The organism is Cellulosimicrobium sp. Marseille-Q4280 (genome assembly GCF_943181405.1).
Lineage (GTDB): Bacteria > Actinomycetota > Actinomycetes > Actinomycetales > Cellulomonadaceae > Cellulosimicrobium.
In genome coordinates this window covers 223926-337958 of the sequence record NZ_CALPBY010000006.1, presented here as the reverse complement: position 1 = coordinate 337958, position 114033 = coordinate 223926, and the positions used below count along the sequence as shown (strand labels likewise).

103 protein-coding genes and 1 pseudogene (1 of these 104 cut by a window edge) are annotated in these 114033 nt (G+C 72.7%); 57 read left to right on the top strand and 47 right to left on the bottom strand.

The features are described from left to right. Positions 1–727 precede the first annotated feature (727 nt). Positions 728–2161, bottom strand: a complete 1434-nt coding sequence (gene dnaA, locus NFS20_RS16890; protein WP_463104029.1) for a chromosomal replication initiator protein DnaA — start codon at positions 2159–2161, stop codon at positions 728–730. 583 nt (positions 2162–2744) lie between these two features. Here dnaA and rpmH point away from each other — a divergent pair. From rpmH to NFS20_RS16845, 9 genes are all read left to right on the top strand, one after another. Then, complete coding sequence (rpmH, locus tag NFS20_RS16885; RefSeq protein WP_012880118.1) at positions 2745–2882, top strand: 50S ribosomal protein L34; 138 nt, start codon at positions 2745–2747, stop codon at positions 2880–2882. Then, the gene (rnpA, locus tag NFS20_RS16880; protein WP_353050476.1) at positions 2821–3255 is read left to right on the top strand and encodes a ribonuclease P protein component; all 435 of its coding nucleotides are present in this window, start codon (positions 2821–2823) and stop codon (positions 3253–3255) included. Before rpmH ends, rnpA begins: the two co-directional genes overlap by 62 nt. Further along, positions 3252–3623 (top strand): membrane protein insertion efficiency factor YidD, encoded by a 372-nt coding sequence (gene yidD, locus NFS20_RS22385; RefSeq protein WP_463104031.1) that lies wholly within the window; start codon positions 3252–3254, stop codon positions 3621–3623. Before rnpA ends, yidD begins: the two co-directional genes overlap by 4 nt. 54 nt (positions 3624–3677) lie before the next feature. After that, positions 3678–4742: a membrane protein insertase YidC gene (gene yidC / locus NFS20_RS16870; RefSeq protein WP_251152956.1), complete on the top strand. Its 1065-nt coding sequence runs from the start codon at positions 3678–3680 to the stop codon at positions 4740–4742. Positions 4743–4786: 44 nt separating this feature from the next. Continuing rightward, positions 4787–5317 carry a Jag family protein gene (locus NFS20_RS16865; RefSeq protein WP_251152955.1) on the top strand — a complete coding sequence of 177 codons (531 nt, stop codon included), beginning with the start codon at positions 4787–4789 and terminating at the stop codon, positions 5315–5317. Positions 5318–5467: 150 nt separating this feature from the next. Further along, positions 5468–6130 carry a 16S rRNA (guanine(527)-N(7))-methyltransferase RsmG gene (gene rsmG / locus NFS20_RS16860; protein ID WP_251152954.1) on the top strand — a complete coding sequence of 221 codons (663 nt, stop codon included), beginning with the start codon at positions 5468–5470 and terminating at the stop codon, positions 6128–6130. A 116-nt stretch (positions 6131–6246) separates the two neighbouring features. Next, positions 6247–7671, top strand: a complete 1425-nt coding sequence (locus tag NFS20_RS22175; protein WP_285821146.1) for an AAA family ATPase — start codon at positions 6247–6249, stop codon at positions 7669–7671. After that, complete coding sequence (locus NFS20_RS16850) at positions 7668–9026, top strand: ParB/RepB/Spo0J family partition protein (RefSeq protein WP_251152953.1); 1359 nt, start codon at positions 7668–7670, stop codon at positions 9024–9026. The genes NFS20_RS22175 and NFS20_RS16850 overlap by 4 nt, the downstream gene beginning before the upstream one ends. A gap of 704 nt (positions 9027–9730) precedes the next feature. Further along, positions 9731–10423: a hypothetical protein gene (locus tag NFS20_RS16845; RefSeq protein WP_251152952.1), complete on the top strand. Its 693-nt coding sequence runs from the start codon at positions 9731–9733 to the stop codon at positions 10421–10423. Positions 10424–10757: 334 nt separating this feature from the next. On the opposite strand, the gene NFS20_RS16840 is transcribed toward NFS20_RS16845, so the two are convergent. From NFS20_RS16840 to NFS20_RS22380, 8 genes and pseudogenes are all read right to left on the bottom strand, one after another. Further along, entirely contained in the window at positions 10758–11684 is a 927-nt protein-coding gene (locus tag NFS20_RS16840) for a D-alanine--D-alanine ligase family protein (RefSeq protein WP_251152951.1), read from the bottom strand. A 234-nt stretch (positions 11685–11918) separates the two neighbouring features. Further along, a complete protein-coding gene (locus tag NFS20_RS16835) occupies positions 11919–13268 on the bottom strand; it encodes an aminotransferase-like domain-containing protein (protein ID WP_251152950.1) in 1350 nt (449 codons plus the stop codon). 75 nt (positions 13269–13343) lie between these two features. Continuing rightward, positions 13344–13676 (bottom strand): thioredoxin, encoded by a 333-nt coding sequence (trxA, locus tag NFS20_RS16830; protein ID WP_251152949.1) that lies wholly within the window; start codon positions 13674–13676, stop codon positions 13344–13346. 74 nt (positions 13677–13750) lie between these two features. Beyond that, positions 13751–14779, bottom strand: coding sequence for a thioredoxin-disulfide reductase (gene trxB, locus NFS20_RS16825; RefSeq protein ID WP_251152948.1), 1029 nt, complete (start codon positions 14777–14779; stop codon positions 13751–13753). A 142-nt stretch (positions 14780–14921) separates the two neighbouring features. Then, positions 14922–15743, bottom strand: coding sequence for a hypothetical protein (locus NFS20_RS16820; protein WP_251152947.1), 822 nt, complete (start codon positions 15741–15743; stop codon positions 14922–14924). Positions 15744–16967: 1224 nt separating this feature from the next. Next, complete coding sequence (gene murJ, locus NFS20_RS16815) at positions 16968–18881, bottom strand: murein biosynthesis integral membrane protein MurJ (RefSeq protein ID WP_251152946.1); 1914 nt, start codon at positions 18879–18881, stop codon at positions 16968–16970. A gap of 145 nt (positions 18882–19026) precedes the next feature. Further along, positions 19027–21015, bottom strand: a pseudogene (locus NFS20_RS22310) (DUF6049 family protein); the annotation flags it as partial. Then, positions 21012–21755 carry an NUDIX hydrolase gene (locus NFS20_RS22380; RefSeq protein ID WP_502800829.1) on the bottom strand — a complete coding sequence of 248 codons (744 nt, stop codon included), beginning with the start codon at positions 21753–21755 and terminating at the stop codon, positions 21012–21014. The gene NFS20_RS22380 and the pseudogene NFS20_RS22310, both read right to left, overlap by 4 nt. A 58-nt stretch (positions 21756–21813) precedes the next feature. Here NFS20_RS22380 and NFS20_RS16800 point away from each other — a divergent pair, with 58 nt between their 5' ends. After that, positions 21814–23298: a CCA tRNA nucleotidyltransferase gene (locus NFS20_RS16800; RefSeq protein WP_251152944.1), complete on the top strand. Its 1485-nt coding sequence runs from the start codon at positions 21814–21816 to the stop codon at positions 23296–23298. A 316-nt stretch (positions 23299–23614) separates the two neighbouring features. Here the strand turns inward: NFS20_RS16800 and NFS20_RS16795 are convergent, their stop codons facing one another. Further along, complete coding sequence (locus NFS20_RS16795; RefSeq protein ID WP_251152943.1) at positions 23615–25174, bottom strand: MDR family MFS transporter; 1560 nt, start codon at positions 25172–25174, stop codon at positions 23615–23617. A gap of 365 nt (positions 25175–25539) precedes the next feature. Here NFS20_RS16795 and NFS20_RS16790 point away from each other — a divergent pair, with 365 nt between their 5' ends. Beyond that, a complete protein-coding gene (locus NFS20_RS16790) occupies positions 25540–26823 on the top strand; it encodes an epoxide hydrolase family protein (RefSeq protein WP_251152942.1) in 1284 nt (427 codons plus the stop codon). Here the strand turns inward: NFS20_RS16790 and NFS20_RS16785 are convergent, their stop codons facing one another. The 3 genes from NFS20_RS16785 to NFS20_RS16775 form a co-directional block, all read right to left on the bottom strand. After that, the gene (locus NFS20_RS16785) at positions 26824–28155 is read right to left on the bottom strand and encodes an MFS transporter (RefSeq protein ID WP_251152941.1); all 1332 of its coding nucleotides are present in this window, start codon (positions 28153–28155) and stop codon (positions 26824–26826) included. A gap of 347 nt (positions 28156–28502) precedes the next feature. Continuing rightward, positions 28503–29594, bottom strand: a complete 1092-nt coding sequence (locus NFS20_RS16780) for an inositol-3-phosphate synthase (protein WP_251152940.1) — start codon at positions 29592–29594, stop codon at positions 28503–28505. Continuing rightward, on the bottom strand, positions 29591–30286 hold the full coding sequence (locus NFS20_RS16775; protein WP_251152939.1) for a PadR family transcriptional regulator: 696 nt from the start codon (positions 30284–30286) through the stop codon (positions 29591–29593). Before NFS20_RS16775 ends, NFS20_RS16780 begins: the two co-directional genes overlap by 4 nt. 403 nt (positions 30287–30689) lie before the next feature. On the opposite strand from NFS20_RS16775, the gene NFS20_RS16770 reads away from it, so the two are divergent. The 5 genes from NFS20_RS16770 to rplI all read left to right on the top strand — a co-directional run bounded on the left by NFS20_RS16770 (position 30690) and on the right by rplI (position 35102). Further along, a complete protein-coding gene (locus NFS20_RS16770) occupies positions 30690–33122 on the top strand; it encodes a transglycosylase domain-containing protein (protein WP_251152938.1) in 2433 nt (810 codons plus the stop codon). Between the two features lie 192 nt (positions 33123–33314). Continuing rightward, positions 33315–33605: a 30S ribosomal protein S6 gene (gene rpsF / locus NFS20_RS16765; protein WP_251152937.1), complete on the top strand. Its 291-nt coding sequence runs from the start codon at positions 33315–33317 to the stop codon at positions 33603–33605. 160 nt (positions 33606–33765) lie between these two features. Beyond that, positions 33766–34308: a single-stranded DNA-binding protein gene (locus tag NFS20_RS16760; protein ID WP_251152936.1), complete on the top strand. Its 543-nt coding sequence runs from the start codon at positions 33766–33768 to the stop codon at positions 34306–34308. A 91-nt stretch (positions 34309–34399) separates the two neighbouring features. Beyond that, positions 34400–34636 (top strand): 30S ribosomal protein S18, encoded by a 237-nt coding sequence (gene rpsR / locus NFS20_RS16755; RefSeq protein WP_021481584.1) that lies wholly within the window; start codon positions 34400–34402, stop codon positions 34634–34636. A 19-nt stretch (positions 34637–34655) separates the two neighbouring features. Beyond that, complete coding sequence (rplI, locus tag NFS20_RS16750; protein WP_251152935.1) at positions 34656–35102, top strand: 50S ribosomal protein L9; 447 nt, start codon at positions 34656–34658, stop codon at positions 35100–35102. A gap of 200 nt (positions 35103–35302) precedes the next feature. Here rplI and NFS20_RS16745 read toward each other — a convergent pair whose 3' ends face one another. Then, complete coding sequence (locus NFS20_RS16745) at positions 35303–36658, bottom strand: MATE family efflux transporter (protein WP_251152934.1); 1356 nt, start codon at positions 36656–36658, stop codon at positions 35303–35305. 331 nt (positions 36659–36989) lie between these two features. On the opposite strand from NFS20_RS16745, the gene NFS20_RS16740 reads away from it, so the two are divergent. Beyond that, positions 36990–39638 carry a replicative DNA helicase gene (locus NFS20_RS16740; protein ID WP_251152933.1) on the top strand — a complete coding sequence of 883 codons (2649 nt, stop codon included), beginning with the start codon at positions 36990–36992 and terminating at the stop codon, positions 39636–39638. Positions 39639–39896: 258 nt separating this feature from the next. On the opposite strand, the gene NFS20_RS16735 is transcribed toward NFS20_RS16740, so the two are convergent. After that, the gene (locus NFS20_RS16735; protein ID WP_251152932.1) at positions 39897–40421 is read right to left on the bottom strand and encodes a DnaJ family domain-containing protein; all 525 of its coding nucleotides are present in this window, start codon (positions 40419–40421) and stop codon (positions 39897–39899) included. Between the two features lie 70 nt (positions 40422–40491). On the opposite strand from NFS20_RS16735, the gene NFS20_RS16730 reads away from it, so the two are divergent. After that, positions 40492–41133, top strand: a complete 642-nt coding sequence (locus tag NFS20_RS16730) for a TetR/AcrR family transcriptional regulator (RefSeq protein WP_251152931.1) — start codon at positions 40492–40494, stop codon at positions 41131–41133. Between the two features lie 105 nt (positions 41134–41238). On the opposite strand, the gene otsB is transcribed toward NFS20_RS16730, so the two are convergent. Beyond that, positions 41239–42012, bottom strand: coding sequence for a trehalose-phosphatase (otsB, locus tag NFS20_RS16725; protein ID WP_251152930.1), 774 nt, complete (start codon positions 42010–42012; stop codon positions 41239–41241). A gap of 272 nt (positions 42013–42284) precedes the next feature. On the opposite strand from otsB, the gene NFS20_RS16720 reads away from it, so the two are divergent. Further along, positions 42285–42632 (top strand): DUF1330 domain-containing protein, encoded by a 348-nt coding sequence (locus NFS20_RS16720; protein WP_251152929.1) that lies wholly within the window; start codon positions 42285–42287, stop codon positions 42630–42632. Positions 42633–42786: 154 nt separating this feature from the next. Here the strand turns inward: NFS20_RS16720 and NFS20_RS16715 are convergent, their stop codons facing one another. Together NFS20_RS16715 and NFS20_RS16710 are read right to left on the bottom strand one after the other, a co-directional pair. Then, a complete protein-coding gene (locus tag NFS20_RS16715) occupies positions 42787–43287 on the bottom strand; it encodes a DinB family protein (RefSeq protein ID WP_251152928.1) in 501 nt (166 codons plus the stop codon). A gap of 501 nt (positions 43288–43788) precedes the next feature. After that, positions 43789–45468 carry a discoidin domain-containing protein gene (locus NFS20_RS16710; protein ID WP_251152927.1) on the bottom strand — a complete coding sequence of 560 codons (1680 nt, stop codon included), beginning with the start codon at positions 45466–45468 and terminating at the stop codon, positions 43789–43791. Between the two features lie 236 nt (positions 45469–45704). On the opposite strand from NFS20_RS16710, the gene NFS20_RS16705 reads away from it, so the two are divergent. Beyond that, a complete protein-coding gene (locus NFS20_RS16705; RefSeq protein ID WP_251152926.1) occupies positions 45705–47261 on the top strand; it encodes an HD domain-containing phosphohydrolase in 1557 nt (518 codons plus the stop codon). Positions 47262–47306: 45 nt separating this feature from the next. Continuing rightward, positions 47307–48524: an MFS transporter gene (locus NFS20_RS16700; protein ID WP_251152925.1), complete on the top strand. Its 1218-nt coding sequence runs from the start codon at positions 47307–47309 to the stop codon at positions 48522–48524. A 137-nt stretch (positions 48525–48661) separates the two neighbouring features. On the opposite strand, the gene NFS20_RS16695 is transcribed toward NFS20_RS16700, so the two are convergent. After that, positions 48662–49159 (bottom strand): MarR family winged helix-turn-helix transcriptional regulator, encoded by a 498-nt coding sequence (locus NFS20_RS16695; protein WP_251152924.1) that lies wholly within the window; start codon positions 49157–49159, stop codon positions 48662–48664. Positions 49160–49294: 135 nt separating this feature from the next. Here NFS20_RS16695 and NFS20_RS16690 point away from each other — a divergent pair, with 135 nt between their 5' ends. Beyond that, positions 49295–50086 (top strand): SDR family NAD(P)-dependent oxidoreductase, encoded by a 792-nt coding sequence (locus NFS20_RS16690; protein WP_251152923.1) that lies wholly within the window; start codon positions 49295–49297, stop codon positions 50084–50086. Between the two features lie 114 nt (positions 50087–50200). Here the strand turns inward: NFS20_RS16690 and NFS20_RS16685 are convergent, their stop codons facing one another. After that, the gene (locus NFS20_RS16685; RefSeq protein WP_251152922.1) at positions 50201–51001 is read right to left on the bottom strand and encodes a methyltransferase domain-containing protein; all 801 of its coding nucleotides are present in this window, start codon (positions 50999–51001) and stop codon (positions 50201–50203) included. Between the two features lie 201 nt (positions 51002–51202). Here NFS20_RS16685 and NFS20_RS16680 point away from each other — a divergent pair, with 201 nt between their 5' ends. Both NFS20_RS16680 and NFS20_RS16675 read left to right on the top strand, forming a co-directional pair. Continuing rightward, on the top strand, positions 51203–51997 hold the full coding sequence (locus NFS20_RS16680; RefSeq protein ID WP_251152921.1) for a 3-ketoacyl-ACP reductase: 795 nt from the start codon (positions 51203–51205) through the stop codon (positions 51995–51997). Positions 51998–52008: 11 nt separating this feature from the next. Beyond that, complete coding sequence (locus tag NFS20_RS16675; protein WP_251152920.1) at positions 52009–54138, top strand: FAD-binding protein; 2130 nt, start codon at positions 52009–52011, stop codon at positions 54136–54138. A gap of 59 nt (positions 54139–54197) precedes the next feature. On the opposite strand, the gene NFS20_RS16670 is transcribed toward NFS20_RS16675, so the two are convergent. Further along, positions 54198–54863 (bottom strand): class I SAM-dependent methyltransferase, encoded by a 666-nt coding sequence (locus NFS20_RS16670; protein WP_251152919.1) that lies wholly within the window; start codon positions 54861–54863, stop codon positions 54198–54200. Positions 54864–55044: 181 nt separating this feature from the next. Between NFS20_RS16670 and NFS20_RS16665 the strand changes: the two genes are divergently transcribed. The 5 genes from NFS20_RS16665 (at position 55045) to NFS20_RS16645 (ending at position 59439) form a co-directional block, all read left to right on the top strand. Further along, on the top strand, positions 55045–55980 hold the full coding sequence (locus NFS20_RS16665) for an ABC transporter ATP-binding protein (RefSeq protein WP_251152918.1): 936 nt from the start codon (positions 55045–55047) through the stop codon (positions 55978–55980). Continuing rightward, positions 55980–56774, top strand: coding sequence for an ABC transporter permease (locus tag NFS20_RS16660; protein WP_251152917.1), 795 nt, complete (start codon positions 55980–55982; stop codon positions 56772–56774). Before NFS20_RS16665 ends, NFS20_RS16660 begins: the two co-directional genes overlap by 1 nt. Before the next feature lie 6 nt (positions 56775–56780). Next, positions 56781–58124 (top strand): sensor histidine kinase, encoded by a 1344-nt coding sequence (locus NFS20_RS16655; RefSeq protein WP_251152916.1) that lies wholly within the window; start codon positions 56781–56783, stop codon positions 58122–58124. Then, positions 58121–58741, top strand: coding sequence for a response regulator (locus NFS20_RS16650; RefSeq protein WP_251152915.1), 621 nt, complete (start codon positions 58121–58123; stop codon positions 58739–58741). The genes NFS20_RS16655 and NFS20_RS16650 overlap by 4 nt, the downstream gene beginning before the upstream one ends. Positions 58742–58878: 137 nt before the next feature. Continuing rightward, positions 58879–59439 carry a hypothetical protein gene (locus NFS20_RS16645; RefSeq protein ID WP_251153057.1) on the top strand — a complete coding sequence of 187 codons (561 nt, stop codon included), beginning with the start codon at positions 58879–58881 and terminating at the stop codon, positions 59437–59439. Between the two features lie 50 nt (positions 59440–59489). Here the strand turns inward: NFS20_RS16645 and NFS20_RS16640 are convergent, their stop codons facing one another. Both NFS20_RS16640 and manD read right to left on the bottom strand, forming a co-directional pair. Next, positions 59490–60476, bottom strand: a complete 987-nt coding sequence (locus NFS20_RS16640; RefSeq protein WP_251152914.1) for an aldo/keto reductase — start codon at positions 60474–60476, stop codon at positions 59490–59492. 58 nt (positions 60477–60534) lie between these two features. Next, positions 60535–61761 carry a D-mannonate dehydratase ManD gene (manD, locus tag NFS20_RS16635; RefSeq protein WP_251152913.1) on the bottom strand — a complete coding sequence of 409 codons (1227 nt, stop codon included), beginning with the start codon at positions 61759–61761 and terminating at the stop codon, positions 60535–60537. 190 nt (positions 61762–61951) lie between these two features. Here manD and NFS20_RS16630 point away from each other — a divergent pair, with 190 nt between their 5' ends. Continuing rightward, the gene (locus tag NFS20_RS16630; protein ID WP_251152912.1) at positions 61952–62941 is read left to right on the top strand and encodes an adenosine deaminase; all 990 of its coding nucleotides are present in this window, start codon (positions 61952–61954) and stop codon (positions 62939–62941) included. Positions 62942–62995: 54 nt separating this feature from the next. On the opposite strand, the gene NFS20_RS16625 is transcribed toward NFS20_RS16630, so the two are convergent. Next, the gene (locus tag NFS20_RS16625; protein WP_251152911.1) at positions 62996–64012 is read right to left on the bottom strand and encodes an aldo/keto reductase; all 1017 of its coding nucleotides are present in this window, start codon (positions 64010–64012) and stop codon (positions 62996–62998) included. A 2-nt stretch (positions 64013–64014) separates the two neighbouring features. Beyond that, a complete protein-coding gene (locus NFS20_RS16620; protein ID WP_251152910.1) occupies positions 64015–64908 on the bottom strand; it encodes an aldo/keto reductase in 894 nt (297 codons plus the stop codon). A gap of 144 nt (positions 64909–65052) precedes the next feature. Between NFS20_RS16620 and NFS20_RS16615 the strand changes: the two genes are divergently transcribed. From NFS20_RS16615 to NFS20_RS16600, 4 genes are all read left to right on the top strand, one after another. Continuing rightward, positions 65053–65817: a flavodoxin gene (locus tag NFS20_RS16615; RefSeq protein ID WP_251152909.1), complete on the top strand. Its 765-nt coding sequence runs from the start codon at positions 65053–65055 to the stop codon at positions 65815–65817. Further along, complete coding sequence (locus NFS20_RS16610; protein ID WP_251152908.1) at positions 65810–66547, top strand: SDR family oxidoreductase; 738 nt, start codon at positions 65810–65812, stop codon at positions 66545–66547. The genes NFS20_RS16615 and NFS20_RS16610 overlap by 8 nt, the downstream gene beginning before the upstream one ends. A 91-nt stretch (positions 66548–66638) precedes the next feature. Continuing rightward, positions 66639–67541, top strand: coding sequence for a helix-turn-helix transcriptional regulator (locus tag NFS20_RS16605; RefSeq protein WP_251152907.1), 903 nt, complete (start codon positions 66639–66641; stop codon positions 67539–67541). 103 nt (positions 67542–67644) lie between these two features. Further along, the gene (locus tag NFS20_RS16600; protein ID WP_251152906.1) at positions 67645–68715 is read left to right on the top strand and encodes a saccharopine dehydrogenase family protein; all 1071 of its coding nucleotides are present in this window, start codon (positions 67645–67647) and stop codon (positions 68713–68715) included. 20 nt (positions 68716–68735) lie between these two features. On the opposite strand, the gene NFS20_RS16595 is transcribed toward NFS20_RS16600, so the two are convergent. The 3 genes from NFS20_RS16595 to NFS20_RS16585 are packed head-to-tail and all read right to left on the bottom strand — an operon-like array spanning position 68736 to position 72160. Continuing rightward, positions 68736–70409 (bottom strand): ABC transporter permease, encoded by a 1674-nt coding sequence (locus NFS20_RS16595; RefSeq protein ID WP_251152905.1) that lies wholly within the window; start codon positions 70407–70409, stop codon positions 68736–68738. Beyond that, on the bottom strand, positions 70406–71419 hold the full coding sequence (locus NFS20_RS16590; protein WP_251152904.1) for an ABC transporter ATP-binding protein: 1014 nt from the start codon (positions 71417–71419) through the stop codon (positions 70406–70408). Before NFS20_RS16590 ends, NFS20_RS16595 begins: the two co-directional genes overlap by 4 nt. Positions 71420–71473: 54 nt before the next feature. After that, positions 71474–72160, bottom strand: coding sequence for a TetR/AcrR family transcriptional regulator (locus NFS20_RS16585; RefSeq protein WP_251152903.1), 687 nt, complete (start codon positions 72158–72160; stop codon positions 71474–71476). Positions 72161–72311: 151 nt separating this feature from the next. On the opposite strand from NFS20_RS16585, the gene NFS20_RS16580 reads away from it, so the two are divergent. Genes NFS20_RS16580 through NFS20_RS16570 form a run of 3 tightly spaced genes read left to right on the top strand, consistent with a single transcriptional unit; the run spans position 72312 to position 75962 of the window. Further along, positions 72312–73220: a hypothetical protein gene (locus tag NFS20_RS16580; protein WP_251152902.1), complete on the top strand. Its 909-nt coding sequence runs from the start codon at positions 72312–72314 to the stop codon at positions 73218–73220. A 43-nt stretch (positions 73221–73263) separates the two neighbouring features. Then, positions 73264–74310, top strand: a complete 1047-nt coding sequence (gene glsA, locus NFS20_RS16575; RefSeq protein ID WP_251152901.1) for a glutaminase A — start codon at positions 73264–73266, stop codon at positions 74308–74310. Further along, positions 74307–75962, top strand: a complete 1656-nt coding sequence (locus NFS20_RS16570; RefSeq protein ID WP_251152900.1) for an MFS transporter — start codon at positions 74307–74309, stop codon at positions 75960–75962. Before glsA ends, NFS20_RS16570 begins: the two co-directional genes overlap by 4 nt. Here the strand turns inward: NFS20_RS16570 and NFS20_RS16565 are convergent. Beyond that, positions 75920–77032, bottom strand: coding sequence for a helix-turn-helix transcriptional regulator (locus NFS20_RS16565; protein WP_251152899.1), 1113 nt, complete (start codon positions 77030–77032; stop codon positions 75920–75922). The two genes, NFS20_RS16570 and NFS20_RS16565, sit on opposite strands and share 43 nt — an antisense overlap. Positions 77033–77166: 134 nt before the next feature. Here NFS20_RS16565 and NFS20_RS16560 point away from each other — a divergent pair, with 134 nt between their 5' ends. After that, positions 77167–77562, top strand: coding sequence for a RidA family protein (locus tag NFS20_RS16560; RefSeq protein ID WP_251153048.1), 396 nt, complete (start codon positions 77167–77169; stop codon positions 77560–77562). A gap of 69 nt (positions 77563–77631) precedes the next feature. On the opposite strand, the gene NFS20_RS22170 is transcribed toward NFS20_RS16560, so the two are convergent. Then, positions 77632–83703, bottom strand: a complete 6072-nt coding sequence (locus NFS20_RS22170; RefSeq protein WP_285821145.1) for a PKD domain-containing protein — start codon at positions 83701–83703, stop codon at positions 77632–77634. 243 nt (positions 83704–83946) lie between these two features. On the opposite strand from NFS20_RS22170, the gene NFS20_RS16535 reads away from it, so the two are divergent. Next, positions 83947–84351 carry a hypothetical protein gene (locus NFS20_RS16535; protein WP_251152898.1) on the top strand — a complete coding sequence of 135 codons (405 nt, stop codon included), beginning with the start codon at positions 83947–83949 and terminating at the stop codon, positions 84349–84351. A gap of 7 nt (positions 84352–84358) precedes the next feature. On the opposite strand, the gene NFS20_RS16530 is transcribed toward NFS20_RS16535, so the two are convergent. Next, positions 84359–85054, bottom strand: coding sequence for a M23 family metallopeptidase (locus NFS20_RS16530; RefSeq protein WP_251152897.1), 696 nt, complete (start codon positions 85052–85054; stop codon positions 84359–84361). A 128-nt stretch (positions 85055–85182) separates the two neighbouring features. On the opposite strand from NFS20_RS16530, the gene NFS20_RS16525 reads away from it, so the two are divergent. Further along, positions 85183–85806 (top strand): dihydrofolate reductase family protein, encoded by a 624-nt coding sequence (locus NFS20_RS16525; RefSeq protein ID WP_251152896.1) that lies wholly within the window; start codon positions 85183–85185, stop codon positions 85804–85806. A 145-nt stretch (positions 85807–85951) separates the two neighbouring features. On the opposite strand, the gene NFS20_RS16520 is transcribed toward NFS20_RS16525, so the two are convergent. Next, positions 85952–86602, bottom strand: coding sequence for a fasciclin domain-containing protein (locus tag NFS20_RS16520; protein WP_251152895.1), 651 nt, complete (start codon positions 86600–86602; stop codon positions 85952–85954). A gap of 284 nt (positions 86603–86886) precedes the next feature. Between NFS20_RS16520 and NFS20_RS16515 the strand changes: the two genes are divergently transcribed. From NFS20_RS16515 to NFS20_RS16495, 5 genes are all read left to right on the top strand, one after another. Further along, positions 86887–87441, top strand: coding sequence for a hypothetical protein (locus NFS20_RS16515; protein WP_251152894.1), 555 nt, complete (start codon positions 86887–86889; stop codon positions 87439–87441). 70 nt (positions 87442–87511) lie between these two features. Further along, positions 87512–88537, top strand: coding sequence for a thioredoxin-disulfide reductase (gene trxB / locus NFS20_RS16510; protein WP_251152893.1), 1026 nt, complete (start codon positions 87512–87514; stop codon positions 88535–88537). Between the two features lie 100 nt (positions 88538–88637). Next, positions 88638–89741, top strand: coding sequence for an ACR3 family arsenite efflux transporter (arsB, locus tag NFS20_RS16505; protein WP_285821144.1), 1104 nt, complete (start codon positions 88638–88640; stop codon positions 89739–89741). Continuing rightward, the gene (locus NFS20_RS16500) at positions 89738–90748 is read left to right on the top strand and encodes a metalloregulator ArsR/SmtB family transcription factor (RefSeq protein WP_251152892.1); all 1011 of its coding nucleotides are present in this window, start codon (positions 89738–89740) and stop codon (positions 90746–90748) included. Before arsB ends, NFS20_RS16500 begins: the two co-directional genes overlap by 4 nt. A 26-nt stretch (positions 90749–90774) precedes the next feature. Beyond that, complete coding sequence (locus NFS20_RS16495) at positions 90775–91212, top strand: arsenate reductase ArsC (RefSeq protein ID WP_251152891.1); 438 nt, start codon at positions 90775–90777, stop codon at positions 91210–91212. Positions 91213–91323: 111 nt separating this feature from the next. On the opposite strand, the gene NFS20_RS16490 is transcribed toward NFS20_RS16495, so the two are convergent. Further along, positions 91324–92739 (bottom strand): FAD-dependent oxidoreductase, encoded by a 1416-nt coding sequence (locus tag NFS20_RS16490; protein WP_251152890.1) that lies wholly within the window; start codon positions 92737–92739, stop codon positions 91324–91326. A gap of 60 nt (positions 92740–92799) precedes the next feature. On the opposite strand from NFS20_RS16490, the gene NFS20_RS16485 reads away from it, so the two are divergent. Next, positions 92800–93192, top strand: a complete 393-nt coding sequence (locus NFS20_RS16485) for an ArsR/SmtB family transcription factor (RefSeq protein ID WP_502800828.1) — start codon at positions 92800–92802, stop codon at positions 93190–93192. Here NFS20_RS16485 and NFS20_RS16480 read toward each other — a convergent pair. Together NFS20_RS16480 and NFS20_RS16475 are read right to left on the bottom strand one after the other, a co-directional pair. Then, on the bottom strand, positions 93170–93916 hold the full coding sequence (locus NFS20_RS16480; protein ID WP_251152888.1) for a cation diffusion facilitator family transporter: 747 nt from the start codon (positions 93914–93916) through the stop codon (positions 93170–93172). The genes NFS20_RS16485 and NFS20_RS16480 overlap by 23 nt on opposite strands. Next, the gene (locus tag NFS20_RS16475) at positions 93913–94248 is read right to left on the bottom strand and encodes an ArsR/SmtB family transcription factor (protein WP_251152887.1); all 336 of its coding nucleotides are present in this window, start codon (positions 94246–94248) and stop codon (positions 93913–93915) included. The genes NFS20_RS16480 and NFS20_RS16475 overlap by 4 nt, the downstream gene beginning before the upstream one ends. A 145-nt stretch (positions 94249–94393) precedes the next feature. Here NFS20_RS16475 and NFS20_RS16470 point away from each other — a divergent pair, with 145 nt between their 5' ends. Further along, complete coding sequence (locus NFS20_RS16470; protein ID WP_251152886.1) at positions 94394–94882, top strand: SRPBCC domain-containing protein; 489 nt, start codon at positions 94394–94396, stop codon at positions 94880–94882. After that, positions 94879–95217 (top strand): ArsR/SmtB family transcription factor, encoded by a 339-nt coding sequence (locus NFS20_RS16465; RefSeq protein WP_251152885.1) that lies wholly within the window; start codon positions 94879–94881, stop codon positions 95215–95217. The genes NFS20_RS16470 and NFS20_RS16465 overlap by 4 nt, the downstream gene beginning before the upstream one ends. A gap of 86 nt (positions 95218–95303) precedes the next feature. Here NFS20_RS16465 and NFS20_RS16460 read toward each other — a convergent pair whose 3' ends face one another. From NFS20_RS16460 to NFS20_RS16425, 8 genes are all read right to left on the bottom strand, one after another. Then, a complete protein-coding gene (locus tag NFS20_RS16460) occupies positions 95304–96059 on the bottom strand; it encodes an anti-sigma factor (protein WP_251152884.1) in 756 nt (251 codons plus the stop codon). Then, positions 96043–96696: an RNA polymerase sigma factor gene (locus NFS20_RS16455; protein WP_353050473.1), complete on the bottom strand. Its 654-nt coding sequence runs from the start codon at positions 96694–96696 to the stop codon at positions 96043–96045. Before NFS20_RS16455 ends, NFS20_RS16460 begins: the two co-directional genes overlap by 17 nt. Continuing rightward, positions 96693–97379: a class F sortase gene (locus NFS20_RS16450; protein ID WP_251152883.1), complete on the bottom strand. Its 687-nt coding sequence runs from the start codon at positions 97377–97379 to the stop codon at positions 96693–96695. Before NFS20_RS16450 ends, NFS20_RS16455 begins: the two co-directional genes overlap by 4 nt. Continuing rightward, complete coding sequence (locus tag NFS20_RS16445; RefSeq protein ID WP_251152882.1) at positions 97376–98266, bottom strand: DUF4397 domain-containing protein; 891 nt, start codon at positions 98264–98266, stop codon at positions 97376–97378. Before NFS20_RS16445 ends, NFS20_RS16450 begins: the two co-directional genes overlap by 4 nt. 94 nt (positions 98267–98360) lie before the next feature. Continuing rightward, positions 98361–99185, bottom strand: a complete 825-nt coding sequence (locus NFS20_RS16440) for a cytochrome c oxidase assembly protein (protein WP_251152881.1) — start codon at positions 99183–99185, stop codon at positions 98361–98363. Then, on the bottom strand, positions 99182–99715 hold the full coding sequence (locus NFS20_RS16435) for a DUF2243 domain-containing protein (protein WP_251152880.1): 534 nt from the start codon (positions 99713–99715) through the stop codon (positions 99182–99184). The genes NFS20_RS16440 and NFS20_RS16435 overlap by 4 nt, the downstream gene beginning before the upstream one ends. A 110-nt stretch (positions 99716–99825) precedes the next feature. Beyond that, positions 99826–100479, bottom strand: a complete 654-nt coding sequence (locus tag NFS20_RS16430; protein ID WP_251152879.1) for a response regulator — start codon at positions 100477–100479, stop codon at positions 99826–99828. Then, the gene (locus NFS20_RS16425; protein ID WP_251152878.1) at positions 100476–101573 is read right to left on the bottom strand and encodes a sensor histidine kinase; all 1098 of its coding nucleotides are present in this window, start codon (positions 101571–101573) and stop codon (positions 100476–100478) included. The genes NFS20_RS16430 and NFS20_RS16425 overlap by 4 nt, the downstream gene beginning before the upstream one ends. Before the next feature lie 167 nt (positions 101574–101740). On the opposite strand from NFS20_RS16425, the gene NFS20_RS16420 reads away from it, so the two are divergent. From NFS20_RS16420 to NFS20_RS16395, 6 genes are all read left to right on the top strand, one after another. After that, positions 101741–103873 carry a hypothetical protein gene (locus NFS20_RS16420; RefSeq protein WP_251152877.1) on the top strand — a complete coding sequence of 711 codons (2133 nt, stop codon included), beginning with the start codon at positions 101741–101743 and terminating at the stop codon, positions 103871–103873. A 136-nt stretch (positions 103874–104009) separates the two neighbouring features. Then, entirely contained in the window at positions 104010–105146 is a 1137-nt protein-coding gene (locus NFS20_RS16415) for a winged helix DNA-binding domain-containing protein (RefSeq protein WP_251153044.1), read from the top strand. Between the two features lie 53 nt (positions 105147–105199). Then, a complete protein-coding gene (locus tag NFS20_RS16410; protein ID WP_251152876.1) occupies positions 105200–105829 on the top strand; it encodes a VOC family protein in 630 nt (209 codons plus the stop codon). Positions 105830–105860: 31 nt separating this feature from the next. Then, positions 105861–106295, top strand: coding sequence for a VOC family protein (locus NFS20_RS16405; RefSeq protein ID WP_251152875.1), 435 nt, complete (start codon positions 105861–105863; stop codon positions 106293–106295). A gap of 35 nt (positions 106296–106330) precedes the next feature. Beyond that, on the top strand, positions 106331–106996 hold the full coding sequence (locus NFS20_RS16400) for a pentapeptide repeat-containing protein (RefSeq protein WP_251152874.1): 666 nt from the start codon (positions 106331–106333) through the stop codon (positions 106994–106996). A 34-nt stretch (positions 106997–107030) separates the two neighbouring features. After that, positions 107031–107813, top strand: coding sequence for an inositol monophosphatase family protein (locus NFS20_RS16395; RefSeq protein ID WP_251152873.1), 783 nt, complete (start codon positions 107031–107033; stop codon positions 107811–107813). Positions 107814–107834: 21 nt separating this feature from the next. Here NFS20_RS16395 and NFS20_RS16390 read toward each other — a convergent pair whose 3' ends face one another. The 4 genes from NFS20_RS16390 to NFS20_RS16375 form a co-directional block, all read right to left on the bottom strand. Then, the gene (locus NFS20_RS16390) at positions 107835–109559 is read right to left on the bottom strand and encodes an ATP-dependent DNA ligase (RefSeq protein WP_251152872.1); all 1725 of its coding nucleotides are present in this window, start codon (positions 109557–109559) and stop codon (positions 107835–107837) included. Positions 109560–109615: 56 nt separating this feature from the next. Next, positions 109616–110284 carry a PAS and ANTAR domain-containing protein gene (locus tag NFS20_RS16385; RefSeq protein ID WP_251152871.1) on the bottom strand — a complete coding sequence of 223 codons (669 nt, stop codon included), beginning with the start codon at positions 110282–110284 and terminating at the stop codon, positions 109616–109618. Between the two features lie 104 nt (positions 110285–110388). Continuing rightward, complete coding sequence (locus NFS20_RS16380) at positions 110389–111093, bottom strand: GAF and ANTAR domain-containing protein (RefSeq protein WP_251152870.1); 705 nt, start codon at positions 111091–111093, stop codon at positions 110389–110391. Beyond that, entirely contained in the window at positions 111090–111848 is a 759-nt protein-coding gene (locus NFS20_RS16375) for an ANTAR domain-containing protein (RefSeq protein ID WP_251152869.1), read from the bottom strand. The genes NFS20_RS16380 and NFS20_RS16375 overlap by 4 nt, the downstream gene beginning before the upstream one ends. Positions 111849–111996: 148 nt before the next feature. Here NFS20_RS16375 and NFS20_RS16370 point away from each other — a divergent pair, with 148 nt between their 5' ends. The 3 genes in view from NFS20_RS16370 to NFS20_RS16360 are tightly spaced (each overlapping or abutting the next) and all read left to right on the top strand, a layout consistent with a single transcriptional unit that may run on beyond the window. Then, positions 111997–112518, top strand: coding sequence for a hypothetical protein (locus tag NFS20_RS16370; protein ID WP_251152868.1), 522 nt, complete (start codon positions 111997–111999; stop codon positions 112516–112518). Next, positions 112515–113744 carry an Nramp family divalent metal transporter gene (locus NFS20_RS16365; protein ID WP_251152867.1) on the top strand — a complete coding sequence of 410 codons (1230 nt, stop codon included), beginning with the start codon at positions 112515–112517 and terminating at the stop codon, positions 113742–113744. The genes NFS20_RS16370 and NFS20_RS16365 overlap by 4 nt, the downstream gene beginning before the upstream one ends. After that, positions 113741–114033, top strand: partial view of a hypothetical protein gene (locus NFS20_RS16360; RefSeq protein ID WP_251152866.1) — the 5' portion only. It continues 106 nt past the right edge of the window; the window shows 293 of its 399 coding nt (coding positions 1–293); it begins with the start codon at positions 113741–113743; its stop codon lies beyond the right edge, outside the window. Before NFS20_RS16365 ends, NFS20_RS16360 begins: the two co-directional genes overlap by 4 nt.

The window sequence follows — 114033 nt, the reverse complement described above, 5'->3', positions numbered from 1 at the left end:
GTCCCGGCCTGATGAAGGCGCTCGAAATTTCTCCCTGATAGATCGTTCGTCGTCGTCATAGGGGTTGTGCAAACGGTGGAAAACGGACCTTCGTGCAGGTCAGAGGCTATTTCTGGGTGTGGACCGGGCCGTGGGCAGTGTGTGGGTAAGTCGCGCGGCCTGTGGGCGGCACATCTTTCCCCACACCCTGTCCACCGAGCGGAGGTGCTCTGTCCACACCTGGAGGCCCGTCGTCCACAGTTATCCACAGCGAGATGCACAACTGTGTACACCCATCGGGGAGGAGTAGTCCGCCCGGGGGGCAGTCATCCACAGCATGATGTGGGAAAACGCGGTGATCTCGCTCGTCCCGGGTGGGGATCGTGACGGTGTGGTCGACTCGGACGGCTGCGGTTCGAACGATGTGGTTGCCCACAGGTGTCCTGTGGATGGGTGTGGATATCTCCGCCCACACCGTGTGCACGACGGACCTCGACGCGGCCGCTCGTGCCGAGCCACGGCGGGACGGAGAGCAGACGAGTCGGTCCGCGGGCGCGACGAGGACCGGCCACACGGTGCCGTGGCGTGCATCACGCCGTCCTCGGCCACGGGTGACGCGGTCGTGCAGCAGGGCTGCGGAAGCGCTGGAGGTCACGACGAGGTGGGCGCGGGGAAGGGGTGACGACAGCGACGGTGACGTCCGCGGTAGTGGTGGCGGACGGTCCGACGGCGACGGACGTGCCGACGGTCAGCCGCGGTGCTGCTGCTTGATACGGCTCGTGAGCTCCGTGACCTGGTTGTAGGTCGAGCGCCGCTCCGCCATCTGCTCGGTGATCTTGCGGTTCGCGTGCATCACCGTCGTGTGGTCGCGGCCGCCGAACTGCTGACCGATCTTCGGCAGCGAGAGGTCCGTCAGCTCGCGGCACAGGTACATGGCGATCTGCCGGGCCGTCACGAGGACCCGGGAGCGGGAGCTGCCGCAGAGGTCCTCGATGGTCAGACCGAAGTAGGCCGCGGTCTGCGCGATGATCGCGGCCGGTGTGATCTCCGCGGAGTCCTCGTCCGTGATGAGGTCCTTGAGGACGATCTCCGCCAGCGGCAGGTCCACCTGCTGACGGTTGAGGTTCGCGAAGGCGGTCACCCGGATGAGGGCGCCCTCGAGCTCTCGGATGTTCGTCGAGATGCGCGAGCCGATGTACGACAGCACGTCGTCGGGGGCGTTGAGCCGCTCGCTGCTCGCCTTCTTGCGCAGGATCGCGATGCGGGTCTCGAGGTCCGGCGGCTGGACGTCGGTGATGAGGCCCCACTCGAACCGGGACCGCAGGCGGTCCTCGAAACCGTTGAGCTGCTTGGGCGGCAGGTCGGACGTGATGACGACCTGCTTGTTCGCGTTGTGGAGGGCGTTGAAGGTGTGGAAGAACTCCTCCATCGTCTGCTCCTTGCCCTGCAGGAACTGGATGTCGTCGATGAGGAGGACGTCGACGTCCCGGTAGCGGCGCTGGAACGCTCCCGCTTTGCCCTCACCGATCGAGTTGATGAAGTCGTTGGTGAACTCCTCCGAGTTCACGTACCGCACCCGGACGTTGGGGTACAGGTTGTGGGCGTAGTGCCCGATCGCGTGGAGGAGGTGCGTCTTGCCCAGACCCGAGTCGCCGTAGATGAAGAGCGGGTTGTACGCCTTGGCGGGTGCCTCGGCGACCGCCACGGCTGCGGCGTGCGCGAACCGGTTGGACGAGCCGATGACGAACGTCTCGAAGACGTACTTGGGGTTGAGCCGGCTCGGTTCGGCCTGTGGACGAGGCGGCGGCGGTGGCGCAAGGTCGGGGAGGTCGTCGTCCGGGTCGACGTACGGGCGCTCGACGGCGGGCCGTGAGGCAGGCGCCAGGACGGGCTCAGAGCTCAGCTCGGGGTCGACGGTGATGCCGAAGCGGACGTCCCTGCCGAGGCACGACGACATGGCGTTCACCAGCTCGTCGCGGACCCTGGTCTCGAGATAGGTACGCGTCTGCTCGTGGGGAACGGCGATGAAGACGGTGTCGTCGAGGATCGCGAGCGGCTTCGCCAGGCGGATGAACGCGATCTGGCGCGGGGTGATGTCCGGACTCGCCTCGAGGATGCTCAGGGTCTGTGCCCAGACGTCGGCGATGCTGTCGGCCGGGTTCGCCACGGGCGGTGTCCTCACGAGGTCGAGGGTGTGCGTCGACGTGCGGTGGCCGCGCGACGGAGGGCGCGAGTGGCGAGGGTCGACGGGTGTCTGGGGGGTGGTGCTGAGGTCGATCGTGCCACGTCAAGGCCTCATCCACATAGTTGTCCACAGGCTGTGGGTTACTAGCGTGACAATCGGCTGAGGTCAAGACGCGAGGAGGGACGAGGTGAGGATCGGGCCTCGCGGACGGCCGGCGACCCACGCGGCAAGGCCTCGGTAGGGACTGGTGCCGCCATGGGATCGGTGTGGTGCCGTCGTGAGGGCCTCGCCGTACCCGGGCTGGTTTGACCTGAGGACGTCCGGCAGCGTAGCGTCATACAGCCGTTCCAGGTGCTCTTGGCGCGCCCGCGTGGTCAGCGTGGGTCGAGCTGCGGCCGAGGCGCTTTCCCACAGGATCAGCGCGCTGCACACGGTCCACGTGCTGCTCGCACCAGGACGGCCGACGAGAGGGAAACCGCTCGTCAGCGCCACCCGAACCACCGACAGGGTCCACCGGAGCCTGTCACTGCATCGTCGAGGACATAGACGGTGTACCTCCCCGACGTTCTTGGAGTACCTCGTGAGCAAGCGGACCTTCCAGCCGAACACCCGGCGCCGTGCGAAGACCCACGGCTTCCGGCTGCGTATGCGGACCCGTGCCGGCCGCGCCATCCTGGCTGCCCGCCGTCGCAAGGGCCGCACCGAGCTCTCTGCCTGATCGCGTGCTCCCCGCGGCGCACCGACTGCGCCGTTCCGTAGATTTCGAACGGGCGGTGCGCCGCGGCGTGCGTGCTGGCAGGTCGACCGTGGTCGTCCACCTCTCCGAGGATGCTCGGGGCGGGGACGCGCCACAGGTCGGCTTTGTCGTATCCAAGGCGGTGGGGAACGCGGTGCACCGGAACCTCGTCAAGCGCCGCCTCCGCGCTTCCGTCGCGACGCATCTCGCAGCCCTCCCGGCGCGCAGTCGGACGGTCGTCAGAGCGCTCCCGGCCTCTGGGTCGGCGACCTTCGAGCAGCTCGACCGTGACGTCGCCCGTGGTCTTGACCGTGCCGTCTCCCGGTGGCGCGAGCACGAGAGCGCGCGGCCGTGACCGCGACTCGGATGCGGGACGCCCAGGCGACGAGCACGGTCGACGACGGTCCCGACTCCCCGGATCAGCAGCCGGACGCTGCCCGTGCGGGCGCGACGCACGCGGTGATCGATCTCCTGCGTCGCGTCCCGGCACTGGCTCTGATCGGGATGATCCGGGCGTACCAGTCCGTGATCTCGCCCATGACCGGGCCCACCTGCAAGTACTACCCGTCCTGCTCCCAGTACGCCCTGACCGCTGTCCGGCGGCATGGTGCGCTGCGCGGCACGGGCCTCGCTCTCTGGAGGTTGCTCCGCTGCAACCCCTGGAGCCTTGGCGGGGTCGACGACGTGCCGCCGGCACGAGACGCGCACACGCACCAGTCCTGAGCCCCGCAGCGGGCGATTCACGAGCTTTGTCAGAAGGTTAGGGAGCAGTCACCGATGGACTTCTTCGCGTTCCTCGCCCCCATCGAATGGGCCGTGGCGTGGATCATGTACCTGTGCCACCAGGGCCTGACGTACCTGGGCTTCTCCGACGGTCCCGGACCGGCGTGGGTCCTGTCGATCGTGGGCCTCGTCATCATCATCCGTATCCTGCTCATCCCGCTCTTCTTCAAGCAGATCAAGGCGTCGCGCGGCATGCAGATGCTGCAGCCCGAGATGCAGGCGATCCAGAAGAAGTACAAGGGCAAGTCGGACCCGGCGTCCCGTGAGGCGATGAGCCGCGAGACGATGGAGCTGTACAGGAAGCACGGGACCAACCCGTTCGCCTCCTGCATGCCGATCCTGCTGCAGTCGCCGATCTTCTTCGCTCTCTTCCGCGTGCTGAACGGGCTCGTGCCCATCTCGACCGGCCAGGACGACCCGATCGGCCCGATCGACGCGTCGGTCGCGAGCGACATCGAGAGCTCGTCGGTCTTCGGCGCGAACCTGTCGGACATCTTCCTGAAGACCCCTGACCTCCAGGCGCGGATCGTCATCGCGGTGCTCATCGTGGCGATGTGCGCCACGACGTTCTTCACGCAGCGCCAGCTGACGATGAAGAACATGCCGAAGGCCGCTCTCGAGGGCCCGATGGCGTCGACGCAGAAGATGATGCTCTACGTCTTCCCCTTCATCTTCGCGGTCTCGGGTGTCAACTTCCCGGTCGGTGTCCTCGTCTACTGGACCACGACGAACCTGTGGTCCATGGGGCAGCAGTTCTACACGATCCGCCGGATGCCCGCGCCCGGCTCGGAGGCGGAGCGTCTGCTCAAGGAGCGCCAGGCACGCAAGAAGGCGGCCAAGGGCGTCGTCGAGGACGCAGCTCCGGTCATCGAGGAGCCGCGCGGCCAGCGCCAGCAGCCGAAGCGCAAGGACCGCCAGAAGAGCCGGCCGCAGATCTCCGGGCCGGCCGCTGCGACCAACGGGCAGAAGAACCCGATCGAGGACGCACCTGTCGTCGATGAGGGCCCGAGTGATCCGCCAGCCACGGGGCCGGCGAAGAAGCCCAAGAAGAAGCAGTAGACCCCGCGCCGTCGCGCGACCCTGCCGCACCGAGGAGCATCCGTATGCCATCAACCGATACCCCCGTGCCCGACGACACCACCGCCGAGGAGACCACGTCCCGACAGCCGACCCGCCTCGAGGAGGAGGGTGAGATCGCGGCCGACTACCTGGAAGAGCTGCTCGACATCGCCGATCTCGGTGGGGACATCGACATCGACGTCGAGCACGATCGTGCGGCGGTCGAGATCGTCGCGGACGACGACTCGGAGCTCGGGGCCCTCGTCGGCGAGGACGGCGAGGTGCTCGAGGCCCTTCAGGAGCTGACCCGGCTCGCCGTTCAGGCGCGGACGGGGGAGCGGAGTCGTCTCATGTTGGACGTCGCCGGGTTCCGTGCGCAGCGGCGTCGTGAGCTGACGGCACTGGCCGAAGAGGCGATCGCGAAGGTCCGTGTCGAGGGGGCGACGGTGACCATGGACCCGCTGAACGCCTTCGAGCGAAAGGTCGTCCACGACGCCGTTGCGGCGGCCGGGCTCCGCAGCGACTCCGAGGGCACGGAACCCCAGAGGTACGTGGTCATCCATCCCGCCCAGTAGTCGTGCCACCGAGCGCCCCCTTGTTTCACGTGAAACGGGGGGCGCTCGTCGTTGGTGAGGATGTGTCGCCGAGGCGTCGCGGTAGGCGTCGAGACGTGTTTCACGTGAAACGATGGAGCGTGGAACGAGACGAGGGAGGACAGCGGATTCATGGATGCTGAGATGGGGGCTGGGCTCGGGTCGCGGTTCGGCGAGTCGGAGCTGGCGGCCTACTTCGGTGACGCGTATCCCCAGGTCGCGACCTACGCGCGGCGCCTCGAGGACGAGGGAGAGCTCCGTGGCCTGATCGGTCCGCGCGAGGTGCCCCGCATCTGGGATCGACACATTCTGAACTCCGCTGCTGTGGTTCCGTTCCTTCCGGAGAGCGGCCTGATCGCGGATATCGGGTCGGGTGCGGGTCTCCCGGGGATCGTGGTGGCCGCGCTGCGCCCCGAAGCGTCGGTCTACCTGGTCGAACCGATGGAGCGGCGCTGTGCGTGGCTGACGGAGATCGCCGACGACCTTGGTCTGGCGAACATCGAGGTCAAGCGGGGGCGCGCCGAAGAGTTTCACGGGGCGTTCGAGTGCGACGCAGTGACGTCCCGCGCTGTCGCCTCCCTCGACAAGCTGGTGCGGATGTCGATGCCCCTGGTACGGCCGGGCGGAGAGATGATCGTCCTGAAGGGGCGAAACGTCGCCCAAGAGGTCGACCCTGCGCGGAAGGCGATCCGCAAGTTCAAGGGGTCCGACCCTGAGATCTTCGACGCGCCGACGATCCCCGGAGTGGAGAGTACGACCGTCGTCCGTATCGTGCGGCAGACTGGGACCCGCTGAGCAGGCGTCTCGGGATCGACGAGGCGTGTGACGAGAGACCTGTCGGGGAGAGCCTCGAAGGCCCGGTCCATGAAGCTCGGCGTCTGCTGGTCGAAGAGTCGAAGAGGGAGAGGCGCGTGACCGAGAGCACCCACGAGGTCGACACCGGTGCTACGGGCTGGGACGGCGGTGCCGACAGACTCTCGGAAGGGAGCGTCCCCGCCGAGGACGATCGGCGTGCCGCCCTCATGGCAAGCCTCCCTCAGACGGACGAGAGCACACCGCTGGCGTCACAGCTAGCCATCGATGCGCGTCGTCGGATCGATCTCCAAGGACGCCGGTTCCCCCGACCGACCGCTACGCGGATCATCACCGTCGCCAACCAGAAGGGCGGCGTCGGGAAGACCACCACGACGGTGAACATCGCTGCGGGCCTCGCGCAGGCCGGCTTGAACGTGCTGGTCATCGACAACGACCCTCAAGGCAACGCGTCGACAGCTCTGGGAGTCGACCACCGTGCTGGTACTCCGTCGATCTACGAAGTCCTGGTCGACGGCTCACCTCTGGAGTCGGCGGTTCAGCAGTGCCCCGACATCCCGACCCTGTGGTGCGTCCCGGCGACGATCGACCTCTCGGGTGCGGAGATCGAGCTCGTGTCGATGGTTTCACGTGAAACGCGGCTACGACGCGCGCTCGATGTGTACCTCGAGCAGCGCGTCGCCGCGGGTCTCGACCCGATCGACTACGTGCTCGTCGACTGCCCGCCAAGCCTTGGCCTCTTGACCATCAACGCGTTCGTCGTCGGGCGTGAGGTGCTCATTCCGATCCAGTGCGAGTACTACGCGCTGGAAGGCTTGAGTCAGCTCCTCAAGACCATCGAGCTGATCAAGGCCCACCTCAACCCCGGCCTGCACGTCTCCACCATTCTTCTCACCATGTATGACGGGCGGACGAACCTCGCGCAGCAGGTCGCGTCCGAGGTGAGAGAGCACTTCCCGGACCAGACGCTCCGCACGACTGTCCCGCGATCCGTGAGAATCTCCGAGGCACCCAGTCATGGACAGACAGTCATGACCTACGACGCAGGGTCGACGGGCGCGCTGGCATACCTCGAAGCAGCGCGCGAGCTGACCCAGCGCGGGCCAGGCGTCGTGGCTCCGTTGGACCCGTCGCAGGACGGACGGTCGATGGATGTGAGCACCGCTGGGCAGCAGCTCGACGTGGACGTGGACGCGGATCGAGGCTCGGAGCCTGCTCCGAGCGCAGGGCGGCCTGCCACCAGCCTCTCGGAGCATGGCGGCGTCGACTCGCTCGACCACCGCGCCGACAACCCAGAGCATGGCGTCGACAACCCGGAGCACACCATCACGTCCCCTGATGACAGTTCTGGCAGCTCGCAACGTGCCGACGAGGCTCGGGAGCAGCGCGAGGACGGCTCGGAGCACGGGGCGGGCAGCGTGACGGACGCCGAGGACGTGGATGGTGTCCGGATGATGAGGAACGAGCACGAGTTCGCCGCGTCCATCGGTGGACCGGCAGTCCGACTGGAGGAGCAGCGATGAGTGAGAAGCGGCGCGGATTGGGACGCGGTCTCGGTGCGTTGATCCCGACGAGCTCTGAGGGCAAGCGCCCCGTCGACGTGTTCTTTCCGAGCGCGCCGGTGAGCGATGGCGACACGCACGGCAAGGAGTCGATCGCGGACGTGACGGCCGCTCCTGGCGTCGACCCCGTGCAGGGTTCCGGTGCGGAGACGGCCGTCGCAACGCTCAACGATACGCCCGGTCCCGCTGACGTCATCGGAGTCGTCAGCCTCTCGGAGCAGGACCTGGCTGAGCTCAGCGCCCTCGAAGAGGCACAGACGGATGAGGCAGCTCGTGCGGAGCAGCCGTTCATCGCAGGGGAGGCGGCTGCGACCGACGCTCGAGGAGCTGCGACAGACGCCGCGGTCAGAGATTCCGGCGCCACCGTTTCACGTGAAACATCCGGGGCTGCCGTGGGCGAGGACGAGAGCACCTCGTCGTCCGCGAGCACGGACCCGCTCGACGCGGAGCTGCAGTGGATCGGAGGCGCCGGGGACGACCTGGTGCCCGTCCCGGGGGCGCGATTCGCCGAGATTCCCGTCGAGTCGATCCGGCCAAACCCTCGGCAGCCGCGGACGGTCTTCGACGACAGTGATCTCGAGGAACTGGTCGGTTCGATCCGAGAGATCGGTGTTCTCCAGCCGATCGTGGTTCGTCCAGTGCCGGGGGAGAACGGCTCCTACGAGCTCATCATGGGTGAGCGTCGGTGGCGCGCGACCCAGGCGGCAGGCATGTCCGCCATCCCAGCGATCGTGCGCGAGACCGACGACGCAGACCTCCTGCGCGACGCGCTCCTCGAGAACCTCCACCGGAGTGCGCTGAACCCCCTGGAGGAGGCGGCGGCCTACCGACAGCTGCTGGACGACTTCGGCTGCACTCACGAAGAGCTCGCCGAGCGGATCTCCCGGAGCCGCCCGCAGATCTCGAACACCCTGCGCCTGCTGCGGCTCCCTCCTCTCGTGCAGCGCAGGGTTGCAGCCGGCGTCCTGTCCGCCGGCCATGCCCGCGCGCTGCTGGGCCTCACCGACGGCGGTGAGATCGAGCGACTGGCTCAGCGCATCGTCGCGGAAGGGCTCTCTGTGCGCGCCACTGAGGAGATCGTCGCCATGGGCGGGCTGGATCAGGAGCGTCGGCAAGCCCGGACCCCGAGGGCGGGACAGCGTTCGGCTGCCATCGACGAGCTGGCAACGCGCCTGTCCGATCGGTTCGAGACGCGGGTCAAGGTCGATCTCGGGAAGAACAAGGGCCGTCTGACGGTGGAGTTCGCGTCTGTGGAGGACCTGAACCGGATCCTCGATGTGATGGCTCCGGAGGATCCGGGTCTGCTGCGGCAGTAGCAACGGCGGAGCACGGCAAGGATGCTCGCGGCGTCCGGGTATCTCTCGCCCGTCGGCGCGTCGGCGCGTCGGCCCGTCGGCCCGTCGGCCCGTCGGCCCGTCGGCGGTTGGCTGGCCTGCCTACCCGTGGCACAGGCGAGCCTCGGGCGACGCATCGCGGCACCGTGCCCCCAGGCTGCGTCGGACTCAGCCACTTCGTCCGCGCCCTTGCACGCGGACAAAGTATCCATGCGTTCCCCGACGACCAGGCTGTTTCACGTGAAACGGGACCGACGACGCCCGATCCGAGCGTTCTCTGGCAGGGCAGGGGAGAACGCACGGCGGCCGTTATCATCAGTCGGTCCGGTCGGTTCCACGTGAAACGTCCATGATTCGGCTGCCAGATCGACGTGACGTCGGGGTGCCGAGGGCGCTAAGAACGGGTCAACTGCGAACCCTCGCCAGGCCGGCACGACCGGTTTCACGTGAAACACGATCGCGTTGGCCGCCCAGAGGGACGGAGCGCTTTCCAGCGATCGTTGCCGCGCGACGCGACGCAACGACACGTGACGCTCCCGCTCCGACCAGGCGGCACTCGTTCGAGCGGCACGGACGGCAATCGGTTCGAGCAGCACTGGCGCCACATCTGCGATCAGTACCGAACTCGCACGCAGCGCCGGTGAAAAGGACGTGACCCGGCGGATGTGGAGAGGGATCCTCGGTTCGTGCACCCGTCGTTCGCCCCTGAGACCACCGCCGACCAAGCACGTGCTCTGCTCGAGTCGGCAGGGTGGCGCCTGGTCGGAGCGGGGGACTGGGCGTGGGTGCTCGCCTCCCCGGACGATCTCTGGGCGGCTCGCGTCACGCCCTTCGACCCGGCCTTCCGCCTCTTCGCCGATGCCTGCCTCGTAGGCTCGCCGAATCGTTTCCTCGTCCGTATCGACAGTCTCGTCCCGCTGCGCCACAAGGGGTACGTCGTCTACATGGAGCGCCTCCACCCCGCAGACGAGGATCGCGCCGCACGACTCGTGAGGTCTCTCGGTAGGGGCGGCACAACCAGCGCGCCTCCTCAGGGCTCCCGCGCCGACCTGGTGGAGCACGCCGCCATCGACGATCTGCGCCTCCAGATCAACGACCTGCTGGCAACGGGTGGGCGACGCTTTCGGACCTGGGGCGGAGCAGACATCCGTCCGGGCAACATCCTGCAGACGGCGGGCGGTCAGCTGCGCCTCACCGACCCTCTCTTCGTCCACGGCCCGACCATCGTCACGGCGATCCGTGAAGGGCGTGCCGATGCCCTCGGAGATTTCTCGCGCGCGGACCTCGAGGACTTCCTGCGGATCCCTGCCTTCGCGCGAAGCACGGACACGGAAGCACTGCGGTCTGCGTTGGACGCTCTCGGTGTCGAGAGCTCATGACCAGGGCTCCCGATCGCACGATGCCGGCGGCGCGTCGGTCGGGTGTTCTGCATTACCCGCAGCAGGCATGGATGCGCCGGCGAGCAGGGAGGTTCCACGTGAAACGCTGCAGCCTCTCAGGGCTACGGCGTGCCACGATCGAGACGTGAGAGCCATACGTCGCGGGCCTGGCGTGTTTCACGTGAAACGCTGGTCGTCCCGCGCGAGGGGCAGGGGAGCAGGACAACAGGGTCGCGCGGAGCAAGTGCGCGCGACGACCGCTGTCGCGGGACGTGGGAGGGCGGGCCAGTCAGGGCTCACTGTCCGACGCGGCCGGACGCGGTCAGGCGCGAGCTCAGCGCGAGCGGACGTGGAGGTCCACGAGAGCACGGTACAGAGCGGGCAGATCAGCCCCGGCCGCTCGCGCTGCCTGCGGGAACAGCGACGTCTCCGTCATTCCCGGTGCCACGTTGACCTCGAGGAACTGCACCACTCCGTCGGGGTCCACGATGACGTCGGTACGGGAGAGGTCGCGCAGCCCGAGAGCGGAGTGCGCCCGAACAGCCACGTCCTGCACCGCCTGGAGAACAGAGTCGTCGAGACGGGCCGGAGCGAAGTACTCGGTTCGGCCGGGGTTGTACCGCGCGTCGTAGTCGTAGGGGCCGTCGGTCACGATCTCGACCGGCGGGAGGGCAGAGGGACCCGAGCCGAGGTCGACGACGCTCACCGCGAGCTCTACCCCCTGCACGGCGCGCTCGATGAGCGCGACCTCCCCATACGCGAAGCAGTTCACCATCGCGCGAGGGAGTGCATCGGCCGAGGTGACCAGCGTGACCCCGAGGGCAGAGCCGCCGTGGGTGGGCTTGACCACGAGGGGCAGTCCCAGGCGTGCCACGACGGCATCGAGGACCGGTTGCGCGCCGAGCTCGCGGAACAGGCTCTGGGGGAGGGTCACGTACTCGGGGGTGGTGATCCCGGCACCGAGCACGGTGCTCTTCGCCACCGGCTTGCTCCAGGCGGAGCGGCTCTGCCGGGGCCCGGTTCCGACGTAGGCCAGCCCGAGCAGCTCGAGCATGTCGCGGACGGACCCGTCCTCGCCGCTGGCGCCGTGGAGGAGGGGCCACACGACGTCGGGGCGGTGCTTGTCCAGGAAGGACAGGAGCGTCGCGTCGAGGTCGTGCACGGACACGTCGAGGCCGGCGGCGCGCAGGCTCTCGGCGACGCGTCGACCTGACCTCAGAGAGACGTCTCGCTCGTGCGAGAGCCCACCGGCGAGGATCACGACATGCCCTGCAGGCTCCGAAGTAGTGTCGGAGCCACCCGGACGAAGTCGCTGGTCAGAGGGCTGATCCGTACCAGCCGCCCCCACTGGACGGGATGCATGGGCCCCTGCCGCGCGCGCCGCGCGCGCGTCGGCCTGCGAGGGGGTGCCTGTGGTCGTGTCCACGGTCGGACTCCTTGTCGACGAGCCCGCGCGGAGTCACGCGCCGAGCCCACGGTGAGATGGCTGTGGCGATCAGGCCAGATCGGGCGAGGGGTTCTCGACGTCCGTGAGGTCGGGGTCGAGTGCAGCGCCGGTCCCGAAGATCTCGACGAGCTCGCGCTCGGCGTTCACGACGCCGGCGAGGCGGCGCACACCCTCCCGGATACGGTCCGGGGTGGGGAAGCAGAACGAGAGGCGCACATGGTCGGCTCCGGTGCCGTCCGCGTAGAAGGCCGTGCCGGGGACGTAGGCCACGCGGGCGGTGACCGCTCGCGGGAGCATCGAGCGGGCGTCGAGTCCCTCAGGAAGCCGCACCCAGGTGTAGAAGCCTCCCTCGGGGACGGTCCAGCGCGCCGTCGGGAGGTGCTCCGAGAGCGCCCCGATCATCGCGTCGCGACGCTCGCGGTAGAGCTCGCGGAACTGCTTGATCTGGCCCTTCCAGTCGCTGGTGTCCAGGTAGGCCGCGATGGCGAGCTGAGACGCGTTCGACGGGCACAGGATCGCGGACTCGCTCGCGAGGACGAGCTTCTCCCGGACCGCGTGGGGGGCGACGACCCAGCCGACCCGGTAACCCGGGGCGAACGTCTTCGAGAACGATCCCAGGTAGAGCACCCCGTCCTCGTCGAGGGAGCGGAGGGCGGGCAGTGTCTGACCGTCGAAGCCCAGGAGGCCGTAGGGGTTGTCCTCGATGACGAGGACCCCGTGCCGGCGCGCGATCTCCAGCACGCGAGGACGCCTCTCGGCGGACAGGCTCACACCGGCGGGGTTGTGGAAGTTCGGGACCGTGTAGAGCAGCTTGACCCGCCGGCCCTCGGCCGCAAGGGCGGTGAGCGTCTCCTCGAGCGCTTCAGGGACCAGTCCGTGCTCGTCGAGGGGGACGTGGACGACGTCGGCCTGGTAGGAGCGGAAGACGCCCAGCGCTCCGACGTAGCTCGGGGCCTCGGCGACCACGACGTCGCCCGGGTCGATGAAGATCCTCGTGACGAGGTCGAGGGCCTGCTGCGACCCGGTCGTGACGACGACGTCGTCGGGGTGGCAGTCGATGCCCTCGAGCCGGACGATGTCGAGGATGCGTTCGCGCAAGGTCTCGTCGCCCTGGCCCGAGCCGTACTGGAGCGCTGTCGTCCCGCGCGTCGCGACGAGCCGCTGCATCGTGTCGGCGATCGTGTCGAGCGGCAGGCCCTCGAGGTAGGGCATCCCGCCGGCGAGCGACACGACCTCGGGGCGGTTGGCGACCGCGAAGAGCGCCCGGATCTCCGACGCGCGCATCCCGTGCGCGCGCTCTGCGTAGGCGCCGAACCACGGGTCGAGGCGGGTCCCGGCGGAGGTCGGCTGAGGGGGAGGGGTGGGCGCGCTCACGTTTCCCAGTCTCGCACGGCGCATCGGGGGATCCCGTGAAGACGCCGGAGGGCGGACCGCTCGAAGCGGCCCGCCCTCCGGCGTCGTGGACGTGGTGCGTCAGGCCGTCGTGGCGAGGACGGCGTCGATCTCCTCGGTCAGCGCACGCTTCGGACGAGCGCCGATGATCGAGCGCTGGAGCTCGCCTCCGACGTAGACGTTGAGGGTCGGGATGGACACGATGCCGTAGGCGCCCGTGGTCTCCGGGTTCGCGTCGGTGTCGAGCTTCGCGATCTTGATCTTGTCGCCGTACTCCTCGGAGAGCTCCTCGAGGATGGGCGCGACCTGGCGGCACGGACCGCACCAGGTGGCCCAGAAGTCGACGAGGACGGGGACGTCGGACGCGAGGACCTCGTCGCGGAAGGTGGCGTCGGTGACGGGAACGGTGGCCATGCGTGACCTCCAGGGTGGAGTGGCGACGGGGGACGACCTCCGTCGCGGGACGGGTGGGAAGATGTCGAGAGGCGTCAGGCGCGGATCTCGGCGAGGGCCTCGGGGAGCTCCTCCGGGTTCGGGCTCTCGGGCGTCCCGGCCAGGTCTGCCAGACCCGCGGCGTCCGCGAGCTCGGTGAGGTAGCGCTGGGCGTCGAGCGCGGCGGAGCAGCCGGAGCCGGCCGCGGTGATCGCCTGGCGGTAGGTGTGGTCGACCAGGTCGCCGCACGCGAAGACCCCGGGCAGGTTGGTCGCGGTGGTGCGGCCGACGACCTGGACGTAGCCCTCGTCGTCGAGGTCGATCTGTCCGGCGAGGAGCTCGCTGCGGGGCTCGTGCCCGATCGCGACGAAGAGGCCCGTGGCGGGGAGTGCGCTCTCGGCGCCGGTCACGGTGTCGCGCAGGCGCACTCCTTCGACCTTGCTCTCGCCGTCGATGCCCACGACCTCGGAGTTCCACGCGAACTCGATCTTGGGGTCGGCGAGGGCGCGGTCGGCCATGATCTTCGACGCGCGCAGCTCGTCGCGACGGTGCACGATCGTCACCTTCTCCGCGAACCGGGTGAGGAAGGTGGCCTCCTCCATGGCGGAGTCGCCGCCACCGACGACGGCGATGTGCTGGTCGCGGAAGAAGAACCCGTCGCACGTCGCGCACCAGGAGACGCCGCGGCCGGACAGCCGCTTCTCGTCGTCGATGCCCAGCTCGCGGTAGGCGGAACCGGTCGCGAGGATCACGGCGCGTGCACGGTACGTGTCACCGTTGCCCGTCACGACGGTCTTCACGGGGCCGTCGAGCTCGAGCGACGTCGCGTCGTCCCACTCGACCCGTGCGCCGAAGCGCTCGGCCTGCTTGCGCAGCGACTCCATGAGGTCCGGCCCCATCACGCCGTCGGGGAAGCCCGGGAAGTTCTCGACGTCCGTCGTGTTCATCAGCGCACCGCCAGCGGTCACCGAACCGGCCAGCACCACGGGCGCCAGGCCCGCGCGGGCGGCGTAGATCGCCGCGGTGTAGCCAGCAGGACCCGATCCCACGATGATCAGGTTCTCGACGGTCGGCTGCTCGGTCACGTGATGCTCCTCGGTGTCGGTGCGCGACGTACCCGCCGCGCGATGTGGTGAACGCCGGCGACGGCCCATCTGTTCCGCGGCGCGCTCCTCCCACGGTACGGCGTGGGTCCTGCGCTGCGTCTCAGGAGACCTGCGCTGCGTCTCAGGAGAGCAGGATCTCGTTGATCTCCATGCGGTTCTCGCCCGCCGCGTTCTGCGGCAGCTCGGTGAACCACAGCACGATGGACTCGGCCTCGACGGGCTCGGGGAACGTGAACTCGACGCCCGGTGAGAGCGGGCCGGACGCGAGCACCTCGCCCTCGGTCGGGGTGCCCGGCGACGTGGCACGGATCTCGACGTTGCCACCGTTCACACCCGAGTCGATGACGATCGTCTGCACGGGTGCCTTCTCCTCGAGGACGACGGCGAAGCCGATGCCGTCCTTGAGCCCGGCGAAGTCGGGGCTGTTGTACCGACGGGTGTACCAGAACGTCTCGGGCTGGCTGTCGAAGGCGAGCGCGACGGCCTCGGGGTGCTCGCCCTCGTTGCCCGGGTCTGCGTCGCCCTGGGGGTCGAGCGCCTGGGCGGAGGCGATGACGGGCCGGACCTCGGGCGCAGGTGCGGGCTCCTCGCCGCCGCCGTCGGTCGCACCCGGTTCGCCCTCGGCGGGGGTCTCCTCACCCGTCGTCTCGCGGCCGTCGGACTGCACGGCGGGCGAGAAGCCGTCGAACGCGGTGTCGACCGCCCAGAAGACGCCGGCGCCGACGAGCAGGACGACCAGCACGAGGACGAACGGCGTCGCGTTGAAGCGGCGTGGCCCACGGCGCGGGACGGGCTCGCCCCAGCTGCCCTCGGCGCTCTGCGCAGCGGGCAGCTCGACGGCAGGCTGCTGGACCGCGGGAGCGGAGGAGCTGGCTGTCCCGGCGGGCGCGGGGTAGGCCTGGGTCGGGGTGGCGCCCGGGTCGTACGCGGGCGGCGGCGGCACGGGCAGCGGGCCGGTGGGGGCGGGCCGACCGCGGTGGCGGCGGCCTGCTCCTGGCCGTACGTCGCGGTTCCGGCTGCGTACCCGGCAGCCGCGTAGCCGGCGGCCCCCGGGACGGCACCCACGCGGTGGATCCGCCCGGTGGCAGGGCGGCGGACCGGGGGAGCGGGCGGCGGCGTCCCGGGCGGGGCCGACGCCCCGCCGTCGAACGCGGTCCGTACGGACTGACGGCTCACGCCTGCGGCGGAGGCGGCCGCGCCGGGTTGGACGAACGCGGGCAGCGCTGCGACCACGGACACCTCGCCCCACGGCTCGAGCGCCGAGACGACGTCGGCGGGCGTGCTCGGCCCACCTCCGGCGACAGGCCCGGTCCACGACGCGGCGTCGCCCGTGGCGGCGGTGAAGGTCTCGCTGCACAGCTCGTCCAGCTCGGCCGGCACGTCCGAGCGGACGGCGGACGGCGGGAGGGCCCGGTCGCCGGAGAGCTGGGCGGGCAGGGGGTGGATGGCGTCCGCGGAGATCCAGGGGACGTCCAGCGACGGGCCCGCCCAGCGGGCGGTGACGGCGTAGTAGAGGAGGGCGACGAGCCCGACGGCGTCCGCCCGGGACGTGCGTTCGGGGTCCTGCTGGTCCTGTCCTGCGACGCCGGCGTCGAGGCCCAGCCCGGTCACGACGACGCGGCTCCCGTCGACCCGGACGGCGTCCGGGCGCAGCGCGAGGTGGTGCACCCCGCGGCGTCGGGCAGCCTCGAGCGCGGAGGCGGCCTCGCCGACGATGGCGCGGGCCTGCTGCGGGTCGACGATGCCGCCCGCGACGACCTCGGCGAGCGTGATGCCGACGAACGGTTCGGTGACGACGTACGCCGCGCCGTCCTCCGCCCCGACGTCGAGGACGCGGGTGAGGCGCGGGTCGGCGACGAGCGCGGCACGGCGCGCGGAGTCGAGCGCGTCGGCGACGTGCGCGCCGGTGACGAGCGAGACCCGCACGGGCCGGTCGAGGATCTGGTCGTGCGCCGACCAGGCCGTGACGTCGGCGAGGTCGGACGGGAGCTGCTCGTCCAACCGGTAGCGGGCGACGAGCAGTGTTCCGGGGGCCACGCCGTTCACCGGACCTCCTTCGGGGGACTCGTGGTCGACACCACCACATGGTACGCGGGCCCGGAATGCCCGGGTATCCAGGGAAAGGATCGTCGGCAGACCTGTGCGAGGGCCCGCTCGGGTGCGGCCCTCATCGCCGCACGAGACGTCGGACGCGGCCGAGGACCGGCCCGAGGAGCTGGTCGAGCTCGCGCACGCGCAGCAGCTTGAGGCCGCCGACGTACGCGGCGGTCATGACGACCCCGACCACCCCGACGACGAGCACCGCGTGCCCCCACGACAGGCCGTAGATCTCGCCGAGGAACCGGCCGTGGAGCTGGAGGAGGCCCCATCCGACGCCGGCGCTCACGGCGGCCGCGAGGATCGCCTTGACGTGCATGCGGACGATCCGGAAGCCGTCGAGACCGCGCAGCGTGCGGCGCAGGCCGACCGTCCGCAGGGCGACGGCGACGAGGTTGGACAGGCTCATCGCCGCACCGACGCCGACGACCCACCAGTGCGGGTCGAGCGTCCGGGTCGCGAGCCACGACACGCCCACGAGCACGATCGTGCCCGGCACCTGGATCCAGAAGACGGTCCGGCCGTCCTCGAACGCGTAGTACACCCACTTCATGAGCACCATGCCGCCGAGCGGGACGAGGCCGAACGCCATCGCGACGAGGACCTGTGCGACGGCGGCGCCGGACGCGGCGTCGACGGAGGGCACGAGGAGCTTGGTGATCGGCAGCGCGAGCACCACGAACACGGCGGTCGCGAACACGGTGAACACGCCGACCGTGCGGACGCCGCGGGACAGGTCGTGCCGCACGCGTGCGACGTCGCCGGCGTGCGCGGCCGCGCTCATGCCCGTGAAGAGCGCGGTGGCGATCGAGACCGTCACGAGGGAGTGCGGCAGCAGGTAGATCATGAGCGCCTGCGTGTAGGCGGCGTTGCCCGCTACGGTGAGCGAGTCGGCGAACGCCTCGGGGGCGCCGGCGGTGAGGCCGGTGACGACGCCGAGCGCGCCGGGGTCGTCGGCGTACCTGCCGAACGCGTCGGTGAGAGCGGCGCGCGGCGCCTCGCTCGCGAACCGCGTCGTGAACAGGACGCCGACCTGCTCGAGGAGCACGGCCGCGAACGTCCACAGCGCGACCTGGCCCGCGGACCGGAGCCCGATGCCGTGCAGCCCGAACCGGACGTGCCACCGGAAGCCGGCGCGCCACAGCGGCACCACGAGGATGAGGGCCTGCGCGGCGACGCCGAGCGTCGCGGTCCCGGCGAGCAGCGCGACCTTCGGCCCGTCCCACTGCGACAGGTCGTCGACGTTGCCCGTGGCCGCGGGGCCGTAGACGGCGATGAACGCCGCGAACCCGGCGATCGACACGACGTTGTTGAGCACCGGGGCCCACATGAACGGCCCGAACTGGCCGCGCGCGTTGAGGACCTGCCCGAGCAGCGTGTACAGCCCGTAGAAGAAGAGCTGTGGCGTGCACCAGAACGCGAAAGCCACCGCGAGCGACATCTGGGGCGACGTCCACCCCGGGCCGGTGTACAGCGCGACGAGGATGCTCGACCCGGCCGTGAGCAGCGCGGAGATCGCGAGCAGGACGACGCCCGACAGCGTGAGGAGCTTGTCGAGCCGCTCCTGCGTGTTGTGGGCCCGGTAGGCCCGCACGATCTGCGGGACGAGGACCGCGTTGAGCACGCCGCCCGCGAGGATCGCGAACAGCACGTTGGGGATCTTGTTCGCGACGTCGAAGGCGTCGGCGACCAGGCCCGTGGTGCCGATCGCCGCGACGAGCAGCACGTTGCGCACCAGGCCGAGCGCGCGCGACACGAACGTCCCCGACGCCATGAGCGCCGACGACCGGCCGAGCCCACCGGTGCGTGCGCCGCCGGCAGGGGCGTCGGTCACCCCGGCCTCGGCGACCTCGTCCGGCGTGCCCGACGCCGCGGGGTCGCCCGGGAGGGTCGACGGCCCGGGGCGGCCGGCCCCGCGCGTCGTGCCGGGCCGGTCGCCGTGGCCCTCGCCCGGTGGGCGCACGTGGCGCGGTGCGCCGGTCATCGGCGCGGCTCGCCGTCGGTCGGCGGGTCGGTCGGGGGTCGGTCGGGGGAAGGGCGGGCTGGTCGACGGTCGCCCCGGCGAGCCGTCGCGGGGACCTCCCGCGCCGCACCGTCCGCCAGATGCCGGCGAGCATCCCGACGGCGAGGAGGACCGCGACGACGACGGTGCCGACGGACTCCCAGTCCGCACGCACCCGGACCACGAACTGCTGGGGCTCGGCCACGCGCACGTCGGGCCGCACGTCGCTGACCACCTCGACGTCGACGACCACGTTGACGCTGCCCGCGGCCTCGACCGGGACCTGCACGGTGACCTCGGAACCGGCCGGGATCGTCGCGGTCTCGCGGTCGGGTGCCTTGAGGCGGGGCTCGTCGGGGCGCAGCACGACCTGGACCACGGCGTCCTGGTCGAGGTCGTTGCTCAGCCGGATCGGCAGGCTCTGCTGCTCGGCGAGCAGCAGGATCGAGGAACCGCGCACGATCGAGATGCTCCCCGTCACGGCCCGGGTCGACTGCTCGGCCTGCCGGACCGCGTCGGTCCGCGCCGCGGGGACGGTGCGGAACGCGACCGAGGTCGGGGTCACGAACCCGCTCTCGAGGGGTCGCGTCAGCGCCGCGGGGTCGGGGGCGACGGTGGCGAACGCGGCGAGGCCGTCGCGCGCGCGGGCGAGCGTCCGGAGCTGCGTCGTCGAGATCTCGTCCGCGGCCGGCGCGCTCTCCGGCAGGGCGGTGCGCGCGACCTCCGGGACGGCCGCGGCGAGCAGGTCGTCGACGGGGACGACGTCCACCCAGGCGGCGGACTCCAGCGCGGCGAGGCGTGCGGTGAACGCCGCGGGGTCCGGGTCCCACGCGCGCGGCAGCGCGACGAGGACGTTCCGGAGGTCGGCGGGGCGCTCGCGTGCGATCACCGCGGTCTCGGCGAGGAGCCGCTGGGTCGTCACGGGCTCGGCGCTGCTGCCCGCGGCGAGGAGACCCGTGAGCACCGGGTCGGGGACGAGGGCCGTGACGTCGCCCGCCGACGTGGACACCCGCGCGCTGCCGGTCGGTGTGTACGTCAGGGAGGCGTCCGGCGTGAGCGCGTCACCGCCCACCACGACGGTCGACGCGCCCGACGACGCGGCGAGGGTCACGGTCGGGAGGTCCGGGACCGTCTCGGCGGGCCACGCGAGGTCCGTCCGCCAGGCCGCGGTCGCCGTCCGGTCCTCGGGGACCGCGGGAACGGGGTCCGGGCCGGGGAGCGGTGTCCCCTCGGGCAGCGCGACGCTCGCGTGGGCGTAGGCCGCGACGTCGGGGTCGTAGGCGCGCAGCGCGAACGTCGTCCGAGCCTCTGCGGCGGTGAGGACCTCGTCGGCCCACGCGGTCACGGCCGGGTCCGGGGACCCCTGTGCGGCCGCGACGAGCGCCGGGTCGACGACCCAGCCGATCTCGGACGTCGGCCCGGTCGCAGCGGTGAGCCGTGCCAGCCGGCCAGGCTCGTCCTCCGTGCCGACCGCGGCAGACAGCGCGTCGTCGTACGTCTCGGGGTCGGGGTCGACCGCAGGGCCCGTGACCGCGGCGACGACGCTCAGCCGGACCGGCGGGACCTCGCCCGTCGGCGCCCAGACGACGAAGGTCCGCTGCACGGCGAGGCGTTCCCCGCCGTCGGACACCCGGACGGCGAGCCCGCGCGGCCCCCAGTCGCTCGCGCTGCCGAGGCTCAGCTCGGCCGCGGTCACGGAGAAGGCGACCTGTGTCGTCGCGCCGGGTGCGAGCGGGTCGAGCGTCTCGCGCGCGGCGCGGTTCCCCGGGAGGGTCGAGGCATCGGCGGTCGCCCAGGCGTCGAGCGCCGAGCGGGTCACCGCGGCACCGCGCTGGACACCGAGGTCGACCGCGGGCGCGTCGAGCGTGCGGTCCGTCCCGTTGGCGACGGTCGCGGTCACGGCCAGGGTCCCGCCCGCGGAGAGCACGCCGGGGGACAGGGCGTCGATCGTCACGGTGACCTCGCCGTCGGTCGGCGTGACGTCGGCGGCGACCACGGACGGGGCCGCACGGCTCGTGACCGGGGCGAGGACCGTGAGGACGAGCACGAGCAGCGCGAGCAGCACGGCCGGGGCGGCGTGGTGCACGCGCGCGCCGCGAGGGTCGGAGGACGTCATGAGTGGTCGGCGGGGCTCCGTGGGGCAGGCGGTGGCGGCCCGCCCGGCTCGTCGGTCGGCCGGCGGGACGAGCGGACGATCGTCCCGGTCACCCTACTCGTGATCGTCCCGTGGAACCGCGCCGGCCGGCCGGCGAGGACGCTGTGCGCGACGAGGGCGATCCGCCGCTCGTTGGGGTACGCGAGGCGATCGGGCAGCTCGCCGACCGGGATCCAGGCGACGTCCTCCGCCTCGCCGTCGGGGTCGCCCTCGACCGTGAGGTAGCCGCCCGTCGCACGGAGCAGGAAGTGGTGCACGACCTTGTGGACGCGGCGGTCGTCGCCCGTGAACCAGTAGTCGATGACGCCGAGCGGCTCGCGGACCTCCCCCCGGATGCCCGTCTCCTCCGCGATCTCGCGGACGGCCGCCTGCTCGGGCGTCTCCGTGCCCTCGAGGTGGCCCTTCGGCAGGCACCACTCGAGCCGGCCGCCCCGGTTGCGGCGCGCGATGACCGCGGCGCTCGGACCGTCGGCGGTGTCGTGGATGACGAGCCCGCCGGCCGACACCTCCTCCACGACGGGGAGCGGCGTGGGCGTCGGAGCGGCGCGGGCACGCGGGTCGATGTGCAGGGGATGCCCTCCGGGCGGGGCAGGGACGGCGACGGGACGCTCGTGCCCGCGTCCTCCCGTCGTGCCCCTGTCGTCCGGCCCACCGGCGCCCGGAGACCTCCGGGGGTCGTCGGCGCGCGCAGGGGTGGACATGCACCAACACTACCGAGTGGCGCTCCGCCGACCGTCCCATCTGGCAGGCTTGGGTGTCGTGCCCACGCCACCGTCCTCCCCGCCGACCCCTGCGGCGCTCGAGCTGCAGCGCCGCGCCCTCGCCGTGCTCGCAGAGCTCGCGCCGGCCGCGATCGAGCTGGGCGAGGCGTTCCGCGCGGCAGGCCACGAGCTCGCGCTCGTCGGCGGCCCGGTCCGGGACGCGTTCCTCGGCCGGGCGAGCAACGACCTCGACTTCGCGACGTCCGCGTCCCCGGACGAGACGCAGGCCATCCTCGCGCGGTGGGGCGACGCCCACTGGGACATCGGCAAGGAGTTCGGCACCATCGGCGCGAAGCGGTTCTCGCCCGAGATCGTCGTCGAGGTGACGACGTACCGGTCCGACGAGTACGACGCGACGTCGCGCAAGCCCGTCGTCGCGTTCGGGGACACGCTGGAGGGCGACCTGTCGCGCCGCGACTTCACGGTCAACGCGATGGCCGTCCGCGTGCCGGAGATGACGTTCGTCGACCCGTACGACGGCCTCGGCGACCTCGCGCGTCGCGTGCTGCGGACCCCGATCGCGCCCGAGCGCTCGTTCGACGACGACCCGCTGCGCATGATGCGTGCCGCGCGGTTCGCGGCGCAGCTCGGGTTCGAGGTCGACGGCGGGACGCTCGCCGCGCTCGTCCTCATGACCGAGCGTGTGGAGATCGTCTCCGCCGAGCGCGTGCGCGACGAGCTGTCGAAGCTGCTGAGCGCGGCCGAGCCGCGGCGCGGGCTCGAGGTGCTCGTGGACACGGGCCTCGCGGACCACGTGCTGCCCGAGCTGCCCGCGCTCAAGCTCGAGATCGACGAGCACCACCGGCACAAGGACGTGTACGAGCACTCGCTCACGGTGCTCGACCAGGCGATCGCGCAGGAGACCGGGCCCGACGGCGCCGTCCCCGCGCCCGACCTCGTGCTGCGCCTCGCCGCGCTCCTGCACGACGTCGGCAAGCCGCCGACGCGGCGGTTCGAGGAGGGCGGCGGCGTGAGCTTCCACCACCACGAGGTCGTGGGGGCGAAGATGGTCGCGAAGCGGCTCAAGGCCCTGCGCTACGACAAGCAGGTCGTGAAGGACGTCGCGCGGCTCGTCGAGCTGCACCTGCGCTTCCACGGGTACGGCGACGGCGCCTGGACGGACTCCGCGGTGCGCCGGTACGTCACCGACGCCGGGCCGCTGCTCGAGCGGCTGCACCGCCTGACCCGTGCCGACTGCACGACGCGGAACCGCCGCAAGGCACAGCGGCTGCGGGAGTCGTACGACGACCTCGAGCACCGTATCGCCGACCTCCGCGCGAAGGAGGAGCTCGACGCCGTCCGGCCGGACCTGGACGGCGCCCAGATCATGGCGATCCTCGGCATCCGTCCGGGCCCGGTCGTCGGTCGGGCGTACAAGCACCTGCTGGAGCTGCGGCTCGACCGTGGACCGGTCGACGATGACGTCGCGCGCGAGGACCTCCTGCGGTGGTGGGCCGAGCAGCCGGAGTCGACGGCCGGCTGACCGGCGCCGGGTGGGCGCCGTGCGGGTCGGGCGCTGGGCGGGTCGGGCGCTGGGCGGGTCGGGCGCCGGACGAGGCGCTCCGGGGCGGCCGTGCCGGGTCTACCATCCGCGGTGCTCGTTCCTCGCACCGCTCCCGCCAGACCCGCCACGACCCGGCACGGCCGCCCCTCCGGCCTCGACCGGCGCCCTCGTGAGCGGACTCCCGTCTCGTCCGGCGTCCTCCAGAGCGCCCTACCGCTCTCGTCCGGCGCCCGTCCGGCGCCTGACGACGACGGCACGTGGTCCCTGCAACACGTCGCCTCGGGACGGTGGCTCGTCAGTGGCCGGACGGGACCGGGGCTCCGCCGGGACCGGCGGGGGCGCGGCGCAGGAGGAACGACAGACCGACGGCGACGAGCATGACCGCGGTGCCCCAGACGAACGCGTCGCCGACGCCCTCGGCGAGCGCGACCTGCGGCGACGCGCCGTCGGCCTCGTAGGCGATCGACCGCGTGGTCATGACCGCGACGAACATCGCCGTGCCGGCGGCACCGGCGAGCTGCTGGACCGTGCCGATGGCCGCAGAGCCGTGCGAGTAGCGGTTCGGCTGGAGCGACGACAGGGCCGTCGTGAAGAGCGGCGTGAACATGAACGCGAGGCCGAGGCTCAGCGCGACGTGCAGCGCGAGGACGAAGAACGGCGACGAGTCGGCGTGGATGGTCGTGAACGCCGCGAGGGCGACGGCCACGACGCTCACGCCGGGGATCACGAGCGGACGGGGTCCGACGCGGTCGAACAGGCGGCCGACGGTCGGGCCGAGCAGACCCATGAGCAGCCCGCCCGGCAGGACGATGAGGCCTGTCTGCAGCGGCTCGAGACCCATCGCGTCCTGGAGGAACAGCGGCAGCAGGATGAGCGAGCCGAACATCGCGACCATGCCGACGGCCATGATCCCGAGCGGGACGCTGAACCCGCGCGAGGCGAACACGCGCAGGTCGAGCAGCGCCCGGTCCTCGCGCTGGAGGCGCACCTGACGCCACGCGAACGCGCCGAGGGCGAGGGCTCCGAGGACGATCGGGATCCACGGCGCCACCACCGGGGTGTGCCGCGCGGCCTCGCCGATGCTCGACAGGCCGTAGACCAGACCGCCGAACGCGAGCGCGGCGAGCAGGAGCGAGAACGGGTCGAGACGCGAGTGTGTACGGTCCGCCACGTCCCGGACGTACAGGAAGCCGAGAACCAGGGCGACGAGCCCGATCGGCAGGACGATGCCGAACACCCAGCGCCAGCTCAGCGTGTCGAGGATGAGGCCCGAGAGCGACGGGCCGAGGGCCGGCGCAGCGGCCATGACGATCGAGATGTTGCCCATGACCTTGCCGCGGATCGCCGGCGGGACGAGCGTCATGATCGTCGTCATGAGCAGCGGCATCATGATGGCCGTGCCCGACGCCTGGACCACACGCCCGACGAGCAGCCAGGAGAACCCGGGCGAGAGCGCGGCGAGCAGGGTGCCGGCGCTGAAGAGCGACATCGCGAGCAGGAACGCCCCGCGCGTGCCGAGCCGCTGCAGCAGGAAGCCGCTCGCGGGGATGACCACGGCCATCGTGAGCATGAACGCCGTCGTGAGCCACTGACCGGTGCTCGCCGTGATGCCGAGGTCGGTCATCAGGGGCGCGAGCGCCACGCTCATCGTCGTCTCGTTGAGGATCACGACGAACGCGGAGACGAGCAGGAGCGCGATGACGAGGAAGTCCTCGCGCGGCAGCTTGTCGACGCCGACGTGCGTCGCGGTGCCCGACGGCGCGCCGGTGACCGGAGCGTCGGTGACGGGAGCGTCGGTGACGGCGTCGCCGGGCAGGGGTCGGGCCGTGGTGTCGGGGGAGGGGGAGGCTGGCACGGAGTTCTCCGCTCGCGTCGTTCGGTGCGCCGGTCTCGGTCCAGGCCGGCGGGGGCGGGTTCGGGCTGCACGGGGCAGCCCGGAGGTCGCGTGCGAGGCACGCGACGGCGGTGTCGGGGGGGCCGGGGAGCGGGGCGGGCGGGGCCCCGCGGCGTCCGCCGCGAAGATCCGTACCCTGTACGACCGATCCTCATCCTGCGTTATTCCCACCGGACGTGACGACTTCTTTTCGCCCCCGGAGTCATCGGTCTCCGGGCAGTCCGATCCTGCGGGAAACTCCGCGGACGAGCGGAGATAGAGGACAGGATCTGACCGCTATGACACGTAGCGTCGACGACACACCCCACCGAGCACCGGAGGCCTTCATGGAGTTCCGTCCGTTCACGATCGACGTCCCGCAGGCCGCGCTCGACGACCTCCGCGACCGGCTCCTCCGCACGCGCTGGCCCTCCGAGCCCGAGACGGACGGATGGCAGCGCGGCACCGAGCTCTCGACGATGCGGCGACTCGCCGCGCACTGGACCGACGGCTACGACTGGCGGGCGCACGAGGCGAGGCTGAACCGGTTCCACCACGTCGCGACGACGATCGACGGGCACGAGGTGCACGCGATCCACGAGCGCGCCGTGCGACCGGGCGCCGCTGCTGTCCTGCTCCTGCACGGCTGGGCGGACTCGTTCTACCGCTACGCGCACGTCGTGGACCGCCTCACGGGACGAGACCCCGGCGTCGGTCCCGACGAGCCGGTGTTCGACGTCGTCGTGCCGTCCCTGCCCGGCTTCGACTTCTCGGAGCAGCCCGAGGCCGGGACCGTGAGCGGGACCCAGACCGCCGACGTCGTCGCGCGGCTCATGACAGGGCTCGGCTACGAGCGCTACCTCGCGCACGGTGGCGACTGGGGCTCCGTCGTCGCGCAGGAGGTCGCGCGCGCCCACCCCGACCGCGTCATCGGTCTCCACCTCACGGACGTCCCGTTCCCCAACCTGTTCCTGGTCGACCGGGAGACGGCGAGCGAGGCCGAGCGCACGATGTTCGCCGCGCTCGAGACGTGGAGCGAGACGCACGGCGGGTACGTCGGGATCCAGTCGTCGCGTCCGCTGACGCTGTCCTACGGCCTGAGCGACTCGCCGGTCGGGCTCGCCGCGTGGCTGGTCGACCACTTCGCGTACCTGTCCGACACCCTGCCGTCCGACGACGACCTGCTCACCAACGTGATGCTGTACTGGGTGGGCAACTCGATCCGCTCGTCGATGCGCCTGTACAACGAGGGTCTCGACGGCGACTGGGGAGACGGAGCCTCGGACGACGCCTGGGAGGGTGCGGGCGACGACGGCGCGGAAGACGACAGCGCGAGCTCGCAGGGCGGTTGGGGCGAGGGGGGCGACGACGCCGGCTGGTCCGTGCGGGTGGACGTGCCGACGGCCCTGGCGATCTTCCCGCGCGACATCCTTCCGCCGCCGCGCGAGTACGCCGAGCGGTTCTTCGACGTCCGGCGGTTCACGACGATGCCGCGCGGCGGGCACTTCGCCGCGCTCGAGGAGCCGCAGCTCGTCGTCGACGACCTGCGGGCGTTCGCCGCGGAGCTCGACGGGGCCGCGCAGCTCGACCGGACCACGGGGCCCGACCGGGCCGCGGAGCCGACCGGCTGATCAGGCGGGCGTCGCGCCCGACGTCGTCGCGGCGTCGGCCACGACGGCGCGCCCGGTCTCGGCGGGCGTGCGCGCGCCGCGCGTCCACAGGACGAGCGCGGCGAGCACGTACGCGACGGCGAGCGCGACGAAGACGCCGCGCGACCACCCGGTGTCCGGGAGGGTGAAGGCGGCGAGGGCCGCGGCGCCGACGAACGCCGCGTTGTAGAGGACGTCGTAGAACGCGAACGCCCGTCCGCGGTACCCGTCCTCGGTGTCGCGCTGGACGATCGTGTCGACCGCGATCTTCGTGCCCTGCGCGGCGAGGCCCAGCAGCGCGGCGCCCGTGTAGACGACGGCGCGCGACGGCGTCGTGACGAGGAGGAGCTGGCTCGCCGCGGCGAGCAGCAGCATGATCGCGATCCACGCCTGCGGGCCGGTGTACCGCGACAGCGTGGGGGTCAGCACCATCGCGCCCGCGCCGCCGACGCCCGTGAGGCCGACGACGATCGCGAACGTCGCCATGCCCGCGTCCTGGTTGCCCGGGTCGAGCAGGTTGCGCGAGATGAGGATCGACGCGATGAACACGACGCCGTAGAGGAAGCGGTGCGTCGCCATCGCGAGCAGCGCCTGACCCGGCGTGCGGCGCGCGACGAGGTAGCGCGCGCCGTCGACCAGCCCGCGCGCGACCTTGACGATCTCGCTCGCGATCGCGGCCTCGGCGGGGCGGTCGGGACCGAGCTGCGTGCGACCGAGCCGCAGCGCGAGCAGGGACGCGACGGCGAAGACGAGCGCGGCGCACACGAGCGCCGAGGAGTCCTTGACGCGGCCCGGCTCGAACGTCAGGCCCAGGAGGAAGCCGATGCCGCCGCCGACGAACGCGGCCCCCGCGCCGAGCGTGGGGGTCAGCGAGTTGGCCGTGAGCAGCAGCGGGCCGTCGACGACGCGCGGAAGACCCGCGGACAGGCCCGCCAGGAGGAAGCGGTTCACCGAGAGCACCGCGAGGCCGACCGCGTAGATCCAGGCGCTCACCCCGCCGGACAGCATGAGCACGGCCATGCCGAGCGTCAGGACGACGCGGACCGCGTTGCCCCACACGAGGACCTGGCGGCGCTGCCACCGGTCCAGGAACACGCCGGCGAACGGGCCGACGATCGTGAACGGCGCGAGCATCACCGCGAACGCGCCCGCGATCGCCGACGCCGTGCCCTGCGACTCGGGCGAGAAGAACAGCAGGGACGCGAGGCCGACCTGGAACATGCCGTCGCCGGCCTGCGACACGAGCCGCACCGCGAACAGCCGACGGAAGCCCTCGAGGCGCAGCAGCGCCCGGAGCTCGGAGATCACACCCACACGTCCACCCTACGGTTCGTGGTTCATGGCCGACGGCGGTCGGTGTCCTGGGAGCTCGGTGCGGAGTGGGCGCGAGGTAGCGCCCTGGTCGCCCGGGGTGACACGGCGGGCGAACGGGTGGGGCGGTCTCGGATGCGAAGGGCGTGGAGCCGCGCTCCTGAACCTCCGGCCGAGAGGCCAGGGTGAGGGCGCGGCAGCCCGAGCACCGAGACCGCCCCCACCCGCGGACCCGCGTACTACCTCGGAGCGTTCAGATCAGCGCTCGACCCTGTCGGTCGCGCTGATCCTGCGCTCCGCGTCGCGCGAGAGCCTCGTTCCTCGGCCCTCACCCGACGCTGCGCTCCGGATCAGCGCTCGACCTCGCCGGCGATGAAGGCCTCGAGCTGGGCGCGGCCCTTCGTGTCCTCCATCTGGACCGGCGGGGACTTCATGAAGTAGGTCGACGCCGAGAGGATCGGGCCGCCGACGCCGCGGTCCTTGGCGATCTTCGCGGCGCGGACGGCGTCGATGATGATGCCGGCCGAGTTGGGGGAGTCCCAGACCTCGAGCTTGTACTCCAGGTTCAGCGGGACCTCGCCGAACGCACGGCCCTCGAGGCGCACGTACGCCCACTTGCGGTCGTCGAGCCACGCGACGTAGTCCGACGGGCCGATGTGGACGTTGCGGTCCTCCGTCTTGCCGGCCAGGGCACCGGTGAGGTTGGAGGTCACGGCCTGCGTCTTGGAGACCTTCTTGGACTCCAGGCGCTCGCGCTCGAGCATGTTCTTGAAGTCCATGTTGCCGCCGACGTTGAGCTGGTACGTGCGGTCCAGCACGACGCCGCGGTCCTCGAACAGCTTCGCGAGCACGCGGTGCGTGATCGTCGCGCCGACCTGCGACTTGATGTCGTCGCCGACGATCGGCACGCCGGCCTCCTCGAACTTCGCGGCCCACTCCGGGTCGGACGCGATGAACACGGGGAGGGCGTTGACGAACGCCACGCCGGCGTCGATAGCGGCCTGCGCGTAGAACTTCGCAGCGGCCTCGGAACCGACGGGCAGGTAGCAGACGAGCACGTCGACCTGGGCCTCGCGCAGGGTGGCGACGACGTCGACCGCCTCGGCGTCCGACTCCTCGATGGTCTCGGCGTAGTACTTGCCGATGCCGTCGAGCGTCGGGCCGCGCTGGACGGTCACGCCCAGCGGCGGGACGTCCGCGATCTTGATCGTGTTGTTCTCGGAGGCGTTGATCGCCTCGGAGAGGTCGAAGCCGACCTTCTTCGCGTCGACGTCGAACGCCGCCACGAACTCGAGGCTCGACACGTGGTAGTCGCCGAACTGCACGTGCATGAGGCCCGGGACGGTGCTGCTCGGGTCGGCGTCACGGTAGAAGTGCACGCCCTGGACCAGAGACGATGCGCAGTTGCCTACGCCGACGATGGCGACGCGGATGGAGGTCATCCTCGCTCCTTGGTGTTCGAAGTTCCAGGGTCCTCGGGTCGCCGTGCGCCGTCGGGCTCCTGCTCGGGTGGTTCCGCAGGATGCGGGGTGCTGCTGGGTCGTGCGCGACCGCTCCCTCGGGGGTGCCCGAAGGTCCGGTCGCGCTCGGTGGTGATGAGACCGTCGAGCCAGCGCACCTCGCGCTCGACCTGCTCGAGTCCGTGGCGCTGCAGCTCGAGCGTGTACTCGTCGAGCCGCTCGCGGGTGCGGGCCGCGGACTCCCTGACCGCCTCCAGCCTCTCCGTGAGCCGGGTGCGCCGGCCCTCGAGGATGCGGATGCGGGTCTCGGCGTCGGTCTGCGCGAAGAACGCGAACCGGACGTCGAAGCTCTCGTCCTCCCACGCGGCCGGCCCTGAGGAGGCCAGCACGTCCTGGAGGTGTTCCTTGCCCTCGGCCGTGAGCTCGTAGACGATGCGCGCCCGCTTGCCCGACAGGGCCGGGGCGAGCGCCGTCTGCGCCGCCGTCTGCTGGGTCCCCGTGATGAGGCCCCGCGCGACGAGCGACTTCAGCGCCGGGTACAGCGAGCCGTACGACAGCACACGGAACGAGCCGAGCATGATGTTGAGCCGCTTGCGCAGCTCGTACCCGTGCAGCGGCGACTCGTTGAGCAGGCCGAGGATCGCGGTCTCGAGCACCGGTGTCTTGCTGCGCACGATCCCACCTCCTGACTGCCTCACGCCTCGCCGGCCGAGCGGCCGAAGGACTCGATGTATCGAGTCGATACATCGGAAGGTTAGGTCTTTCCGAGGTGTCGCGCAATGCAGGCTCGCCGGTGAGACGCGCGTCACGGGCTCGCCCGGGTTTGTGAAGGACCCGCGGAGGCGCGGGGACGCCCGGGCGAATCAATGGGGCAGCATCCGCCGATCGGCACCGCACACCCTTGTGCGCGCAGGGCGACGCCCTATTGTTCAGGGTGGTCCGCCGTGTGCCGGTCCCGTGCCCGACGACGTCCCTCGCCCCAGGCGGGGATGCGGCGTCGGACCCCGGGCCGGGTCGTGACGGGCCACGAGCGCGCCGAGTGCCGCTCTCCGCTCGCCCCCCAGAGGAAGGTAGACCGTGGCGCGATCCACGAGGACGAAGGGACGGACGACCGCCAGCGGGCGTCGTCGCTTCTTCGACTACCCGCGTTCGCGCGTCCAGGGCTTCCGTCGGTGGCTGCCGTCGTGGCGCGTCGTCGTCGGGACGATGCTCACGGGCGTCGCGCTCGTCGCGGGCGTCCTCGTCGCCGCGTGGTTCACGACCGAGGTCCCCGACGAGCTCCCGAGCGTCGACGCGCAGACGTCGACGGTCTACTGGGGCGACGGTACGACGACGATGGGCACCTACGCCGTCGAGAACCGCGAGATCGTCGACTACTCGACGCTGCCCGAGTACGTGGGCAACGCGGTCGTGGCCTCCGAGGACCGCACGTTCTGGACCAACTCGGGCGTGGACGTCCGAGGCATCGCGCGCGCCTTCTACAACAACCTCAAGGGCGGCGGGCGCCAGGGTGCCTCGACGCTCACGCAGCAGTACGTCGAGCGCTACTACACCAACACGGTGACCGACTACGCGGGCAAGGCGCGCGAGGCGATCCTCGCGCTGAAGATCACGCAGCAGCAGGAGAAGTCCGAGATCCTCGGGAACTACCTCAACACGATCTACTTCGGGCGCGGCGCGTACGGCATCGAGGCTGCGTCCCAGAAGTACTACGGCAAGCCGGCCGCGGAGCTGACGCTGTCGGAGTCCGCGATGATCGCGGGCATCATCCCGAGCCCGACGAACTGGGACCCGGCGAACGACCTCGAGCAGGCGACGCATCGCTGGGAGCGCACGCTGCGGCAGATGGAAGAGGACGGCCACATCTCGAAGGCCGACCACGAGGCCGCGATCGCCGCGGGGTTCCCGCAGCCTGTCGAGTACGTGAAGTCGAACAAGTACGCCGGTCCGACGGGGTACCTCCTCGGCATGGTCGAGGCGGAGCTGGCGGAGAACGGCATCGACGAGGACAAGCTGCAGAGCAAGGGGTACAAGGTCACCACGACCATCGACCCCGCGATGCAGCAGGCCGCTGTCGACACGGCGAACTCCATCCCGCGGACGCCGGAGCAGGACGCCAACCCGGCGTCACCGAACCTGCGGGCGGCCATCGTGTCGATCGACCCCAACGACGGGTCGATCCGGGCGCTGTACGGCGGCCAGGACGCCGTGGAGCAGGCCTACAACAACGCGACGCGCGGTGCCGCGCAGGGCGGGTCGACCTTCAAGCCGTTCACCCTCGTCGCCGCGCTCGAGGCCGGGCACACGCTGGACGAGCGCTTCGACGGCAACCAGCCGATGACGTTCCCGGGAGCGAACGACGGCGCGGACTGGAAGGTCACGAACTTCGGGTTCAACTCCTGGGGCAACATCGACCTGGTGACCGCGACGGCGAACTCCGTGAACACGGTCTACGCGCAGCTCAACATCGCCGTCGGGCCCGACAAGACCGCCGAGGTCGCTCACCGCGCCGGGATCCGTGAGAAGACCGAGGTGGCCGCCAACGCGGCGAACGTGCTCGGTACGGCGACGGTCACCCCGCTCGAGCTGGCCAACGCCTACGCGACCTTCGCCGCCCAGGGGCAGCGGTCGACGCCGCACATCGTGGCGTCCGTCGTCGACGCGCAGGGCCGCCTCGTCTACGAGGCTCCCGGGACCGACAAGAGGACGAAGGAGTTCGAGCCCGACGTGATGGCGGCCGCGACCTACGCCATGACGCAGGTCGTCGAGAGCGGGTCGGGCGAGCCGGCGAAGGCGCTGGGACGTCCGGCGGCCGGAAAGACGGGCACCTCGAACGACAACAAGTCGGCGTGGTTCGCGGGATACACCCCGCAGCTCGCGACCGTCGTCGGGCTGTACCAGTCGGGCGCGGAGGACGGTGCGCAGGAGTCCATCACCCCCTTCGGCAAGTGGGCGACGTGGCCCGAGCCCGCGATGACCGGTGGAACGTGGCCGGTCGAGGCCTGGACGTCGTACATGCAGGCCGCGACGGCGAACATGCCCGTCGCCGACTTCCCCGCGTACACCCCGCCGAGGAAGCCGCAGCCGACCGAGACGCCGACCGAGACGCCGGCGGAGACGCCCACGGAGGAGCCCGCGGAGGAGCCGCCGCCGGTCGAGCAGCCGGAGAACGTCACGGTCCCCGGCGTCGTCGGCATGGAGCAGGGTGCGGCGCGCTCGGCGCTCCAGGCGGCCGGTCTCAAGGTGCGGGTCACCGAGGAGTTCTCGGACCAGCAGCCGCGCGGGTTCGTGCTGAGCCAGTCGTCGATGGCCGAGGTGCCCCCGGGCTCGACGATCTCGATCGTCGTGTCGAAGGGACCTGACCCGGCGACCCAGCCGACCGAGGAGCCGACCGAGCCCACCGAGCCGACGGACGAGCCGACGGACGGCGAGACCGAGGAACCACCACCCGGCGGCGGTGGGGGCGGCCCCGGCGGAGGCGGGAACGGCGGCGGCGGCGCCGGAGGCTGACGCCGCCCGCGGATTTCCCGGGCCCCGCCCCGTGCGGGTAGCCTGGGGAGCTGCTGTCCACGCCGACGCCCGCCCACCTGGGCGAGCGACGTCGTCGGGCAGCAGGTGCGCGAGAGCGCACAGCAGTGCATGAAAACCCTCCTGTCACGGATGGACCGTGACCGCGAAGACCAGAGGAGGTGGGTTACCCGCATGCGCCAGTACGAACTGATGATCATCCTCGACCCTGAGGTCGAGGAGCGCACCGTCGCCCCGTCGCTCGACAAGTACCTGTCGGTCATCAAGACCGACGGCGGCACCGTCGACAAGGTGGACATCTGGGGTCGTCGCCGCCTGGCGTTCGACATCAAGAAGAAGTCCGAGGGCATCTACGCGGTCGTCGACTTCACCTCGACGTCCGACACCGCCAAGGAGCTGGACCGTCAGCTCGGCCTCAACGAGGTCGTGCTGCGCACCAAGATCCTGCGCACGGACGCTCGCTGACCCTCCCCGCACCCCCTCTCGGCCCTCGTCCACGGGTCGTCCCCACGCCGTAGCGCGTGTGGGCGCCGCGTGATGGGATGGGCCGACGCGCGAGCGGCGAGAGATCGTACGAGTCGAGAATCGACGCCGACGACACCGACGAACCACGAAGGAGCAGGCCATGGCAGGTGACACCGTCATCACGGTGATCGGGAACCTCACGGGTGACCCGGAGCTGCGCTTCACCCCTGCGGGTGCGGCGGTGGCCAACTTCACGGTGGCGTCGACGCCGCGGACCTTCGACCGCCAGTCGAACGAGTGGAAGGACGGCGACACGCTGTTCATGCGCTGCTCGATCTGGCGCGAGGCCGCGGAGAACGTCGCGGAGTCGCTGACGAAGGGCATGCGCGTCATCGCGCAGGGCCGTCTCGTCCAGCGCTCGTACGAGACCCGTGAGGGAGAGAAGCGCACCGTCGTCGAGCTGCAGGTGGACGAGATCGGTCCGTCCCTGCGCTACGCCTCCGCGAAGGTCACCCGGGCCCAGCGCTCGGGTGGCGGTGGCGGCGGCAACTTCGGCGGCGGCGGTGGCGGCTTCGGAGGCTCCGGCGGAGCCTCCGGCGGTGGCGGATTCAGCGCTTCCGGCGGCGGTCAGCAGAACGACCCGTGGGCCACGGCTGGTCCCGCGTCGTCCGGTGGTTCGTTCTCGGACGAGCCCCCGTTCTGACCGTTCGCCTCACCCAGAACACCCGACATCTGGTGCCCGACGCCGCGTGAGCGGCCACGGCTCAGATCGCACCTTGTAGAGGAGCAACACCATGGCGAAGCCTGTGGTGCGCAAGCCCAAGAAGAAGTCCAACCCGCTGAAGTCGGCCAAGATCGAGTCGGTCGACTACAAGGACACCGCGCTGCTGCGCAAGTTCATCTCCGACCGCGGCAAGATCCGCGCGCGTCGCGTGACCGGCGTCTCCGTCCAGGAGCAGCGCCAGATCGCCCGTGCGGTGAAGAACGCCCGCGAGATGGCTCTGCTGCCGTACACGTCGACGGCTCGCTGAGCGGGAAGGGGAAGAACTCATGGCCAAGCTGATCCTGACGCACGAGGTCACCGGTCTCGGTGAGCCCGGCGACGTCGTCGAGGTCAAGGACGGGTACGCCCGCAACTACCTCGTCCCGCGCAAGCTCGCCACGCCGTGGTCGAAGGGTGCCGAGTCGCAGGTCTCCGCGATCCGCAAGGCGCGCAAGACCCGCGAGATCGCGTCGCTCGACGACGCGAAGGCGATCCGCGACTCGCTGCAGTCGAAGCCGGTCGTCGTCGAGGCGAAGGCCGGCACCGCCGGTCGTCTCTTCGGCGCCGTGACGACGGCGGACATCGCGTCCGCGGTCGCCGCTGCCGGCTCGTCGGTCGACAAGCGCAAGATCGAGATCGGTCAGCCGATCAAGTCGACGGGCGACTACACGGTCTCCGTCCGCCTGCACCCCGAGGTCTCCGCGACCGTCGCGGTGAAGGTCGTCGCTGCCTGATCCCGCAGTACCGCTGAGCCCTCGGGCTCGGACGTCGAAGGCCCGGTCCCTCTCCGGAGGGGCCGGGCCTTCGTGTCGCTCCCAGACCGTGTCAGGACGACAGGTCACCTGGGTGTCCCGTGGCCCTGACACGATGTCCGACGGGACCGCGCGTCAGGGTCAGGGAACGCTCGAGTGTCCTGTGGTCCTGACACGTCGGCTCAGGCGGTGCCGGTGACCATCCAGCGCGAGCCGCGGGCGCGGAGACCGGTGGTCAGGGCGCGGGCCGCCATGAAGACCCCGGCGAACGCGAGCCAGAGCCACGCAAGGCCTGCCGCGCCGTCGGGCGCCCAGTGCCGGACGGCGAGCGCGAACGGCACGTAGACGACGAGCGTCAGCATGCCGGCCCACGCGAGGAACCGGCCGTCGCCGGCGCCGATGAGCACACCGTCGAGCACGAACACCCACCCGGCCATGGGCAGGAGGAGGCCGCAGACGGCCATGCCCAGCGCGACGGCGGTCCGCACGTCGGGGTCGGACGTGAAGAGCAGGGCGAACCACCAGCCGCCGGCGGCCATGACGAGCCCGAGCAGCGCGCCTGCCGCGACGCCCCACTGCAGGGTGCGGCGCAGGACGGCGCGGACCCGGGGGACGTCGTCTGCGCCGAGGCCGTAGCCGACGAGCGCCTGCGCGGCGATCGCGAGCGCGTCGAGCGCGAACGCGGCGAGTCCCCAGACGGAGGCGACGACCTGGTAGCCGGCGAGGGTGACCTCGCCGAGGCCGGTGGCGACGAACACCGTCAGGAGGATCGCGAGGCGCAGCGACAGGGTGCGGACGAACAGCGGGGTGCCGGCGCGCGCGTTGGCCCAGATGCCACCGGCGGCGGGGCGGAGGGCCGCGCCGCGTCGTCGGGCACCGCGCACGACGACCGCGACGAGGATCGCGCCCATGCCGAGCTGGGCGACAGCGGTCCCGATGCCCGAGCCGGCGATGCCGAGCCCGACGCCGTAGACGAGGACGACGTTGAGCACGGCGTTGGCCGTCGCGCCGCCGGCGGCGACCCACAGGGGCGTGCGGGTGTCCTGCAGCCCGCGGAGCACGCCCGTGGAGGCGAGGACGAGGAGCATGCCCGGGAGACCGAACGCCGACCAGCGCAGGTAGACGACGGCGTGCTCCGCGACGTCTCCCGTCCCGCCCATCGCGCCGACGGCCCAGGGTGCGGTGATCCACAGGAGGCCCGCCAGCACGATCCCCAGGCCGAGGGCGAGCCAGAGGCCGTCGACGCCGGACTGGAGGGCCTCGCGCTCCTGCCCGGCGCCGAGGCGTCGTGCGACGGCCGCGGTGGTCGCGTACGCGAGGAAGACGCAGAGGCCGACGAGCGTGACGAGCAACGTCGAGGCGAGCGAGAGGCCGGCGAGCTCCGCGGTGCCGAGGTGTCCGACGACGGCCGAGTCGACGAGGACGAAGAGCGGCTCGGCGACGAGGGCGCCGAGGGCAGGGACCGCGAGGGCGAGGATCTGTCGGTCGAGCAGCGACCGGCGTGTCGTCGGCGTGTCGTCCGACTTTCTTTCATCCACACCCTTGAGGGTAGTGAAGATGCTGGTCAGGCGGGCTCCGGCCACCTGTACACAGGGATATCCCGTCGTTGTCCACATGGTTGTCCACCGGGTGTGCACAGCATGAGGGCGCGTGTCCACAGGTTGTGGCTGCCTGTCCACCGGCCCGTGCACAGGCACGTTTGCGGTGCCCGGGAGGCGGATCTAGTGTCGCGGGGTCGTGCCTGTCGGCAGTGGGAGGTGCGGCCACCGGGACAGTCGTGTGGGTGGCCCGCTGTAGGACAGGTGTACGACGCGGGCGATGCCCGGGGCGCCCCCGAGAGGGCCGCGTCCCCGGGGGAACGAGGGGCGCATGTCGATCGACGAGCTCGAGGAGAGCTACGGGGGATCCGGTCACTCCGGCTTCGACCGTACGCCGCCTCAGGACGTCGCGGCCGAGATGAGCGTCCTCGGCGGCATGCTGCTCTCCAAGGACGCGATCGCCGACGTCATCGAGCAGATCCGCGGCAACGACTTCTACCGCCCGGCGCACGAGCTCGTCTACGACGCGATCATCGACCTCTACGGCCGGGGCGAGCCGGCGGACGCCATCACGGTCGTCGCCGAGCTGACCAAGCGCGGGGAGCTGCAGCGCATCGGCGGCGCCCCGTACATCCACGACCTCATGGCCGGCGTCCCGACCGCCGCGAACGCCGGGTACTACGCGCGCATCGTGCGCGAGCGCGCGGTGCTGCGCCGCCTCGTCGAGGCCGGGACGCGCATCGTCCAGCTCGGGTACGCGACCGACGGCGGGGACGTCGACGAGATCGTCAACAACGCCCAGGCCGAGGTCTACGCCGTCACCGAGCGGCGGACGACGGAGGACTACGCGCCGCTGTCCGACATCCTCGGCCCGACGTTCGACGAGATCGAGGCAGCGCAGGGACGCGGCGAGGGCATGACCGGCGTGCCGACCGGCTACTCCGACTTCGACCGGCTGACGAACGGCCTGCACCCCGGGCAGATGATCGTCGTCGCGGCGCGTCCGGCCATCGGAAAAAGCGTCTTGGGAATCAACGTTGCCACGCATGCCGCGGTGCACCACCAGATGGCGTCCGTCATCTTCTCCCTCGAGATGAGCCGCAACGAGATCACCATGCGTCTGCTCGCCGCCGAGGCGAAGGTCCCGTTGACGCGCATGCGCTCCGGAAAGATGGACGACGGCGACTGGCAGAAGCTCGCCGGCACCATGGGCAAGGTCGCCGAGGCGCCGCTGTTCATCGACGACTCGCCGAACATGTCGCTCATGGAGATCCGGGCGAAGTGCCGACGGCTCAAGCAGCGCCACGATCTCAAGCTCGTCGTCATCGACTATCTCCAGCTCATGTCCTCGGGAAAGCGTGTCGAGTCGCGACAGCAGGAGGTGTCGGAGTTCTCGCGTGCGCTCAAGCTGCTCGCGAAGGAGCTCGAAGTTCCGGTGATCGCCATCTCCCAGCTGAACCGTGGTCCGGAGCAGCGCGGAGACAAGAAACCGCAGATGAGTGACCTTCGTGAGTCGGGCTGCCTGACGGAGGACACGAAGATCCTGCGCGCGGACACGGGTGCCGAGACGACGATGGGGGAGCTGTTCGCCCTCAACGCCAAGGACGTCCCGGTGTGGGCGCTCAACGACCGCCTCCAGTACGTGCGCCGGCACCTGACCCACGTCTTCCCGACGGGCGCGAAGCCCGTCTTTCGGATGCGGCTCGCGTCGGGCAAGGAGATCGAGGCGACCGCCAACCACCCGTTCCTCACCTACGACGGCTGGACAGCCCTCGGCGACCTCGAGGTCGGCTCGCGCATCGGTGCGCCGCGCCACGTCCCCGGTCCCGAGCGGAACGCCGAGTGGGACGACCGGAAGGTCGTCATGCTGGCTCATCTCCTCGGTGACGGGTCGTTCGTCAAGCGTCAGCCGATCCGCTACGCCTCGATCGACGAGCGAAACCTCACGGCGGTCAGTGACGCGGCGACCGCGTTCGGGATCACCCCCATCCGTGACGAGTACGCCGCTGCCCGCGTGACGACCCTCCGGCTACCGGCGCCGTACCGGCTCGCCCGCGGTCGACGGAACCCGATCGCCGAGTGGCTGGACGAGATGGGTCTGTTCGGCGCGCGCAGCCACGAGAAGTTCATCCCGACGAGCGTCTTCCACCTGCCGAAGCGTCAGATCGCGCTCTTCATCAAGCACATCTGGGCTACCGACGGCTCGGTGACGGTGAACAAGAACGGACGCAGCGGGCGCATCTATTACGCCTCCACCTCACGCGAGCTCGTCGACGGGCTGTCGCGGCTCCTGCTCCGGTTCGGCATCTCGACGCGGCTGCGCCGGACGACGATCAAGGGCGACTACCGCCCTGGCTACTCGCTCGACGTCAGCGGTGTCGACGACCAGCGCCGGTTCCTCCAGGAGATCGGCGTGCATGGAGACCGCGGCGACATCGCCGAGAAGCTGCTCGCGATCATCCGCGAGACCCGGTCGAACACCAACGTCGACACCGTGCCGCGTCGTGTGTGGGACGACGTGCGCGAGATCCTCGTCGAGAGAGGGATGACGCAGCGGGAGTTCGCCTCGGCGATCGGCACACAGTTCTGCGGGAGTGCGCTGTGGAAGAACGCCCCCTCCCGGCACCGCCTCGGCAAGATCGCTGCCGTCCTCGAGAGCGAGGAGCTCGAGATCATGGCGGTCAACGACCTGCTGTGGGACGAGGTCGTCGCCATAGAGCCGGTCGGGGAGAAGCAGGTCTTCGACGCCACGGTGCTCGACGGGCACAACTTCATCGCCAACGGGATCGCGGCTCACAACAGCATCGAGCAGGACGCCGACGTGGTGATCCTGCTGCACCGTGAGGACGCCTACGAGAAGGAGTCGCCGCGCGCCGGCGAAGCAGACCTCATCGTGGCCAAGCACCGAAACGGGCCGACGGACACCATCACTGTGGCGTTCCAGGGGCACTACCAACGCTTCGCTGACATGCAGATGTAGTCGCGCAATCTTGCAAGTGTGATGCAGCAGCCTGATTGAGCGATCTGCCGGCAGATCGAACCGACCAGTCCTCAACAAGGGACGAGGGCTCGGGCCGGGGGCGGGGCCGCAGGATCACGGCGGCCCGGAAACGACCGGTTCTGGAGGCGTTCAGAGTCGGGTTCTGGAGGTTCCGGAACCTCAAGGTCTCCTCGTGCGTGGTGGGCACCACCTGGCTCGCCAGCGCGTAGAAGCCGAAGCTCCGTTCGGCGACGGGACCTACCGGCGGCGCTGACGGACTCGTCGACGTCGGTGGCGCCTCTCATCAGGCGCGTCCGCACGTGCCCTGGCTCGTGCCTCCGCGGACCGCCTCGCGCGGCGACTCGCCCATGCGGCAATCGTCGCTTCGACGTCCCGCGGCATGGTGACCAGGGGCGGTCCGGCGGGCAGTTGGTAGCGGCCACGAAGCACGTGCCTGTTGAACTCCTCGATCTCGTGACGCACGTCCGCCTCGCTCCACATCTCGTCGAGGCGTTCGTCCAGTGCGGCGTCCTCCTGGCGCAGTTGGATCGAGGGCGGTAGCAGCACGAGCCGCTCGCGCTTCAGGAGGTTCTTCAGCCACCAGTCGGGGTCGTGGCGGTCAGGCATGTCGAGCGGTTTGCCGCTGCCGGGCAGGTTGTCGAAGTCGCCTCGTTCGATCGCTTTCCGAACATGCATGTCGGCCAGCAGCGCGATCGCCACCTCCTCGTCGATCGCGACCGCGTACGGGTTGAAGAACGCGGGTGGTGGGTCCGTCTCGGCCATCGTCACTCCGTCCCCTGGTTCACCGTACGCCTGTATTATGTCATGCGTATTGCCAACGGAAGGAGGCAGGGTGCCGAAGGTCGTGGACCACCAGGAGCGACGAGAGGCGATCGCGCATGCGCTGTGGCGGGTCGTCGACCAGCACGGCTGGGCGCGGGCGACTCTTCGTGAGGTCGCCGGCGAGGCGGGGGTCTCGCTAGGGCAGCTGCAGCACTACTTCGCGTCCCGAGCGGCGATGCTGACCTTCGCGATGGAGTTCGCTGCAGAGCGAACCGCCGACCGGGTCACCCGCGGGCTGGCCGCGCTCGACCACCCTCCGCACCCCAGGGATGTGCTGCGCCTCGTGCTCGCCGAGATGCTGCCCCTGCATCCCGACGCCCGCGCCTCGTCACGGATGAGCGCCGCCTACGTCCTGGAGGCTCTGCACGAGCCGGCACTGCGCAGGCAGGCGGCCCTCGGGCTCCGTGACGGTCGCGCCATGATCGAGCGCCTCGTCCGACGGGCGATCGCGCAAGGCCAGATCGCATCGGACCGCGACCCGGACATCGAGACAGATCTGATCATGGCGCTGACGGGGTTCACCCCCCTGCTCGAGCTCGAGGTGATCGAGCCGCGGGCCGCACTGGCTGCCATCGACCAGCATCTGGACCGCCTCTTCACCGAGACGTCGTTCCCGCGCGCCGGACAGGGAGGCGGGGCGGAGCCTGTGTAGGGCACGCATCAACGCCACCCGCGGCGCGCCCGAGAGGGTGCACGGTGCAGCGGCGTGTCCGTGCCGGCTGCGCTGCACGACGCCCCCGTCGTCACCAGGGGGCCGTCACCCCAGGGTGCTGTCGAGTTCCCGCAGCCACGCCTGGAAGTCGTCGGGGGAGGTGAAGTGTGCGCCGGGTGCCTCCCGAACCTCTGGTACGGCCTCCGGCCCGTCGACCACCAGTGCGTGACCCCGCGCAGCCGCGATGGCCAGAGCCGGAAGGTCCCCGCGGTCGTCGCCCGCATAGGCGACGGTGCTCAGGTCGTCAGCATCGATGATGGCGCGAAGAGCAGTGCCCTTGTCGAGGTCCAGGGGCATGCGGAGCTCCTCCACGAACTTGCCGGGCTCCCTGCGCAGCTCGCAGACCGCCATCACTCTCGCGATGAGCGGCGCGATCCGAGTCTCCGCGGCGTCACGGTCTGGTGCGCGGCGCCAGTGCACCGCGACGGAGAGGGACTTCTGCTCGACGTGCAGACCATCGACGTCACCGAGCTCCTGGCGCAGGATCTCAGTGGCCTGGTCGACGCGAGCCGCCCACTGGTGAGCTCCCGGTACGACCTCGATCCCGCTCGGCGTGACGCGCTCGAGCCCGTAGGAGCCGTACAGGGCGACGCCAGGAACGGTCGCTCGCGCCGCGAGGAAGCCGGCGGGGCGCCCGGACAGGAGCGCGACGACGGTGAGCTTGCCCGCCAGGCTGGCAAGGATCTCCGCGGTACCGGGAAGCAGCTGGCTGACGGCGGGGTCGTCCGTGATCGGGGAGAGAACGCCGTCGAAATCCATGACCAGACCGGCGTTCTCCGTGGTGGCAAGCGCATGCATCGCGTCGCGAGCAAGATCCATGCATCCACCGTAGCCAGGCCGAGCGCAGGCCTGCGCTGAAGCGAGCACCAGACCGATGCGGGAGCCGCCCGTCGGGACAACCCGCGGCGCCGTCTCGGTTTCGACCCCCTGCCCGGGCCAAGGGGGAGGCGTAGGCGCTCAGGACGTCGAGATCGCGACCCTGGAAGGTCCCACCCGCCGAGCCTCCGCTGAACACCGGCGGCCACATCGTCCCGGTGCTCCCGCATGCCATGATCGGCGGCGTAGGGAGACCGACCGACCGGAAGGACACCATGCCCGCTTATGCCATAGCGCACCTGCAAGAAGCCGCCCCGGCCCCTGAGGTCGTGGAGTACATCGAGCGCATCACCGGCACCTTCGAGCCGCACGGCGGTCGATTCCTCGTGCACGCCGCGCAGCACGAGGTCAAGGAGGGGAGCTGGCCGGGGCACGTCGTGGTGATCGGCTTCCCGGGGATCGCCGAGGCACGGGCCTGGTGGGACTCACCCGCGTACCAGGAGATCGCACCGCTGCGCTCGCGGCACGTCCAGGGTGACATCATCCTGGTCGAGGGCGTCCCCGCGGGCTACGACGCCACTGCCACCGCCGAGGCGATGCGGCAGACCGCGCCGACTGAGTAGCCCCAGGTCACGGCCCGGCGAAGCTGCTCCGGGCACGTGCCGGCCGACGTCGGCACCGGTGGGTCGGGGCGGTGTGCAACCGCCGGGGTGATAGGTGATCGTGGCGGCCGTTCGGGTGGACCCAGCGGGCGTCGAGGGAGGGGCCACCACCAGGTCACGTGCTCTTCGACGGTCGCTCGGCGTCGAGCAGCTGCTCACGCAGGATGTCGGCGTGCCCGCAGTGGTGGGCCAGCTCGCGCAGGACCTGCAGGTACACCCAGCGCAGCGTTCGGGGTCCGGCCCGGTGGCCGGTCGCGACGGTGTCCAGCGACAGGTCGGTGACCACCGCCCGGGCCGTCGCACAGGCCGTGCGGTGGGCCGCCGTGACGGAGGCGACGGTGTCGGCGTCGGTGAGCCGGAAGGACTCGTCCGGGCTCTGGACCAGGCCGAGAGTCCGACGGGAGGTGCCTCCGACGCACTCCTCGAACCACACCCGCTGCATCCACGTGACGTGCTTGAGCAGGCCGAGCAACGTCGTCGCCGACGGAACCAGCCGACGGCGGGCCTGCTCTTCCGTGAGACCGTCGAGGGTCGACTCGAGGGCGCTGCGATACTCGTCCACGAACGCATCGAGCTGTGTGCGTTCGTCGTCCAGCGGCACATCGAACGAGCTCATGAGGGTCTCCCGTGACGTCGTGAGCCGAGGGCGCGTCGGTTCGTACGAGCGGCGACCTGCGGTGGCGGAGAAATCCTCAGACCCGCTGACGGCCGGATCGCAACGCGTCCTGCCTGCCAGCAGCGGAGCGTGGTCGTTCTCCGCGGGACGTCACGCATCCCAGCTCTTCATCTCCGCATCAGGGTACCCGGCTGGAAGGCGCTCCGTTCGAGCAGAGCACTTTCTTTGCCGCCCTCTCCCCGGAGATCCATACCGGCGGCCACCCTCTCTACGATGGGCTCCTGTGCTTGACGGAAGATCTGTGGAGATCAGCGCGCTCGACGACGCGATCCGCGGTCCAGCTGCACGGTGCCTCAGGCCACCACTGGCCCCGCAGCCCTGTGGCTGACGTGACGAGGGCACCCGCCGGCCTCGTCACGAGGCCGGCGGGTGCCGGGTCAGAGCTCCCGGGCGGCCCGAACGGTCGAGACCGTCGAGGGGATCACGCGGTCCGGGAGACGGTCACGAGCAGGCGAGCTCGTCGTGGTCGAGGTCGAACGTCGAGGTGACGGTCTCGCCGTCGACCGCCCCGGTGCCGGTGACGGTCACCGAGCCGCTCGCGACCGAGGTCGAGCGCACGGGGAACGCCTGGTACGCGGCCGTGCCGGGGTCGACGTCCGCGAACTCGCGGGTGCCGAACGGCGTCGCGAGGGTCACGTCGACCGGTGAGTCCTCACCGTTCGCCGCGCGGACGGCGAGGTAGGCCTGGCCGGCGATGCACCGCGGCTCGACCTCGGCGTCGAGGTCCAGCTCCGGCTGTCCGCCGCTCGGCGTGCCGTAGACCTCGAGCTCGTAGAGGGAGAAGCCCCACTGCGTCGCGCGCTCCGTGGCGTAGAGCCGCACGTACCGGGCCGTGCCCGAGACGTCCAGCTCGTCGAAGAAGCCGTCGCCGTCGGTGACGGTGTGCACGGTGGTCCAGGTCTCGCCGTCGGGCGAGGTCTGGATCTCGTACCCCGACGCGAAGGCGGTCTCCCAGTCGATGACGACGCGGTCCAGGTCGTAGCTCGCGCCGAGGTCCACCGCGATCCACTCGGGCTCGCTCCACGCGCTGCCCCACCGGGTGCCGGCGTTGCCGTCCACCGCCATCTCGGCCTCGTGCCCGGGCTCGTCGATGCTGGAGGCCGTCACCGGTCGGCCGAGTGCCAGCGACTCCTCGTCGTCGCCCCCTTCGCCCCCGTCGTCGGACAGGTAGCAGCGCAGGTACTGGTAGGACTCCGCAGAGGTCTCGAAGGACGGCGCCCAGTCCCACTCGTAGGTGTAGTACTCGACGTACGGCTCGGCCGCCGCGATGATCGCCGGAAGGTCGAGGTCACCGTTGCCGAGCGCGACCTGCCTCATGTCGCCCTCCGCGTCGACGTTCACGGCGTCCTTGATGTGGAGGTGCTCGATGCGGTCCCCGTACTCCTCGATCCACGCCGGGACGTCGATGCCCGCGTCGGCTGCCCAGCCGACGTCGAGCTCGAACGTGACGTAGCGCGGGTCGGTGTTCTCCTCGATGACCTGCCAGGCGCTGACCATCTCACCCGTCTCCGGGTGGGGGTACCGCGTGGTGAGCTCGCCCTGGTGGTTGTGCAGCACGATCTTGTTCGCGCCGTTCTCGTGGGCGTACTGGCCGAGCTGGTTGACGTACGCCGCGGTCGCGAGCGCTTCGTCATAGGTGCCGTAGCCACCCGCCATCCCGCCCGTCCCGATGTAGTCCTGGCCCAGCGCGACGGCGTAGGCGACGGTCTCGGGCCACGTGTCCCAGCTGGTGCTGCCGTGGCTCGACGACACCTCGAGACCGTGCTTGTCGAGGATCGCCTTGTACTCGTCGACCGGCATCGAGTAGGGCTGGTTGTAGGGCTCGACGTTGGTGAACCCGGCGGCGGCCACCTCGCCGAGCACGCGGTCGAGCGTCTCGGGGGACGGTGTGCCGGAAGACCCGAGCTCACCCACGTGCGTGTACAGCTGGATGGAGATCTTTGAATCAGGGAGGCCCATGTCCTCACCGCAGGCTGGGGTCCCTGCGGTGACGAGTGGTGGGCCGGTGACGGTCTGGGCCGCCAGGGCCGGGGTCGCGGCGAGCGTGCCCGCGAGGAGCGCGCCGCCGGTGAGCGCGGCGCCGAGGCGCCGCGCGCGAGGTGAGAGGTGAGAGTTCTGCATGGGACTCCAATTGACAGCGTTGTCTTTTAGGATGGCGATCATGCGACTTCTGACTGATGGGTTTGCAAAAGCACCGTAAGGGCCGTTTGCAGGCACGTCAAGGTGAGGCGCTGGCACGTACGGGGCGTCTCCGCCGACGAGGACGGGGTGTGGTCCACGGTCTTCCGTCACCGGCGACCCCGGGTGACGCGGCGCGACCGTGGGTCGATCGGTCCCGGGCGTGCCATGGTGGAGGGGTGTACCGGCTGCTGGGGCTTCTCGGCGGGCTGTCGGCCGCCATCGACCTCGGGTCCGGGGCCGCGTTGGACGAGTCGCTGACTCGGTGCGTCGTCGCGACACGGTTCGCGCACGCGCTGGGCTGCCCGCAGGACGAGGTCGCCGAGGTGCTGTACACCGCGCTCCTCCAGCACGTGGGCTGCACGGCGTACGCGTACGAGGCAGGACTCGTCTGGGGCGACGACGTCGCCGTGACCCGGTACGCCGTCCGCACCGACTTCGCCAGCGCCCGGGAGGTGCTGCGCGAGTGGGTCCCGGGGATCGCTGCGGCGAGCGGCCGATCCCGCGCTCGGGTGCTCGCCACGACCCTGGCGACCGCCCGGTCGTTCGGGGCGGCGGCACCGGTCGCGACGTGCGAGGTCGCGCGGGCGGCGTCCCGCGACCTCGGGCTCCCCGACCGGGTGCAGCGTGCGCTCGGCTCCGTCACGGCGTCCTGGGACGGAACGGGGGTGCCGCACGAGCGGGGCGCCGCGATCCCGCGCTCCACCCGGGTCGTCCACGTGGCCTCGGCCGCGGTCGGGACGGCGCTCTACGCAGGTGTCCCCGCTGCACTGGCACGCCTCTCCCGGTGGTCGGGGTCGGTGCTCGACCCGGGCCTCGTCGCCGCGTTCGTCGCCGACGGCTCGGATCTTCTCGACGGCGTCGACGAGCTCGACGCCTACCAGGCGGTGCTGGACGCGGAGCCGGACCCGGTCCGTCGTGTCCCCGACAGCGCCGTGGTCGACGTGGCGCAGACGTTCGGGCGGATCGTCGACCTCAAGTGCCCGGGGACCCTCGGTCACTCGGACGCGGTCGCCGCGCTCGCCGAACGTGCGGCGCTGGCGCTCGGGCTCGACGACGACGCCGCGCGTCTTCGCCTCGCCGGGCACCTGCACGACCTGGGGAAGGTCGGCGTGCCGAGCTCGGTCTGGGCCCGAGCCACCGCGCCGACCGCGACCGAGCAGGAGCAGGCACGTCTCCACGCCTATCACGGGGAGAGGGTCGTGGGCCGTGTCCCCGAGCTGGCTCTCGTGGCCCGGCTCGTCGGCGAGCACCACGAACGGCTCGACGGCAGCGGGTACCACCGCGGACTGACGGCGCCGTACCTCTCCCTCGCGTCCCGGGTGCTGGCCGCCGCGGACGCCTACCGGGCGCGGCTCGAGGGCCGACCGGGCACCCCGCCCGAGCCTCCCGCGCGGGCAGCGGCCTGGATGCGCGCGCAGGCAGGCGGGGGTCGCCTCGACCCCGATGCGGTCGACGCCGTCCTCGGGGGCGCCGCCCGCGACAAGGGCGGGCACCGGGTGCGGCCGTCGGGTCTCACCCGCCGGCAGGTGGAGGTCCTGCGGCTCGTCGCGCGAGGACTCTCGAACGCCGAGATCGCGCGCGAGCTCGTGATCTCGCGACGCACCGCCGAGCACCACGTCCAGGACGTCTACGCGCGCGCGGGCGTATCGAGCCGTGCAGGCGTCGCGATGTACGCCCTGCGCCACGGCCTCGTGGAGTCGCCGGGCACGGGTGCGGCGCCGGGAGATGAGTAGGTCTGCCCATGCGGGCGGGGGCCCTGGAGTCACAGCCTCGACGGTATGAACAACCACGGCGCTCCTGCTCTCGGCTCGTCCCCGGCCACCGGCACCTCGTCGCGGGAACGGCTCCTCACCCCCGCCTTCCTGCGCCTCACCGCGGCGGACCTCGCCTGGTTCGTCGCGGCGGGCGTCACGATCCACGTGCTTCCCCTGCACGTCACCGGGCCCGCGCGGGGCGGTGTCGCGGACGCGGGGATGGCCTTCGGCGCCTTCGCCGTGACGGCTCTCGTGCTGCGGCCCGTAGCCGGCCGGCTCGGCGACACGTGGGGCCGACGCCCGCTCCTCGTCGGTGGGGCGCTACTGGGCGTCCCGTTGCTGGTCGTCATGGCACACCTCTCCGCGCTCGTCCCGATCGTGCTGGTCCGTCTCGCCGCGGGCGCCGCGGAGGCCGCGTTCTTCGTGGCGTCGTTCGCGATGCTCGTCGACCTCGCCCCCCGGAGCAGGCGCGGGGAGGCTCTCAGCTACAACTCCCTCGGTCTCTACCTCGGCCTCGCGCTCGGGCCCCCGCTCGGCGAGGTGCTCGTCTCCGCCGGCGGCCTGGTCGCCGGATGGTACGGCGCCGCCGCCTCCTGCGCCGTCGCCGCCGTGCTGTCGGCCGGTCTGCCCGAGACGCTCGGGCCCGTCGCACCGGGCGAGCGTGCACCGCTCGTGCACCGTGCCGCGATCGCGCCGTCGCTCGGGTTCCTGACGTCGGTCGTCGCCATCGGGGGCTTCCTCGCCTTCGCACCGTTGCACGCGGTCGACGTCGGCATGGCATCCACGAGTGTGGTGGTCGCCGTCTACGGAGCCGTCGTCGTCGTCTGCCGTCTCGCGCTCGCCCGCGCGGTCGACCGGTTCCAGCCGCTCGCCCTCGGGACCTTCGCGCTCGTCGTGGTCGCGCTGGGCACGGCGCTCTGCGCGGCGTGGTCCTCCCCGGCAGGGCTCCTGCTCGGGACGGCGGTCCTCGGGGTCGGGGTCGCGCTGAGCACGCCCGCGTTCTTCGCCGCCGTCTTCGCGCGGGTGCCGGCCGCCGAGCGGGGGTCGGCGGCCGGCACGGCGACGGCGTGCATCGACCTCGGTCTCGCCGGGCCGCTCGCCCTCGGGCTCGTCGCCGAGAGCCTCGGCATCCCGTGGGCGTTCGCGGCGACGTGCGCGGTGGCGGTCGCCGGGGCGGCGTGGACGGCCCGGCTCGAGCAGCGGCGCCGGTTCGTGGCAGCATCGCAGGACGCCGCGTCGTGAGACCACCCCGCTCGACCTCGTCCCGAGCCGCGTCCGCGCGTACTCCATCGCCGTACGACGCCCCTACAGCGATCCGAGCCCGCCGCACTACGGCGTGGTCGGTGACACCTGACGGTCAACATCCCGGTCCGGGCGGGTCACGAAGGTCGCCAGCCCTCGTCCTCGCGGATGGCCCGCAGGATGCGCTGCGTGATCTCCCGCAGCTGACGGGTCTGCCGCTCGGTGAGGCGGTCGAGGACGAGCCGGTGGACGGTCTGCACATGGCCCGGGGTGGCGTCCTCGACCTTCGCCCTGCCGAGGTCGGTGAGGACGGCCAGGGTGTAGCGCCCGTCGGCGGGATCGGGCGTGCGTCTCAACCATCCCTGGGACTCCAGCCGGGTCGCCGCGCGTGACAGGCGGGAGAGGGTGCTGTTCGCATACCCCGCCAGGACGCTCATCCGGAGCGTGAGATCTGGCGCCTTGGCCAGCGCGTAGAGGACGCCGTACTCGAAGTGGGACAGCTGGGCGTCGCGCAGGAGCTGTGCGTCGAGAGCGGACGGCAGCCACTCCAGGACCGTCGCCACACCCGCCCAGGTCTCGAGGTCGTCGCCTGTGAGCTCGGCAGGAACGCCGGCAGGGGCGTCAGGGTCGTGCATGACGGCCAGCGTACGCGAGCGGAGGGGTCGACCACCCGGTCGATCACTTGCTCAGGAAAGTCATGCGGCCATACAGTTCGCTTGCTTGAGCAAGTGATCTTCCACGGCGCAGGGGGCGAGAGGAGAGCAGGATCGATGGATCTGGACCTGGTGGGAAAGAGGGCCTTCGTCAGCGGGTCGACGCAGGGCATCGGCTACGCGATCGCCGAGGCGTTGCTCGCAGAAGGGGCGACGGTCGTCGTCAACGGACGCAGCGAGGACCGGGTCGCTGCCGCGGTGAGGAAGCTGGAGGCCGCTGTCCCGGGTGCTGCGGTCTCCGGGATCCCGGCAGACTTCGAGGACGCCGAACAGGTCCGACGGCTGCTCGGGTCGCTCGGCGAGGTGGACATCCTCGTGAACAACGTGGGCGTCTTCGGCGTCGACGCCTTCGAGGAGATCTCGGACGACGACTGGCAGCGGTACTTCGACGTCAACGTCATGAGCGGCGTCCGCCTGTCTCGGCACGAGCTGCCGCACATGCTGGCCCGGGGCTGGGGTCGGATCATCTTCATCAGCAGCGAGTCCGGCGTGAACGTCCCCGCCGACATGACGCACTACGGCATGACCAAGGCCGGGATGATCGCCGTGGGCAACGGGCTGGCCAAGCTCACCCGAGGGACGGACGTCACCGTCAACACCATCCTCGGGGGACCGACGTACTCCGACGGCGTCGCCCAGGCGGTCGAGGAGATCTCCCAGGCCCGAGGGCAGTCGGTGGACAGCATGAAGAGCGCGATCGCGACGGCGAACCAGACGTCGCTGCTGCAACGCTTCATCGAGCCCGTCGAGATCGCTCGCCTCGCCACCTACCTGGCCAGCCCTGTCTCGTCCGCGACCAACGGCGCCGCACTGCGTGCCGACGGAGGAATCCTCACGACCACCCTGTGAGCCCATGGACGGCTCGACCTGCCCGCCCCAGAACGCGGGCAGGTGCGGGGTGACCGTCAGGCGCCGCGAAACCCTCCGTCCGGGCCGTCGTCTCTCGGCGGCCCACGGACGGGTTCAGGCGTTCCGGCGCGCCTCGACGAGATGGCGGGTCGAATGCGCGAGGAACGGGGTGGTCGTGGGCCCGCCGTCGCGTGCCCCGGCCCGCATCCGGGCGTCGAGCTCCTCGAGGACGTCGCCGTACCGGTCGACGGAGAAGTCCGGCACCCACCACACGCACTTGCGCAGGAGCCACACGACGGCGCCGACGTCGTAGAGCTCCATCCGGCACCTCGCCGTGCGCAGGTCGACGACGTCGAGGCCGGCCGCGCGAGCCTGCTCGGCCTCGACGTTCGGGTCGCGGCCCGTGCGGGCCTCGGGCTGCGGGCCGAGGAACTGCTCGATCAGCTCGAACGCGGAGGCCGGTCCGACGTGCTGCGCGAGGTACGCACCGCCCGGGCGCAGCACGCGGTGGATCTCCGACCACGCCGGGGCGACGGGATGGCGAGCCGTGACGAGGCTGAAGGACGCGTCGTCGACCGGGAGCGCGCCGTCGTCGGGCGTGACGACGCGGGCGCCCCAGGGTGCGAGGCGTTCGCGGGCGAGGGCGGCGTTCGGAACCCAGGTCTCCGTGGCGACCAGCGTGGCGGGTGTCGTCTCGCCGCGCGTGTCTGCGCCCGCCAGCGCCTCGGCCAGTACCTCGCCGCCCCCCGTGTCGAGGTCGAGCGCCGAGTCCGCCGCGGCGAGGCGATGGGACAGGAGGGAGACGAAGCGCCACGGCGGGCGTTCCTCGGTCGCACGGCCGTCGAGCCAGCCGAACCCCCAGCCGGTGACGTCCGCGTCCAGGGCCTCGCTGATCAGCGCGTCGTAGGGTCGCACCCGCCCATTCTCGCGCGGCCGGACCGGGCCGCGCGTCGTCGGGACGACGGCTCCGCGAGGCCCGACGGCGCGCCGCTGCGAGCGGAAAGCGCTTGCCGACGGAGTCCCCGACGTGGCAGGATCAGGCCCGTCGCACCGGCGGCACGCGAGTCGTGCACGCTGTAGGGGTGCGGACCGCACGCTCGAGGAGGAGAGGCGACGATGCCGACTGTCGCGCTGGTCACTGGTGGGAACCGCGGGATCGGGCTGGGTATCAGCCGACGTCTGCTCGCGGACGGGTTCGCGGTGTCGATCCTGGCGACGCGCGAGGAGCCCGCCGACGTGATCGCGGAGCTGCGCGAGCTCGCGGGGGACGACTCGCGCGTCCGGTACGTGCGGGGATCGGTCGCCGACCTGGACGACCACCGCCGGTACGTCGCGGACGCCGTCGACACGTGGGGCCGGCTCGACGTGCTGGTCAACAACGCGGGTGTCGCGCCGAGCGTGCGCGCAGACCTGCTGGACGCGACCGCCGAGTCGTTCGACCGGGTCCTCGGCATCAACCTGCGCGGGCCGTACTTCCTCACGCAGGAGTTCGCGCGCCGCGTGATCGAGCTGCGCGGACCGCTCGACGCGCTGCCGGAGCCGCCGGCCGGTCCGGTCGCGACGGTCGTCAACGTCTCGTCGATCTCGGCGACCACGGTCTCGACCAACCGGGGCGACTACTGCATCTCCAAGGCGGGCGTCGGCATGGCCACGCAGCTGTGGGCGGCACGCCTCGGCCCCGAGGGGGTCGTGGTGTACGAGGTGCGGCCGGGGGTCATCGCGACCGACATGACCGCGGGCGTCACCGCGAAGTACGACGGCCTCATCGAGCAGGGCCTCGCGCCGATCAACCGCTGGGGACGCCCGGCCGACGTCGCGGGCGCCGTCTCGATCCTGGCGTCCGGCCAGACCCCGTACTCGACCGGCGAGGTGTTCCACGTCGACGGCGGCATGCACATCCCGGTCCTGTGAGGAGAGAACCCATGAGCCACGAGCCAGAGACGCTCCGCATCGGCGGGCACGACGTGCCCGTCGTGACCGCCACGACCGTCGTCGTCGGCACCGGGTCGGCCGGGTACTGCGCGGCGGACCGGCTCGTCCAGTTCGGGCACGACGACGTCGTCATGGTTGCGGACAAGGTGCACGCCGGGGCGTCGCGCAACGCGGGCTCCGACAAGCAGACCTACTACAAGCTCACGCTCTCGGGCGGCGACGACGACTCGGTGCGCGAGATGGCGCAGACGCTCTACTCGGGCGGCGCGATGGACGGCGACAACGCGCTCGCGGAGGCCGCCCTGTCGGCGCGCGGCTTCCTCCACCTGGTCGACCTGGGCGTGCCGTTCCCGCAGAACCGGTTCGGCGAGTTCATCGGGTACAAGACGGACCACGACCCGCGGCGCCGCGCGACGTCGGTCGGCCCGTACACGAGCCGGACGATGGTCGAGAAGCTCGAGCGGAAGGTCCAGGCCGACGGTACCCGGGTGTTCGACGAGTGCCGCGTCGTCGACGTCGTCACCGCACCCGACCCGCACGGCGGGCCCGGAGCGCGCCGGGTCGCGGGCCTGCTCGTGCTGCGGACCGACGTGCCCCACGACGGCGCCGCGAGCCCGTGGCTGCTGTTCCGCTGCACCAACCTCGTCTACGCGACGGGCGGACCCGCGGGCATGTACGCGACGCGTGTGTTCCCCAACGGGCAGTGGGGTGCGTCCGGCGCGGCCTACCGCGCCGGCGTGCACGGCAAGAACCTCACCGAGTGGCAGTTCGGGCTCGCGTCGACCAAGCCCCGGTGGAACGTGTCGGGGACGTACATGCAGGTCGTGCCGCGGTTCGTCTCGACGGACGCCGACGGCGGCGACGAGCGCGAGTTCCTCACCGAGGCGATCACGGACTACGGGCGGCTCCTGACGCTCGTGTTCCTCAAGGGCTACCAGTGGCCGTTCGACATCCGCAAGGCCCGCGACGGGTCGAGCCTGATCGACCTGCTGGTGTACCGCGAGACGGTGCTGCGCGGGCGGCGCGTGTTCCTCGACTTCCGGCGCAACCCCGTGCGCGACGACTTCGACCCGACGGCGCTCGCCCCCGAGGCGTACCAGTACCTCGAGAAGGCGGGCGTGCTGTCCGGGACGCCGATCGAGCGGTTGCGGCGCATGAACGAGCCCGCGTACCAGTTCTACCTGGACAAGAACCCGTACGTGGACCTCGAGAAGGAGATGCTCGAGGTCGACGTGTGCGCGCAGCACAACAACGGCGGCCTCGTGGTCGACGCGTGGTGGCAGTCGAACGTCGCCGGGTTCTTCCCCGTCGGCGAGGCCGGCGGCGCCCACGGCGTGTACCGCCCGGGCGGCGCGGCGCTCAACAGCGGTCAGGTCGGCGCGACGCGCGCCGCGCAGTTCATCGCGGCGCGGCGCGACGAGAAGCCGTCCGACGAGGCCGCCTTCGCCGAGGTGGCGGCGCCGGTGCTCGCCGCCGCGCTGGACCTCACGGCCCGCGCGACGGGTCGCGTGGCCGCGGGCGTGCCGGACAACACGGGCGACCTGCTGCGCGACGTGCAGCGGCTCATGAGCGAGAAGGCCGGACCGGTGCGGTCGGAGGCGTCGATCCGCGAGGCGCTCGACCAGGTCCACGCGTGGCTGACCGGCTACGAGGACCTGGTCAGCGCCGACGCCGGGTCGCGGCGCGCCGTGAACCGGACGTTCCTCGTGCGCGACATCCTCACGAGCGCGTACGTCTACCTCTCGGCCATGGCCGACTACGTCGCCCACGGCGGGCGCTCGCGCGGGTCGGTCCTGTACACCGACGCCGACGGCGACCTGCCCCTCGTCGGGTACGGCGACGACGCGGAGCGCGAGCTCGACCTGCCCGAGCTCTACCGCTTCCGGCTCGACGGCGGCGCGCTCGACGAGGAGGTCCAGGAGACCGCGTGGGTCGCGCCCGGCGGGACCGCGCCGGCCGCCGCGGACGGCGGCCCGTGGACCCCGGTGGTCCCGCGCGACGCCGCCGACGCCGCGGGCGTCCCGGTGTTCCGCTGGCGTCCCCGGCGCCCGCTCCCGGCGGACGACGACTTCTTCGAGAACGTCTGGCGCGAGTTCCGCGAGCACGGCAACGTGCAGTAGCGGTCGCGGCGGTCCGGCGGGGGCGTCGCGGTGGGCCACGAGCGGGCACGACGTCGCGCTCAGGCCCGCCGGAGCTCCGCGCGCCAGGTCCCGGGTCGGCCGGGGGAGCCGGGACCCGCGAGTTCCTCGATCGACACGGCCGACAGCCCGTCCTGGCCGAACGCCTCGATCTCCGCGCGGGTCAGCGGCCAGGGCGGGCCGTCCTCGTCGGCCGTCCCGGTGGCGGCCTGGACCACCAGCAGCGTCCCGCCCGGCGCCACCAGGGAGCGGACGCCGGCCGTCATGTCGTCCCGCACGCTGCGGCTCACCGCCTGCACGGTGTAGATCTCGACGACCAGGTCGAACGCACCGGCCCACTCGTGCGGCAGGTCGAGCAGGTTTCCGACCACGTACGTGACCGGTGAACCCGCACGGCGCTCGCGGGCCGCGGCGATCGCGGCGGGGGAGACGTCGAACCCCGTCGTGTCGTAGCCGAGCCGGGCGAGGTGCTCGGCGTCGGCCCCGAGCCCGCACCCGACGACGACGGCCGTCCCGGTCGCGAGGCCGGGGGCAGGCGCACCGGTCCACGAGGCGAGCGCCGGGTGCGGGTCGTCCCGGTCCCACGGCGTCGTGACGTCGCCGGACCGGGCGGAGGACCAGAGCCGCTCGAACCAGCCGGTGGGGTCGGACGGGTCGGCGTGGCCGAGCCGGTCGGCCTCGGACTGCCAGGGACGCGGCGCGGTCATGGCGTCGACGGTAGTGAGCGAGCGTTCGCACCACAAGGCCGCCCGGCGGACCCGCGCGACCCTGGACTCCGGACGCTCCGCACGGTGCCGACGATCCACCGAACGGTGGATGCGCGGATCAACCCCGGCTCTGGCGCCACGGTCGATGTGCCGGGGTGCCGTGCCTCCGTAGCGTCGCGGCATGACCGCGTTGGACGTACGGAACCTGCACAAGCGCTACGGGGAGCACGTCGCCGTCGACGACGTCTCCTTCACCGTCGAGGAGGGGGAGATCTTCGGCATCATCGGGCCGAACGGCGCCGGGAAGACGACGACCGTCGAGAGCATCGCCGGCCTGCGGACGCCCGACTCGGGGTCGATCTCCGTGCTGGGGCTCGACCCGGTCACGGACCGGGCGGAGGTGCGCGAGCGGCTCGGCGTGCAGCTGCAGGAGAGCAGCTTCCCCGACGCGATCACGGTCGCCGAGGCGCTCGACCTCTACAGCTCGTTCTACCGGGACCCCGCCGACTGGCGCGAGCTCATGGAGCTCCTCGGACTCACCGCGAAGCGCCGCACGCGGTACAAGGCTCTCTCCGGCGGGCAGAAGCAGCGGCTCTCGATCGCGCTCGCCCTGGTCGGCAACCCGGAGGTCGCGATCCTCGACGAGCTCACGACGGGACTGGACCCGCAGGCGAGGCGGGACACCTGGAGCCTCGTCGAACGGGTGCGTGACACGGGCGTCACGATCCTCCTCGTCACGCACTTCATGGACGAGGCGGAGCGTCTCAGCGACCGGATCGCCGTGATCGACGGTGGCCGGGTCGCCGCGGTGGACACGCCGGCGGGGCTGATCGCGCGGTCGAGCGCGGTGCAGCAGATCCGGTTCCGCCCGAGCCGGCCGCTGGACGAGAGCGTCCTCACCGGGCTCCCCGAGGTGTCCGACGTCGAGATCGTCGAAGGGCGCTGGCTGGTCACCGGTACGGGACAGCTCCTGACCAGCGTCGCAGGGGCGCTCGCGAGGGCGCAGGTCGTCGCGGAGGACCTCCGCGTCGACCAGCGCACCCTCGACGACGCGTTCGTGGCCTTCACGGGACGCGCCCTGGAGTCCCCGGCATCCACCGAGAGGAAGGTCGACTGATGTCCGCCTCCACCACCTACGGTCTCGGATCGCGTCCTCGCCTGAAGATGGTCGCGGTCGAGACGAAGCTCTTCCTCCGAGACTCCGCCACGGTCCTCTTCGGCGTGCTGTTCCCGGCGGGGCTCCTGCTCGGGCTGGGTGCCGTCCCGGCGCTCAGGGAGCCGACGCCGGAGACCGGCGGGCTCCGGGCGATCGACGTCTGGGCGCCGACCGCGCTGGTGTTCGGGATGGTGATGATCGCCGTGCAGCACGTCCCGGCGGTGATCGCGACGTACCGCGAGCGCGCCGTCCTGCGCAGGCTGTCGACCACTCCTGCGTCTCCGCGGAGCGTCCTGCTCGCGCAGATGGTCGTCGCGTTCGCCTCGGTGGTCGTCTCCGCGACGCTCCTGATCCTCGTCGCGTGGGCCGTGCTGGACATCGCGCCGCCCGAGCGGCCCCTCGAGTTCGTCGTCGCCTTCGTCGTCGGCTACGCCGCGCTGCTCGGAATCGGCATGATCTCCGCGGCCGTGGTCCGCACGAGCAGCGCCGCGAACCAGGTCGGCACCGTCCTGTTCGTCGCGCTGATGTTCTTCGGCGGGGCCTTCCTGCCCCGTGTCCTCATGCCGGACGCGCTGCGCGCGGTCGGCGAGCTCGTACCGCCCGGGCTGCAGGCGCTCACCACGGCGTGGTCCGCCGAGGCGGGCGAGGTCACCGCCACCGCCGGTGGGCAGCCGTTCTGGCTGCAGATCGCCATAATGGCGGGGATCGCCGTGAGCGCGAGCGCGATCGCCGCGAAGCTCTTCCGCTGGGAGTAGGTGTCGATGATGCGGGATGCCGGGGCCGACGAGCGCCCGGGCTCCGGGACGCTCGAGCCCGCCCTCGTGCACGAGGCGGAGACGGCTCACCGCTCCCGGTTGGCCTGGAGGCAGGAGCAGCTGCGCGTCTGGGATCTTCTGCAGCTGGTCACACCGTGGCTGCTGCTGACCGTCTCGACGGCGATCTACTTCGCACGGGTGCTCCCGGCGTCCGGTGCACCCTTCTGGCCGGAGGGGGCCACCGTCGCCGGGCTGGTCGCGGTCTCGGCGACGTGGGTGCTGTTCGGCCAGACGCTGCCTCTCAGGAGACGGGCGCTCCGGCCGGTGCAGGCGGGCGTCTACCTCGTCGGGCTGCTCGCACTGTGCGTCGCCCTCATGACGTACTCCGACGCGTTCCTCGTCTTCACCGTCGCGGGCTTCTTCCAGGCGTACCTGCTCAGGCCGTGGCCGGTGGGGGTGCTCGGGGTCCTGGTGACCTCCGTGGTCCTCAACGGCTCGGCGATGCGCGTCGGGGAGGACCCGAGCCCCGACGTGCTCGCGGAGTTCCTCCTGATCGTCGCCGTGCAGACCGCGGCGATCGGCGTGGGCATCCTGCTGACGGCGCGCAGCGAACCGGAGGAGCGCAGGCGCGAGCAGCTCGTCGAGCGGCTCGAGGCGGCTCTGCACGAGAACGCCGGGCTCCATGCGCAGCTGGTCGCCCAGGCCCGGGAGTCGGGGGCGCAGGACGAGCGGCAGCGGCTGGCCGGCGAGATCCACGACACCCTGGCCCAGGGTCTTGCGGGCATCATCACGCAGCTCCAGGCCGCGGAGCGTTCCGCGAGCGTGCAGGGGGAGACGGAGGAGCACGTCGCGCGTGCGCTGCGCCTCGCGCGCAGCAGCCTGACCGAGGCGCGACGGTCCGTGCAGGCCCTCGCTCCCCAGGAGCTCGGGAGAGCGCATCTCCCGGACGCGCTCCGTACGCTGGCCGAGCGATGGTCGGAGGACCAGGGGATCGGCGCGCGGGTGGAGGTCACCGGCACCCGCGAGCCACTGAGCCCGGCGATCGAGGTGTCGCTGTTCCGCGTCGCGCAGGAGTCGCTGACCAACGTGGCGAAGCACGCCGAGGCCTCGCGCGTCGGTGTCACGCTGTCGTACACGGGCACGGAGGTGCTGCTGGACGTGCGCGACGACGGCCGCGGGTTCGCGAGCGGGGGCGGCACCGGCTTCGGCCTGACGAGCATGCGCCAGCGCATCAGAGGCGTCGGCGGCCACGTCGAGGTGCAGAGCGCACCGGGCGAAGGGACGTCCGTGAGCGCGCGCGTCCCGGCGATCGCCCCAGGGGGCACGAGAGCAGAGGAGATCGACCGATGATCCGACTCGTGATCGTCGACGACCACCCGGTCGTGAGGGGCGGCCTCCGCGACACCTTCGCGGACGCCGAGGACATCGTCGTGGTCGGCGAGGCGGGTGACGGCGCCGAGGGCGTCGACCGTGCGAAGGCGCTGGCGGCGGACGTCGTGCTCATGGACCTGCGGATGCCCGGCATGGACGGCGTCGCCGCGACCGCGGACCTGCGCGAGCAGGCGCCGGACGCCCGGGTGCTGATCCTGACCACGTTCGACAGCGAGAGCGACGTGCTGCCGGCGATCGAGGCGGGTGCGACCGGCTATCTCCTGAAGGATGCGCTGCCCGACGACCTGATGCGAGCAGTCCGTGCCGCCGCGCGCGGAGAGCCGGTGCTCGCGCCGTCGGTGACGCAGCACCTGATGGGGCAGGTGCGGAAGCCCGGCGCCGGCACCCTGACCGATCGGGAGAAGGAGGTGCTGCAGCTGGTCGCCAACGGCAGCTCGAACCGTGAGGCCGCCACGGCGCTGTTCATCGGCGAGGCGAGCATCAAGACCCATCTGCAGCACATCTACGACAAGCTCGGCGTGCGTGATCGAGCCTCGGCGGTGGGCGAGGGCTACCGCCGTCGTCTGCTCCGGTGACGCCTGCGCGAGCGCGCACCGGGAGACCGTGAAAGAGGCCACGGAGCGACACCGGGAGGCACTACCCTTCGAAGCGCGCCGCACGGCGCACTCTGCCGTGCCAGCCGCAGAACCCACCGGGACGAAGGAACGAAGCCGTGAGCCAGCCCCCGTACCAGCCGTACCAGGGCGGCGACGCCCCTCAGCCTCCGCAGGGCTCCTCGCCGCACGGTCAGGAGCAGCCCGCCTACGGCCAGCCCGCGCAGCCCGCCTACGGCCAGCCCGCGCAGCCCGCCTACGGCCAGCCGGTCCAGCCTGGCTACGGGCAGGCAGCGCAGCCGGCCTACGGGCAGATGGCGCCCCAGGCACCTCCCGTGGCTCCGGCCCCTGCGCCCGGTCAGCCGTACGGTGCCTACCCCGCGCAGGGCCAGCCGTACGGGTCGCCCTACGGCGGTCCCGGCGGCTACGCCCCCTACACCGCCCCCGCCGGCCCTCAGCCCCTGACCTGGCGCACGATCCTCGCGTACGTCTTCAGCCCGATCGCGGTGATCTTCCTGCCCATCGTGTTCGGGGTGCTCGCGATCGTGTTCTCCGCGCTCGCGGTCAAGCGGAACGAGAAGACGGCGAAGATCGCCCTCGGCGTGGCGATCGGCTGCACGGCGCTCGGCTTCATCCTCGGCGCGGTCACGGCCGTGCAGACGATGCAGCAGCTGGGCTGACCCGCGCGGCGGGCAGGTCGTCGGGTGCGCGGCACGGTCGGGTGGGTCGCCTACCGCCCGACCATGCGCATCCCGGCGTCGTCGTAGCGGTCGCCCTGCACGCCCACCTCGCGGGCCAGCGCGTCGAGCGACGCGAGCTCGTCCGCGGTCAGCGGCACGGTCGTTGCGGCGGCGTTCTCCGCGACCCGCTCGAGGCGGCGCGTGCCGGGGATGGGGACGATCCACGGCTGCTGGGCGAGGAGCCAGGCGAGCGCGACCTGCCCGGGCGTGGCGCCCTTCGCCTCGGCGAGGGTGCGCACCTCGTCGACCACGCGCTGGTTCGCGGCCCGGTTGTCCTCGGTGAAGCGGGGGATCGTGCGGCGGATGTCGCCCTCGGCGAACGTCGTGGAGGGGGAGACCGTGCCGGTGAGGAAGCCCTTGCCGAGAGGGCTGAACGGGACGAACCCGATGCCGAGCTCGGCGAGCGTCGGCAGGACCTCGGTCTCGGGGTCGCGGGTCCACAGCGAGTACTCGCTCTGCACGGCGGTCACGGGGAAGACGGCGTGCGCCCGCCGGATGGTCGAGGCACCGGCCTCGGAAAGGCCGAAGTGGGCGACCTTGCCCTCCTGGACGAGCTCGCCGACGACCCCCGCCACGTCCTCGATCGGGACGGCGGGGTCGACGCGGTGCTGGTAGAACAGGTCGATCCGGTCGGTGCGCAGGCGCTGCAGGGACGCCTCGGCCACCCGGCGGATCTGCTCGGGGCGGCTGTCCAGCCCGGCCATCGCGCCGTCCTGGATGTTCCAGCCGAACTTGGTGGCGACGACGACCTGGTCGCGCAGCGGGGCGAGCGCCTCGCCGACGAGCTCTTCGTTGACGTACGGGCCGTAGACCTCGGCGGTGTCGAAGAACGTGACACCGCGGTCGACGGCGCCGCGCAGGACGGCGATCATGTCCTCGCGCGTCCCGGGGTTGGGGCCGTAGGACATGGACATGCCCATGGCGCCGAGTCCGATCGCCGAGACCTGCAGTCCCTGGCCGAGCGTGCGGGTGTGCATCGTGGGTCTCTCCTCGGGTCGTGCCGGATTCGTGGTGGGGGAAGGCGCCCGTCCCGGGTCACCAGTCGTGCACGGTCCCGTCGGCGAGGCGGTTGACGGGCAGGTACGCCGGCGCGTAGGGGTGCGCGGCGGCCAGCTCCTCGTCGAGCTCGACGCCGATGCCCGGGGCCTCGCCCGGGTGGAGGTGGCCGTCGTCGAACGTGAACGCGTGCCGGAAGACCTCGTGCGTCCGGTCCGTGTACCCGGAGTACTCCTGGATGCCGAAGTTGTGGATCGCGAGGTCGAGGTGGATCGCGGCGGCCATGCCGACGGGCGAGATGTCCTCCGGGCCGTGGATCGCGCTCTTGATCTGGTGCAGCGCGGCGTAGTCGAAGAGCTTGCGCAGCGGCGTGACGCCGCCGAAGTGGGTCACGGCCGACCGGACGTAGTCGACGAGCTGCTCGTCGACGAGCGTCTGGTAGTCGTGCACGGTGTTGAAGACCTCGCCGATGGCGAGGGGCGTCGTCGTGTGCCGGCGGACGAGCCGCAGGCCCTGCTGGTTCTCCGCGGGGGTGCAGTCCTCGAGCCAGAAGAGGTCGTACTGCTCGATCTCCTTGCCGAGGCGCGCGGCCTGCTGCGGCGTGAGCCGGTGGTGCGCGTCGTGGAGCAGCGGCAGCTCGGGGCCGAACTCGTTCCGCACGGCCTCCAGGACGCGCGGCAGGTGCCGCAGGTAGCCCGCCGTGTCCCAGTCCTCGACGACGGGGCGCACCCGCTGGTCGAGCCGGGCGCCGTCGGCCTCCGCGGCGATCGCCGCGCCGTCGTGCACGCCGTAGACGACCTTCAGGCCGGGGACGCCGGTCTGCACGCGCACGGCCTGGTAGCCCTCGGCGAGCCGTGCGCGGACCGAGTCGAGGAGCTCGGGGACGTCGCGCCCGTTGGCGTGGCCGTAGGTGCGGACCCGCTCGCGCGACGCGCCGCCGAGCAGCTGGTACAGCGGGAGCCCGGCGACCTTGGCCTTGATGTCCCACAGCGCGACGTCGACGGCGGCGATCGCGGCCATCGTCACCGGGCCGCGGCGCCAGTAGGCCCCGCGGTAGAGCGACTGCCAGGTGTCCTCGATGCGGTGCGGGTCGAGCCCGACGAGGAGCGCGGCCACGTGGTCGCGCAGGTAGGAGACGACGGCGAGCTCGCGGCCGTTGAGCGTCGCGTCGCCCAGACCGGTGATGCCCTCGTCCGTCGTGAGCTTCAGGGTGACGAAGTTCCGACCGGGGCTGGTGACGACGACCTGCGCGTCGACGATCCTCATGGCTGCTCGATTCTGGGGAGGTACAGGACGTGCGGGTGCCGGGCGGCGCGCGTCCGGTGCGACCGGTTCGCCGGCACGGCCAGGACGACCGTAGCAACGGGGCGGACGACGCCCCGCGCGTTCCTGTCGCCGTCGGTCCCCGTGCGATGCTCCTGTCACCCCGCCACCGTCCCCACCGGAGGAGTCCCGCGTGACCGCCGACCTGCCGTACGCCGAGCTGCACCTGCACGTCGAGGGCACGCTGGAGCCCGAGCTCGTCATGGCCCTGGCGCGGCGCAACGGCGTCGCCCTGCCCTACCGGGACACCGACGAGCTGCGCCGCGCGTACGCGTTCGGCGACCTCCAGTCGTTCCTCGACCTGTACTACGCGACCATGTCGGTGCTGCGCGAGCCGCAGGACTTCGCCGACATGACGCGCGCCTACCTCGAGCGGGCGGCCCGGGCCGGCGTCCGGCACGCCGAGATCATGTTCGACCCGCAGGCCCACGTGTCCCGCGGTGTGCCGCTCGAGACGGTCGTGGACGGCATCTGGTCGGTCCTCGCGACCAGCGAGCGCGACCACGGGGTGACGACCCTCCTCGTCGCGGCCTTCCTGCGGGACCGGGACGAGGACGAGGCGCTCGACGTGCTCGACCGGCTGCTCGCGGCCGGTGCGCCGATCGTCGGGATCGGTCTCGACTCGGCGGAGGTGGGGCACCCGCCGTCGAAGTTCGCCCGGCTGTTCGAGCGCGCCCGGTCCGCAGGGCTGCGACGCATCGCGCACGCGGGGGAGGAGGGGCCGCCCGAGTACGTCGCGGAGGCGCTCGACGTGCTGGGTGCGGAACGGATCGACCACGGGATCCGGTGCCTCGAGGACGACGCGCTCGTGGCGCGCCTCGTCGCCGAGCAGACGCCGCTGACCGTCTGTCCGCTGTCGAACGTCGCGCTGCGTGCGGTCCCGTCCCTGGAGGAGCACCCGGTCCTCGTGATGCTCGAGCGGGGGCTCAACGTGTCCGTGCACTCCGACGACCCCGCGTACTTCGGCGGCTACCTCGACGACACGCTCCACGCGCTGGAGGGCGCGCTCGGGTTGACGTCGGAGCAGCGCGTGGCGCTCGCGGAGAACTCCGTCCGGTCGTCGTTCCTGCCGCCGGAGCGGCGCGACGCCCTGCTCGCCGAGATCCGCGCCGCGTCGCGCTGAACGGCCCGGCCCGCCCTCCGTGGCCGTGGTGGTCAGGAGGACGGGCTCCGGGTGTCAGCGTCGCCGCGCGGTCGGCGTGAGCTCGTGGGCGCCGTAGCTGTTGTCGTCCGGGTTGACGGTGACGCCGGGGGCGACGAGCTCGTCGATCCGGTCGAGGACGTCGTCGCCGAGCGTGATGTCGAGGGCCGGCAGGTACGACTCGAGCTGCTCCATCGTGCGCGGACCGACGATCGCGGAGGTGACGCCCGGGTGTCGGACCACGAACGCGATCGCCAGCTCGACGAGCGTCATGCCCGCCTGCTCCGCGAGCTGGGCGAGCTCCTCGACGACGTCGAGCTTGCGCTGGTTCGCGGGGCTGCTCATGTCGAAGCGGGCGCTGGGCCGCGCGCTCGAGGTCGGGGCGGACGCGGAGTCCTTGCGCCACCGGCCCGACAGCCAGCCGCCGCTGAGAGGGCTGTACGTGAAGGTGCCCATGCCGTTCCGGAGGACGGTCGGCAGGACGTCCTCCTCGATGCCGCGCACGAGGATCGAGTACGGCGGCTGCTCGGTCACGAAGCGCTCGAGGTTCCGCTCCCTGGACGCCCACTGGGCCTCGACGATCTGCGACGCCGAGTACGACGACGACCCGATGTACCGGACCTTGCCCTGCCGCACGAGGTCGGTGAGCGCGCCGAGCGTCTCCTCCACGTCGGTGTCGGGCGACGGCCGGTGCACCTGGTAGAGGTCGAGGTGGTCGGTCCTGAGGCGCCGCAGCGAGTCCTCGACGGCCCGCATGATCCACCGGCGGGACCCGCCCCGGTGGTTCGGGTCGTCACCCATCGGCATGAAGAACTTCGTCGCGAGGAAGACGTCGTCCCGACGCCCGGAGATCGCCTCGCCGACGATCTCCTCGGAGACGCCGGCGGAGTACACGTCGGCGGTGTCGACGACGTTGATCCCGGCGTCGAGGGCACGGTGGACGATCCGGGTCGCGTCCTGCCGGTCGTCGTTGCCCCAGGGGCCGAGCATCATCGCGCCGAGGGTCAGCGGGCTGACCTGGACGCCGGTGCGTCCGAGCGGTCGGAGATCCATGCTCACGCCTCGGGGATCTCGCGGCCGAAGGCCTCGAGCGTGATGTCCTCGGGCTCGGGGCCGCCGCGCTGGCCGGTGTCGAGGGCGTCGACGGCGGCGATCTCGTCGTCGGTGAGCTCGAAGTCGAGGACGTCGAAGTTCTCCGCGATGCGGTGCGGGGTGACCGACTTGGGGATGGCGGAGCGGCCCTGCTGCAGGTGCCAGCGCAGCATCACCTGGGCTGGGCTCTTGCCGTGCGCCTCGCCGATGCCGACGATCGTCGGGTCCTGCAGCGTGCTGGTGTGCTCGCCGTCGCGGTAGAACGTGATGCCGCCGATCGGCGACCAGGCCTGGGTGAGGATGCCGTGGGCGGCGTCGGTCGCGAGCACGTCGGGCTGGCGGAAGTACGGGTGCACCTCGACCTGGTTGACGGCGGGCACGACGGACGTCTCGGCCAGGAGCCGGTCCAGGTGCTCGGGCATGAAGTTGCTGACGCCGATGGCGCGGACCTTGCCGTCGGCGAGCAGCGTCTCCAGGGCCTTGTAGGCCTCGATGGTGAGGTCGAAGCGGGAGGGCAGGGCCTGGTGGAGGATGAAGAGGTCGATCTGGTCGACGCCGAGCTTGCCGGCGCTCTTGTCGAACGCGTGCAGCGTGGTGTCGTAGCCGTAGTCGCTGATCCAGACCTTCGACTCGACGAACACGTCGGAGCGGTCCAGGCCGGAGCGGCGGATCGCCTCGCCGACGCCTGCCTCGTTGCCGTACGCGGCGGCGGTGTCGATGTGCCGGTAGCCGGTGGACAGCGCGGCCTCGACCGCGGTCACCGTCTCGTCGGGCGGCGTCTGGAAGACGCCGTAGCCCAGGGCGGGCATCTCGACGCCGTTGTTCAGGGTGAGCGTGGGTACCGGGTTCGTGGTCATGCTCTCGACGGTAGGCGCGCTCAGCTGAGCACGGGAGGTCCTGCTGGTACCCCGCTCCTCAGGACGGCGGTGCGAGGAGGACCGGACGGGCGGGGTACTGCCAGGGCCTCCCACGTCCCGCGCTGCGGTCCTACCGTCGGGGAGGTGGACATCACGCACGCGAACCTCGCCGAGGTCAGGACGATGGGCGGGCCCGCACCGAGCCGGCGGACGCTGCTGCGTGCCGCGCTCGCGGGTGCGGCGACGATCGCCGCCGGGTGCGCCGGAGACCCGCGACCCGGGCCGAGGACGACCGCGGTGCCCGGCGACCCGTCGCAGGACGGCACCCAGCAGTCGGAGGAGACCACGGAGATGACGGCAGACCCCACGGCGAGCGTGCTGCTCGTGTACTTCTCGCGTGCCGGGGAGAACTACCACGAGGGAGGCCGACGGGACCTCGAGGTCGGCAACACGGCGGTCCTGGCCGGGATGATCTCGGACCGGGTCGACTGCGACGTCTACGAGATCGAGGCGGCCGACCCCTACCCGGAGGCGTACGACCCGACGGTCGAGCGCAACGTCCGGGAGCAGGAGTCCGACGCCCGGCCGGCGATCGCGGGGGATCTCCCGGACGTCGCGGGGTACGACGTCGTGCTGCTCGGCAGCCCGGTGTGGAACGTCCGGGCGCCGATGATCATGTCCACGTTCGTCGAGGGCGTGGACCTGCGCGGCAAGAGCGTCCTGCCGTTCGTCACCTACGCCGTCTCCGGCATGGCCGGGATCGACGACGACTACCGCGACGCCCTGCCGGACTCCGACGTGGGCGCCGGCCTGGCGGTCCGCGGGGAGACCGTCGCGGACGCGGGTGCGGAGCTCGAGGACTGGCTCACCGCAGCCGGCCTCCTGGACGAGAGGGAAGCAGATGAGTGAGAACACCGGGAACCAGGGCCGCGTCGCGGTCATCACCGGCGCGTCGTCCGGGATCGGCGCGGCGACCGCTCGCGCGCTCGCGGCCGACGGCTACCGCGTCGCGCTGCTGGCGCGCCGGGCCGACCGCATCGACGCCCTCGCCGCGGAGATCGGCGGCGGCGCGATCGCGATCCCGGCCGACGTGACCGACCGGGACGCGCTCGTCGCGGCCGCGGCGCGCGTCCGGGAGGAGCTCGGCGGTGCCGACGTGCTCGTCAACAACGCCGGCGTGATGCTCCTGGGCCCGTTCTCGTCCGACCGGCGCGACGACTACCGCGCGATGGTCGAGGTGAACCTCCTCGGCGCCATCACCACCACGGAGGTGTTCCTCGACCAGCTGAAGGACGGCGGCGGCGACCTGATCAACATCTCGTCCGTGGCGGGGCGCACCGCTCGGGCGTCCAACGGCGTGTATGCCGCCACGAAGTGGGGCGTCAACGGCTGGTCGGAGTCGTTGCGCCAGGAGCTCCTTCCCGACGTACGCGTGACCCTGATCGAGCCGGGCGTGGTCGACACCGACCTGCCGAGCCACATCACCGACGAGGCGACGCGCGCAGCCGTGCAGAAGGGCTACGACGTCGCGACCGTCCAGCCCGAGGAGATCGCGGAGGTGGTCGCGTTCGTCCTCGCCCGCCCTCGTCACCTCGCGATCAACGAGATCCTCCTGCGTCCCGCGGACCAGCTCGGATAGCGACCTCTCGGTGCGGGAGCGGCGACGGGCCTCGCTTCCCGGGTAACACCAGTGCCTCCCACGCCGCGGCGCCCGGACGTACCGTCGAGGCATGGACCTGAAGGCCGAGACCCGCGAGTTCCTCGCGTCCCGCCGCGCACGCATCACGCCGGACCGCGCCGGTCTGCCCGCCTGGGGCGGCAACCGTCGCGTGCCCGGCCTGCGGCGCGAGGAGGTCGCGATGCTCGCCGGCGTGAGCGTGGACTACTACACGCGTCTGGAGCGCGGCAACCTCGCGGGCGCGTCCGAGGAGGTGCTCGAGGCGCTGTGCGAGGCCCTCCAGCTCGACGACGCCGAGCGCGTCCACCTCTTCGACCTCGCCCGGGCGGCGAACGCCTCGGGTGCGGCGCGGTCCCGCGCACGCCGCGCCCCGGCGCCCGTCCTGCGGCCCGCCGTCCAGAGGATCCTCGACGCGATGGAGGGTGCCCCCGCCTTCGTCCGCAACGGCCGCCTCGACGTGCTCGGGGCGAACCGGCTGGGCCGGGCGCTCTACGCGCCGCTGTACGACTCGCCGGAGCAGGTCGCGAACCAGCCGGTCAACAGCGCGAGGTTCCACTTCCTCGACCCGCGGGCGGCGCGCGAGTTCTGGGGCGAGCGCTCCGAGCGGATCGCGCACGACGCCGTCGCCATCCTGCGGGCCGAGGCCGGGAAGAACCCGTACGACAAGAAGCTCACGGCCCTGGTCGGCGAGCTGTCCACGCGCAGCGAGGACTTCCGGCGGATGTGGGCCTCGCACGACGTGCGGCTGCACCGCACGGGCACCAAGACGTTCCACCACCCCGTCGTCGGTGCGCTCGAGCTCGACTACGAGGCGCTCGTGCTGCCGGCCGACACGGGTCTCCAGCTCAACGTCTACACCGCGGTGCCGGGATCGCCGTCGGACGACGGCCTCAAGCTGCTCGCGTCCTGGGCCGCGACCGCGCTGACCACGACCGCGGAGGGCGCAACCCGCTGAGCGACGCCCAGCTCCGGCGACTCGGCAGGCCTGGCAGGAAATGGACGATGTGTGTCAGTCCGGACACTGGGCTCGGACGACCTCGCACGGCATGATCACCGTCATGGGCGATGAGCGCGCACGTGAAGACAGCAGCCAGGGTCCGGTCGTGGCCGTGCTCGGCGCCACCGGGCACACGGGACGGTTCGTGGTCGCCGAGCTGCGCGAGCGCGGGTACCGGCCGCTCCTCCTCGGTCGCAGCGGGGACCGGCTGGCGGCGATGGTGCAGGACCGGCCCGACCTCGAGGCGCGACAGGCGTCGGTGGACGACCCGGGTTCCCTCGACCGCGCCCTCGCCGGCGCGGCCGCCGTGATCAACTGTGCCGGGCCGTTCGCCACGACCGCGGCGCCGCTGATCGAGGCCGCGCTGCGCGCGGTGATCCCGTACGTCGACGTGGCGGCGGAGATCGAGGCGAACGTCGACACGTTCGCCCGCTTCGGGGACCGGGCGCGCGCCGCAGGTGCGCTCGTGGTCCCTGCGATGGCGTTCTTCGGCGGCCTCGGCGACCTCCTCGTCACGACGGCCAAGGGTGATTGGGAGGCCGCGGACGAGGTGCACGTCGCGTACGGGCTCAGCAGCTGGCACCCCACCGCGGGCACGCTCGACGCGGGTGCGGTCTCGGGCCGTCGGCGTGGTGGACGCCGCGTCCGCTTCGCGGGAGGGCGGCTGGAGTACCACGACGACCCGCTGCCGACGCTGAAGTGGGCCTTCCCCGCCCCGCTCGGCCCGCAGCCCGTGCTCGGCGAGTTCACCATGGCCGACGTCGTGACGGTGCCCAGTCACCTGGACGTCCCGGTGGTGCGCACCTCCATGACGGCCGTCGCGGCGGCAGACCTGTCGGCCCCCGACGCATCGGCCCCGGTCGCGGTCGACGCGCAGGGGCGCTCCGACCAGACGTTCGTCGTCGACGCCCGGGTGCGCAGCGGCAGGGTCGAGCGGCGCGCGGTGGTGAGCGGCCGGGACATCTACGCCGTCACCGCGCCGCTCGCGGTCGAGGCGGTCGAGCGCATCCTGACGGGCCGGACCAGGACGACGGGCGTCGCCTCCGCGGGCGCGGCCTTCGACGCACCGGACTTCCTCGCCGCGTTGTCGGACCACCTCGCGCTGCACGTCCCGCTCGACGCGCAGGTCTGACGGCGAGCGGGACGTGGCGCTCAGGCCGAGGCGACGTCCCGTCGTCGGAAGCCCGCGACGGCTGCGCCGAGCAGCAGGACCACGACGGCGGACAGCCCGAGCAGGTAGCCGACGTCGAGATCCTCGCTGAACGCCGTCGGGACCCAGTGGAACGGGGAGACCCAGAGCGCGGCGTCGGGCAGGTCCTCGATCAGCCCGCCGAACATCCCGATCACGAACGTGTAGGCGAGCAGCGCCCAGCCGGCCCCGGTCGCGCGCGGCACCCAGGCGTAGAGCGCCGCGGTGAGCGCGAGGTACACGAGCACGGCCGGGAGGTAGCCCACGAGCACGGTCGTGTAGGCGCCCAGGTCGGGGCCGCCGCCGTCGACCGCCACGCCGCCGAGCCACACCGCGTAGACGCTCACGGCGAGCAGGACGGCCGTGCCGACGCCCGCGACGAGGAGCTGCGCGCCGAGCCAGCGCGCGCGGGACACCGGCAGCGCGAGCACGACCTCGGCGCGCCCGGCCGACTCCTCCGCCTTCGGCCGCAGCCCCATGACGACGGCGTACGCGGCGCAGCACAGCGCCCCGTACAGCATCATCACGCCGAGGAACCCGAGGGTGAACTGGTCGGGGTCCGCGCCGAAGATCGCGGCGACGGTCGGGTTGTCCTGGGCGATCCCGCCGACCATCTCGTCGATGTCGGGAAGCATCGTGCCCGACGCGAACCACATCAGGCCGAGCCCGAGGCACGACCACAGCAGGGCGGAGCGCTGCTGGAGCCAGGCCAGCGACACGGGACCGCGCAGGGAGGCGCGCGCGGCCGCCCGCCCCCCGCGCGTCGCGAGCAGACCGGCGCCGAAGTCCCGGTGCGACGCGAGCACGGCCGCGAGCCACAGGAGGAGCGCGATCGCGACCACGCTCAGCAGCGCCGGCCACCAGCGCAGGTCGACGAACGCGCGCATCTGCTGCGCCCACGCGATCGGCGAGAACCACGACAGCGCGCTCCCGCCGAGCTCTCGCATGTCGCCCGCGGCGCGGACGACGAACGCGACCCCGAACACCGCGAGGCTCAGACCCGTCGCGGTGCGCCCGTGCTCGGTGACCTGGCACAGCACCAGGGCGACCGCGCCGAAGACCATCGCGCTGAGCGCCGACCCGAGGGTCATCGCGAACGAGTCGACGACGGCGAGCCCGCCCGTGCCGACCATCGTCAGAGCGGACAGGGTCGCGATGACGAGCTGGGCGGCCACGAGCGTGATCGTCGTCGCGACGGCGGGCGCGTGGCGGCCCACGGGAGCCGCACGGACGAGCTCCGCACGGTTCGACTCCTCCTCCGCGCGCGTGTGCCGCACGACGTGCAGGATGCTGAACAGCGCGAGCGCCAGCACGACCCACGTGATGCCCTCGTTCGCCATCGCGACACCGGTCGTGTAGTGGTCGACCCCGTAGCCCGGGCCGCCCATGACGATGCCGGCCGGCGTCTCCATGACCGTGGCGCGCGCCTGCTGGGCGGCGGGGTCGGCGAACAGCGTGTCGAGCGCGAACGTGAAGTAGGCGTAGAACAGCACGACGGACCCGGCCCACACCGCGAGGCGCACCCGGTCGCGCCGCAGGATCGACCGGACCAGGGTCCACGTGCCGGTGAGCGTCGTCCCGCCGGTGGAGCGGTCCACCGGACCCGCTGCCGCGGGTCGCGTCAGCGTCGTCGTCATCGCGCACCTGCCGTGCTGCGCGCGCCGTGGCGGCCGGGTGCGTCGCCGTCGGACGCGCTCTCGGGACCGTCGCCCGAGACGTCGTCGCCGTAGTGGCGCAGGAACAGCTCCTCGAGGGACGGCGGGGCCGCGGTGAGGCTGTGCACGCCGAGGGCGCTCAGGGCGGCCAGGACGCGACCCACCTGCGCATCGTCGACGTCGAACCCGACGCGCGTCCCCGCGTCGGTCCGCGTGGAGGCGAGGTCGTGGACGCCGTCCATCGCGGCGAGCGGTGCCGGGTCGCCGTCGACCACGGCGGTGACCGTGGACCGGGTCAGGTGCCGCAGCTCCGCGAGGGTGCCGGACTCGACCGCACGCCCGGCGCGGATGATCGTCACGGTGTCGCACACCTTCTCCACCTCGGAGAGGATGTGGCTCGACAGCAGCACCGACGTGCCGGCGGCCTTGGCCTCGCGCACGTGCTCCGTGAACACGGCCTCCATGAGCGGGTCGAGGCCCGAGGTCGGCTCGTCGAGGACGAGGAGGTCGACGTCCGACAGGAAGGCGGCGACGAGCGCGACCTTCTGCCGGTTGCCCTTGGAGTACGTGCGCGCCTTCTTCGTCGGGTCGAGCTCGAAGCGCTCGAGCAGCTCCCGGCGGCGGCGCGCGGTGCTCTCGCTGCGACCGCGGCCGCGCAGGCGCGTGAGGAGGTCGATCGCCTCGCCGCCCGTGAGGTTCGGCCACAGCGTGACGTCACCGGGGACGTACGCCAGCCGGCGGTGCAGCGCGACGGCGTCGCGCCACGGGTCGCCGCCGAGCAGGCGCACCGAGCCGGAGTCGGCGCGCAGGAGCCCGAGCAGGACGCGGATGGCGGTCGACTTCCCGGCCCCGTTGGGGCCGAGGAACCCGGCGACCTCGCCGGGCCGGACCGTGAGGTCGAGCCCGTCGAGGGCGGCGACGGTCCCGAAGGACTTGCGCAGGTCGTGGGTCTCGATGGCGGGGGCCTCGGAGGCCCGGGTGCTGGTGGTCATGGTTCCTCTTCTCGCGACGATGGGAGCACGTGGCGGACGGCGCGCGGTGCCGGCTCAGGCCGACGGCGCGCCCGGCTCGGCGGGCGGGTCGCCCACGTAGAGGAGGTACTCGTCGAGCATGCGGCGGGACGTGAGGAAGCCCTCGGTGTACAGCTCGAGGGCGGGGAGCGTGATCTCGTCGAAGATGCGGCGCATGGAGGCGCTCACGTCGCCGAGGTCCTCGGGCGGGTCGATCGTGATCGACAGGAGGATCGCGCCCAGGGCGGACAGCGTGAGGTAGCGCGCGCGGCGTCGTTCGTCGCGGCTCGCCACGGCGACACCGGCGGCCACCGCGGTGCCGACGTACTCCTCGGAGTCCTCGATCATGTGCGCGACGAACGCACGGGCGAGCGGGCCGCCGTCGAGCAGCGAGCGCAGCACGTACCCCATGGCCGTCGAGTAGCGGTCGGCCGTGGCGAAGTACTGGAGGAACGCGCCGGAGTCCGTCCGGACGATCGCCTCCGACTTCGCCGTGCGGATCTGCTCGAGGACGCGCTCGTCGCACGCCTCCCGCAGCCCGTCCTTGGACCCGAAGTGGTGGACGACGAGGGCCGCGCTCACCCCGGCGTCCGTCGCGACCGCACGCAGCGGGGCGCCGAACCCGTCGCGCGCGAACCGCTCGACCGCGGCGTCCCGGATCCGGGCGCGCGTGGTGAGGTCGGAGCTCGTCCCGCTCGGTCGGTCGTCCGTCGTTGAACGCATGTTCAGCATGCTAACCGCGTGTTCAGCACTGTGTCGAGAGGACGGTCGGGCGGCATCCCTGTGGACGAACGCCTCCCGGGGACGACGGGCCCCGTACCGTGGCCGTCGGCAGGAGCCGCCTGCCGACGAGATCCCCGGAGGCACCGCGACCGTGACCGTCCCGCACGACGCCGCACACCAGGCGGAGCACCGCGTCCCGCCTCCCGTCCGCCGCGAGCGCACCGGACTGTTCGTCGGCCTCGTGAGCGGCGGCGCCGTGGTCGTGTGGGGGGCCGGGCTCGCGATCCTCGCCGCCGTCTGGGGCCCGGACCCGGGTCCACGACCCGCCCAGGCAGAGTCCTCGGTCGCCCAGCCCGAGCCGAGCCGGAGCGCCGAGGAGCCGGGCGATCCGGCGGCGGGTGGCCGGGCCGAGGGGGAGGTCACGGACGACGAGCCTGCTGACGAGCGCGCGGAGCCCGAGAAGGCGGAACCGGCCTGGCTCGAGGAGGAGTACCGCGTGGGCGCGGAGATGGACCCGGCCTCAGGACCGTCGCTCGCGCCGATGTCGTGGGAGTTCTACGGCGACAACGACTGGACGGTGAACGACTACCCTCTCTCCCTCGCGGCCCGCCAGGACGTCGCGTGCGACGCCCTGCCGCAGGTGCCGGCACTGACGCAGGGCGTCGCCGACGACTGCGTGCAGGGCTTCGCGGTGCGCGTGGTGTCGCGGCAGGGCCCGCAGGTCGCGGCGGACCTCGTCGTGGTCGAGGTGGGCTCCGAGGAGGTGGCCGACGAGATCGTGGCGGCGTACGACAGGGCCGCCGGATCGGGGAGCGAGCTCGCGGACGCCTCGGGCGCGGCCGGCGCGGCGCTGCAGGTCGCACCCCCGCCGGGCTACGAGGACTCGTACGCGGTGCTCGACGACGGGAGCGGGACGCCGATCCTGCACGCCACCGGGAGCGTCGTGGTGCTCGTCCGGCTCGGCGACACCACCGCGGCGCACAGCGGCCCGGCGACCGAGCTCGCGAGCGCCGCGCTGTTCGTCGTGGCGGACCACGAGGTGGCGCAGCTCTTCGGCTGACCCGTTGCGCGTGCCGTGCCCCCTCGTCCGTGGAACCATCGCGATGGTCGCGCGCAACCGGACGGGGGTGGACGTGGACACGGACGTCGAGGGCGTCGAGCAGGAGGTGTCGACCGGCTCGCTGCCGGGCTGGGACCGCGTCGAGGAGCTCGTCCACGCCGCGCACGAGCGGTACCGCGACCACGCGGGCGGCACGGTCGCCGACTACATCCCGGTCCTCGCCGAGGCGGACCCGGCGTGGTTCGGGGTGTGCGTCGCCGAGTCGGGCGGGGCGGTGCACGCGGTGGGCGACGCCGACGTGGAGTTCTCGGTGCAGTCGATCTCCAAGGCGTTCGTCTACGCGCTCGTGTGCGAGGAGCACGGGCACGAGCGTGTGCTCGAGCGCGTCGGCGTGGACAACACGGGTCTCGCGTTCAACTCGGTCATGGCGGTCGAGCTGCACGACGGCCATCCGCGGAACCCCATGGTCAACGCCGGTGCGCTGGCCACGACGGCGCTCGTGCCCGGCGGTTCGCCGGCCGAGCAGTGGGAGACCGTCCGCACCGGGCTGTCGCGCTTCGCCGGCCGCCAGCTCGAGCTCGACGGCGTCGTGTACCGGTCGGAGTCAGCGACGAACATGCGCAACAAGGCGATCGCACGACTGCTCGAGAGCTACGGGCGCATCGAGACGGACCCGCTCGAGGTGGTCGACGTCTACACGCGCCAGTGCTCCCTGCGCGTGACCGCGCGGGACCTCGCGGTGATGGGCGCGACGCTCGCCGACGGCGGGGTCAACCCGCTCACGGGCGAGCGTGTCGTCTCCGCGCAGGTGTGCCGGGACACGCTCGCGGTCCTCGCGTCGACCGGGTTGTACGAGCGGTCGGGGGAGTGGCTCTTCGAGATCGGGCTCCCGGCGAAGTCGGGCGTCGCGGGCGGCATCGTGGCGGTCGCGCCGGGCAAGGGCGCGATCGGGACGTTCTCCCCGCCGCTCGACCCCGCGGGCAACAGCGTGCGTGGGCAGCGTGCGACGGCCTACCTCTCGCGCGCCCTCGGGCTCAACCTCTTCGCCTCCTCGGTCCACGTCCCCGAACGAACGGAGCGCGGCTCATGACGCACGACGACGCGGCCGGTCCCGCGCGCGGGTCGACCGCTCCGCCGCCCGCGGCCGAGGAGCGGCGGTCCTGGGTCCCGATGGTCGGCCTGTTCCTCGCGCAGGTCCTCATGTCCTTCAACGTCGCGGCCCTCCCCGTGTCCCTGGGCGGGATGGTCGAGGAGTTCGGCGTGCCCCCGACGGTCGTCAGCTCGACGATCGTCGTCTACGGGCTCGCCGTCGCCGCGCTCGTCATGACGGGCGCGAAGCTCGGTCAGCGGATCGGGTGGGTCACGGTCTTCCGCGTGGTCGTCGCGACGTTCGCGGGCTCCGCGGTGCTCATGATCCTCTCGCCGTCGGTCGGCTGGGCGATCGCGGGGCAGGCCGTCGCGGGCGCGTCCGCGGCGATCATCGTCCCCGCGCTCGTGGCCCTCATCGCCGAGAACTACCACGGCGCGCAGCAGGCGACGGCGATCGGGTCGCTCGGGTCCGCCCGGGCCATCTCCGGGGTGAGCGCGTTCTTCATCGGCGGCGCGCTCGGCACGCTCGTCGGGTGGCGGCCGGTGTTCGGCATCGTGCTCGCCCTGGCGATCACCGTGTTCGTCTTCAGCTTCCGCCTGCGCTCCGACCGGGGCGACCCCGGGATCCGGATCGACCTCGTCGCGGCGGTGCTCATCGGCGCGGCGATCGTCCTCCTCACGCTCGGGTTCAACAACCTCAACTCCTGGGGCCTGCTCACCGCGACCCCCGACGCGCCGTTCAGCGTCGCCGGCGCCTCGCCCGCGCCGCTCTTCGTGGTCGTCGGCATCGTGCTCGGCCAGACGTTCTTCTGGTGGACGAGGCGACGGGCCGCGCAAGGCCGGACGCCTCTCGTCGACCTCACCGTGCTCGGCTCGCCGAGCGAGCGCGCCGCCGTCTACGCGATGTTCGTGGTCGTCGCGCTCGAGGCCGCGCTGAACTTCACCGTGCCGTTGTACATCCAGATCGTGCAGGGTCGTACACCGTTCGACACCGCCCTCGCGATGATGCCGTTCAACCTCACGGTGTTCGTCACGGCGACGCTCGTCGTGCGCTTCTACGGGCGGTTCTCGCCGCGGGTCATCGGCGTCTTCGGCTTCGTCCTCACGACCGTCGGGCTCGCGTGGCTCGCGCTCGTCGTCACCAACAACTGGGAGACCTTCCCGACCATCCTCGGGCTCTTCGTCTTCGGGGTGGGCCAGGGCGCGCTCGTCACCCTGGTGTTCAACGTCCTCGTGACGGCGGTGCCCAAGACCCTCGCGGGCGACGTCGGGTCGATCCGCGGGACCACGCAGAACCTCGCGTCGGCGGTCGGCACCGCCCTGGTCGGCGCGCTGCTCGTGACGATCCTCGGGATCAACGTGGGGCGTGCCGTCGTCGAGCACCCCGAGCTGCCGCCGACGCTCGTCGCACAGGTCGACCTCGACAGCGTGAACTTCGTGAGCAACGACGACCTCAAGGAGGTGCTCGACCGCACCGACGCGGACGCGGTCCAGGTCGACGCCGCCGTGGCGCTCAACGAGGAGGCGCGTCTCGACACCCTGCGACTCGGTCTGCTCATCCTCGCGGGGATCAGCGCGACGGCGATCCTCCCGGCGAGCCGCCTCCCGCGCTACCGCCCGGGCGAGATCCCGGACCCGTCACCCGAGACCTGAACGGACGCGGCGGGCAGTACCGGCGGCACCCGCGCCGCCTCGGCCCTGCTGGAGGCGCGGCTCGGCCCGGTGCGGGGTCCCGTCGGAGACCGTGCTCCGGGCCTGTCCTCGTAGCGGGTGGCGATCGCGACGGCCCGATCGCGGAGGGAGGCGCGCAACGACGCCGGGGACAGGGCTTCCGCATCCGTGCCGAGCTGCCAGAGGGCCCACTCGGCGTGCCGTGTGTCCTGAAAGGTCACCTCCAGCCGTGTCGAGCCGTCCTCGTCGAGCTCCTCGGCGAGGACGGCCAGCGCGGTGTCCACCAGCTCCTCGCGCCTCCCCGTGTGCACCCGGACCAGGACGGTCACCTGGTCGCCCCCGGTCCGGAACTGGGTGCTGCGCTCCTGCCAGAGGCGGTCCAGGTCGACCTGGGCCGGTCGGTCCGCGGGTTCGGCCAGCTCCTCCGCGGCCTCGATCCGGGACAACCGGTACGTGCGGTCCGCGCCGGACGTCGTGGCGAGCAGGTATCCGGTGCCGCGCACGGTGACCAGTCCGATCGGGTCCACCGTCCGCCAGGCCGCGGTCCGGCCCACCGGGGCGTAGCGGATCCGCAGCCTGCGCCCGGCCAGGACGGCCCCCCGCACCGCGACCATGACCGGGCGGGGGACCTCGTCGGTGGCCTGCCGGCGAGAGAGCAGGTCCGTCTCGGGGTCGACGAGGATGCGCCGGGCTGCGTCGCTCGCCGTCGCCCGGTGGCCCTCGGGCAGGGCGTCCAGCACCTTGCGCACGGCGGCGGCGTGTGCGGACCCGAGGCCGAGCGGCTGACCGCCGCGCACCGAACCGGCGGTCAGCACCGCGAGCGCCTCGTCGTGGCTCAGCCCGGTCAGCTCCGTCCGGAAGCCGGCCAGCAGCGCGAACCCGCCGTGGCGGCCGCGCTCGGAGTAGACCGGCACGCCGGCCGCGGCCAGCGCCTCGATGTCGCGCAGCACGGTGCGGGTGGACACCTCCAGCTCGCGGGCCAGCGTGGCCGCGGACAGCCGACCGCGCTGGCGCAGCAGCAGCACCAGCGAGACCAACCGATCGGCGCGCACGGGAAAGATCCTACGGACATACATGACACAGGGTGTCGTGATGCACCGGGAGGCTCGTCGTACGAAGCACGGACGACGGCTGTCGAGCCGGCGCGAGCGCTTACCTCGATGAGCGGACGGAGACTGACGTGGCAGTGGAACGAACGGCGATCAACCCGGTGACGTGGTCGGAGGAGCTCGGTTTCAACCAGGGCGAGCTGGTCTCGGGGCACACCCGGACCCTGTACTGCTCGGGCCAGACGGCAACCGGCACCGACGGCTCGCCCCGGTTCGAGGGGGACATGGCGGCGCAGCTCGCGCTGAGCCTCGACAACGTGGAGGCCGTGCTCGGTGCGGCCGGGATGTCCCTGGCGAACCTCGTGCGGCTCGACGTCCACAGCACGGACACCGATCTGCTTCTCCGGCACCACGGGGTGCTGGCCTCGCGTCTCGGCGCCGCCGGGGTGGCACCGACCACGACGATGCTCGGGGTGTCGCGCCTGGCGGTCCCCGGGCAGATGGTCGAGCTCACGGGCACGGCCGTCGCGTGAGCCGGGGCGGGCGTCCCGCGCGACGTGCGGGACGCCCGCATCCGGCCTGGCGGTGCGGGGCGCGGATCCTCACGACCCGCAGAGCGTCGCCACCACCTCTCCGGTGCCCGGGTGACCCGGGTTCCCCGCGTACCCCGCGTCGGTCCGCACGACGACGACCTTCTCGACCGTGCCGGTGGTCGTCGACCCCGTCTTCACCGGGTCGGACGTGACGACGACCGCCATGAAGGGCGGCACGGTCGCCGGCGGGTGCGAGCTGTTGCCCGGGCGCGACGTCCAGGTCCCGCCGCACACGGGGGCCACGCCGCCCGCACCGACGAAGCCCTTGAAGGCCGCCGGACCGCCCGCGTTGCGGCCGGCCCACTGCGAGCCCCAGAAGTACACGTCGTCCCCGTCGGCGTGCGCTGCGTCCGCGCCGACCGCGTAGAAGCCGCCCACGGGCCACGACCACGGCTCGCACGCGTCGCCGGTCCCGTCGCCGTCCGTGTCGGTCTGCGCCGGGTCGGGGTAGGCCGGGCAGACGTCCTCGCCGTCGTCCACGCCGTCGCCGTCCGTGTCGGTCTCGAGGAACGTCGCGTGCACCGTGCACGCGGCGTCCTGGCCGAGCGTCAGGGTGACGGTGCCGTCCGCCGCGCAGTCCCCGCCGACGGCGACCGCGTACCCCGCGGGCGCGGTCGCCACGAGCGTCCGCACCCCGGCGGTGGTGGTGACCGGCGAGCCGCTGGTGACCGCGGTGCCGTCGAGCGTGAGCACGACGTCGTCGACGGCGGCCGTCCCGCCCTCGACGGTGACGGTCGAGGAGAGGACGGGCGCCACGTCGTCGACCGTGACCACGCACGTCACGTGGTCTCCGTACGCCAGGTCGAGCGGCGCCGTGCAGCCGTCGCGCGCGCCCTCCGCGTAGCCGGCCGGGACGGTCGAGGGCGCGACCGCGTACGTCCCCGGTGCGAGCTCGTGCGTGACGCCGGACCCCGATCCCGACGAGACCGCGACGACGGTGCCGTCGCGCGTCACCGAGACCGCGACGTCGGCGGGCGAGGCCGCCCCGCCGGCGTCGTTCACGACGCGCGTCACGATCGTCAGGCGAGGCCGGGCGACCACCGTGTCCGTGTCCGTGGCGGTGTTGTTGGCGGGTGTGAGGTCCGCACCGTGCGTCCCGTCGTCCGTGGCCGTCGCGGTGACCGTGAGCTCGTCGCCGTGACCGCCGTCCGCGCGCACCGTCACCGTGCGGACCAGCTCGGCGCCGGCGGCGAGGTCGGTCGTCGGGAACGTCACCGTCCCGTCGGTGGCCGTGCCGCCGTCGGACGCGGCGACGAACGTCGCGCCCGCCGGGAGGTCGACGCTCACCGCGACGCCCGTCGCGTCCGCCTCGCCCGCGTTCGCGACGGTGACGGTGTGCTCCACCTGCTCGCCGGCGCCCACCTCGGTGCGGCCGTCGTCGATCGTGACGACGAGGTCGGGCCGCTGCGTGATCTGCGTGACGCAGCCCGACAGCAGCGCCTCGAGCACCGGCGTGGGGTTCGCGCCGAACGTGCCGATGTCGAACACGGCGCCGCCGCTCTCGACCGCGAGGTCCTGGTACCCCTGCGAGCCCGCACCGGGCGTGACGATCGAGTACAGCACCGCCCCGCGCGCGGCGAGGGCAGCGCGGGCGTCCGCGAGCGTCACGCCGAGGGCCTGCTGGACCGGCTCGTCCGCGACGAGGACGAGGCACACGCCCGCGCCGGGCCGCAGCCCGGCCGTCGGGCCGAGCGCGTCGACGATCGCGTTGACCCCCGGCTCGGTGCCGCCGCTCGTGGTGAGCGCCGCCGCGGCCGCGGAGACCTCGTCGAGGTTGTCCGTCGGCGGGACGTGCAGGTGCGGGAGGTACCCGGCGCGGCCCGGGAGGTCGTGGTCGCTGCCCGCGCCGAAGCCCCACAGGCCGATCTGGTGGTCGATGCCCGCCGCGAGCTGGTTCGAGATCGAGACGACGTTGTTGCGCACCGCGGCCTGGTACGTCCCCATCGACCCCGACTCGTCCACGAGGAACACGACGTCGCCCGGCGGGCGCAGGGCCGTGGTCACCGCGTCCGTGTCGGTGGCCGCACCGCGGACGCGGTCGCCGGCGAACGTCCCCGTCACCGATCCCTCGGACCCGGCGAGGGGCAGGGTCGCGCGCACGACGCCGTCGGCGTCGGTCGTCAGCGTGCGGGACTCCGCACCGAGCGCGAGCGTCACCGGGGCCCCGCCCAGGGGGGCCCACGACTCGCGGTCCCACAGCACCGCGCGCACGTCGACGTCGCCGCCTGCGGCGGTGCCCGGGACCGGGTGCACCGACAGGTACGACCGTCGGGTGCCGACGGTCGCCGTCGTCGTGTCGGTCCGCGTCCCGCCGTCCTTGTCCGTCACGGTGAGCGTCGCGGTGTAGGTCCCCGCGGCGGTGTACGCGTGCGGCACGCGGACCGTGCTCGTCGAGCACGGCTGCACGTCGGCGGTCGTGCCGTCCCCGAAGTCCCAGCGGCACGCGAGCGTGCCGCGGTCGCCGGTGCCGGGGTCGGTCGCGCTCGCGGCCGGCGTCCAGAGGGCGTCGACGAAGAGCGACGCGTTCGCTCCGGCGTCGGCCGTCGGCGGGGCGTTGGTCACGGTGACCGAGCGGGTCGTGCTCGCCCGCTGCCCGAAGGTGTCGGTGACGGCGAGGGTCACGTCGTACGTGCCGTCGTCGGGGAAGGAGTGGCTCGGGGCCACGGTGCCGGCGGTCGTGGTGCCGTCGCCCCAGGTCCACGTGCGGTCCACGACGCCGCGGTCGGTCGTCGGGGTCGTGTCGCGGAACGCGGCGCCCGACCCCTCCGCGACGGACGCGGGCCCGGTGGCCGCGACCGCGGGCGGACCGACGACGGTCTGGGGCAGGGTCGTGCCGGCCGTGCGGCCGGTCGCGTCGGTGACGGTGAGCGTCACGGGGTAGGTGCCCGGCGCCGCGAAGGTGTGCGTCGGGCTCGCCTCGGTCGAGGTCGCCCCGTCGCCGAAGTCCCACACCCACGCGACGACGTCCCCGTCGGGGTCCTGGGAGGCGTCGCTGAAGGTGACCGTCGCGTCGCCCACCTGCCCGGTGAGGAGCCGCAGCTCGTCGACGGCGAGGTAGGCCGTCGTGCCCCAGCGGTCCTTGGCGTCGAGTCGCACGTACCGTGCGGCGACCGGGCGGTCGAGCTCGAAGGTCTGCAGCGTGGCGTCGTTCGCGACGCGACCCCGGAGGACCGTCGTGAGGTCCGCCGGGTCGGTGCCGGTCGTCGAGACGGCGAGCTCGACGTCGCGCACGCGCGCGCCGGACGCCGCGGAGCGCAGCTCGACCGCGCTCACGAGGTAGTCGGCCCCGAGCCGGAGCGTCGCCCACTGGTCGGTGACCTGGCCGTTCGCGGTGCGCCAAGGGCGGGAGGCGTCCGGGTAGTCGACGTCCACCATCTCCTGCGGCGCGTACGTCGCGGACGCCTGGCTGGACGACCCGACGACGGTCGCGCCGTGGGCGAGCAGCGCGACGTCGGTGCGGCCGCCCGCCGGGAGCGGCTCGAACGACGCGACGGGCGGGCCCGACACGTCGACGCGCCGCGTGACGACCTCCGAGATCGCGCCGAGCGCGTCCGTGACGCGCAGCGCGACCGTCGCGTCGGCCGCGAACACGTGCTGCGGGGACTGCTCGGTGCTGTCGACGTCGAACGTCGTGCCGTCGTGGTCGAGGTCCCACTCCCAGGAGGCGATCCCGTCCGCGTCGGTCGAGGTGTCCGCGAGCAGGACGGTCGCGCCCACCTCGGGCTCGGCCGGCTCGACGGAGAACGCCGCCACCGGGCGGTCGGTGACGACCACCTCGCGGGTCACGCTCGCGCTCTCGCCGTCGTCGTCGGTGACGGTGAGCGTCACGGGGTGGGGGCCGGCCGTCGTCCACGTGTGCACGACCTCGCGGGTCGTCGCGTCGGGCGAGCCGTCCGCGTCGAGGTCCCACGCCCGGTCGCGCACCTCGCCGTCCGGGTCGGTCGAGGTGTCGGTCAGGGTGACCTCCTCGCCGAGGATCCCCGGCTGCGGCCCGACGTCGAACCCCGCCTCGGGCGGACCGGAGTCGCGCGTGCCCGGGTCGCAGTCGTCGTCGAGCCCGTTCCCCGGGACCTCCGGCGTGCCCGGGTGCACGGCGGCGTCGTCGTCGGCGCAGTCGGCGTTCGCGGTCCAGCCGTCAGCGTCCGCGTCGGGGTGCGTGACGAGCACGGACCAGTGCGCGGTGCGCCGTGAGGTGCCGTCGGACACGGTGACGCGCACGTCGCGGGCCGCCGGGTCGGCGGTCGTCGCCGTGACGGTGAACGTGCCACCCGTCCCGGCCGGCTGCCCGTCGAGCTCCCACTGCGGCGTGAGCGTCTCGCCCGCCGGCCCCGTTCCGGTGGCGGTCAGCTCGACGGCGGAACCGAGCGGGATCTCGACGACGCCCCCGTCGGGCGGCGGGGTGAGGCCGCCGAGGGTCACGCCCGGGTCGCGCGCGGCGACCGAGAGCGTCGCGACGTCGACGCCGAGGCGACCGCCGCCGTCGGTCACCTGCACGGCCACGAGCGTGTCGCCCGTGCTCGTGGGGGTGACGGTCGCCGTCGGGCCGGTCGCGTCGTCGAAGGCGCCGTCGGCGTCGAGGTCCCACGCCGCCTGCGCGCAGTCCGCGCACGACGCCGCGACCTGCACCGGGGCGCCGACCGTCGTGGCGTAGGGGCCGCCGGCGTCGACCACGGGGTACGCGGGGACGCCGCGGGCGGCGACCGCCGTCTCGAGCTCCGCGACGACCGGGTCCATCGCGTCGGCGACGCCGACGAACGCCGACGACATCGATCCGTTGACCGCGGCCTGCGCGTCGACGAGGTCCTGGACCGACGCGAACGGGTGCTCGAGCTCGACGTCCTCCACGAGGACCCGGTTCAGCTCCGTGATCTCGGTCGTCGAGAAGCCCGCGTTGCGCAGGTGGCGCTGCTCCTCGTCGGTCAGCCCGTCCGTGGCGACACGTGCCTGCAGGTCGCGGAGGTCCTGGACGGCGGCGTCGAGGTCCACGCCCTGCTCGTCCAGCGTCGTGGTGAGCGCGGCCGCGGCGGCGTCCTGCTGCTCGAGGACGAGGGCGAGGTCGGCCGCGCGGGCCTGGACGTCCCGGCCGTGCATGAGGGCCGCGGCGACGTCGTCCTGCTCCGCGGCGCCCTGGTACTTCTCCATCGAGGCGAGATAGGCCTGGGTCAGCGTCTCGCCCTGCGCCGCGGTGTCGGCCCAGTCGGCGAGCGCCGTGCCGACCGGGTCGCCGGACGGCCAGTCGAACGTCGCGACGGCGCCGGGGAGCGCGGGGTCGGCGAAGTCGGGGTCCGGCGGGTCGGCCGCGATGCCCTCGTAGTGGCGCGAGTGGTTGACGACCGTGCGCACGACCTCCATCTGGAGCCGCAGCGTGTCCTGGATGCTCACCGTGGGGCACCACGGGCTGACCGGCGACCCACCCGGTGCCGCCGGCACGAGCGGGGTGCTGCACACGTAGGTCAGGTAGAACATCATGAAGCCCTTCATGTCGCGGACCATCGCCGACGACACGAGCTCGTACGTGCTGTACGCGGTGAAGAGCACGGTGTACGCCAGGGCGGCGTCGCGCCAGTGGTCCGCCTCGGCCGAGGCCGCGGACTTCATGGCGGCGATCGCGCCGCTCGGCAGCTCGGGCACGCTGCTCGGGATCGCGACGGAGAACGCCTCGCGCTGGATCGAGTCGGAGCCGTCGAAGACGCCGTTCTGGCACGTGTCCTCGACGACGTCGTACGTCCCGGTGCCCAGAGTGCCGCCCGGCGCCGTGATCGCGACCTGCTCGTCGATCACCGCGCTGCCGAGCAGGAAGCTCTGGAGCGTGTTCGGCGTCCCGCTCACGTCGGACAGGCTGCCGCCGGGACCGACGGTGCCCGTCGGCACGACGTACACGTCCGACGTCGTCTCGATGAAGTCGCAGTCCCGGGTGAGGCCGCCCGTCTCGATGAGGACGACCTCGTTCGGGCCGTAGACGGCCTTGCCGAACAGGAACGTCGCGGCGTTCGCGGAGGCCGGTGCCGCGACGACGACCGACCCTCCCACGGCGAGGACGGCGGCGAGGCCACCGGCGATCAGGGCGCGTGCGGTGCGCATGCAGGTCTCCCGTCGGGTCTGGCCGGCAGTGGCCGAGCGCCTTCATCCTGGGGGCAGCACCGCAGGGTGTCGAGGGTGAAGTTCGGCGTCGTCGCAGGTGGGGGCCGCGGGCTCGCCACGGCCGGGGGCCCGGCTCACACACCGACCAGGCGGTCGAGTTCGTCCACGCCCGCCCATGGGTCACACTGTTCGAGCCCGACGTGGGGTGAACGCCGGTGCCGGGTCTGGCCGTCAGGGGATGTGATGAGCACGTTGCGGTGGACTGCGCAGGAGGACGACGCGTGGCGCGCGGCCTCCGAGGACCGTTCGTACACGGTCCGTCCCGAGGCGACCCACGGGACGTGGGAGCTCGAGACCGAGGACCGCACGTGGCACGAGCTCCCGACACGGGAGGTCGCCCAGGAGGTCGCGCAGCACGCCCACGAGGTGCACGTGAGCGACACGGGTACCACGCGGTACCAGGTGGTCACGGCGGGTGGTGCGGTCCGGGGCGAGGTCTTCGGCGCCGTCGACGACGCCGCGGCGCTCGACGTCCTGCGGTCCCGGCTGCGGGCGGGGAACCTGCCCCTCGCCCCGTTCCGGCTCGTGACCGACGACGGCCGCCTCGTCGGCTCCTGGCAGCGCGCGCACGAGGTGCGCCAGGCGTGACGCCCGGCTAGGAGCCTGCCGGACCGGCAGCGAGCGGCTCCACCACGGACCTCTCGTCCGGCACGCCGACGTCGCGCTCGAGCGCCGCACCACCCCGGTGCGGCCGCTCGCGGAAGTCGCGGAACGCCGTCGGGAGCCCGCGCGCGACGGCGAGGTCCGGGCTGTCGGTGACCTGCACGTGCACGTGCGGCTGCGTCGAGTTCCCCGAGTTCCCGCACTCGCCGAGCACCTGGCCCTCGGCGACCTCCTCGCCCGGACGGACGCGGAGCGACCCGAGCCGCAGGTGCACGAGCGTGACCCACGCGCGCCGCCCGGCGAGCGCCACGACGACGTGGTTCCCCGCGATCGCCGCCGGGCCCTGCCGCACGCGCCCAGCCTGGCCGAGCGCGTAGGGGGCCAGGGCGAACGGTGACCGCCGTGCCTCGTGGTCGGGCTCTCCGTCGTGCACGTGCACGACGACGCCCGCACCGGGCGCGAGGACCGGTCGCCCGAACGCGACGAACCGCTCCGGCGGCTCGGTCGTGAGCACGGTCCGCCAGTCGCGGACGGGGCTCGTGCGGTGCCGCTCGTCGACGCCGACGAAGTCGATCGCGTACCGCATGCCGTAGAGCTCGACGCCGTGGCTGGGGACCCGCCGCGCCGGGCTGTTCTGCACGAGCCACCGTCCGGTGAACGGCAGCGAGAGGACGACGGGCTCGGGCACACGGACCTCCGGGGTCGGGCGAGTGGTCCCACCGTACGCAGGCCGATGAGTCGGGAGCACCGGTCCGGTCGGACCACGGGTGGGCTCGCGCAGGAGCGCGGGCCGTCGAGACGGAGGGAGCGGACGGCATGGGCATCGTGACCACGAGCGCGAGCGTGTCGCTGGACGGGTTCATCGCGGGACCGCAGGGCACCGGGTTCGAGCACCTCTTCGCCTGGTACGACGGCGGGGACCAGGAGTTCCCGAGCGCGAACCCGGACGTGCACTTCCACCTGTCACCGGCCGACCACCGCTACCTGAGCGCCGTCATGCCGCAGATCGGGGTCCTCGTCGTGGGTCGGCGGCTCTTCGACATGACCGACGGCTGGGGAGGGACGCACCCGCTCGACAAGCCCGTCGTCGTGCTCACGCACACCGTCCCGCAGGAGTGGGTCGACGCGCACCCCGGCGCGCCCTTCCGGTTCGTCACGACGGGGATCGAGGACGCCGTCGCGGCGGGGCACGAGCTCGCCGGCGGCCTCGACGTCGCGGTCAACGCGGGCGAGATGGCGAGCCAGGCGCTCGCGGCCGGTCTTCTCGACGAGGTCGTGCTCGACCTCGTCCCCGTCCTGCTGGGCGACGGCGTGCGGTTCTTCGACGCGATCGGCCCGGCCCCGTACGTGCTCGACGGCCCGGACGTGACCCCGGGCGAGCGCGTGACCCACCTCCGCTTCCGGCTCCGCCCCGCGTCCGACGACACCGGTCCTGCCTGACGAGAGGACTGACGCGCGGAGGACGGTTCGGCACCTCGTGCGCTCGTCCGGCAGCTGCAGACGCCGAGGAGCGCACGAGGTGCCGAGCGGCGCACGGGGTGCCGGACCGTCGGGGTGCCGAACCGTCGGGGTGTGGTGCGAGGGCTCAGAGATCGAGCGGGCGCAGCACGGCCGAGATCCCGTGCGCGATCTGCACGTTGCCCTTGTTGAGGTCGAGCCTGCTCGCCACGAGGAACGGGTTGAGGTCGTTCCGGTCCTGGTCGACCAGCCGGACGAGGGCGAGCTTCTTGCTCAGGACGTCGACGCGGAAGGTGCCGCCCTGGGCGGTGGTGAGCGCGGCGTCGTCGGACGCGAGCGCGGTGCGGGCGTCGATCGTCGCGCCCGGGACCACGTGGTAGAGGAGCACCTGCTCGACGGCGTCGATGCCGACGGCCTCCGCGATCGCCGTCAGCGTGCCGCTCTCGGTCCGCTGCCACCGGTGCGTGAGGTCGAACGCGAGGAGCTGGAAGGCGCGGTCGTTGGGCAGGAACGCGGTGAGCGGGACCGTCCCGTCGGCGAGGACGGCGACCGGGCTGTCCGGCTTCGCGGCGAGCACGGCGGCGACCGCCTGGTCGACGATGTCGAAGTCGTACCAGTTCCGGTCGAACGTGTCGCCGTCCGCGGCGAGCACGGAGGCCAGGCTGGTGGTGCCGGGCGCGGCGGAGGCCGAGGTCGCGGCGACCGCGACGCCCGTCGAGGCGAGAAGGACCGCCGTCATGGCGGCGGTGGTGCGGCGGAGCGTGCGTCGGAGGTTCATCGTCGAGTCCCTTCGTCGGAGCACGGCGGCCCGGGGCCGCCGGACGTCGTGGCGACGTCCACCTGCTCTTCCCCCGGGACGGTCCGCGCGGATGCACCGGACGGCGACCAGGTCCGTCTGAGGGGCCTCAGCCGGGACGGTCGTGCCGCCGAGGTGTGCCTGAGTCCCCGCGTCGCCGGTCGTGCGCGATCGCCCGATGCGGCCGACGCGGCCTCAGGACGAGCGTGGGTCGCGCGACCGGGACGGACGTCGCCCGGCGCGCGGACCGCACGGAAGGACGAGCCATGACCTGGAGCACGACCACGACGCGGGCGACCCGGACGAGGACCACCCGGGAGGCTCGATCGACCCGGCACACCGGGACGACCCGGAGGACCCGCCCGGCCGGCGGTCGTGCGACGCGCGCCGCCGTCGGCGCGGCAGTCGCCCTCGTGGCGGGCCTCGGGCTGACGGCGTGCGTCGCGGACCCCGCCGTGCACGTCAGGTCGGTCGCCGACGTCACCTACCTCGGGCTCCCGGCGGAGGGCGGCGAGCTCCGTCCGGCGGTCGACCCCGAGGAGCACGGCGTCGGTTTCGCCAGGGGTGGCGAGCCGCAGACGGTGAACGTCGTGACCGTCGGGTCGAGCTCGTGCCCGCTCACCCCGGTCGACGTCGAGTGGGACGCCGCCGAGCGCACCCTCGCCTTCACGTTCGGCCGGAGGGCGGCCACGGACACCCGTCCGTGCACGCTCGACGTCGTCCCGAGCACGAGCGTCGTGCACGTCGACGGGCTGCCGGCCGACGAGCCCGTCACGGTGCTCACCAGCACGCGGGAGGTCGTGTTGCCGCCGACGCGCTAGCGAACGGGACGTCGCCCCGACCCTCGAGCGGCTCCTTGCGCGCTACATCGATCGATGTCAACATAGACACATGTCGATACAGAACGTGATCATCGTGGGCTCCGGGCCGGCGGGGTACACCGCAGCGATCTACGCGGCCCGCGCAGGTATGGCACCCGTGGTGCTGGCCGGTTCGGTGACGGCCGGCGGCGCCCTGATGAACACGACGGACGTCGAGAACTTCCCGGGCTTCCCGGACGGGATCATGGGGCCGGACCTCATGGAGAGCATGCGCACGCAGGCCGAGCGGTTCGGTGCGCACATCGAGTGGGACGACGCGACGCTGCTCGACCTCGAGGGACCGGTCAAGACGGTCGTGACGGGCAACGGTGAGACGTACCGTGCTCGCGCGGTGATCCTCGCGACGGGGTCGGCGTACCGCGAGCTGGGCCTGGGCGACGAGAAGCGCCTGTCCGGGCGCGGGGTGTCCTGGTGCGCGACGTGCGACGGATTCTTCTTCCGTGACCAGCACATCGCGGTCGTCGGTGGCGGCGACTCCGCGGTGGAGGAGGCCACGTTCCTCACCCGGTTCGCCTCGAAGGTGACGCTCGTGCACCGCCGCGACGAGCTGCGCGCGTCGAAGATCATGGCCGACCGCGCCCTCGCCGACCCCAAGATCGAGTTCGCGTGGAACTCCGAGGTCGTGGGCATCGACGGCGAGAGCAAGGTCGAGGGCGTGCGCCTGCGCGACACCGTGACCGGCGTCGAGAGCGCCCTGCCCGCCACGGGCCTCTTCGTCGCGATCGGCCACGAGCCGCGCACCGAGCTCGTCAAGGGGCAGGTCGACCTGGACGACGAGGGCTACGTCCAGGTCGTCGGTCGCACGACCGCGACCAGCGTCGAGGGCGTGTTCGCGTGCGGCGACGCCGTCGACCACACCTACCGCCAGGCCATCACCGCGGCCGGGTCGGGGTGCGCGGCGGCACTCGACGCCCAGCGCTACCTCACCGCGCTCGCCGACCGGTTCGAGGGCGCAGTCGGCCTCCCGCACCGGGCGGGCACGCCCGAGACCCCGAACCCCGACGAGCTGCCGCTGGCGCTGGAGGAGGTCCGATGAGCACCGTGACCGTCACCGACGCCGGCGGCAAGTTCGTGAGGTCCGTCGTGGGTGCGCGCCCGAAGCAGGCGCTGGTCGCCGAGATCGAGGAGGTCCTCGCGTGAGCGGCCCCACCGCGACCGCGCCGCGCCTGTCCACGCTGGACCGATGGCTGCCGCTGTGGATCGGGCTCGCGATGGTCGCCGGCCTCGTCCTGGGCCGGTTCGTCCCCGCGCTGTCGGACGCGCTGACGGCGATGGAGGTCGGCGGCATCTCGGTCCCGATCGCGCTCGGCCTGCTGGTCATGATGTACCCGGTGCTGGCGAAGGTCCGCTACGACCGCGTCGGCGCGGTCACGGGCGACAAGAAGCTCCTGGTCTCCTCGCTGGTGCTGAACTGGCTGGTGGGGCCGGCGCTGATGTTCGCGCTGGCCTGGGTCTTCCTGCCCGACCTGCCCGAGTACCGCACCGGGCTGATCATCGTCGGTCTCGCCCGCTGCATCGCCATGGTCGTCATCTGGAACGACCTCGCGTGCGGGGACCGCGAGGCCGCCGCGGTGCTGGTCGCGATCAACTCCGTGTTCCAGGTGGTCGCGTTCTCGCTGCTCGGCTACTTCTACCTCACCGTGCTGCCCGGGTGGCTCGGTCTGGACACCCAGGGCCTGGGCGTCTCGGTCGGGCAGATCGCCCTCAACGTCCTCGTCTTCCTCGGCGTCCCGCTGGCGGCCGGGTTCGCCTCCCGCCTGGTCGGGGAGCGCGCCAAGGGCCGCACCTGGTACGAGGACCGGTTCCTGCCCGCCGTCGGGCCGTGGGCGCTGTACGGGCTGCTGTTCACGATCGTCCTGCTCTTCGCCCTGCAGGGCGAGGCCGTCACGTCCAACCCGCTCGACGTCGCCCGCATCGCGCTCCCGCTGCTGGTCTACTTCGCCGCCATGTGGGGCATCGGCATCGTCGTCGGCAAGATGCTCGCGCTCGGCTACGCACGCTCCACGACGCTCGCGTTCACCGCCGCGGGCAACAACTTCGAGCTCGCGATCGCCGTCGCGATCGGCACCTTCGGCGCGACCTCGGGCCAGGCCCTGGCCGGCGTCGTGGGTCCGCTCATCGAGGTCCCGGTCCTGGTGGGCCTCGTCTACGTCTCCCTGTGGCTCGCGCGCCGCTGGTTCGCCGTCGACCCGTACGCCGCCACGACCCCTGCACGTGAGCTGGAAGAGGTGAGGTCATGACCACCACCCCCCTGACCGTCGCGGACCCGGACTGCGCCCCGCAGATCGAGTCCCACGCGATCGGCACCGAGGTCGCCGGCGCCGTCGCCACCACGCTCAAGGCTCTCGCGGAGCCGCTGCGCCTGCGGATGCTGTCCTTCATCGCGACCTCTCCGGCGGGGGAGGCGTGCGTGTGCGACCTCGTGGCGCTCACGGACGTCTCCCAGCCGACCGTGTCCCACCACCTGAAGGTGCTGCGCGACGTCGGCGTGCTGACCTCCGAGCGTCGTGGCACCTGGGTCTGGTACCGCATCACCCCCGGCTACAAGGGAGCGGTCTCCACCCTGCTCGAGTCCTTCGCCCCGGCCGCCCTGGAGGCGCTCGTCGCGCCCCACGAGCTGACCGGGCTCGAGGACGTCGACGCGGCGCTCGACCGCCTCGCCGCCGACCTGGCCGCCCGGTACCCGGCTCTGGAGACGGGCGTCGTGGTGCGGACCGTGCGCGAGTCGTACACGGCTCTCGCCCGCTCGGCCACGGTCTCGGCCCACCTGCTCACCCTCACCGACCGTTTCGCCCGCCAACGCCTCGCGGACCTGTCCCGACAGCCCGACGCCCGCCCGCAGGTGCTCTTCGTCTGCGTCGCCAACGCTGGCCGCTCCCAGCTCGCCGCGGCCCTGGTCCGCCGCTACGCCGGCGACCGCGTCGTCGTGCGCTCCGCAGGCTCCACACCGGCCGCGGACGTGCACCCCGCGGTGCGTCCCGAGCTCGCAGCCCTCGGCACCACCGAGGGCGAGGCGTTCCCCAAGCCGCTGACCGACGACGCCGTCCGCGCCGCCGACGTCGTGATCACCATGGGCTGTGGCGACGTCTGCCCGGTCCTGCCCGGCACGCGGTACGAGGACTGGCTCGTGGGCGACCCCGCGCTGGCGTCCCCCGCCGGCGTCGCCGCGATCCGCGACGAGCTCGACACTCGCGTGCGCGTCCTGCTCACCGACCTGCTGCCCGACCTCACCCTCACCGACCGGTGACCCACCCCGCCCACCAGGAGACCGCCATGACCGAGACCACCACCGCCAAGCCGTCCGCCCTGTTCGTCTGCGTCCACAACGCCGGCCGCTCCCAGATGGCCGCCGGGTACCTGCGCGCCCTGTCCGGCGGCGCCGTCGAGGTCCGCTCGGCCGGTTCCGCGCCGGCCGACCAGATCAACCCCGTCGCCGTCGAGGCCATGCTCGAGGAGGGCATCGACATCCGCGCCGAGCAGCCCAAGGTCCTCACGACCGACGCCGTGCAGGCGTCCGACGTCGTGATCACCATGGGCTGCGGCGACGCGTGCCCGATCTTCCCCGGCAAGCGCTACGAGGACTGGGCCCTGGAGGACCCCGCCGGGCAGGGCATCGAGTCCGTGCGCCCCATCCGCGACGAGATCCGCGACCGCGTCCTCACGCTCCTCGACGAGCTCGGCGTCACGCCCGTCCAGGTGGCCACCGCCTGACCCCCGCACCACGACGCCGGCCGGGACCCCACGGGGTCCCGGCCGATGCACGTCAGGCCAGCGTCGTCCGTGCGACCCCCGCCATGTCGGCGAGGGCCGCGGTCCGCAGGCTCACGTGTCCAGGCCGTCGCCCGAACGCCCGTGCGCAACGCCCGTGGCGAACCCCACGCCCACCGGTGCCCCGACGCCGAGGGTGACGAGCTGCGGCTCGGCCGGGGCGGTGCCGCAGCACGACCCGCCGGCGGCCTCGCCGTCGGCGGCCAGGGCCAGGTCGCTCGAGCAGACGCCGGTCGCCGGCAGGTTCAGCTCGACCGCGTCCGCCGCAGCGCGATCCCCGGCCAGCGCCGCGGCGATCGAGCGCACCTGCTCGTAGCCGGTGGCGAGCAGGAACGTCGGAGCGCGCCCGTAGGACTTCATGCCGGCGAGGTAGAAGCCGTCGTCCGGGTGGGACAGCATCTGCTCGCCGTGCGGCGGCACGGTGCCGCACGAGTGCTGGTTCGGGTCGATGAGCGGGGCCAGCGCGGTCGGGGCCTCGACGACGGGGTCGAGGTCGAGACGCACCTCGCGCAGCATGTCGAGGTCGGGGCGGAACCCGGTGGCGTCGACGATCTGGTGCACGTCGAGGTTGAGGGCGCCGTCGCGCGCGGTCCCCAGCACCTGGACGGTCTCACCGCCGGGGACGAGTCGCTCGATCGAGACCCGGGTGAGCAGGGTCAGGCGCCCCGCCTCGACGGCGGAGCGCAGGCGCGTGCCCAGCAGGCCCCGCGCCGGGAGCTCGTCGTCCGTGCCCCCGCCGAACAGGCGTCGGGCCGAGCCGCCGCGGATCGCCCACGTGACGGTGGTGCCCGGCTCGGACTCCGAGAGCTCGACCAGGCTGAGCAGCGTGTTCGCCGCGGAGTGCCCCAACCCGACCACGAGCGTGTCGCGGCCGGCGAACCGGTCGCGCTGCGATCCGAGGACGTCCGGCAGCGGTCCGGTGACGTACGCGGCGGCCTCCGGCTCGCCGGCTGCGGGCAGACCCGAGACGCCCAGCGGGTTCGACGTCGAGAAGGTTCCCGACGCGTCGATCACCGCGCGGGCGAGGACGTCGCGGACCACCCCGCTCGCGTCGACGGTGCGGACCCGGTAGCCGCTGCGTTCCCGTCCGAGGGTCCGTGTCTTGTCCGCGCCGTCTCGCGCCACGGCCAGCACCCGGGTCCCGGTGCGCAGACGCGTCGCGATGGCCGGGGTCGCCGCCAGCGGCGCCAGGTACCGTCCGACGAGCTCCCCGCCGGTCGGCAGGGTGTCCGGGTCCGGCTCGACCCACCCCGTCGGCTCCAGCAGGCGCCGGGCCGCGGCGTCGACGTCGTACCGCCACGGCGAGAACAGACGCACATGACCCCACGACGCCACGGCCGCACCCGGGCCGCTGCCGGACTCGAGCACCAGCGGTTCCAGCCCGCGCTCCAGCAGGTGTGCCGCCGCCGCCAGCCCCACCGGGCCCGCGCCGATCACCACGACCGGCAGCTCTGCACGCTCCACGCTCATCGCACTCTCCTCGCATCGACGAACTTCGATCAACCAGGATCAACGTATCCATAGTTGTCGATGCGTGGCAAGATGGACGTCATGACGACGTTGGAGCTGACGCCCACGACCCAGGCATCACCGGCCGTGGCGGGGTGCTGTGCGCCCCTCGTCCGTGAGGCCGCGGACCCCGAGGTCGCGCGCGACCTCGCCCGCGTGTTCAAGGCGCTGGGCGACCCCACGAGAGTGCAGCTCCTGTCGATCGTCGGCGCGCACGACGGCGGCGAGGCGTGCGTGTGCGACCTCACCGGGCCGGTCGGTCTCGCGCAGCCGACGGTCAGCCACCACCTGAAGATCCTGGTCGACGCCGGACTGCTCACCCGTGAGCAGCGCGGCCGCTGGGCGTACTACTCGCTGGTCCCGGGCGCCCTGACGGCCCTGGCGACCGTGCTCACGGAGACCGCCCAGGGGTGAGCGGGCCGGCCGGCTGTCGGGCCGGCGGCCCCGGGGTGCAGCAGCCGTCGTCGCACCCGTCCTCGTCGTTGGTGGCCAGGAGCGCCCCGACGGGGGCGCAGCACGCGTCGCCGCGCCAGGCCTCGACGCCCTCCCGCACGGCGAACGCCGCGATCACCAGGGCGGCGACCGGGTCCGCCCAGGTCCAGCCGAGCGTGCTGTTCAGCACCAGCCCGACGAGCAGCACCGCCGACAGGTAGGTGCAGATCAGCGTCTGCTTCGAGTCGGCCACCGCCGACGCGGAGCCGAGCTCGCGGCCGGTGCGCCGCTCGAACCATGACAGCAACGGCATGACGGCGAGGCTCACGGCGGCGAGGACGATGCCGACGGTCGAGTGGTCGGGCTCCGCGGCGCCGAGCAGGGTGCGCGCGGCGTCGACGGTGACGAAGGCCGCGAGGCCGAAGAACGAGACCGCGACGAGGCGCAGGGCGACGCGCTCGCGCCGCTGCGGTTCCGGGGCGGCGAACTGCCAGGCGACCGCTGCGGCGGAGAGCACCTCGACGACGGAGTCGAGGCCGAACCCGACGAGCGCGGCGGATGAAGCCACGCGCCCGGCGGTGATCGCGACGACCGCCTCGACGACGTTGTAGGCGATGGTCGCGGTGACGACCCAGCGGATCCTCCGCTCGAGGACGGCCCGGCGTGCCGTCGGCAGGGGGCGGGGGCCGAGGGAGGTCGACGTCATGAGCAGGTGCACCCCTCGGGTGCGCAGCAGGTGGGGTCGACGGTCACGACGAGGCGCAGGAGGTCGTCGAGCGCGGGGACGAGGTGCGGGTCCGCGAGCCGGTACCAGGTGCGGCGCCCGTCGGGGATCGCCTCGACGAGGCCGCAGCCACGCAGGCACGCGAGCTGGTTGGACATGACCTGCCGAGAGACGCCGAGCGCGTCGGCGAGGTCCGACGGGTATGCCGGCGCCTCGCGCAGTGTCAGCATGATGCGCGCACGGGTCTCGTCGGAGAGCGCGTGGCCCAGCCGCGCGAGCGCGGCGGTGTGGGTCAGGGTGACGGTCTCGGCCATGCTACTGACAGTACATGGAACGCTGTATCGACAACAGGGTTGCCGAAAGCGCGCCATCTGCAACTGGGGGGTTGCGCATGGTCACCACGCGTGCAACTGTGGAGTTGCACAAGTTCGAGAAGCCCATCCCGAGAGGAGCACGACCATGACCACGACCAACGAGCCGGCCGTCGTCGACCAGGAGACGTTCACGGTGACCCGCACGGTGCACATCCGTGCGTCCGCGGACCGCGTCTGGGCGGCGCTCACGCAGGAGGACCTCATCAGCCAGTGGTTCGGGCAGCGCGCCACGCTCCCCGACCTGCGCGTCGGCGGGGAGGGTGTCTTCGGCTGGGACGGCGAGACCGACGCGCCCGTCCGCATCGAGGAGTACGACGAGCCGTCCGTGCTCGCGCTGCGCTGGAGCGCTCCGGCCGGGGAGGCGCTGACGGAGGAGAACTCGACCGTCGCGCGCTTCACGCTCGAGCCCGACGGCGCGTCGACCGTCCTCACCGTCGTCGAGACCGGCTTCGAGCACCTCGCGGACGCGCGCGCGGCGCTCGAGGACCACCGCCAGGGCTGGACGAGCGAGCTCGACGAGCTCGTCGACCTGCTCGAGGGGGCGACCGTCCCCCCGGCGGGCGCGTCGGCGTGAGCAGCCCGCTCGCGGGAGAGGCGCTGACGCCCGTCTTCGCCGCCCTCGCGGACGACACGCGCTGGCGCATCCTCACCGAGCTGGGCGGCGCCGAGCTCTCGGCGTCCGCGCTCGCCGAGCTGCTGCCCGTGAGCCGGCAGGCCATCGCGAAGCACCTCACGGTGCTCGCGGAGGCCGGCCTCGTCGAGGCGTCGCGTGCGGGCCGCGAGGTCCGGTACCGCGCGCTCGGCGCACGCCTCGCCGAGACCGCCCGCGCCCTCGACGCCATCGGCGCCGGGTGGGACCGCCGTCTCGCGGCGCTCCGCCGGATCGCCGAGTCGCCGTCGTCGTCCTGACGGACCCGCAGATCGACCCGTACGTCCCGAGATCGACCCTCAGAAGGTCGATCGCGGGACGTACGGGTCGATCTCGCGTTCGGGGTTCAGACGTCGAGCGGGCCCCGCACGACGGAGTCGCCCGAGTGTGCCGGGTCGCCGTCGAAGTGCTCCTCCGAGACGTCGACCACGGGGAAGGCCGCGAGGTCGAGGCCCGCCGGGAGGTCGAACCGGCCCTCCGAGCCCTCCAGAACGCCGAGGCTCACGAGCCCGCTGACGTCCTCGGCGAGCAACCACACCTCGCGGAACGTGCCGTCCGGCGCGGGGGCGTCGAGCGAGACGACGACCTGGCGCCGACCGTCGGCCGTCTCCTCGACCCGTGCCTCGCCGCTCGCGTCGTCCCAGCCGGGCAGCGGGGCGAGGTCGGCCGTCGCGACGGTCGTCTCCGCGGGCGTGAGCTCGCGCCGCTCCCACCAGACGCCGCCCGCGACGCCGACGACGAGCGCGAGGCACGCGGCCGCGGCGACCGGGAGCCACGTGCGGCGCCGCCGCCCCGCGAGCGGCGTCACGGTCGCGAGGTCGCTCGCGACGGTGGTGGTGTCGCTCGCGCCGGTCGGAACGCCGCCGGTCGGTGTCGTCGACGAGGCGCCGAGCCCGAGCTCCGCGTGGATCCGATCCCAGACCTCCGGGCCGGGCGCGACGAGGTCCGGACCGCCGGCCCGCGCGTCGTCGACCACCGAGCGCAGGCCGTCGACCTCGGTGGCGCAGTCGGGGCACGTGCCGAGGTGGGCGCGCGCGGCGTCGTCGAGCACGTCCTCGCCGAGCGCGAGGAGCGCGAGGGTCTCGTCATCGATGTGCTGCACCGTCCACCTCCATTCGGTCGCGCAGCCGGATCAGGCTCCGTCGTACGTGGCTCTTGACCGTACCGAGCGGCAGGTCGAGCTCCTCGGCGATCTGCACGTGCGTCAGGTCACGGAAGAACGCGAGCTCCAGGATCGTCCGACCCGGGTCTCCGAGCCGTCTGAGCTCGTCCGCGACGAGCACGCGGTCGGCGACCCGGCGCACGTCGTCCTCCGTCGTCTCAGGGTTCGGAGCCGACGCCGCGACGGCTTGCTCGGAGCGTCGGGCCCGGGACCGTGCCTCGTGCGCGTCGGCGACGCTGTGCCGCGTGATGCCGACGAGCCAGGCGGGCAGCCGCGCGCGGTCCGGGTCGAACCGGTGCCTCCCGCGCCACGCCCCGACGAAGACCTGCTGGGTCACGTCCTCGGCGTCGGCACGGTTCCCGAGCGACCGCAGGGCGATGGTGTGCACGAGCGTCGACCAGCGGCGGTACGCCTCGGCGAGCGCCTCCTCGTCGCCGTCGGCGAACCGTCGGCCGAGGAGGGCGACGTCGGCGTCGTCGACCGCGGTGTCGGGGGAGCTCAGCTCGGGTCCTCCGTGCTTCGGGGCCGTCCTCGTCGTCGCCGGCCGTGTGCGCGTGGGGCGATCGTAGCCCGTCACGCACCGCCCGTCCGCTCTGCGGTGACGACGACGTTCTCCGTGTACGACCGTCGCTCCCGGTCCCACTCGCCCCCGCAGGTGACGAGCACGAGCCGGGGCGGGCCGCCGCGGTCGAAGACGACGTCGAGCGGGAGGTCCGCCTTCGCGATGTCCTCCACGCCGTTCACTGTGTAGGTGTAGGTGGTGCCCGTCGCGTCGACGACGTCTACCGTCGTGCCGGCGGCCACCTCGGGCAGCCGGGCGAACGGTCCTGCTCCGTCGAGGTCGTCCACGTGCGCGGCGACCACGACGGCTCCCTCGGGGCTCGCGGGGCCGGGTCCGAACCGGTACCACGCCGCCGAGCGGGCGTCGTCGGGCAGGGCCATCTGGCCCTCGCCGTCGACGCCCGCCGGCTCCACGGCCATGTCCAGCCCGATCGACGGCACGACGACCCGGGTGGCCGCCGGAGGCGCCTCCGCCGGCTGGTCCCGAGCGGGACGGACGGGGACGTCGGGCACGGGGCCCGACGTCGCCGCGTCCGCCCCGCCGGTGCCCCCGCCCGGGGCGGGCCGGGCGGGAGCCTCCGCCGCCGGGACGTGACCTCCGGCGGCGGTCTCGTCGGCGGGTGCAGGGGCACACCCGCCGACGAGGAGGGCGGCACCCACGGCGAGGGTCGCGAGCGCCGTCGCGTGCCGTGACCTCATGCCGAGCGGTGCCCGCGCGTCGTCCGGCCGGCCGTGGCCACGTGCTGCTCGCGCCATGCCCGCGTGCCCATGACGACCGCTGCGACGAGCAGCAGACCGAAGAGGCTCGCGCCGAACGCGATGGCGGCCGTGGTGAAGACGGAGGACGTCGACGCCTCCGCCGCGAGCCCGGACTGCCCGCCCGGGACCCCGGCCGGCGCGGAGTGCAGGCCTTCGACGGTCTGCGTGGCGAGGGCGAGGTTGCCCGCGTCGAGGCTGCCCCACGCGTAGGCGATGGTGTTGACGCCTTCGGCGACGGTGACGTCGACCGGGCCGAGCACCGGTTCGGTGGTCCCGGCCGCCGCGATCGCTGCGGAGACGGTGCTCGCCGGCAGGTTCAGCACGGACTCGTCGGGGTTCTCCAGACCGGAGACGACGGCCGTGCCGCCCGCGAGGACGTCGACGGCCGGAGCGGCGGCGATGTGCCGGACCGTGAGCCGGCCCTCGCCCGCGGCGGTCGGGGACGTGTCGTTCGTGAACAGGGTCGCGGTGGGCTCCCCGGCGGCGTCGAGGTGGGCCGCGGCGGTGTAGTTCCCACCGGCCTCGAGGGGCAGGTCGACCGGCCCGATCACGGGTGCGCTCGTGTCCGTCGCGTCCGGGGCGGTGATCGCCACGCTGTACGTGCCGGCGGGCAGGTCGAGCGGCCCTGCGAGGTCGCCCGGCTGGAAGTCGTCGAGGGTGAGCTCGTCGTTGACCCAGACGTCGACGGGCGTGTCCGGGACGCCGTGCAGGACGGAGAGGCTGGCGTTCTCCGCGGTGTCGGCCGAGGCCGGGGCCGCGAACGCGCCGAGGGCGACGAGTCCGACGGCGCCCGCGAGCGCGGCGCTGCGTCGTGCGGTGCGGTGCATGGTGTCCTCCAGATGGCGGGCCCGGCGTTGCTGCCGGGCGCGAGTGCTGCTGACACCACTACTTCCGGTGGGAGGACGGTCTTGGATGCACCGATCAGGGAGAAGTCGTCGTCCTGGCCGTGACCGTGTGCACGGCGCGCGTCGGCGCGCGCACCGGGCGCCAGGTCGAGACGAGGGCGAGCGCGAGCAGGACCACCGCGAGGTCGCCCCCGTAGTACATGAGCTCCGCTCCCGTCCGCCGGTCCGCGGCCGGGCCGGGAACGGCGACGAACGCCCCGGCGTACAGGAGCTGCGCGAGCACTGCGTGCGCGGCGATCGCGACGCCCAGCACGACGAGGCGGGCGCGGACCGACGGCCGGTGCGGCGCCGGGTCCGGGCCGGCGAGGGCGTACGCGAACAGGTAGCCCGCGGCCAGGAAGTGCAGGTGCACGAGGTGGTGCAGGGTCGGGTGCTGCGTGGTCGCCGCGTAGAGCGGCGTCAGGTAGACGACGTACAGGGTGCCGACGCTCAGCAGCACGGCGGTCACCGGATGGGCGAGCACCTGCACGGGTCGACGGCGCAGCAGTCGCCCGACGCGGCGTCCGGCGCGCGGGCCCACGGACCGCAGGACGAGCGTCACCGGCGCGCCGAGCACGAGGGCGAGCGGCGCGTACATGCCGACGAGCAGGTGCCGGTACATGTGGTCCGCGAACGAGCCCGTGGGCAGCGGCGACAGCGCCGGCACGAGGGCGGCCGCGAGCAGGGCCACGCCGCCGAGGAAGCTCGCGGTGCGCCACGGGCTCCATCCGCGCGGGTCGGCGTGCTGGCGCAGCGCGAGGACGAGGTAGGCCCACGCGACGACCCCGAGCGCGGCGAGGACGAGCAGCGACTCCCCGTCCAGACCGAGCCCCGCGCCGCCGTGGTCGCCGTGGCTCGTCACGGCTCGACGGGCCGGCCCGTGCGCTGCAGCAGCCAGCCGCCGACCACGAGCAGGGCGCCGAGGACGAGGAACGCGACGTCCGCGAGCGTCTGGTACCGACCGCTCACGACGTGGTGGATCGCGAGGAGGTGGTGGTCGACCAGGCCCTCGACGAGGTTGAACAGACCCCAGCCCACGAGCATCCAGCCCCACAGCGTCCGCGACGTCCAGACCCGCCCGCGCGCCTCGGTGACGCGTGCGTAGAGCAGGCCCAGCCCGACGAGCACCGCGACCCAGGTCACGGTGTGGAAGAGCCCGTCCCAGAGCGTGTTCATCTGCAGGCCGTGGACCGTCGTCGGCGGGTAGCTGCCGATGTCGATGTTCGCGCTGCCCGCGCTCGACAGCATGTGGTGCCACTGCAGGATCTGGTGCAGCAGGATGCCGTCGACGAACCCGCCGAGCCCGACGCCCAGGACGATGCCGGGCAGGGCGATGCCGGGAGGGCCCGCGGTGGTGCGGCCGGACGCAGGGACACTGGTGCTGGTGCTCATGGCAGGCCTCCTCGGGGGAGGTGGCACGGGGCTTCTTCCCGTGGACGAGCCACGCTACGCGGACCACCGGCACTCGCCCGGCGGGCACCCGCCGTCCGCCGGGTGGTCGGTCAGTCCGCGCGCAGGTCCGCCTCGTGGGCCAGGATCGCCGTCTGCGTCCGGTTCGTGGTGCCGAGCCTCGCCATCGCGTGCGCGAGGTAGGCCTTGACCGTGGACTCCGCGAGATAGAGCCGTCCGGCGATCTCGGCGTTCGACAACCCGTCGGCGAGCGCGACCACGACCTCGCGCTCCTTCGGCGCGAGCGCGTCGAGACGACGGCGAGCCTCGCTGCGCCGGGACGAGCGGTCGTCCCCGGCGGCGGCGAGGAGATGTCGCGCGACGGCGGGGGAGAGGATCGCGTCGCCGGCGACCGCGGCACGGATGCCGTGGTGGAGCTCTTCGGGCGTCGAGTCCTTGAGCAGGTACCCGACGGCGCCCGCGCGGAGGGCGGGGAGGACGTACTCGTCCGAGAGGAAGCTGGTCAGGACGACGACCGCCGTCCCCGGGTGCTCGCGATGGACCGCCACGGTCGCGTCGAGCCCGTCCATCACGGGCATCTGCATGTCGAGGAGCAGGGCGTCCGGCGCCAGCTCCCGGACGAGCCGGACCGCCTCCGCGCCGTCCCCGCCCTGCCCGACGACCTCCAGGTCGGCGGCGACGTCGACGAGCCGGACGATCCCGGCGCGGAGCAACGCCTCGTCGTCCACGACCACCACGCGGATCATGCGTCCCTCCTCGGCAGGGTGGCGCTCAGCCGGAACCCGCCCGAGCCGGTCGGACCTGCGTCCAGGGTCCCTCCCAGGAGCTCTACCCGCTCGCGCAGCCCGGCGATCCCGAACCCGCCGGTCGTCAGCCCGGTGGGCGGCCCCGCGGGACGGTCGTTCTCGACCGTCACCTGGACGCCGCGCCCGGCCGGGGTGACGGTGACGCTCGTCGCGCTCCCCGGCGCGTGGCGGACGACGTTCGTGAGTCCCTCGGAGACGACGCGCTGCACGGTCCGGTCCACGAGGTCCGGCGTCGCGTGCGGTGGTGGGACCTCGACGTGGACGCGGACCGGCAGGCCCGCCCGCCGCGCCTCGTCGGCCAGGCGCTCGACGTCCCCGACCGCAGACGGCGCCCCGGGGCCACCGGCACCTGTGGACCCGGAGCCCTCGGACGTCAGCGCACGGAGGAGGTCGCGCATCTCGGCCAGCGCGGCGCGCCCCCCGTCGCCGATCTCGGTGGCGATCCGCCGGGCCTCCTCGTCCGGGCTCGTCGCGGTGATGAGGCCTGCCTCGACCACGAGATAGCTGATCCGGTGCGCGACGACGTCGTGCAGGTCGCGCGCGAGGGAGGCTCGCTCCGTCGCCCGGGCCGCGTCCTCCGCGGCGGCGGTCGCGCGCGCGTCCGTCTCGGACTGGAGGCGTTCCAGGGTGCCGGCGAAGAAGGCGAAGAGCAGCACGAGCGTCCCCGCCCACAGCAGGCTCGCTCCGGTCGTCTCCGACGTCACCAGCCAGGATGGCCAGGTCGTCGCCACGGCCACCAGCACCGCAGCGACGCGGACGCGGGCGCGGTCGACGTAGCGCGCGGTCGCGTGCAGCGCACCGAGAGCCGCGACGACGGGCGCGACGAAGGACAGCGCCAGGCACGTCGCGAGCACGGCGAGCGGGTGCCTGCGCCGCGCCAGGAGGGTGGCCGCAGCCGTGAGCTGGGCCGTGAGCTCGAGCCAGGCAGGCGCCCAGCCCGGAGGCGACGGTGCCCGCAGCACCGTGAGGACGGCGCCGCCCAGGGCGCAGGCCGCCGCCACGAGCACATCGGTCCGCGAGACGTGGACGGCCACCGACCCAGGCTAGCGAGGGCCCTCGGGCGCGGCGACGGGACCCGCCCCGCAGGAGTCGACTTTCGGAGGTAGTGCCGACCGCCGTTCGGGCGTGCCGGCAGGACCCCGACGGGCGGGAACGTGGAGTCATCAGGAAGACACCCGCACCGCACCCGAGGAGCTCGATCATGAAGGTCCGTCGCACCGCCACCGTCTCCGCCGTCTCGGCCGCCCTCGTCCTGGGCGCCCCGCTCGCGGCGATCGCGTCCGAGGGAGAGGCCGTCCCGACGACCGCCCCCGAGGCGTCCTCCGAGGAGGCGGCGGCCGAGGCTCCCGCCGCTCCGTCGGTCGAGCAGCCCGCCGTCGAGGCTCCCGCCGAGGTCGTCGCACCGGTCGACCAGGCCCCGGCATCCGAGCCTGCGAGCGTCGAGCCGGCACCCGAGGCCGCACCCGTCGAGCCGGCACCGGAGGCCGCGCCCGTCGACCCGATCGTCGCGCCCGCGGCCGAGGAGGACCCTGAGGCCGAGCCGAGCGGCGAGCCGGGGACGGAGACGGGCACCGAGTCCGAGGCGGAGACGACGGAGACCGGCACCGAGCCCGAGGCAGTCCCGGAGGGTGCCGAGGCCGCGGCTGCCGCCGACGCCGCACCCACCGCGGCGACCACCCTGGCTGCCTCGGCGTCCGCGCTGGGCGCGGCCCAGGCGGCGTACCCCGACGCCGAGTACGAGCCCCACTGGCACGACGGGTACTACCACGGCTTCCCCTGCGACTACTGGTACTTCCAGGAGCCCGTCGACGGCGGCTCCGGCAAGGACTGGAGCGGGTGGAGCGGTCAGCCCCAGCTGCACATCCTCCACCACGAGCTCGTGGACGACGACGGCACGACGCACATGGTCTACGACCGGGACATCGCCGGCTCGTGGTGGCACGCGTGGAACGGCGAGGTCGCGAAGGCCGACCCCGAGGGGATGCACTGGGAGAACACGGACGCCCACCAGACGATCCTCGTCAACGGGTTCACGGGGGGCGCCGACATGACGGCACGTGCCGCGAACGCGGCCGAGCTGCTCGAGCGCGCGGGGGTCGCGATGGCGCCGGGCCAGTCCTGGGAGGAGTTCCAGACGTCCTACCAGTGGTACCTCGACGAGGGCTACTACACCGAGGAGCAGGTCCGCGACATGTGGGAGGAGCAGGTCCAGCGACGCGTCGAGTACACGGGCTACGAGGCGACGCAGTTCGCCGTCTGGTACTTCTCGACCGGCCACGACGTCATGGGCCTCTTCTTCGACGTCGACGAGGACGACCACGTCACCCTCTCCGACTTCGCGCTGCAGCAGTTCGAGACCGACGAGTGGGGCTACGCGCAGTGGTCGTCGGGATCGAGCGATCGCAGGGCGACCCTGGAGACGGCTGCCTGGCTCATCGAGCAGGCGCTCACCGAGAACGTCGTCATGCCGCAGCCGGGCTTCGTCTCGAACGGCTTCGTCCGCAACGCCGACGGCTCGACCGACTACGGCTTCACGGCCTCGCTCGCCGGCGGCACGGGCGACGTGCACGTCGAGCTGCGCACCGCGGACGGCTCCGCGATGCCCGCGGGCGTCGTGCTCGTGAACGCGAAGGGCCAGGTCGTCAGCTCCGTGACCCCGGGTCAGAAGGTGTTCGTGCGTGTCCCGGCCGGCACGGACGTGAGCAGCCTCCCGTCGTTCCAGGTGTGGGGCTCGGCCGAGGGCACCACCAAGGGCAGCCCGAACTTCTACACCGGCAACGACCTCAACAGCTCCGCGTGGGACGAGGCGACGCAGACGTGGATCCAGACCGGCCAGCAGCACTGGCTCATCGGCCTGGGTGGTCTCGACAGCGTCTCCGTCGCCTGGGACTGGATCGGCGTGACCCTCGCCGACGAGCCGGAGGACCCGACCGACCCGACCGACCCGACCGACCCGACCGACCCGACCGACCCGACCGACCCGACGGACCCGACGGACCCGGCCGACCCGACGCGCCCGACGAACCCGACGGACCCGGCCGACCCGACGCGCCCGACGAACCCGACGGGCCCGGCCGACCCCGCAGAGGCGGACCCGGTCGCCCCCGTCTACGTCGACGACTCGGGTGCGGTCGTGGCGACGAGCCCGTCGACCGAGCCGACGAACCTGGGCCTGACGGACACGGTCCCTGTCGCCGACGTCGCGACCACCGCGTCGCCCGACGCACTGGCGCAGACCGGCAGCGACGCGGGCGTGCTCGCCGCGGGGGCGTTCATCGTCCTGGCGGGCACGGGCCTGGTCCTCGCCGCGCGTCGTCGGACCGCCGACCGCTGACCCGTCCGAGCAGTCGCGGAGCCCGGCACCGCGTGCGGTGCCGGGCTCCCGTGCGTATGCCGCAGCGCGCGCGGGAGCCCCGAGCCTGGCTCCGGGTGCGGACGGGGGCCGCGAGCGCGAGGGTCAGGACGTGACGATGTCGCCACGCGCCCTCAACCGCGCGACGCTCGCGCGTCAGCTCCTGCTCGAGCGAGCGGATCTCACCGTCCCCGAGGCGGTGCGGCGCGTCGTCGCGCTCCAGGCGCAGCACCCCGCGTCGCCGTACGTCGCGCTGTGGAACCGCGTCGCGCGCTTCGACCCGGCAGACCTCGACGCGGCGCTCGCGGACCGCGCGGTGGTCAAGGCCTCGCTCCTGCGCATCGCGCTCCACCTCGTGCACGCCGAGGACTACGAGACGGTGCACACCGCGATGCAGCCGTCCCTGCGCGCGGCGCGCCTGCACGACCCGCGCTTCGCGGTGAGCGGGATCTCGATCGACGAGGCGCACGCCCTCGTCCCGTACCTCCTCGCCTACGCCGCGGGCCCGCGCACGGGCGCCGAGCTCGAGGCGTGGGTCGACGCGCGCGTCCCCGAGACGCCGCGAGGCGCGTGGTGGGCGCTGCGGACGTTCGCGCCGCTGCGCCACGTGCCGACGGGCGGGCCGTGGTCGTTCGGCACCAGCGCGTCGTACGTCGCGGCCGGCACGGACGCGCTCCCGCGCGTGACGACGGCCTTCGACGACGCGCTCCCCGCCCTCGTGCGGCGCTACCTCGAGGGGTTCGGTCCGGCGTCGGTCGCGGACGTGTCGCAGGTCGCGATGATCCCGCGCGCCCGGGTCCGTGCCGCCGTGAAGACGCTCGGCGACACGGTCGACCGGTTCGCCGGCCCCGACGGTGCGGAGCTGCTCGACGTCCCCGGCGCGCCGCGACCCGACGAGGACGTGCCCGCACCGCCCCGGCTCCTCGGCATGTGGGACGAGACGCTGCTCGCGTACGCGGACCGCTCGCGGGTCGTCCCGCCGGACGTGCGTCCGCTCGTCACGCGCTCGAACGGCGACGTCCTCCCGACCGTCCTCGTCGACGGGTACGTCGTCGGGGTGTGGCGCCCGGTCGCGGAGGGGGTCGAGGTCACCACGTACCGGTCCGTGCCCGACGACGCGTGGCCGGCCCTGGAGGCCGAGGCCCGGTCGCTCGTCGCGTTCCTCGCGGGCCGTGACCCGGCGCCGTTCGCCCGCTACGGCCACTGGTGGGCCAAGCTCCCGGCCGGGGACGTCCGGACGATCGGGGCCGCGTGACCGGTCAGGAATCGAGAAGCGCGCGCCGTCCCGCCGCTCCTACCGTTCTGGGCATGGACACCACGAACCGCACCGCCATCGACCACGTCACCCTCGAGGTGACCGACGTCGCCGCCGCCGAGGTCTTCTACGACCAGGCCTTCGGCCTCGGCGGCACCGTCCGCGTCCGGGAGTCGGACGCACCGACGTCCGGCTTCCGCGGCTTCACGCTGTCGCTCGTCGTCGCGCAGCCGAGCACCGTCGACAGCCTCGTCGGCACGGCTCTCGACGCCGGCGCGACCGTGCTCAAGCCGGTCGCGAAGAGCTTCTGGGGGTACGGCGGTGTCGTCCGGGCTCCCGACGGCACGATCTGGAAGATCGCGTCGACGGCGAAGAAGGACAGCGGCCCGCCCACGCGCGAGGTGGACGACGTCGTGCTCCTTCTCGGCGTGCAGGACGTCAGGGCGACCAAGCAGTTCTACGTCGACCGCGGTCTCGCGGTGGGGAAGAGCTTCGGGAGCAGGTACGTCGAGCTCGACACCCCCGGGTCGGCCCTGAAGCTGGCGCTCTACACGCGCCGCGCGGCCGCGAAGGACGCCGGGGTGGACCCGGACGGGGGCGGCTCGCACCGCCTGGTCGTCCACGGCGACACCGGCACCTTCACCGACCCCGACGGCTTCCGCTGGGAGTCCGGGCCGCGCTGACCCGTCGGGCGGGCGCCGCTACGGTGGGCCGATGGCAGCGGTGAGGCAGGTACAGGTCACGTTCGACTGCGCGGCGCCCGAGCGGGTCGCGCGCTTCTGGTGCGAGGTGCTGGGGTACGTCGCGCCGCCGCCGCCCGAGGGGTTCGCCGGCTGGGACGACTACACCGCCTCGCTCCCGCCCGAGGACCGGGACGCGTGGTTCGTCGCGAGCGATCCCACCGGCGCGGGACCGCGGCTGTACTTCCAGCGAGTCCCCGAGGGCAAGGTCGTGAAGAACCGGGTGCACCTCGACGTGCGCGCCGGCACCGGGCTCGTGGGCGAGGAGCGCCTGGCCACGCTCGAGGCCGAGTGCGCACGGCTGGTCGCGCTCGGCGCGGTCCACGTGCGCACGATGCTCGCGGACGGCGAGGAGGAGTCGTGCATCGTGATGCAGGACGTCGAGGGCAACGAGTTCTGCCTCGACTGAGACGTGGTGTCGGCGACCTGTAGCACCATCGGGTCATGCCGCCGAAGAAGCCCACGACCGAGCCGCCGGTGCTGGACCCCGTCGTCCTCGCCGACCTGACGCCCGGCGACCGCTACGACCTCGAGGACGAGGCCGACCTCGAGGGGTTCGGGTTCGTCGACCTCGAGCTCGACGCGCTGTCGCTGAACCACGCGAGGCTGTCCGGGTCGCGGCTCGAGGGTGTGCGCGCCGACGAGGCCGAGCTGCGCGCCGCGACCCTGACCGAGGCAGTGCTGGAACGTCTCGACGTCCCGGTGCTGCGCGGCGTGCGGAGCCGGTGGCGCGACGTGGAGGTGCGCGGGGCGCGCATCGGGTCGGCCGAGCTGTACGAGTCGACGTGGGACGGCGTGCACCTCGTCGGGTGCAAGCTCGGGTTCGTCAACCTGCGTGGCACGGTGCTGCACGACGTCGCGTTCACGGACTGCACCATCGACGAGCTCGACCTCGTGCAGGCCGACGCCACGCGGGTCTCCTTCACGGACACCCGGGTGCGGCGCCTCGACGTGCAGTCGTCCACGCTCGCCCACGTCGACCTGCGCGGCGCGGACCTGCACGACCTCGCCGGCGTCGGCTCGCTGCGCGGCGTGACCATCAGCCCACCGCAGCTCGCCCAGCTCGCCGACCTGCTCGCGCGCGACCTGGGCATCACGGTCGCCGACTGATCGCGGGTCCTGAGGTGGCCGCTACGGTCGGTGCATGCACCTGACCGACGCCGACGTGGGGATCGCCGCGAGCCGCGCCGGGGCCGAGGTGGTGCGCAGAGGTTTCGGGGGAGACCACGTCCGCACCGCGAAGTCGGCCACCGATCTCGTCACCGAGACCGACGTCGAGGCCGAGCGGGCGATCATGGGCGTCCTGTCCACGCACCGGCCCCGGGACTCGCGGACGGGTGAGGAGTCGGGTGCGTCCGACGTCGGGCACTCCTCGCGGCGCTGGCTCGTCGACCCGCTCTGCGGGACGGCGAACTTCGCGGCCGGGACGCCGCTCGCCGTCGTCAACGTCGCGCTGGTCGACGGCGGCCGCGTCCGTGCCGCGGCGGCCGCGGACCCGTTCACCGCCGAGGTGTTCTGGACCGACGGGGCGCAGGCCTTCCGCCGTCACGACGAGCGCGACCGCCTCCTCGTGCCGACCTCGGAGTCAGGTCTCGTCGACGTCAACTGCGACGGGCCGACCGACCGGCCGTTCGTCGGCGGCCAGCTCGTCGCCGATCCGCGACTCCGGTCGGTCTTCGGCCCCCGCGTCGTCTCGTCCACCCTGGCCGTCGCCTGGGTCGCCGCCGGGCGGCGGGCGGCCTACGTCTCGGACGGCTCCTTCCTCGAGAACGTCCACTTCGCGGCAGGCATCGCGCTGTGCGAGGCGGCCGGCTGCATCGTCACCGACCTCGCCGGAGACCCGCTCCACACCGGCCGTGGCCTCGTCGTCTCGGCAGACCTGGAGACGCACGCGCGGCTCGTGGACCTCGTCGCGCCCCACCTGTGAGCGGTCGGCCGGCATGCCTCGTCAGGCGCCCGCGAGCGCGCGGACGGCGTCGATCGTGTCGGCCTCGGCGGCCGTCTTGTCGTCGCGGTAGCGGACCACGCGCGCGAACCGCAGCGCGAGGCCGCCGGGGTAGCGGGTCGAGCGCTGCAGGCCGTCGAACGCGATCTCCACGACCTGCTCGGGCCGCACGTGCACCACGGGTCCCTCGCGCGACGTCTCGAGCTCGGTGAACCGTGCGGTCTGCCACGCGAGCATCTCGTCCGTCATGCCCTTGAACGTCTTGCCGAGCATCACGAAGCCGCCGTCCGGGTCTCGCGCGCCGAGCCAGATGTTCGACAACCACCCGCTGCGCCGGCCGGAGCCCTGCTCGACGGCGAGCACGACGAGGTCGAGCGTGTGCCGCGGCTTGACCTTGACCCAGCCTGCGCCGCGGCGCCCGGCCGCGTAGGGCGCGTCGAGCGACTTCACGACGACGCCCTCCTGGCCCTCGGCCACCGCACCCTCGAAGAACGTGACCGCCTCTGCCGGGTCGGCGGTGGCGAGGCGCCTCACGAGGTGCGGGCCGGCGACGACGTCGAGCACCGCGAGTCGCTCTCGCAGCGGCTCGTCGAGCAGGTCGCGGCCGTCGACGTGGAGCACGTCGAAGAAGAACGGCGTAAGCTCGAACCCGGCGTCCCGGGCGGCGGCGAGCGCGGGTTCCTGGGCCGCCGCCGACGCCTCCTGGGACCCCGAGGGCTCCGGGGCCGCTGACGGTCCACGGGACGGGGGCCGGTCCCCGGGCTCGCGCGTCGCGGACCGTGCGGCCGTCTCCTGGAACGGTCGGGGGACCCCGTCGTCCCCGACGACGAGCGCCTCGCCGTCGAGCACGAGCGCCCGGGACGGCAGCGCGCGGACGGCTGCGACGACCTCCGGCACGCGCGCGGTGATGTCGTCGAGGGAGCGGGTGAAGACGCGCACGTCGTCACCGTCGCGGTGGACCTGGACGCGGATGCCGTCGAGCTTCACGTCCACGGTGACCGGCGGATCGTCGTCGTACCCCGGCAGCCCGCCGGCACCCGCGGCGTCCGCACCGCCCGAGATCCCGAGCTTCGTGAACGCCTCCGGGACGTCCGGCGCTGACTGCGCGAGCATGGGCCGTACGGGGCGCCCGACCTCGAGCCGGAAGCCGCCGAGCGCGACGAGCGCCGCCTCGGGGCCGGGCGCCGCGAGGGCCGCGCGCGCGACGGGACCGGTCGCGCCGCGCAGCATGACGGCACGCCGCACCGCGTCCGCGGGGACGTCCGCGGCCTCCGCGACCGCGTCCACGACGACCGAGTCGAGCGCGCCCTGCCGCAGCTCGCCCGAGACGAGGCCCGCGAGGAGCGCCTGCTCGCGCGCGGTCGCGGCCTCGAAGAGCGCGGCGGCCTCGGCCTGCCGCGCCGTCGCCGACCCCGGGCCGGACAGCTCCGCCATGCGCGCGAACGCGGCGTCGACCGCATCGAGCGTGAGGGAAGGGACCTCGGCGGGCTGCGGCAACTCGCGCAGGGACCGCCAACCGAGGCCCGTGCGGCGTTGGCGCAGCTCTCCGGCGAGGTACGCGACGGCGACCTCCACCTCGTCGAGCGCGGGACCGAGCGCGTGCGTCGGCCCGTGGAGCGCCTCGCGCGCCGCGCGGCGCAGCAGGTCGGCGATCGCCGCGCGCTTGGCGAGCCGGGAGCGGGTGGCGGCGACGGCGTCGGACGTGGCGGCGACCTCGGCGAGCAGCATGGTCCATCCTGGCGCCGACGACCGCGTCGGCGCTCGCGGAAGAAGAGGGACGTACGTCAGCTCGCGCGCGGGCCGAGGACGGCGTCGAGGAGCTCGCGGCAGTGCTCCCCGTCCGCGGTGGCTGTCCGCACGACGAGCTTGGCCACCTCGTGGAGGCGCACGTTGCGGTCGTTCGAGGTCGCACGGAGGAGGACGAACGCCTGCTCGGGGTCGATCGTGTAGGTCGCGGCGATCACGCCCTTCGCCTGCTCGATGGTGCCGCGTGACGCGGCGGCGGCGGCGATCTGCTCGGTCGCGCGCTCGTCGCTGCGCTCGGCGACGACGGCCGAGATGTCGACGAAGTACCCGACGATCTCCACGAGGCGGTCGTCCGTGTCGCGCCGGCCCTGCCCCACGACCGCGATGGTCCGCTCGCGCCCGCGCGCGTCCATGATGCGGTGGACGCTGCTGAAGGGTGCCCCCGTCCTGCGACCGGCGTCGAGGATGCGCCGGGCGCGCTCGCGGTCCTCGGGATGCTTGTGCGCCAGCACGAGCTCGGTGGTCGGGACGACCTCGCCCGGCGCGAAGCCGTGCACGAGGAACGCCTCGTCGGACCACCACCAGGTGCCGGTCGCGAGGTCGATGCGGTACTCACCCGTGAGCTGTTGCGGCCCGAGCGCCAGTGCACGCTCGAGAGGCGACGCCTCGACGGCGGACTGCTGGGCGGAAGAGTTGTCGACAGTCATCTCCGTCACCGTTCATGGTGGGCGTAGAAATGAGCCGTGGCCTGACTCGTCCAGACCAACGTACCTCGCTCCGTGCGGTTCTGCACCGCTTCTCGGAGAGCTGTTCAACGGCCTCCGGTCGCCGCCGATCGGACCGTCTGGGCCGCGACGTCGTCGAGCGGGCGACCGCGGTCCGACGCGAGAGCGAGCAGGCGGCGGTACGCCTCGGCCATGTCCACCTCGTCCCGGTAGGCGATGACCCCCTTGGCCTGCTCCACGACGACGCGCGCGTCCAGGGCGCGCGCGACGCGCGCGGCGAGCGCCCCGTCGTCCAACCGGTCCGGACTGACGATCGCGAGCGTGGCGAGGTCGGCGAAGGTGCGCAGCGTGGCGAGGTCCGTCGTGCCCAGGGCGAGCTCCGCCCTCGCGAACACGTTGATGCCGGCGAACGCGGCGCCCTGCCAGTGCATGGGGGTCGCGCACACGGACCGGTACCCGGTGTCGAGCATCCGCGCCCCGACGTCGGGCCAGCGCCGGGTCATCTCGTCCGCAGAGCTCGCGGTGACGACGACGCCGCCACGGATGGCGTCGACGCACGGACCCTCGTGCCGCTGGGCCTGGTACACCTCGAGCGTGGTGGCCTCGTGCGACGTCGCGCTGAGCACGTCGAGGGAGCCGTCGGGCAGGGCGACGAGGACGGCCGCCGAGTCGACGGCGAACAGCTCGGCCACGTCCCCGAGCATCCGGACCAGGAAGTCGGTGACGTTCAGCCCATCGACGAGGGCCGACGTCGTGGAGGCCAGCGTGCGGGCGGCCGTGCGGTCGGTCATCGTCCCTCGTTCTCGTCGTTCTCGTCGTTCTCGTCGTTCTCGTCGTGGTCTGCGGCGTCCGGGGTGTCGTCGGCGTGCGCGAAGTCGAACTGCCGGGCGAGCACGACGCCCGCCAGCTCCTCGAGCGTCGACCCGTCCGCGAACGCGTGGGCACGGAGCAGGGCCATGGCGTCCTCGGTGGAGACCCCGAGCTGAGCGACGACCATGCCGGTCGCCTGGTGCACCTTGGCACGGTCCGGCCAGGAGGAGGTGTCCGTCCCCTCGACGACGTCCGTGTCGCGCAGGAGGGCGGCGCCGACGGCGTCCGCCAGGAACTGGCGGTCGTCGGTGTCGAGGCCCAGCTCGACGCCGTCGTCGTGGTAGACGACGACGACCCCGATCGTGTGGGGCACCGGCAGCATGGGCAGCGCGTGGAGCGTGGCCGGACCGGCGATGCGCCGCGCCTGGTGGACGTACTCGCCGAGGCCGTCCGTGACGTCGTCGGCGAGCCGGAGGACGACGGCACGACCGGACTCCGCGACCTGGTGGCCCGGCCCTGCGCCGAGGACCTCCTCGAGGTCCTCGAGGCCGGCCGCGACGCTGTCCGACGCCGAGACGGTCCACCGCTCGGGGCCCGTCGGGGAGAGCGTGATCGCGCCGCCGCGCGCACCCAGGATGTCGACGCACGCGCGGCACAGCCGCAGGGCGAGGGGCGCGTCCCGGTCGGTGCCGGCGATGCTCGACGCCAGCCGTGCGAGCACCTGGACCTTGTCCACGGGCCCACACCTCCTTCGACCGCCCCCGCAGAGCTCCACCCTCCCACACCTGCACCTGCTCGCAGCGCGCGGCACGACCGGTCAGCCGGGCGCCGACCTCGACGCGGTTCCTCGTGCGGACGCCGCGGGTCCGCGGGACGATCCGCTGGTGGGACGCCGACGAGCACGTGCGCGGGCAGCCGCCGGGAAGGTCGTCGCGGCACTCTCCGTGACCGTGACGGTCGCCGTCGGGGTGGCGGGCTGCACCGTCGCGAGCCGTCAGGAGCCGGGACAGGCCACGGCCGCCGTGCGCGACGCGCTCGCCGAGGCGGCGTCCGCGGCGGAGACGACCCGTCTCACCGTCGGCCTGCTCGACGACGACCGCCTGACGTCGAGCGTCGCGGACGCCGCGATCCTCGACCAGGTGCGCGTGCTCGCGGACGCGTCGACGGCGCTCACGACGCTCGTCCCGCCCGACGACACGTCGTCCGCGCAGCGGTCCGCCGGGCTCGAGGCGCTGGAGGGCGTGACGGCGGAGGTCGTCGCGGCGCGCGCCTGGGTCGCACGGGAGGCCGGGGGCGACCTGTCCGACGCGGGCGACGTGCCCGCGACGGGCGACGAGGCGCTCGCCCGGCTCGACGCCGCGACCGCCGACCTCGATGCAGCGCTCGCCCTGGCGGGTGGCGCGTGAAGCAGCTCCTCGGGGTCGCGCTCGGCATCCTCACGGCCATCGGCGGTTTCGTCGACATCGGGGACCTCGTGACGAACGCCGTCGTGGGGTCGCGGTTCGGGCTCTCGCTGGTGTGGGTCGTCGTCGTCGGTGTGGTCGGCATCTGCGTCTTCGCGAGCATGTCCGGTCGCGTCGCCGCGGTGAGCGGGCGCGCGACGTTCGAGATCATCCGCGAGCGCCTCGGCCCGCGCGCGGCAGGTGCGAACCTCGTGGCGTCGTTCTTCATCAACCTCCTCACGCTCACGGCGGAGGTCGGGGGCATCGCGCTCGCGCTGCACCTCGTGAGCAGCGTCGAGCCGCGGCTGTGGATCCCGGTGGCGGCGCTCGCGGTGTGGCTCGTGCTGTGGCGCGTGAAGTTCGACGTCATGGAGAACGTCGCGGGCCTGATGGGCCTCCTGCTCGTCGGGTTCGCGGTCGCGCTGTTCCTGCTCGGACCGGACTGGGGCGAGCTCCTGCGGCAGGCCGTGCCGCCGTCGCCGCCCGCGACGGAGCACGTCGCGTCGTACTGGTACTACGCGGTCGCGCTGTTCGGTGCGGCGATGACGCCCTACGAGGTGTTCTTCTTCTCCTCGGGCGCGGTCGAGGAGCGGTGGACGGCGAAGGACCTCGTGCAGAACCGGATGAACGTGCTGATCGGCTTCCCGCTCGGCGGTCTGCTGTCCGTCGCGATCGCGGCGTGCGGGGCCGTGGTCCTGCTCCCGGCCGGCATCGAGGTGTCGTCGCTGTCCCAGATCGTGCTGCCCGTCGCGCTCGCGGGCGGGAAGATCCTCCTGGCGCTCGTGATCCTCGGCATCGTGGCGGCGACCTTCGGCGCGGCGCTCGAGACCGCGCTGTCCGGCGGGTACACGCTCGCGCAGTACCTCGGCTGGTCGTGGGGCAAGTTCCGCCGCCCGGCCCGGGCCGCGCGGTTCCACCTCACGATGATCGTCGCGCTGCTGCTCGCCGTCGGGATCCTCATGACGAGCGTGGACCCGATCCGGGTCACCGAGATGTCCGTGGTGTTCTCCGCCGTCGCGCTGCCGCTCACGTACATCCCGATCCTCGTCGTCGCGAACGACCCCGAGTACATGGGGGAGCACGTCAACGGGCGCGTGATGAACGCGCTCGGCATGGTGTACCTCGTCGTCGTGGTGGTCGCGGCGGTCGCGGCGATCCCCCTGATGATCGCGACAGGAGCCGGATCATGACCGACGCACCACGCCGGGTCGTGGGGACACGGGTCGTCGACGCGCGCCTGCACCTGCTCAGCCGACAGGTGCTCGACGTCGACGGCGAGCCCGTGACCACGGTGGACGACCTCGAGCTCGTCGGGCCGGACGGCGGCGACGTCGTCCCCGGCAGGGAGGCACGGGTCGCGGCGATCGTCGCGTGGCCCGTGCTCGTGACGCGCATCCTGGGCGGGCACCCGCCACGGTCGCGGCGCGCGCAGATCGCGTGGGACGACGTCGGGCACGTGGGCACGGCCCTCGAGCTCAC

Bases quoted from the DNA above. Each gene is read 5' to 3' on its own strand.
- yidC (WP_251152956.1), top strand. From the start codon at position 3,678: ATGGACTTCTTCGCGTTCCTCGCCCCCATCGAATGGGCCGTGGCGTGG.
- NFS20_RS16865 (WP_251152955.1), top strand. From the start codon at position 4,787: ATGCCATCAACCGATACCCCCGTGCCCGACGACACCACCGCCGAGGAG.
- rsmG (WP_251152954.1), top strand. From the start codon at position 5,468: ATGGATGCTGAGATGGGGGCTGGGCTCGGGTCGCGGTTCGGCGAGTCG.
- NFS20_RS16850 (WP_251152953.1), top strand. From the start codon at position 7,668: ATGAGTGAGAAGCGGCGCGGATTGGGACGCGGTCTCGGTGCGTTGATC.
- NFS20_RS16835 (WP_251152950.1), bottom strand. From the start codon at position 13,268: ATGCGCCGTGCGAGACTGGGAAACGTGAGCGCGCCCACCCCTCCCCCT.
- trxA (WP_251152949.1), bottom strand. From the start codon at position 13,676: ATGGCCACCGTTCCCGTCACCGACGCCACCTTCCGCGACGAGGTCCTC.
- murJ (WP_251152946.1), bottom strand. From the start codon at position 18,881: ATGACCGGCGCACCGCGCCACGTGCGCCCACCGGGCGAGGGCCACGGC.
- NFS20_RS22380 (WP_502800829.1), bottom strand. From the start codon at position 21,755: ATGTCCACCCCTGCGCGCGCCGACGACCCCCGGAGGTCTCCGGGCGCC.
- NFS20_RS16790 (WP_251152942.1), top strand. From the start codon at position 25,540: ATGGAGTTCCGTCCGTTCACGATCGACGTCCCGCAGGCCGCGCTCGAC.
- NFS20_RS16780 (WP_251152940.1), bottom strand. From the start codon at position 29,594: ATGACCTCCATCCGCGTCGCCATCGTCGGCGTAGGCAACTGCGCATCG.
- rpsF (WP_251152937.1), top strand. From the start codon at position 33,315: ATGCGCCAGTACGAACTGATGATCATCCTCGACCCTGAGGTCGAGGAG.
- NFS20_RS16760 (WP_251152936.1), top strand. From the start codon at position 33,766: ATGGCAGGTGACACCGTCATCACGGTGATCGGGAACCTCACGGGTGAC.
- rpsR (WP_021481584.1), top strand. From the start codon at position 34,400: ATGGCGAAGCCTGTGGTGCGCAAGCCCAAGAAGAAGTCCAACCCGCTG.
- rplI (WP_251152935.1), top strand. From the start codon at position 34,656: ATGGCCAAGCTGATCCTGACGCACGAGGTCACCGGTCTCGGTGAGCCC.
- NFS20_RS16740 (WP_251152933.1), top strand. From the start codon at position 36,990: ATGTCGATCGACGAGCTCGAGGAGAGCTACGGGGGATCCGGTCACTCC.
- NFS20_RS16735 (WP_251152932.1), bottom strand. From the start codon at position 40,421: ATGGCCGAGACGGACCCACCACCCGCGTTCTTCAACCCGTACGCGGTC.
- otsB (WP_251152930.1), bottom strand. From the start codon at position 42,012: ATGGATCTTGCTCGCGACGCGATGCATGCGCTTGCCACCACGGAGAAC.
- NFS20_RS16720 (WP_251152929.1), top strand. From the start codon at position 42,285: ATGCCCGCTTATGCCATAGCGCACCTGCAAGAAGCCGCCCCGGCCCCT.
- NFS20_RS16715 (WP_251152928.1), bottom strand. From the start codon at position 43,287: ATGAGCTCGTTCGATGTGCCGCTGGACGACGAACGCACACAGCTCGAT.
- NFS20_RS16710 (WP_251152927.1), bottom strand. From the start codon at position 45,468: ATGCAGAACTCTCACCTCTCACCTCGCGCGCGGCGCCTCGGCGCCGCG.
- NFS20_RS16700 (WP_251152925.1), top strand. From the start codon at position 47,307: ATGAACAACCACGGCGCTCCTGCTCTCGGCTCGTCCCCGGCCACCGGC.
- NFS20_RS16695 (WP_251152924.1), bottom strand. From the start codon at position 49,159: ATGCACGACCCTGACGCCCCTGCCGGCGTTCCTGCCGAGCTCACAGGC.
- NFS20_RS16690 (WP_251152923.1), top strand. From the start codon at position 49,295: ATGGATCTGGACCTGGTGGGAAAGAGGGCCTTCGTCAGCGGGTCGACG.
- NFS20_RS16680 (WP_251152921.1), top strand. From the start codon at position 51,203: ATGCCGACTGTCGCGCTGGTCACTGGTGGGAACCGCGGGATCGGGCTG.
- NFS20_RS16675 (WP_251152920.1), top strand. From the start codon at position 52,009: ATGAGCCACGAGCCAGAGACGCTCCGCATCGGCGGGCACGACGTGCCC.
- NFS20_RS16670 (WP_251152919.1), bottom strand. From the start codon at position 54,863: ATGACCGCGCCGCGTCCCTGGCAGTCCGAGGCCGACCGGCTCGGCCAC.
- NFS20_RS16665 (WP_251152918.1), top strand. From the start codon at position 55,045: ATGACCGCGTTGGACGTACGGAACCTGCACAAGCGCTACGGGGAGCAC.
- NFS20_RS16660 (WP_251152917.1), top strand. From the start codon at position 55,980: ATGTCCGCCTCCACCACCTACGGTCTCGGATCGCGTCCTCGCCTGAAG.
- NFS20_RS16655 (WP_251152916.1), top strand. From the start codon at position 56,781: ATGATGCGGGATGCCGGGGCCGACGAGCGCCCGGGCTCCGGGACGCTC.
- NFS20_RS16650 (WP_251152915.1), top strand. From the start codon at position 58,121: ATGATCCGACTCGTGATCGTCGACGACCACCCGGTCGTGAGGGGCGGC.
- NFS20_RS16640 (WP_251152914.1), bottom strand. From the start codon at position 60,476: ATGCACACCCGCACGCTCGGCCAGGGACTGCAGGTCTCGGCGATCGGA.
- manD (WP_251152913.1), bottom strand. From the start codon at position 61,761: ATGAGGATCGTCGACGCGCAGGTCGTCGTCACCAGCCCCGGTCGGAAC.
- NFS20_RS16625 (WP_251152911.1), bottom strand. From the start codon at position 64,012: ATGGATCTCCGACCGCTCGGACGCACCGGCGTCCAGGTCAGCCCGCTG.
- NFS20_RS16620 (WP_251152910.1), bottom strand. From the start codon at position 64,908: ATGACCACGAACCCGGTACCCACGCTCACCCTGAACAACGGCGTCGAG.
- NFS20_RS16610 (WP_251152908.1), top strand. From the start codon at position 65,810: ATGAGTGAGAACACCGGGAACCAGGGCCGCGTCGCGGTCATCACCGGC.
- NFS20_RS16605 (WP_251152907.1), top strand. From the start codon at position 66,639: ATGGACCTGAAGGCCGAGACCCGCGAGTTCCTCGCGTCCCGCCGCGCA.
- NFS20_RS16600 (WP_251152906.1), top strand. From the start codon at position 67,645: ATGGGCGATGAGCGCGCACGTGAAGACAGCAGCCAGGGTCCGGTCGTG.
- NFS20_RS16595 (WP_251152905.1), bottom strand. From the start codon at position 70,409: ATGACGACGACGCTGACGCGACCCGCGGCAGCGGGTCCGGTGGACCGC.
- NFS20_RS16590 (WP_251152904.1), bottom strand. From the start codon at position 71,419: ATGACCACCAGCACCCGGGCCTCCGAGGCCCCCGCCATCGAGACCCAC.
- NFS20_RS16585 (WP_251152903.1), bottom strand. From the start codon at position 72,160: ATGCGTTCAACGACGGACGACCGACCGAGCGGGACGAGCTCCGACCTC.
- glsA (WP_251152901.1), top strand. From the start codon at position 73,264: ATGGTCGCGCGCAACCGGACGGGGGTGGACGTGGACACGGACGTCGAG.
- NFS20_RS16570 (WP_251152900.1), top strand. From the start codon at position 74,307: ATGACGCACGACGACGCGGCCGGTCCCGCGCGCGGGTCGACCGCTCCG.
- NFS20_RS22170 (WP_285821145.1), bottom strand. From the start codon at position 83,703: ATGCGCACCGCACGCGCCCTGATCGCCGGTGGCCTCGCCGCCGTCCTC.
- NFS20_RS16535 (WP_251152898.1), top strand. From the start codon at position 83,947: ATGAGCACGTTGCGGTGGACTGCGCAGGAGGACGACGCGTGGCGCGCG.
- NFS20_RS16525 (WP_251152896.1), top strand. From the start codon at position 85,183: ATGGGCATCGTGACCACGAGCGCGAGCGTGTCGCTGGACGGGTTCATC.
- NFS20_RS16520 (WP_251152895.1), bottom strand. From the start codon at position 86,602: ATGAACCTCCGACGCACGCTCCGCCGCACCACCGCCGCCATGACGGCG.
- NFS20_RS16515 (WP_251152894.1), top strand. From the start codon at position 86,887: ATGACCTGGAGCACGACCACGACGCGGGCGACCCGGACGAGGACCACC.
- trxB (WP_251152893.1), top strand. From the start codon at position 87,512: ATGTCGATACAGAACGTGATCATCGTGGGCTCCGGGCCGGCGGGGTAC.
- NFS20_RS16500 (WP_251152892.1), top strand. From the start codon at position 89,738: ATGACCACCACCCCCCTGACCGTCGCGGACCCGGACTGCGCCCCGCAG.
- NFS20_RS16495 (WP_251152891.1), top strand. From the start codon at position 90,775: ATGACCGAGACCACCACCGCCAAGCCGTCCGCCCTGTTCGTCTGCGTC.
- NFS20_RS16490 (WP_251152890.1), bottom strand. From the start codon at position 92,739: ATGAGCGTGGAGCGTGCAGAGCTGCCGGTCGTGGTGATCGGCGCGGGC.
- NFS20_RS16485 (WP_502800828.1), top strand. From the start codon at position 92,800: ATGCGTGGCAAGATGGACGTCATGACGACGTTGGAGCTGACGCCCACG.
- NFS20_RS16480 (WP_251152888.1), bottom strand. From the start codon at position 93,916: ATGACGTCGACCTCCCTCGGCCCCCGCCCCCTGCCGACGGCACGCCGG.
- NFS20_RS16475 (WP_251152887.1), bottom strand. From the start codon at position 94,248: ATGGCCGAGACCGTCACCCTGACCCACACCGCCGCGCTCGCGCGGCTG.
- NFS20_RS16470 (WP_251152886.1), top strand. From the start codon at position 94,394: ATGACCACGACCAACGAGCCGGCCGTCGTCGACCAGGAGACGTTCACG.
- NFS20_RS16450 (WP_251152883.1), bottom strand. From the start codon at position 97,379: ATGAGGTCACGGCACGCGACGGCGCTCGCGACCCTCGCCGTGGGTGCC.
- NFS20_RS16445 (WP_251152882.1), bottom strand. From the start codon at position 98,266: ATGCACCGCACCGCACGACGCAGCGCCGCGCTCGCGGGCGCCGTCGGA.
- NFS20_RS16435 (WP_251152880.1), bottom strand. From the start codon at position 99,715: ATGAGCACCAGCACCAGTGTCCCTGCGTCCGGCCGCACCACCGCGGGC.
- NFS20_RS16430 (WP_251152879.1), bottom strand. From the start codon at position 100,479: ATGATCCGCGTGGTGGTCGTGGACGACGAGGCGTTGCTCCGCGCCGGG.
- NFS20_RS16420 (WP_251152877.1), top strand. From the start codon at position 101,741: ATGAAGGTCCGTCGCACCGCCACCGTCTCCGCCGTCTCGGCCGCCCTC.
- NFS20_RS16415 (WP_251153044.1), top strand. From the start codon at position 104,010: ATGTCGCCACGCGCCCTCAACCGCGCGACGCTCGCGCGTCAGCTCCTG.
- NFS20_RS16410 (WP_251152876.1), top strand. From the start codon at position 105,200: ATGGACACCACGAACCGCACCGCCATCGACCACGTCACCCTCGAGGTG.
- NFS20_RS16405 (WP_251152875.1), top strand. From the start codon at position 105,861: ATGGCAGCGGTGAGGCAGGTACAGGTCACGTTCGACTGCGCGGCGCCC.
- NFS20_RS16400 (WP_251152874.1), top strand. From the start codon at position 106,331: ATGCCGCCGAAGAAGCCCACGACCGAGCCGCCGGTGCTGGACCCCGTC.
- NFS20_RS16395 (WP_251152873.1), top strand. From the start codon at position 107,031: ATGCACCTGACCGACGCCGACGTGGGGATCGCCGCGAGCCGCGCCGGG.
- NFS20_RS16390 (WP_251152872.1), bottom strand. From the start codon at position 109,559: ATGCTGCTCGCCGAGGTCGCCGCCACGTCCGACGCCGTCGCCGCCACC.
- NFS20_RS16385 (WP_251152871.1), bottom strand. From the start codon at position 110,284: ATGACTGTCGACAACTCTTCCGCCCAGCAGTCCGCCGTCGAGGCGTCG.
- NFS20_RS16380 (WP_251152870.1), bottom strand. From the start codon at position 111,093: ATGACCGACCGCACGGCCGCCCGCACGCTGGCCTCCACGACGTCGGCC.